Source organism: Pseudomonas sp. FW300-N2A2 (assembly GCF_017351735.1).
Classification (GTDB): Bacteria; Pseudomonadota; Gammaproteobacteria; order Pseudomonadales; family Pseudomonadaceae; genus Aquipseudomonas; species Aquipseudomonas migulae.
On sequence record NZ_JACNDU010000014.1, the window covers coordinates 55,399 to 140,932 of the forward strand.

Genomic DNA, 85,534 nt, shown 5'->3' on the forward strand with positions numbered 1-85,534 from the left:
CCACCAGGGCGAGCACGATGACCAGCCAGATCGGCATGTCCAGCAACGCTTGTTGCTCGTTTGTCATGTCACGCCTCCTTGTGAGTGAATATTGAGTGCTGTGTGTATTTCAAAGCTTCCCTGTTGAGTGCCTGACGTCAGGTCGGCATTCCAAAAAGCCCGGTCATGACAGGGCTTTTCAGTAATGCGGTCCCGTGTATCGAGGGACGGAACAAATGAACTGACACTCGCTTAGGCAATCTCGGGCCAAATGATGGTCAGCGGAAAACCCGGCTGTTTGTTGACTTGATGGAAGGCGACGCAAAACTGCTTGTAAGCGAGCAGATAGGCGGCCTCAGCGGCAGTGGCAAGGCCCAGGTCGACCTTGAATTGCAACGCAGTGGCTTCAACGCTGGCCTTGACCTTGTCGAGCCGTTGAGTCTTTTCATTGCGCAGCTGCTCACCCAATGGCGAACTTGGGTAAGGGAAACCCGAGTTGAAAGTCCACGCACCGTCGGTGTTGACTGCGTTGTAGGAGTAGTCGACCTGGTTGCTGGACAACCCGGTGACCTCCACCCAGAGTTGATCGGATGGAAATTCGTCGGTGATGGCGTTAACGGTTTCGAAGATGTTGTCGACTTTGCCATCAACAACACGTGCGTACTTTTTCATATTCATTTTCCTTAATGATCGCCGGCATACCGGCCTTTCGGCTTCTGCCTCAGGTAGGCATTCCAAAAAGCCCGGCGCTTGCCGGGCTTTTCAGTAATGCGGTCCTTCGCGTTGACCTTTCGGCGCTACTGGCGCGGTACGGGTCCATTCAGATTGTTTTTCCGACCGCGGTCCCTGCCCGCCGGATAACTGCTTTCGGTGCTTTACGCTGCACACCCGGGTCAGTTGCCAACCCTCTGAACCGTTGAGGCCGGTTCATCGCTGCCTTTGTCGTGGAACTAAAGAACTTCGTTTCGAGCTGCTTTGTTGAGCGGCTTGAGACAAAGAATATGCATGGATGCATATACAGTCAATGCATAAATGCATTTATTTATGCATTACAAATGCACTGACGCATGGAAGCCCCACAGACAAAGGCGTTGGCGGTTTTCAGCAGGCGAAAAAAAACCCGCACGATGGCGGGTTTTATCTGACAGCGATGAGGTTAGCGGGCGTACATGCCCCACCAGAAGACGTGGCCGAGGATGACAATCTGCTCTTCCTGGATCTCCTGGAAGGTGTAGTCCTCGTCCGGATGTTCATCGCGATTGAAGCTCCGCAGGCGAATCCCCGTCGGCAGGCGATAAAGCTGTTTAACCCGCAGCTGACCGTTGTGGTTGATCGCATAAAGGTCGCCATCGACGATATCGCCGATCCCGCACTTGCCGGCATTGACCCCCACGGTGGCGCCGTCACGCAGTACCGGCAGCATGCTGTTACCACGCACCGTCACGCATTTGGCCTGGTCGAACTGCACACCGTTATGGCGCAAGCTGCGCTTGCCGAAGCGCAAGCTAGAGCGCTCGCTTTCTTCGATGACGAATCTTCCTGATCCAGCAGCCAATTCAACCTCGCGAAGAAAGGGGACCGACACCTCGTCGTCATCGACAGGCGTATCGTCGTCCCACAGGCTTATGTCCTTGAGTTCGGAATGCAATTCATCGCGACCGGAATTGGCGGCAGGCGCGACATCCGCGCGGCCACGCAACTGATCGGTGCTCACGGCGAAGTACTCGGCGATCTTCGAAATGTGCTTATCCGAAGGATCGACAATCTTCCCGCCGAGGATCCGCGAGAGAGTGGATTGAGGCACGCCGGTGCGACGGTGAAGCTCCGTGGGGGAGATCCCGTGCTGATCGAGCAGCGCTCTTAAGACGGAAGAAACATTGCGTTTTTGCATAACGCGCATAGTGCTTGATCTTTTTTACCGAGGCAAATGCAGAATTGCATAATTCGTGCATAGACAGCAGAAATGTATCGCACAGCTTTAGTTGCCTGCGTCGGGCAGACCGCCCATGGTAACCTTGCGCCCATCGCGGAAAAGCCGGGCCGATGTCCCTCCTTTGCCCTACACCTTTCAACGAATTTGCCTGATTATCCGATGAATAAAGCACTCTCCGATCTGTCCTCTCACACGCCAATGATGCAGCAGTACTGGCGCCTGAAGAACCAGCACCCCGACCAGTTGATGTTCTATCGCATGGGTGACTTCTACGAGATCTTCTATGAAGACGCGAAGAAGGCCGCCAAGTTGCTGGACATCACCCTGACCGCCCGTGGGCAGTCGGCTGGCCAGGCGATTCCGATGTGTGGGATTCCTTACCACGCCGCGGAAGGTTACCTGGCGAAACTGGTGAAGCTCGGCGAATCGGTGGTGATCTGTGAACAGGTCGGCGACCCGGCGACCAGCAAAGGGCCGGTGGATCGGCAAGTAGTGCGGATCATCACGCCGGGCACGGTGAGTGATGAAGCGCTGCTGGATGAGCGTCGGGACAACCTGATCGCAGCGGTGCTGGGTGACGAGCGTCTGTTCGGTCTGGCGGTGCTGGATATCACCAGCGGCAATTTCTCCGTGCTGGAGATCAAGGGCTGGGAAAACCTGCTGGCGGAACTGGAGCGGGTCAATCCGGTGGAGCTGATGATCCCGGATGACTGGCCGAAGGATTTGCCGGCGGAGAAACGCCGTGGGGTTCGTCGTCGTGCACCGTGGGATTTCGAGCGCGACTCGGCGCTGAAAAGTCTGTGCCAGCAGTTTTCGACCCAGGACCTGAAGGGTTTTGGCTGCGAGAACCTGACCCTGGCCATCGGCGCTGCCGGCTGCCTGCTCAGCTATGCCAAGGAAACCCAGCGCACCGCCCTGCCCCATTTGCGCAGCCTGCGCCATGAGCGCCTGGACGACACCGTGGTGCTGGATGGCGCAAGCCGTCGCAACCTGGAACTGGACACCAACCTGGCCGGTGGCCGCGACAACACGCTGCAATCGGTGGTCGATCGCTGCCAGACCGCCATGGGCAGCCGCTTGCTGACCCGCTGGTTGAATCGTCCGCTGCGGGATCTGAACGTTTTGCTGGCGCGCCAGACCTCGATCACGTGCCTGCTCGACGCTTACCGTTTCGAAAAGCTGCAACCGCAGCTCAAGGAAATCGGTGACATCGAGCGGATTCTCGCGCGCATCGGTTTGCGTAATGCGCGCCCTCGCGACCTGGCGCGTCTGCGCGATGCCCTCGGCGCATTGCCCGAGCTGCAAGTGGCGATGGCCGAGCTGGAAGCGCCGCACATTATTCAACTGGCGAAAACCACCAGCACCTACCCTGAACTGGCGGCCCTGCTGGAAAAAGCCATCATCGACAACCCGCCTGCGGTGATCCGTGACGGCGGCGTGTTGAAAACCGGTTACGACAGCGAACTCGATGACCTGCAATCGCTCAGCGAAAACGCCGGGCAGTTCCTGATCGATCTGGAAGCACGCGAGAAGGCCCGTACCGGTCTGTCGCACCTGAAAGTCGGTTACAACCGCATTCACGGCTACTTTATCGAGCTGCCGAGCAAGCAGGCTGAATCGGCGCCGGCCGACTATATCCGTCGCCAGACGCTCAAAGGCGCCGAACGCTTTATCACGCCGGAACTGAAGGCGTTTGAGGACAAGGCGCTGTCGGCCAAGAGTCGCGCCCTCGCCCGCGAGAAGATGCTCTACGAAGCGCTGCTCGAAGACTTGATCAGCCAATTGCCGCCGCTGCAAGACACCGCTGCAGCCCTGGCCGAGCTGGACGTGCTGAGCAACCTCGCCGAACGCGCGCTGAATCTCGACCTGAACTGCCCGCGCTTCGTCGACGAGCCGTGCATGCGCATTAGCCAGGGTCGTCACCCGGTGGTCGAGCAAGTGCTGACCACGCCGTTCGTGGCCAACGACCTGAGCCTCGACGACAACACGCGCATGCTGGTGATCACCGGTCCGAACATGGGCGGTAAATCCACCTACATGCGCCAGACCGCGTTGATCGTACTGCTGGCGCACATCGGCAGCTTCGTGCCGGCGGCCAGTTGCGAATTGTCGCTGGTGGACCGGATCTTTACCCGGATCGGTTCCAGCGACGACCTGGCCGGTGGACGCTCGACCTTCATGGTCGAAATGAGCGAAACCGCCAACATTCTGCACAACGCCACCGAGCGCAGCCTGGTGCTGATGGACGAAGTCGGTCGCGGCACCAGCACCTTCGACGGCCTGTCCCTGGCATGGGCGGCGGCTGAACGCCTGGCGCAGCTGCGGGCTTACACGCTGTTCGCCACGCACTATTTTGAACTGACGGTGCTACCGGAAGCGCAACCGCTGGTGGCCAACGTGCACCTCAATGCCACTGAGCACAACGAGCGCATCGTGTTCCTGCACCACGTGCTGCCCGGGCCTGCCAGCCAGAGTTATGGCCTGGCCGTTGCACAACTGGCCGGCGTGCCGAGCGAAGTGATCGTGCGCGCTCGCGAGCACCTGGGTCGCCTGGAAGCCACCGCGCTGCCGCATGAAGTGCCCAAGGCTGCCAAAGGCAAATCGGCCGCGCCACAGCAAAGCGATATGTTCGCCAGCCTGCCGCATCCGGTACTCGAAGAACTGGCCAAACTGGATCTGGACGACCTGACACCGCGTCGTGCACTAGAAATGCTCTATACACTAAAGACACGGATCTAACGCACTTGCCTGCAAGCTGTTAGAATCTCGCGCGGTTTGGGATGCTGCAGGCTAATAGCCTGGCCTGCAGACTATCGCTCCCAAACCTGGCGACCCCAACGTGAAGGGGCTCCGCTGCCGCCGCCTGAGGAGAAAATTAGAAATGACCTTCGTCGTCACCGACAACTGCATCAAGTGCAAGTACACCGACTGCGTAGAAGTCTGTCCGGTGGACTGCTTTTACGAAGGCCCGAATTTCCTGGTGATTCACCCGGATGAGTGCATCGACTGCGCACTGTGCGAACCAGAATGCCCTGCCGTGGCCATCTTCTCCGAAGATGAAGTCCCGGAAGAGATGCAGGAATTCATTCAGCTGAACGTTGAGTTGGCCGAAATCTGGCCGAACATCACCGAGAAGAAAGAATCGTTGCCCGATGCCGAAGAGTGGGATGGCGTCAAAGGCAAGATCAAAGACCTCGAACGCTGATTGACCCTGCGTTCCCGAAAAGGCCCCTTGCGGGCCTTTTTGCTTTTTTGCAGGCAAAAAAGTTGATAACGCAAAAACCTGTAGGAGCCAGCTTGCTGGCGATGGATTCAAGTGCGCCGCGTCTATCCAGACAGCACGCGTTATCGTTGACCACCATCGCTGGCAAGCCAGCTCCTACAGATTCTGTGTCGTATGAGAGAACCGGGATCACGCCACTCCTGTAGGAGCCAGCTTGCTGGCGATGGATTCAAGTACGCCGCGTCAATCCAGACAGCACGCGTTATCGTTAACGACCATCGCTGGCAAGCCAGCTCCTACAAATTCTGTGTCGTGAGACAGAACCGGGATCACGCCACTCCTGTAGGAGCCAGCCTGCTGGCGATGGATTCAAGTACGCCGCGTCTATCCAGGCAGCACGCGTTATCGTTGACGACCATCGCTGGCAAGCCAGCTCCTACAGAGGGGCACGTACGCTTTTGATTTTCACCACTCATCAGGCCGAGCGTTAGCTCGCCTTCAGCTTTTGATCTGAGCGCCCCCTCGAGAGGCCGAGTGGAGGTTCTGCGCAGTGGGCAACCCGGCATGGATGCCGGGTTAGCCGCCCCCGGCCAGGGATGGCCGATGGCGGCGGGCCCACGGAGCAGGACCGGAGCGAGGCACCGAACGAAAGGGGCAAGAGCCCTTGGTTACTTGGGGCTTTTCCAAGTGACTCGCCGTAAGGGCGAAACCAATAGCCGCCGTTACCGCAGAAACGGATATGTACACCAGGAAGAAAACGGTCGGCTATCAAGCCGCCATCGCCAGCAAGCTGGCTCCTACAAAGAACAGTGCCCACGCGGAAAATAAAGTGACATCCAAACCAAAAAAAAGACAAAAAAAGGGGCGGTTTGACCCGCCCACATTTTTTCCCTATTCCCTGTGTTCCTTTTCATCGTCCTGATGAATCGCATCCTGCAATGTCCTTTCCCCTCATCCTTGAAGGGCGTGTCTGTCCGTCGACACAACCTGAATACTAGAGAATTCCCGAGCAAGAGCAATCACCCTCCGCGGCAAAAATCCGCTGTCACATGCTCCTGATTTTTATAAATACCTATAAAAATCAAAGCATTAAAAAAATCATCGGCGAACAGTAGTCGTCTTCCAGGGTGTAAAAATAGCGAACACTTACGCAAGAGTAAGCCAAGACTTACACCGCAAGACTACAAACATATCGTCATTGCAGGAGCATCAGCCAGACAACAAAAAGCCCCGAAACAGTCGGGGCTTTTTGCATGCCGCTCAAGCGATTTGCTTATTGGAACAGCGACTCACTCGACAGGCCATTTTTCTCCAGAATCTCCCGAAGACGCTTCAGGCCTTCAACCTGAATCTGTCTGACGCGTTCCCGGGTCAGGCCAATTTCCAGGCCTACATCTTCCAGTGTGCTGCTCTCATGACCGCGCAGACCGAAGCGGCGTATCACCACCTCGCGCTGCTTGTCGGTCAGTTCCGAGAGCCATTGATCGATGCTCTGGGACAGGTCGTCATCCTGCAGCAGTTCGCATGGATCGGTCGGACGGTCGTCGGTAAGGGTGTCCAGCAGGGTTTTATCCGAATCCGGACCCAGTGAGACATCGACCGAAGAAACCCGCTCGTTCAGGCCCAGCATGCGCTTGACCTCGCCCACCGGTTTTTCCAGCAGGTTGGCGATTTCTTCGGGTGAGGGTTCATGATCGAGTTTTTGCGTCAGCTCCCGTGCGGCCCTCAGGTACACGTTAAGCTCTTTGACCACATGGATCGGCAACCGGATGGTCCGGGTCTGATTCATGATCGCGCGCTCGATGGTCTGACGAATCCACCAGGTTGCGTAGGTCGAAAAGCGGAAGCCTCGTTCGGGGTCGAACTTTTCTACCGCCCGAATCAGTCCGAGGTTGCCCTCTTCGATCAGGTCCAGCAGCGACAAGCCACGATTGACATAGCGTCGGGCGATTTTCACCACCAGCCGCAGGTTGCTTTCAATCATGCGTTTGCGCCCGGCCGGATCGCCACTTTGCGACAAGCGTGCAAAGTGAACTTCTTCTTCGGGGGACAGCAGAGGGGAAAAGCCGATTTCATTGAGGTACAGCTGCGTGGCATCGAGCGCACGCGTGTAATCGATGTACTTGTGTTGCTTTAACGAGGCGGAGTGTCTGGATTTGGCACGAACGGAAGGTGGAGCAGCCCCTTCATCATTCGACATCGAATCCGTACCGATGCCGGTCTCCATCAGGAGAACCTCATCGTCGATGTCAAACTCCGGCACTTCTTTACTGAGAGCCATTGTTATAGTCCTTTGGTGAGTTCGACCTCAGGCTCAAGCGGCGCCTTTATCCTTGGCAACGCTGGAGCCTGTTCCCTCTACGTGACGGAACAGGCTGGTAACAAATCAACGACGTGGCAGGAACTGCAGCGGATCTACAGGTTTACCTTGTCGGCGAATCTCAAAATGCAGTTTCACCCGGTCTGTACCCGTTGACCCCATTTCGGCAATTGTCTGTCCGACCTTGACCTGCTGCCCCTCCCGAACCAACAGCCTGCGGTTGTGACCGTAGGCACTGACGTAGGTGTCGCTGTGTTTGATGATGACCAATTCGCCGTAGCCCCTTAAGCCACTCCCGGCGTATACCACCGTCCCATCAGACGCAGCTAAAACAGGCTGTCCCAAATCCCCGGCGATATCAATTCCTTTATTCAAACTACCGTTTGAAGAGAATTTTCCAATGAGAATGCCATTAGAAGGCCACCCCCAGCCGGTCGGGGCCGGGCCTGCGGGAGGCATCGGAGCGGGTGCGGGCTTGTTGGCGACGGACGGTGCAACCACCGTTGTCGTCGTAGTTGCGCCATTTGGCTGGCGCCGGATTACTGTGGTTTTACTCGACGATGAAGGCGCCGAATCGGCCGGGCTGGCCACCGCCGTCGGCGTTGAACCGGTGCGACCGTCAAAGCGAATCGTCTGACCCGGATGTATCGTGTAAGGCGTAGGAATGTTGTTGCGTGCCGCGAGGGCTTTGTAGTCCCAGCCGTAGCGAAAGGCGATGGAAAACAAGGTGTCTTTAGGTCGAACCACATACTGGCCCGTGGTCACTGCCGGACGCTGGGCCACGGCATTGTTGCGATCGACGACGCGTACGTCGCTCGACTTGTTGCTGGAACAACCGACCAGCAAGGTACTCAAGACTAGGCCAGTCACCAGGCGCTGAAAGCTCGTTATACCCATTCGCTGCGCAATGACTGTGAGACTCACCCGCCGCTCCCTTTGTGGTGGCTGAAATATTGAATTGCCGCGCTCCCGGCATGAAGTGTCACCAGTATAACGGGCTGTGCAGGCTTTACCTTTAATGAAGCGAAGCACACGTTTGCTACCTGACGATGAAACCCGTTTAACCGATCGACGCCGCTGTAAGACAGAGGCAATCGAAGAGAATTCACAGCGCCCGGACAAATGCTCAGGCCAGGGGGCCGTTGAGCAATGGAACGAAACGCACCGCCCCCAGAACACGCCTGGAAAACCCGTGTTCTTCGCGGATGATCAGCATCAACTGTTGCACTTCACCCGAACCGACCGGTATGACCAGTCGCCCTCCAGGTGCCAACTGATCGAGCAAGGCCTGAGGTACATCGGTCGCCACCGCCGTCACGATAATGCCGTTGTACGGCGCCAGCGCAGGCCAGCCTTCCCAACCATCGCCCCAGCGGAAAACCACATTGCGCAAGTTCAGATCAACCAGGCGTTCCTTGGCCCGGTCCTGCAGAACCTTGATGCGTTCGACGGAAAAAACCCGCTCGACTAATTGCGACAGGATTGCGGTCTGATAACCCGACCCTGTGCCGATTTCCATTACCTTGTCCAGAGGCCCCGCTTCCAGCAGCAGCTCGCTCATGCGGGCCACCATGTAAGGCTGGGAGATCGTCTGGTTGTTACCGATCGGCAACGCCGTATCTTCGTAGGCACGGTGCGCCAGCGCTTCGTCGACAAACAGGTGTCGTGGCGTAAGGCGGATCACTTCCAGCACCTTGGTGTTGGAAATACCTTCCTCGTACAACCGCTGAATCAGACGCTCGCGGGTACGTTGCGAGGTCATCCCGATACCGCGATGCATCGGGTCTTGTTCACGAGCCATCAGCGCAGTCCCTCCAGCCAGCCGTCGAGACTTGCGAAAGCATCATTGAAGGTGCGATCCAGTTGCAGCGGCGTGATGGATACATAGCCTTGCATCACCGCATGGAAGTCGGTGCCCGGGCCGCCGTCTTCGGCGTCCCCTGCGGCGGCGATCCAGTAGCCGGACTTGCCGCGCGGGTCGACCACTTTCATCGGTGCCGCGGCGCGGGCGCGATGGCCGAGGCGCGTCAGCTGGATTCCGCGGATGTGGTCCAGCGGCAAATTGGGAATGTTCACGTTCAGCACCGTGCGCGGTGGCAGGTCAAGGTCAGCGTGGGCTTCCACCAGTTTGCGCGCAAAGTAAGCGGCTGTGGGAAGGTTCTCGACCTGCCGTGAGACCAACGAAAAGGCAAACGATGGCCGCTTCAGGAAACGCCCCTCGAGGGCCGCTGCCACGGTACCGGAATACAACACATCGTCCCCCAGGTTGGCGCCCAGGTTAATGCCGGAAACCACCATGTCCGCTTCGCGCTCCAGCAAGCCGTTGAGGCCCAGGTGCACGCAATCGGTCGGTGTGCCATTAAGGCTGATAAAGCCGTTGGCCAGGGTTTGCGGGTGCAACGGACGGTCGAGCGTCAGCGAACTGCTGGCGCCGCTTTTGTCCTGGTCCGGGGCGATAACCACGCATTCGGTGTAATCCGCCAGCGCAGCATAAAGCGCGGCGAGACCGGGTGCGGTTACCCCATCGTCGTTAGAAATCAGAATACGCATGGGCTGTCCGTCTGCCCCACCGGCACCAGATCAACAAGCTCGCGCACCAATACAGTGGCAAAGCATCCGGCCGGCAGGACGAATTCCAGTTGCAGAATGTCAGGCTCGGGATAATGCCACGTCAACCCACCAATGGGCAGCCGCAGGATGCGACGTTCGTGGCTCATTCCGGCGTTAATCAACCAATCGCGAAGGTCTGCTTCGCGGGCGGCGATTGCCTGCTCCAGTTCATGGACAGCGCCCGTCGCCGGCGAGTCACCTTCACCCCACTGCGGGCCGGTCGGGTGCAGGTCTAGAATCGCCAGACGCGGGTCGCTGCACTCGGCCTCACCGGCCGGGAAAAAACTGCGGCTGTCGGTAAACGCCAACAGATCGCCAACCTGCGCTTGCTGCCAGGTGCCATCAGCGACGCGCGCCGCCAACACTTGGTTAAACAGAAAACTGCGGGCGGTGGAAAGCAGACGCGAACGCACGTTGCGCTGCTCCGGCAAGGCCTTGCGCGCGGCCCAGCTACGGGCATCGACCACGTTGCCACCGTCAAAGCCGAAACGCTGGGCGCCGAAATAATTCGGAATACCTTGTTTGGCGATCAGTTGCAGACGCGCTTCGATCGCCGCTTTGTCGCCAGCGAATTGCGTGAGGCGCAAGGTAAAACCGTTGGCCGAGTGGGCACCGCGTTGCAGCTTGCGTTTGTGCCGACCGGTCTTGAGGACTTTCAGCGTATCGTTTTCCGCCGCCGACAGATCGGGGTCGGCCTTGCCCGGCAGTTGCACGCTGAACCACTGACGCGTCAGCGCCTGACGATCCTTGAGACCGGCGTAACTGACGGTGCGCAATGGCACGCCCGCCGCCTTGGCGATTCGACGTGCTGCCTCTTCGGTATTCAGGCCGCGTTTTTCCACCCAGATCCACAGGTGCTCGCCGTCGCCGCTGAGCGGAATATTGAGTACTTCATCGACCTGGAAATCTTCCGCCGTAGCTTTCAGTACAGCGGTGCCGAGGGCTTCACCATAGGCACGCGGGCCAAGCAATTGCAGTTCGTTCATGCGCGCAGCAACAAGGCAACGGAGTGCACGGCAATACCTTCTTCGCGACCGACAAAGCCGAGCTTTTCGGTGGTGGTAGCTTTCACGTTCACTTGATCCAACTCAACTTGAAGATCCGCGGCAATCAGCGCACGCATCGATTCGATATGCGGGGCCATTTTCGGCGCCTGGGCGACGATGGTGTTATCGACGTTGCCGACCTTCCAGCCCTTGGCGTGGACCAGTGCGACGACATGACGCAACAGCACACGGCTGTCGGCACCCTTGAATGTCGGGTCGGTGTCCGGGAAATGCTTGCCGATATCACCCAGCGCAGCAGCGCCGAGCAAGGCATCGCTCAAGGCGTGCAGCAGGACGTCACCGTCGGAATGAGCGAGCAGCCCGAAGCCGTGTGCAATGCGCACGCCGCCCAGAGTAATGAAATCGCCTTCAGCGAAACGGTGCACATCATAGCCGTGGCCAATACGCATAAAAAAAACGCCCCGATTTTTGTCAGGGCGTGATTCTACCTGCTTTGTCAGTCATTAGGCGCTTAGAGCACGTCCATGATGCTGCAAGTGTTCATCGATAAAGCTGGCGATGAAGAAATAGCTGTGGTCGTAGCCCGGTTGCAAGCGCAACGTGAGCGGATGACCGGCCAGTTTGGCCGCCTGTTGCAGGGCTTCAGGCTTGAGCTGGGTGGCGAGAAAATCATCTCGATCACCTTGGTCGACCAACAGCGGCAGCTTCTCGTCAGCCTCGGCAATCAGCGCACAGGCATCCCACTCGCGCCACTTCGAACGGTCTTCGCCGAGGTAGCGGGAAAAGGCTTTCTGACCCCACGGGCAATCCATCGGATTGTTGATCGGCGAGAACGCCGACACCGACTGATAACGCCCCGGATTGCGCAACGCACAGACCAGCGCGCCGTGACCGCCCATGGAGTGGCCGCTGATACCGCGCTTGTCCGAAGCCGGGAAATGGGCTTCGACCAATGCCGGCAATTCCTGCACGACATAGTCATGCATCCGATAGTGCCGCGACCAGGGTTCCTGCGTGGCATTCAGATAAAACCCGGCGCCTAGGCCGAAGTCCCAGGCACCGTCCGGATCACCCGGCACATCGGGACCGCGCGGGCTGGTGTCCGGGGCAACGATGATCAACCCAAGCTCGGCGGCCATGCGCATGGCGCCGGCCTTTTGCATGAAGTTTTCGTCGGTGCAGGTCAGGCCGGACAACCAGTACAGCACCGGCAGTTTGCCGCCCTGCTCCGCTTGCGGCGGCAGATACACGGCAAACACCATGTCGCAACCGAGCACGTCGGAGCGATGCCGGTAGCGTTTGTGCCAGCCGCCGAAGCTTTTCTGGCAGGAGATATTTTCCAGGCTCATGACCGACCTCAGAAATGAATGACGGAACGGATGCTTTTTCCTTCATGCATCAGGTCGAAAGCCTTGTTGATATCTTCCAGGCCCATGGTGTGGGTGATGAACGTATCCAGCGGGATCTCGCCGGTCTCGGCCATTTCGACATAGCTCGGCAACTCGGTACGACCGCGCACACCGCCGAACGCCGAACCGCGCCAGACGCGACCGGTGACCAACTGGAATGGGCGGGTAGCGATTTCCTGACCGGCACCGGCGACGCCGATGATCACCGACTCGCCCCAGCCTTTGTGGCAGCACTCAAGTGCGGCGCGCATCAATTGGACATTGCCGATGCACTCGAAGGAAAAGTCGACGCCGCCATCGGTCATGTCGACGATGACTTCCTGGATCGGACGGTCGAAGTCTTTCGGGTTCACGCAGTCGGTTGCACCCAACTGTTTGGCGATCTCGAATTTGGCCGGGTTGATGTCGATGGCGATGATGCGCGCAGCCTTGGCTTTTACCGCGCCAATGACCGCCGACAGACCAATACCGCCAAGACCGAAAATCGCCACGGTATCACCCGGTTTTACCTTGGCTGTATTAAGTACCGCGCCAATGCCGGTGGTGACACCGCAGCCCAGCAGGCAGACTTTTTCCAGTGGCGCTTCTTTAGGAATCTTGGCGACGGAAATTTCCGGCAGCACGGTGTATTCGGAGAACGTCGAGGTGCCCATGTAGTGGAAAATCGGCTGGCCCTTGTAGGAAAAACGCGTGGTGCCATCTGGCATCAGGCCTTTGCCCTGGGTCGCACGAATCGCCTGGCACAGGTTGGTCTTGCCCGACAGGCAGAATTTGCACTGGCGGCATTCCGGGGTGTACAGCGGGATCACATGATCGCCGACAGCGACCGAGGTCACGCCCTCGCCGATCGCTTCAACCACCGCGCCACCTTCATGACCGAGGATCGACGGGAAGATACCTTCCGGGTCAGCGCCCGACAGGGTGTAGGCATCGGTATGACAGACACCGGAGGCAACCACACGCAACAGAACTTCACCGGCCTTGGGCAGGGCGACATCGACTTCAACGATCTCGAGGGGTTTCTTGGCCTCGAAGGCAACGGCGGCGCGCGACTTGATCATGTTGGTTCTCCAGTGAATAAAACGAGACAGTGAGTGTAATACAGCGCCTTACGGTGAATAATCCGGACAAAAGCAAAACATTATTGCCACACAGGGATAATCGTTAATGTCCGAGAACCGCTGGGAAGGTATCGACGAGTTCGTCGCCGTGGCCGAGTGCAGCCAGTTTACGGCGGCGGCGGAGCGTCTTGGGGTGTCTTCCTCCCACATCAGTCGCCAAATAGTACGCCTCGAAGAACGCCTTCAGACGCGCCTGCTTTATCGCAGCACCCGGCGAGTCACGCTGACCGAAGCCGGGCAAACGTTTTTGCAGCATTGCCAACGGTTGCAGGACGGTCGTGAAGAGGCACTCAGAGCTGTCGGCGACCTGACCAGCGAGCCCAAAGGCATGTTGCGCATGACCTGCGCGGTGGCCTACGGCGAGCGCTTTATCGTGCCGCTGGTGACGCGATTCATGGGGCTCTATCCGCAACTGCGGATTGATATCGAGCTGAGCAACCGTCAACTCGACCTGGTGCATGAAGGCCTGGACCTGGCGATCCGCCTCGGCCGCCTTCAGGACTCGCGACTGGTGGCGACGCGACTGGCACCGCGACGCATGTATTTGTGTGCGTCGCCGTCCTACCTGGAACGGTATGGTCGCCCACATAGCTTGTCGGAATTGAGCCGCCACAACTGCCTCATCGGTAGTTCGGACCTGTGGCAACTGGAACAGAACGGGCGGGAATTTTCCCAGCGGGTGCAGGGAAACTGGCGTTGCAACAGTGGGCAAGCAGTGCTGGATGCGGCGTTACAGGGCGTCGGGCTCTGTCAGTTGCCGGATTACTACGTGCTGGAGCATCTGAAAACCGGGGATTTGATTTCGCTGCTGGAGGCTCATCAGCCGCCGAACACTGCCGTTTGGGCGCTTTATCCACAGCAGCGGCATCTGTCGCCGAAGGTGCGCAAGTTGGTGGATTATTTGAAGGAAGGGTTGGCCGAAAGGCCGGAGTACCGGAGTTAGAAGAGGGTCGGTGTGTCAGTGGAATGCTGGTTGTCTGGACCGCCGCCATCGCGGGCAAGCCCGCTCCCACAAGGACTACAAAAAACTGTGGGAGCGGGCTTGCCCGCGATTGCAATCTATCAAGCGCTGAAGAATCAGCGGCGGTTAGCCCAGCGCTGTCTCAACCATTCCAGATCTTCGGGACGTGTGACCTTGAGATTGTCGGAACGCCCTTCGATAAGGCGTGGCGATGAACCAGCCCACTCCATCGCCGACGCTTCATCAGTGATAACAGCATCCGCCACCAGACTGTCCGCCAACGCCCGATGCAACGCGCCAAGTCGAAACATCTGCGGCGTATACGCCTGCCAGATCACGCTGCGGTCCACGGTTTCAACGACACGACCGTGCTTGTCGACCCGCTTCAGGGTATCGCGTGCCGGAACCGCCAGCAGCCCGCCGACCGGATCGTCAGCCAGTTCAACCAGCAACTTGTCCAGATCATCGCGGCTCAGATTCGGCCGCGCAGCATCGTGGACCAACACCCAATCCTCATCGTCCGCACCCAACGCATGCAAGTGCAGCAAGGCATTGAGCACCGACCCGGAACGCTCGGCACCGCCATCAACGCGTTGAATACGCGAATCGCCGGCGCATGCCAGATTGGGCCAATAAGGATCATCAACAGCCAGACTGACCACCAGTCCCTTCAGGGAAGGATGATCAAGGAAACAGCCAAGGCTGTGTTCAAGAATAGTGCGCCCGCCCAGGTGCAAGTATTGCTTGGGACGGTCTGCGGCCATACGGGCACCGATGCCCGCGGCAGGGATAACGGCCCAGAAGGCCGGTAACGAGGAATTCATTGAGCCAACTGGTAAAGGGTTTCACCGTCCTTGACCATGCCCAACTCATGGCGAGCCCGCTCTTCAACGGTCTCCATGCCTTTTTTCAATTCACTGACTTCGGCGTCCATGACCCGATTGCGTTCCAGCAGGCCTTCGTTCTCAGCATGTTGATCCGCGATCTGCTGAGTCAGCTCGGCCACTTGCGCCAGACTGCCATTACCCACCCACAGGCGGTATTGCAGGCCAGCCAGCAACAAGAGCAAGACGAGGAACAACCAATTGGGACTGCGCATCGAATATCAGGTATCCAGTGAAAAAAGACAGCCATGCCAAAACTTTGAAGCTTCTGATAGCACGAAGCCTGGAAAATCCAGGCTTGTGCTCTTAAGGCATCAGATTAGTGGCAAAAACGTCGCTGTCGCGATTTTTCCGACACAATCCGGTGTCTTTTTACCTTCTACAGCTTAACCGCGGAACTCGCTGCGGCCGTTGTACTTGGCTTTGCCGTTCAACTGCTCTTCGATACGCAGCAGTTGGTTGTACTTGGAAACGCGATCGGAACGGCACAGGGAGCCGGTCTTGATCTGGCCAGCCGAAGTGCCCACAGCCAGGTCGGCAATGGTCGAATCTTCGGTTTCGCCGGAGCGGTGCGAGATCACGGCGGTGTAACCAGCGGCCTTGGCCATCTGGATGGCTTCCAGGGTTTCGGTCAGGGTGCCGATCTGGTTGAACTTGATCAGGATCGAGTTGGCGATCTTTTTATCGATGCCTTCTTTCAGGATCTTGGTGTTGGTCACGAACAGGTCGTCGCCTACCAGCTGGGTTTTCTCGCCGATCTTGTCGGTGAGGATTTTCCAGCCAGCCCAGTCGGACTCGTCCAGGCCATCTTCGATGGAGATGATCGGGTAACGCTCGGTCAGGCCTTTCAGGTAATCGGCGAAACCTTCAGCGGTGAACACCTGGCCTTCGCCGGACAGGTTGTACTTGCCGTCTTCGTAGAACTCGCTGGCCGCGCAGTCCAGTGCCAGGGTCACGTCGGTGCCCAGCTTGTAACCGGCGTTGGCCACGGCTTCGGAGATCACTTTCAAAGCGTCTTCGTTGGAAGCCAGGTTCGGTGCGAAACCACCTTCGTCACCGACGGCAGTGCTCAGGCCACGAGCCTTCAACACAGCTTTGAGGTGATGGAAAATCTCGGTGCCCATGCGCAGACCTTCCGAGAAAGACTTGGCGCCAACCGGCTGAACCATGAATTCCTGGATGTCGACGTTGTTATCGGCGTGCTCGCCACCGTTGATGATGTTCATCATCGGAACCGGCATCGAGTAAACACCCGGGGTGCCGTTCAGGTTGGCGATGTGTGCGTACAGCGGCAGGTCCTGGTCCTGAGCTGCTGCCTTGGCCGCAGCCAGGGAAACGGCGAGGATCGCGTTGGCGCCCAGGGAGCCTTTGTTTTCAGTACCGTCCAGCTTGATCATCGCGTGATCCAGCGCTTTCTGGTCGCTTGGATCTGTACCTTTCAACAGGTCGCGGATCGGACCGTTGATGTTGGCGACGGCTTTCAGAACGCCTTTGCCCAGGTAACGGCTCTTGTCGCCATCACGCAGCTCGAGCGCTTCACGCGAGCCAGTGGAAGCACCGGACGGCGCGCAAGCACTGCCGATGATGCCGTTATCGAGAAGCACGTCCGCTTCCACGGTGGGGTTGCCACGGGAGTCGAGAACTTCACGACCTTTGATGTCGACGATTTTTGCCATTGTTGTAAACACTCCAAAGTTGACGAAAACGACGCAGCTGAAGGAAATCTTTTATCGCCGGCAAGTGATGTGCAACGGGCAGACTTGCGGACGATAAGGCTCAGGCCCGAGGGCCTGAGCAACAAATCGTGCGGTACTTTACCGGAGAAATGAGGATTACGCGGTTTCTACCGTCGGAAAACTCTTCACCAGTTCGTCCAAAGCTTTGAGCTGGGCCAGGAATGGCTCCAGTTTGTCCAGACGCAAGGCGCAAGGGCCGTCGCATTTGGCGTTGTCCGGGTCCGGGTGTGCTTCGAGGAACAGACCGGCCAGTGACTGGCTGATCCCGGCTTTCGCCAGATCGAGGACCTGGGCGCGACGACCGCCGGCGGAATCGGCACGACCGCCAGGCATTTGCAGCGCGTGGGTCACGTCGAAGAACACCGGGTACTCGAACTGCTTCATGATGCCGAAGCCGAGCATGTCGACCACCAGGTTGTTGTAGCCGAAGCTCGAACCACGCTCGCAGAGGATCAACTGATCGTTACCCGCTTCCACGCACTTGTTCAGGATGTGTTTCATTTCCTGAGGTGCGAGGAACTGGGCTTTCTTGATGTTGATCACTGCGCCGGTCTTGGCCATCGCGACCACGAGGTCGGTCTGGCGCGACAGGAAGGCCGGCAGCTGGATGATGTCGCAGACTTCAGCGACGACCGCAGCCTGTTCAGGCTCGTGGACGTCGGTGATGATCGGCACGCCGAAGGCTTGCTTGATGTCCTGGAAAATCCGCATGCCCTCTTCCAGGCCGGGGCCACGGTAAGAGGTCACGGAGGAACGGTTGGCCTTGTCGAAGCTGGCCTTGAACACGTAAGGGATACCGAGTTTCTCGGTAACCTTCACGTACTCTTCGCAGACCTGCATCGCCATGTCGCGGCTTTCCAGCACGTTCATGCCACCGAAAAGCACCATTGGCTTGTCGTTGGCAATCTCGATATCGCCTACGCGGATGATCTTCTGCGCCATAAGGTTCAAGCCTTCTTCTGGTGTTGAGCCAAAGCTGCTTTGACGAAGCCGCTGAACAACGGGTGACCGTCGCGTGGCGTCGAGGTGAACTCAGGGTGGAACTGGCAAGCGACGAACCATGGATGATCCGGGGCTTCGACCACTTCAACCAGCGCGCCATCACCGGAGCGACCGGAGATTTTCAGACCGGCTTCCATGATTTTCGGCAGCAGGTTGTTGTTCACTTCGTAGCGGTGACGGTGACGCTCGACGATCACGTCCTTGCCGTAGCAGCCGTGAACCAGGGAACCCGGCTCCAGCAGGCAATCCTGCGCGCCAAGACGCATGGTGCCGCCCAGATCGGAGGTTTCGGTACGGGTTTCGACGGCGCCGGTGGCGTCTTCCCACTCGGTGATCAGACCTACGACCGGGTGACCGCTTGCACGATCGAACTCGGTGGAGTTGGCGTCTTTCCAGCCCATGACGTTACGAGCGAACTCGATGACCGCCACTTGCATGCCCAGGCAGATGCCGAGGTACGGAACCTTGTTTTCGCGAGCGTACTGGACGGCGGTGATCTTGCCTTCCACGCCGCGCAGACCGAAGCCGCCTGGAACCAGAATCGCGTCGACGCCTTCCAGCAGCGCGGTGCCCTGGTTTTCGATGTCTTCGGAATCGATGTAGCGCAGGTTGACCTTGGTGCGGTTGCTGATGCCGGCGTGACTCATCGCTTCGATCAGCGACTTGTAGGCGTCCAGCAATTCCATGTACTTGCCGACCATGGCGATGGTGACTTCGTGCTCAGGATTGAGCTTGGCGTCAACCACGGCTTCCCACTCGGACAGATCGGCACCGCCGCATTGCAGGCCGAAACGCTCGACCACAAAATCATCCAGGCCTTGCGAATGCAGGATGCCCGGGATCTTGTAGATGGTGTCGGCGTCTTCCAGCGCGATCACCGCACGTTCTTCAACGTTGGTGAATTGCGCGATCTTGCGACGCGAGGAGATGTCGATCGGGTGATCGGAGCGGCACACCAGCACGTCAGGTTGCAGGCCGATGGAGCGCAGCTCCTTGACTGAGTGCTGGGTTGGCTTGGTTTTGGTTTCGCCGGCAGTGGCGATGTACGGCACCAGTGTCAGGTGCATCAGCATCGCGCGCTTGGCGCCGACTTCGAAACGCAGCTGGCGGATGGCTTCGAGGAACGGTTGGGATTCGATGTCACCCACGGTGCCACCGATCTCGACCATGGCCACGTCGGCATCGCCGGCGCCCTTGATGATCCGGCGCTTGATTTCGTCGGTGATGTGCGGGATCACCTGGATGGTCGCGCCCAGGTAATCACCACGGCGCTCTTTGCGCAGGACGTGTTCGTAGACACGGCCGGTGGTGAAGTTGTTGTTCTGGGTCATGGTCGTGCGGATGAACCGCTCGTAGTGACCCAGGTCCAGGTCGGTCTCGGCGCCGTCGTGGGTGACGAACACTTCACCGTGCTGGAACGGGCTCATGGTGCCCGGATCGACGTTGATGTACGGATCCAGCTTCAGCATGGTGACCTTAAGTCCCCGCGCCTCCAGGATGGCCGCCAATGAAGCCGATGCAATGCCTTTCCCCAATGAAGAAACAACACCGCCCGTGACGAATATGTAGCGCGTCATGAAAAACCCTAGAAGTCTGCGTTAAAGCGGTCCGAGCCGCCGGGGAAAGCGAAGGAAGGCCGAAGCCCCCGATCACCTGCATTAATCACAGTGCACCTTTCAAAAAAACCGCCGCGTTGGGACAGACCGGAAGATGAAACACCGGTACGTTGCTCGCTACACATTTTTTGGAATCGCCCAGCAAAGACTGCTTGGTAATCGGCAACTCCTGCAATTCAGGCGAATCCACAGAAGTTGTATCAAGAAGGGAGCGTAGTCTACCGGAAAGCCCCTTTCAGCTCAAACCTTGATCTTCGTTCGGTGGCTGCCAATGCAAATTCCAGCCGTCCTGCTCACTGCCATTCAAACCTTGCAGCCTCGCCACCGCCAACAATTGCTCGCCCTGATAGAGCAACGGCAATCTGCCACGGACGAAGCCCGGGACCCCACGTTCGTTGAGCAAACGCTTCAGATCACGATGGCCGCGCTCGGGCAGACTCATGACCTCACCCCCTTCACGATAGCGGATATGCAGCGGGCCATCGGGGGTTTGACCGGTGAGCGAGAGCACGCCGTTATCCGGCAACGCCAGCGATAGCGAGGGATCAGGCCAATCAGGCGCGGGCGGCGGCGTTCGCAGCCAGCAGCCCGACAGCCACCAGATCCGCCCGCCCGCCCGGTGCAATTCCCCATCGGCCAAGCGCCAGACCGGAGAGGCATCCGCGGCAGCATCACGAAAATCTTCCCAACCCGACCAATGGTCGCTATCCGGTAAACGGGTCAATGCCGAGAGCCAGTGACTCACTGCATTTCGCTGGCGAGCGGCGGACAGGCTGGCAAGCGTAGAAAGCTCAAGTGACGGCACACCCAGCCAATCGAATTCACTGATGGAGCTGGCCAGGGCCAGATCGATTTGCGCCAACTCATCGAGCAATTCCTGCGCTTCGCTCAGATGCGCGGCGCTGCGAGCCATAGTCGCCATCGCTTGAGGCCAGCGCTCGGTCAGCACCGGGAACACCTGATTGCGCAAGTAATTACGCGAGAAACGTCGATCCTGATTGGAAGGATCCTCGATCCAGCTCAATGAGTACTGGTTCGCGTAACCCTCCAACTCTGCTCGCGTGACATCGAGCAAGGGTCGCACCAGATGCCCTTTGCCCAACACACGTTGACGTGGCATCCCTGACAACCCTCTCACCCCTGCCCCACGCAGCAATCGGAACAACAGGGTTTCCGCCTGATCATCACGATGCTGGGCGGTCAACAGCACTTCATTGGCTTGAGTAGCCTCGATGAACGCGCCATAGCGCGCGTCACGGGCTGCACGCTCAAGGCTGGCGCCGGGCTGAACCTGGACGTGAACGACCTGCAGCGGTATCCCCAGCGCATCACAGACTGACTGGCAATGCTCCGGCCACGCATCGGCCGCAGACTGGAGGCCGTGATGAATGTGGATAGCTTTCAGCTCAGGGAGGTGTTCGGTTTTGGCGAGATGGGCGAGAATGTGCAAAAGGACCGTGGAATCGAGTCCACCGGAGAAGGCGATGTGCCATTTCGCAGCATTGCGCCACAGGTTCAGATTCATCAAAAGCCGGGAAGGCAAATCAATCGTGGGCCGATCCATATCTTTCCCTTTGCACAAATCAAATGTGGGAGCGAGCCTGCTCGCGATTGCGGTCAAACAGCCAACCGATTAGTTGAATGTTAAACCGCAATCGCGAGCAGGCTCGCTCCCACAGGGGTATTGCGCGCCCGGCTTAGAGACCGTAGCTCATCAGTCGCTCGTAACGGCGCTTGAGCAGCGCTTCGTTGTCGAACTTCTTCAGCATCGCCAGTTGCGAGGTCAGCTCGGCACGGATCGATGCGGCGGCCGCCACCGGGTCGCGATGAGCGCCGCCCAGAGGTTCGCCGATCACTTTGTCAACGATGCCCAGGCCTTTCAGGCGCTCGGCGGTGATGCCCATGGCTTCAGCGGCATCCGGCGCTTTTTCGGCGGTTTTCCACAGAATCGACGCACAACCTTCCGGCGAAATCACCGCGTAGGTCGAGTACTGCAGCATGTTCAACTGATCGCACACGCCGATTGCCAGTGCACCACCGGAACCACCTTCACCGATTACGGTGGCGATGATCGGGGTTTTCAGGCGAGCCATGACACGCAGGTTCCAGGCAATCGCTTCGCTCTGGTTGCGCTCTTCAGCGTCGATGCCCGGGTAAGCACCCGGCGTGTCGATGAAGGTCAGGATCGGCATTTTGAAGCGCTCGGCCATTTCCATCAGGCGGCACGCCTTGCGGTAGCCTTCCGGACGCGGCATACCGAAGTTGCGGCGAACCTTCTCGCGCACTTCGCGGCCTTTCTGGTGACCGATGATCATCACCGGCTGGTCGTCCAGACGGGCCACGCCGCCAACGATGGCAGCGTCGTCAGAGAAGTGACGGTCGCCGTGCAGCTCGTCGAACTCGGTGAAGATGTGTTCGATGTAGTCCAGGGTATATGGACGTTTCGGGTGACGCGCCAGACGCGCGATCTGCCAGCTGGTCAGCTTGCCGAAGATGTCTTCGGTCAGCGTGCTGCTTTTGTCCTGCAGGCGGGAGATCTCATCGCCGATATTCAGCGAATTGTCGTTACCGACCAAGCGCAACTCTTCGATCTTGGCTTGCAGGTCGGCGATCGGCTGTTCGAAATCTAGAAAATTCGGGTTCATAGGCGTCCGTCTTGGGTCGACGTCCAAGAGAGCTTGGGCCGGCCGGTTGTCTATTCGCGCCCTACCTTAAGGGAGAGGCGCGTTCAGGTCGAGATTAAAAATTCAGGTCGAGATCAGGGCGTTCAGTTGCTACCTGACCGTCAACGGTATTGGAGGAAGACGTTGTCTCGCCCGAACTGGTCACGCAAGGCTTGAATCAACGCATCCGCCGGGTCGATTCGCCAGGTCTCGCCGAACTGCAGCAAGGCCTTCGCATCGGGGCTCGTGTACTCCATGGTGATCGGGCACGCACCTCGGTGACGCTTGAACAGCTCACCCAGCCAGCGTAGCTGATCGCCTTTCAAATCCTTGGTCTGCAGCTTCAAGCGCAGACTTTCGGCCAGGTTGGTGCGCGCATCTTCCATGCTCATCACCCGCTTGACCCGCAGGCGCAAACCGCCGGAGAAATCGTCGTTGCTGACTTCGCCTTCGACAACAACCATCGCATCAGTCTGCAACAGCGACTGCGCCGAATGGAACGCGTCGGCGAACAACGAAGCTTCGATGCGCCCAGAGCGATCGTCAAGGGTGATGAACCCCATCTTGTCGCCCTTTTTGTTCTTCATCACACGCAGGGCGATGATCATGCCCGCGACGGTCTGTGTATCGCGAGCCGGCTTCAGGTCGATAATTCGCTGACGGGCAAAACGGCGGATTTCACCTTCGTATTCGTCGATCGGGTGACCGGTCAGGTACAGGCCCAGGGTATCTTTCTCCCCTTTCAGGCGCTCCTTCAGGGTCAGCTCTTTCGCCTTGCGGTGATTGGCGTAGACGTCGGCGTCTGCCTCGACGAACAGCCCGCCAAACAGATCGGCGTGACCACTGTCGTGGGTGCGAGCGGTTTGTTCGGCGGCCTTGATCGCCCCTTCCATCGCATTCAGCAGCACTGCGCGGTTCTGGTCGATGCTCGCTTGATAGGCTTTCGGTTCGTCATGGAAATACGGGCCCAGACGATCCAGCGCACCGCTGCGGATCAAACCGTCGAGGGTGCGCTTGTTGATGCGCTTGAGGTCGACACGGGCGCAGAAATCGAACAGATCCTTGAACGGACCGTCCTGACGCGCCTCGGTAATCGCCTCTACCGGGCCTTCGCCCACACCCTTGATCGCGCCAAGGCCGTAAATGATGCGGCCTTCGTCATTCACCGTGAACTTGAATTCAGAGGTATTCACATCCGGCGCGTCGAGACGCAGCTTCATGGTGCGAATTTCTTCGATCAAGGTCACGACCTTGTCGGTGTTGTGCATATCCGCCGACAGTACCGCAGCCATGAACGGCGCCGGGTAGTGCGTTTTCAGCCACGCGGTCTGGTACGACACCAGCCCGTAGGCGGCGGAGTGGGATTTGTTGAAGCCGTAACCGGCGAATTTCTCTACCAGGTCGAAAATGTTACCGGCCAGGTCGGCTTCGATATTGTTGGTCTTGCAACCTTCAATAAAACCGCCGCGCTGCTTGGCCATTTCTTCGGGCTTTTTCTTACCCATGGCCCGCCGCAGCATGTCCGCACCGCCGAGGGTGTAACCGGCCATGACCTGGGCGATCTGCATCACCTGTTCCTGATACAGGATGATGCCGTAAGTCGGTGCCAGTACCGGTTTCAGGCCTTCGTACTGGTAATCCGAGTGCGGGTACGCAAGTTCGGCGCGGCCGTGCTTACGGTTGATAAAGTCGTCAACCATGCCGGATTGCAAAGGGCCCGGACGGAACAGGGCCACCAGTGCGATCAAGTCTTCCAGGCAGTCGGGCTTGAGCTTTTTGATCAGCTCTTTCATGCCGCGCGACTCGAGCTGGAACACCGCGGTGGTTTCCGCTTTTTGCAGCAGCGTGTAGGTCGGCTTGTCGTCCAGCGGGATGAACGCGATGTCCAGCGGCGGTTCGTTGACCTTGGCGCGGTCGCGGTTGATGGTTTTCAGCGCCCAGTCGATAACTGTCAGGGTCCGCAGACCGAGGAAGTCGAACTTCACCAGACCGGCGGCTTCAACGTCGTCCTTGTCGAACTGGGTTACCAGGCCGTCACCGGCCTCGTCGCAATAGATCGGCGAGAAGTCGGTCAGCTTGGTCGGCGCGATTACCACGCCACCGGCGTGTTTACCGACGTTACGCACGACGCCTTCGAGCTTGCGCGCCATTTCCCAGATTTCCGCGGCTTCTTCATCGACCTTGATGAAGTCACGCAGGATTTCTTCCTGTTCGTAGGCTTTTTCCAGGGTCATGCCGACTTCGAACGGAATCATCTTCGACAGACGATCCGCCAAGCCGTAGGACTTGCCTTGGACCCGCGCCACGTCACGGACCACAGCCTTCGCCGCCATGGAACCGAAAGTGATGATCTGGCTTACCGCGTTGCGCCCGTATTTCTCGGCCACGTAGTCGATCACGCGGTCACGACCGTCCATGCAGAAGTCAACGTCGAAGTCGGGCATGGAGACCCGTTCCGGGTTGAGGAACCGCTCGAACAGCAGGTCATATTCCAGCGGGTCGAGGTCGGTGATTTTCTGCACATAGGCCACCAGCGATCCGGCACCCGATCCACGGCCAGGACCTACCGGTACGCCGTTGCTCTTGGCCCACTGGATAAAGTCCATAACGATCAGGAAGTAACCGGGGAAACCCATCTGGATGATGATATCCAGCTCGAAATTCAACCGGTCGACGTAGACCTGGCGCTTGGCTTCATAGTCTTCGGTGGTGTCCTTGGGCAGCAGAACGGTCAGCCGTTCTTCCAGGCCATCGAAGGACACCTTGCGGAAATACTCGTCGATGGTCATGCCATCGGGAATCGGAAAGTTGGGCAGGAAGTGCGTGCCCAGCTTCACTTCGATGTTGCAGCGCTTGGCGATCTCGACGGTGTTTTCCAGCGCCTCGGGAATGTCGCTGAACAGCTCGGCCATTTCCTCGGCGCTTTTGAGGTATTGCTGATCGCTGTAATTCTTCGAACGCCGCGGATCGTCGAGGGCACGGCCCTCACCGATGCAGACGCGGGTTTCGTGAGCGGCGAAGTCTTCCTGCTTGATGAAGCGCACGTCGTTGGTCGCTACCAGCGGCGCACCGATTTTCTCGGCCAGGGCCACGGCGCCGTGCAGTTGTTCTTCATCGTTAGGGCGGTTGGTGCGCTGGATTTCCAGGTAGAAACGATCCGGGAAGACCGCCATCCATTCGCGTGCCAGTTTTTCCGCTTCCGCCGGATTGCCGCTGAGCATGGCCAGGCCGATTTCGCCTTCCTTCGCCGCCGACAGCATGATCAAGCCTTCGCTGGCCTCGGCCACCCACTCACGCTCGATGATAATCGAGCCATTACGCTGGCCGTCGATGAAACCGCGGGAGATCAGCTCAGTCAGGTTGCGATAGCCGACAGCGTTCATCGCCAACAGGCTGATCCGGCTCAGGGCGTTGTCCGGGTCCTTGTTCGACAGCCACAAGTCGGCGCCGCAGATCGGCTTGATGCCTGCGCCCATCGAGGCTTTATAGAATTTGACCAGGGAACACATGTTGTTCTGGTCAGTGACCGCTACGGCAGGCATGTTCATGCCGACCAGGGTCTTGACCAGCGGTTTGATCCGCACCAGACCGTCGACCAGGGAGTATTCAGTGTGCAGGCGTAGGTGAACGAATGAAGCCGGCATAGTGATCCTGCGTTATGTCATGAAAACAACAAGGCCCGGATTGTACCGGGCCTTGGCGAAAACATCAGCCTCGCGACTAACTCTCGATGAGGCTTTCGCGCGCCTCATACGCCAACCGCACCGGTGCGAACGAGCGGCGGTGAATCGGCGTCGGCCCCAAGCGTGCCAGCGCTTCCAGATGAACGGGCGTCGGGTAGCCTTTGTGACCGCCGATGCCGTAACCCGGGTAAATCAGTTCGAATGCCGCCATTTCACGGTCGCGGCTGACCTTGGCCAGAATCGAGGCGGCAGCGATGGCCGGGACCTTGCTGTCACCCTTGACCACGGCTTCAGCGCGCATGGCCAGTTTCGGGCAGCGGTTACCGTCGATCATCGCCAGTTTTGGCTGAATGTGCAGACCTTCGATCGCACGCTGCATGGCCAGCATGGTGGCATGGAGGATGTTCAGCTCGTCGATTTCTTCGACTTCCGCGCGAGCGATGCACCAGCTCAGGGCTTTTTCGCAGATTTCGTCGAAGAGTTTTTCGCGGCGGGCTTCGGTGAGCTTTTTCGAATCGTTGAGACCAAGGATCGGACGATTCGGATCGAGGATCACCGCAGCCGTCACCACAGCGCCGCAGAGCGGGCCGCGACCGACTTCATCCACACCGGCAACCAGCTCTTCGACTTCGGCGACCAGGGTGAAATCGAGGCCCATCTGTTGTGATTTTGTCATTGTGTTTTGCCGATCAGATTCAGTACCGCGTCCGCCGCCTGATTGGAGGCATCCAGGCGCAAGGTCCGGTGGATTTCATCGAAGCCGCGGGTCTGTTCTTCACCACCTTCGATCAGGGGCGACAGCGTCTGGGCCAAGGCTTCAACCGTTGCATCGTCCTGTAACAATTCAGGCACCAGGAGGCGCTGGGCGAGCAGGTTCGGCAACGAGACGTAAGGGCTTTTCACCATGCGCTTGAGGATCCAGAACGTCAGCGGTGCCAGGCGATAAGCCACCACCATCGGGCGCTTGTACAGCAAGGCTTCGAGGGTCGCCGTTCCGGAGGCAATCAACACTGCGTCGCAGGCGGCCAGCGCCAGATGGGACTTGCCGTCGAGCAGGGTCAGCGGCAGATCGCGACCGGCCAGCAGTTCTTCAAGCTGCACGCGGCGCTGAGGGCTGGCGCAAGGAATAATGAACCGCACGCCAGGGCGCATGGCGCGCAAACGCTCGGCGGCATCGAGGAACAAAGCGCCCAGACGCCCGACTTCGCCACCGCGACTACCCGGCATCAGCGCGACCAATGGGCCATCAGGCAAACCGAGCTCGGCGCGTGCAGCGCGACGATCAGCCTCAAGGGGTATCGCATCGGCCAAGGTGTGACCGACAAACCGCACCGGCACGCCCTTCTCTTCATAGAATTTCGCTTCGAACGGGAACAGCGTCAGCATCAGGTCGCAACCTTCGCGAATCTTCAGCACTCGCTTCTGCCGCCACGCCCACACTGACGGGCTGACGTAATGCACGGTCTTGATCCCGGCCTGACGCAGCTTCAGTTCGATATTGAGGTTGAAATCCGGCGCATCGATACCGATGAACACGTCCGGTTTCTCGGCGATCAGGTCTGCGATCAGCTTCTTGCGGCGTTTCAACAACTCGCGCAGCCGACCGAGCACTTCCACCAGCCCCATGACCGAGAGACGTTCCATCGGAAAATACGAAGTCAGGCCTTCAGCCTGCATCAGCGGGCCACCGACACCGATGAACTCGACCGCCGGATGCTGTGCCTTGAGCGCACGCATGAGACCGGCGCCCAGAATGTCACCGGAAGCCTCACCCGCCACCAGCGCAATACGCAGATTAGCCATGATTAACGTGTGATGCCGCGGGTCGAAGACTGGATGGAGTCACGGAACACCGCAACTTCCGGAAACTGCTCCGAAGGTTCGGCCAGCTCCGCGAGTGCCTGCTCAACCGTGAGCCCCTGGCGATAAACCACCTTGTAGGCACGGCGCAGGGCGTGGATCGCGTCTTCGCTGAAACCACGACGGCGCATGCCTTCGAAGTTCATGCTGCGCGCTTCGGCCGGGTTGCCGAACACCGTGACGTACGCTGGAACGTCCTTGCCGATGGCGGTACCCATACCGGAAAAGCTGTGGGCGCCGATGTGGCAATACTGGTGAACCAGGGTAAAACCGGACAGGATCGCCCAGTCTTCAACATGCACATGGCCCGCCAACGCGGTGTTGTTGACCAGGATGCAATGGTTGCCGATGACGCTGTCGTGGCCGATGTGAGCGTAGGCCATGATCAGGTTGTGATCGCCCAGGGTCGTTTCGGAACGGTCCTGAATGGTCCCGCGGTGAATGGTCACGCCTTCACGGATGACGTTGTGGTCACCGATGACCAGACGGGTTTCTTCACCCTTGTATTTCAGATCGGGCGTGTCTTCGCCTACCGAAGAAAACTGGTAGATGCGGTTGTGCTTACCGATTCGGGTCGGGCCTTTGAGAATCACATGCGGCCCGATCACTGTCCCCTCGCCGATTTCCACACCAGCGCCGACGATCGACCAAGGGCCGACCTCGACGTCGTCGGCCAGGATGGCCGTCGGATCGATGATTGCGCGAGGGTCAATCAAACTCATACTTTTTGTTCCGCACAGATGATCTCGGCCGAGCAGACCGGCTTGCCATCTACCGATGCCTGGCATTCGAACTTCCAGATCTTGCGCTTGCAGCTGATGAACGTGGCTTCAAGGATCAACTGGTCGCCAGGCTTGACCGGCTGACGGAAACGCAGTTTGTCGGAGCCTACGAAGTAGTACAGGGTGCCATCAGCCGGCTTCACGTCCAGCATCTTGAAACCAAGGATCCCGGCAGCCTGAGCCATCGCTTCGATGATCAGTACGCCCGGCATGATTGGATGCGCAGGGAAGTGACCATTGAAGAACGGTTCGTTGATGCTGACATTCTTGTAGGCGCGAATGCGCTTGCCTTCCACATCCAGATCCACGACCCGGTCCACCAGCAGGAACGGGTAACGGTGAGGCAGGTATTCGCGAATCTCGTTGATGTCCATCATTTCGGGGGGAAGCCTATGTAAAGATTGGGAACGCGCGACTGACGCGCGCTCCTCTAGCAAATCAAGGAGGCAGTCTAGCGGCTGTGCACACTTGATATGGAAATGGTATCAGCCATCTGATGAAGCAATACCGTCAGGGGTCACTTCCCCTACTCGCTTTTCCAGCTGTCGCAGCCGCCGCGCGATGTCATCGAGCTGACGGATACGTGCCGCGCTTTTGCGCCATTCGGCAGCCGGTTGCATGGCCGTACCGGAAGAATAGGAACCCGGCTCGGTAATCGAGTGGGTCACCATGGTCATCCCGGTAATGAAAACCTTGTCACAAATTTCGATATGTCCCACCAGCCCTACGCCACCGGCGAGCATGCAATGCTTGCCGATTTTGGTGCTGCCGGAAATCCCCACGCACGCCGCCATGGCAGTGTGATCACCGACCTGAACGTTGTGGGCGATCTGAATCTGATTGTCGAGCTTGACGCCATTACCAAGAATGGTATCGGCCAGTGCACCGCGGTCGATGGCAGTATTCACGCCGATCTCCACATCGTCACCGACCAGAACGCCACCGATCTGGGCGATTTTCTGCCAGATGCCTTTCTCGTTGGCAAAGCCGAAGCCTTCGCCACCCAACACTGCACCGGACTGAATCACCACCCGCTTGCCGATACGCACGTCGTGATACAGCGTGACGCGCGGTGCGAGCCAGCCACCTTCGCCGATAACGCTACGAGCGCCGATGAAGCAATGCGCGCCGATGGTCGTACCTGCATCAATTCGCGCCCCGCTTTCGATGACCACAAAGGCACCGATGCTCGCCGCTGGATCAACCACCGCGTCCGCCGCAATCACTGCGGTCGGATGAATGCCGGCAGCCGCCTTGGGCTTGGGATCGAAGAGGTGGGAAACACGAGCGTAGGCGGCGTACGGATCAGGTACGACCAACGCATTCCCGGCAAAACCTTCAGCGTCAGCGGCTTTCAGCAACAGTGCTGCAGCCCGGCTGTCAGCCAGGTATTTGCGGTATTGAGGATTTGCCAGAAAGCTCAACTGAGCTGGGCCAGCCTCTTGCAAAGTGGCTAGCCCAGTAATTTCCTTCTCTGGGTCGCCACGTAGGGTGGCGCCGAGGAACTCGGCCAACTGGCCGAGTTTTATGGTCGCTGTCATGGATTACTTCAGCTGATTCATGCGCTCGATAACCTGGCGAGTGATGTCGTACTGAGGTTTGACATCAATCACTGCGCCACGCTCGAAGACCAGGTCAAAAGCACCTTTCTTGATGACTTCTTCCACAGCGCTGTCCAGTTTCGGCTTGAGCTGCTTCAGCATTTCACGGTCGGCAACGGCTTTGGCTTCGTTCAATTCCTTGGACTGGAACTGGAAGTCACGGGCCTTTTGCTTGAATTCAAGCTCCAGACGCTCACGCTCGCCTTGCTGCATCTTGTCGCCGCCAGCCATCAGACGGTCCTGAATACCCTTGGCACTGCTTTCCAGCGTCTTGAGCTTGGTCAGTTGCGGGCCGAACTTCTTCTCGGCATCCACGGCGTACTTCTTGGCCGCATCGGATTCCAGCAAAGCCATTTGATAGTTCAGAACGGCAATTTTCATGTCGGCAAAAGCCGGGCCTGCTACCAGTACGGTCGCCAGGAGAACCAATTGAGTCAACTTACGCACGATGCACTCCTACAAAATCCATTGTCGTTATCTTGGGTCAGACGCTTAGAACGTCTGGCCGAGGGAGAATTGGAACACTTGAGTTTCAGCCTCATCCGGTTTCTTGATCGGCATGGCCAACGCGAAACTCAGAGGACCCAGTGCGGTAACCCATGTCACGCCTACACCGACAGAGCTGGCCATGTTGCTCAGGCTGATGTCGTTGCACTGTGTATTGGACTTCGAACCATCGGCATTGGTGGTCGACTTGCACTGCGAGTCGAACACGTTACCCACGTCCCAGAATACCGAGGTGCGCAGGGAACGCTGATCCTTGACGAACGGCAGAGGGAAAAGAACCTCCACACCGCCCTGGATCAGGACGTTACCACCGAACGGCAGCGGATCCTGGTCCGGATCGAGCGCAGTGCCAGGGTTCTTGCCGGTACTTGGAGTACTGCGAGGACCCAGGGTGCTGTCCTTGAAGCCACGAACCGAGTTGAAACCACCAGCATAGTAGTTTTCATAGAACGGCAAGCCATCGGTCGAACCGTAGCCATCGCCATAACCCAGCTCGGTATGCAGGCGCATGGTGTAGTTTTCGGTCAACGGCTGGAACAACTGGCCACGGTAGTCGAGTTTGAAGAACGACAGGTCGCTGCCAGGGGTCGTGGTTTCCAGCACAAGGCTTTGCGAATGACCACGGGTCGCCAGCACGCCTTTGTTCAGGGTCGACTCGGACCAACCGGCCGAAGCCTTGAAGTTCAGGTAGCTGTCGCCTTCCTTGTTAACGAAGTCGAAGATTTCGTCAACGGTGTACAGGCCAGTCTTGATCTTGTCCTGTTGCGCAGTCAGGCCGAAGGTCAGACGCGAAGTCTCGCTGATCGGATAACCGACGCTCGCGCCGGCACCGTAGCTGTCTACCGCATAGCTGGCAACGTCGACGTCGAGGTCTTTGTAGTCAGTGGTGCGATAGAACGCGTTGTAACCCAGGCTCACACCGTCAGCAGTCCAGTACGGGTCGACATAACCGAAGTTATAGCGGCTCTGGTATTCACTGCGGGTCAAGCCAACGCTGACCTTGTTACCGGTACCGAGGAAGTTGTTCTGGGTGATCGAACCACCGAGGATCAGACCGGCACTCTGTGCAAAGCCGACGCTGGCGGTAATCGAACCGGACGCTTGCTCTTCAACGCTGTAGTTCACGTCAACCTGGTCATCGACACCCGGTACAGCCGGGGTTTCGACGTTGACTTCCTTGAAGAAGCCCAGACGCTCAAGACGGGTCTTGGATTGGTCGATCAGGTAAGTAGAAGCCCAGCCGCCTTCCATCTGACGCATTTCACGGCGCAGCACTTCGTCTTCGGACTTGGTGTTGCCACGGAAGTTGATGCGGTTAACGTAAGCACGCTTGCCCGGATCGACCGCGAAAGTGATATCGACGGTGTGGTCTTCATCATGCGGCTGAGGTACGCCGTTGACGTTGGCGAAGGTGTAACCCTCGTTACCCAGGCGACGGGTGATCAGTTCGGAGGTGGTGGTCATCAGCTTGCGCGAGAACACCTGGCCTTTCTGCACCAGCAGCAGGGACTTGACCTGGTCTTCAGGAACTTTCAGGTCACCGCTCAGCTTGACGTCACGAACGGTGTACTTCTCGCCTTCGTTGACGTTGACGGTGATGTAGACGTGCTTCTTGTCCGGGGTGATGGACACCTGGGTCGAAGCGATATCCATGTTGATATAGCCACGGTCCAGGTAGTAGGAACGCAGACGCTCCAGGTCACCGGACAGTTTTTCACGAGCGTACTTGTCGTCGTTCTTGAAGAACGACAACCAGTTGGTGGTCTTGAGTTCGAACAGGTCGATCAGGTCTTCATCAGGGAAGACCGTGTTACCCACCACGTTGATGTGCTGGATAGCTGCAACGGTGCCTTCGTTGATATTGACCTTGAGGCCGACGCGGTTACGCGGCTGCGGCACCACTTCGGTGTCAACGGTAGCCGAGTAGCGGCCCTGAGCGACGTACTGGCGCTGCAGCTCGTTACGAACACCTTCGAGGGTGGCGCGCTGGAAGATCTCGCCTTCGGCCAGACCGGACTGTTTGAGGCCCTTCATCAGGTCTTCAGTGGAGATCGCCTTGTTACCCTCGATCTCGATACTGGCGACGGACGGACGCTCGACTACAGTAATGACCAGGACGTTGCCATCACGGCCCAGCTGGATATCTTGAAAGAACCCGGTTTTGAACAGCGCACGAGTGGATTCCACCAGGCGACGATCATCCGCCTGTTCACCGACGTTCAACGGCAAGGCACCAAAGACGCTACCCGCGGAGACCCGCTGGAGGCCATTGACGCGAATATCAGAGATAGTGAAGGACTCGGCGTGAACTTCGGCGATCATCAATACGGTGAGAACCGCAGTTAGCAGCAGACGTTTCATGAAGTCCTTTCTTATTCCAACTGGCAATAAACAAACTGCCGCAAAATGCGGCAGATTCGCAATTCAGCGAAGTGTTACAGACGACCCAAATCATTGACCAGAGCGAGCAACATCACCCCGACCACCAAACTGATGCCGATCTGTATCCCCCAACCCTGCACCCGATCCGACAAGGGGCGACCACGCGCCCACTCAATCAGATAAAACAACAAATGCCCCCCATCCAGTACCGGAATGGGCAACAAATTCAGAACACCCAGGCTAATACTCAGATAAGCAAGGAAATTCAGGAAATCAGCGACGCCCGACTGGGCAGAAGCGCCCGCCACTTTAGCAATGGTTATCGGTCCACTCAAGTTTTTTACCGAGAGCTCACCGAACAACATTTTCTTGAGCGAATCGAGGGTCAGTATGCTCATGGTCCAGGTGCGTCGAGCCCCCTCGCCAATCGCTGCCAAAGGACCGTAACTGACCTCGCGAATCATCTCCGGCGGCCAATCGATCGCCTTCACCCCGGCACCGAGATAACCACTGGGCGACTTTTTCTCGCCGCGAGCAGCGAGCGTCACAGAGACGTCGATTTGAGCACCATCGCGCTCGACGCGCAGCATGATTTTGGTATCAGGATGAATACGGACGATATCGACCACTTGTTGCCAGTCATCGAGCGCCTTGCCATCCAGGGCCAACAATCGGTCGCCGGTTTTCAGGCCGGCAGCCTGCGCCGGGCCTTTCGGATCGAGTTCCGCCAGAACCGGCGGCAACGCCGGACGCCATGGGCGAATACCCAGCGAGCGAATCGGATCCGGCTCGTCAGCGCCCTTGAGCCATTTATCCAGCACCAGCTCACGCGGCGAATCCGCTGTGGAACCCTGCTCACGAACCAGCAACTGAAGGGAACCGCTTTCGCCAAGACGGCGAACCAGTTGCAGATTTACTGCGCCCCAGCCCGAAGTCAGCTCACCATCAATGGCAACAATTTCCTGACCTGCACTCAAACCCGCCCTGGCGGCGATGCTGCCGGACTCAACGGCACCGATGACTGGCCGCACCTGCTCGCTGCCAAGCATGGCGAGCACCCAGAAAAAAATCATCGCCAGCAAGAAGTTGGCAATCGGCCCCGCCGACACGATAGCAATGCGCTGACGGACGGATTTGCGATTGAAGGATTGATCGAGCTGATCGGCCGGAACTTCACCTTCACGCTCGTCGAGCATTTTCACGTAGCCACCCAGCGGGATGGCGGCAATCACGAATTCAGTGCCTTTCTTGTCGTGCCAGCGCAGCAACGGCATACCGAAGCCCACGGAGAAACGCAGCACTTTGACTCCACAGCGACGTGCGACCCAGAAATGGCCGAATTCGTGGAAAGTGACCAGCACGCCCAGGGCTACCAGGGTGCCGACAATCATATAGAGCGCGCTCATCTACTTTCTCCGCAACTTATCCGGTGCTGCATGGGCCAACGTATTGCAGCACTTACCGCCCGTGACGACTCAACCACTGCCCGGCCAGTACTCGCGCTTTCGCGTCAGCCGTGAACACCGCCTCGAGATCATCCACCGCAACCACGGGCTCGAGATTTAACACTTCTTCGATGATACTCGCGATTTCCAGATAGCGAACCCGCCCGTCGAGAAAGGCCGCGACAGCCACTTCATTCGCCGCATTGAGCATGGCTGGCGCGCTATTGCCAGCCTCTGCGGCCTGACGCGCCAGGCGCAGGCATGGGAAACGCTCTTCATCGGGAGCCTGGAAATCCAGGCGCGCAATGGCAAACAGATCCAGCGGTGCGACACCCGAATCGATACGCTCCGGCCAGGCCAGCGCATTGGCAATAGGCGTGCGCATGTCGGGATTACCCAACTGAGCCAGGACCGAGCCATCGATGTAATCGACAAGCGAATGAATCACGCTCTGCGGGTGAATCACCACTTCGACCTGGGACGGCTTGGCATCAAACAGCCAGCAGGCTTCGATCAGCTCGAGGCCTTTGTTCATCATGCTGGCCGAATCTACCGAAATCTTGCGCCCCATGGACCAGTTCGGATGGGCACACGCCTGATCAGGGGTTACATGCACCAGCTCAGCCATAGGCGTCTGACGGAAAGGACCGCCCGAAGCTGTCAGCAAGATCCGACGGACACCGACCGCACCCAGCCCACGAGCGAAATCCTGCGGCATGCACTGGAAAATCGCGTTGTGCTCGCTGTCGATCGGCAGCAGCACCGAACCGCTTTTACGTACGGCCTGCATGAATAACGCACCGGACATCACCAGTGCTTCTTTGTTGGCCAGGAGTATTTTCTTGCCAGCCTCGACCGCCGCCAGCGTCGGGCGCAAGCCCGCCGCGCCGACAATGGCGGCCATGACGGCATCGACTTCAGGATCGGCGGCGACCTGACACAGCCCCTCCTCCCCCACCAGAACGCGGGTCGACAACCCGGCCGCACGCAAGTCGTCCTGCAAGCCTCGGGCAGCGCCCTGCTCTGGCACAACGGCGAACCGTGGCGTATGACGGACGCACAACGCGAACAACTCACTCAGGCGAGTGAAACCGCTCAAGGCGAACACCTGATAACGCTCGGGATGACGGGCAATAACGTCGAGCGTGCTCAGGCCGATCGAGCCGGTAGCCCCCAGAACGGTAATCTGTTGAGGGCGGCTCACGGTGCCGCCATCCACAACAACACCGCGAACACCGGGATCGCTGCCGTCAGGCTGTCGATGCGATCGAGTACACCACCGTGGCCGGGCAGCAGATTGCTGCTGTCCTTGACCCCGGACTGGCGCTTGAACATGCTTTCGGTGAGGTCACCCACTACCGAGATGAACACGATAATTGCGGCACCGATCAACCCTTTGAAAAGCTCGGCAACCGTCCAGTCGCGAACCAGGCCGACAATAACGGTGATGACCAGGCTCAGCGCGAGGCCGCCATACACGCCTTCCCAGCTCTTGCCGGGACTGACCTGCGGTGCCAGCTTGCGCTTGCCGAAGGCCCGACCGGAAAAGTAAGCACCGATGTCGGCACCCCAGACCAGCACCATGACCGCCATGATCAACCAGTTGCCCAATGGGTATTGTTTGATCTGCACCAGACCTTGCCAGGCCGGCAGGAGAATCAACAGGCCGATCACCAGTTTGGTCGCCGCACTGGACCAACGCTCGCTCGAACGCGGATACGTCAACACCAGGTACGTCGCCACGCCCCACCACAGCACCGAAGCGCCCAACACCCAAGGTGCCAGGCCCGGCAGGATATGCATGACAAACAGCATCAACGCGACGACTGCAGCATAGGCAACGCGGATCGGCTGCTCAGTGAAGCCCGCCAGACGCGCCCATTCCCAGGCACCGAGGGTCACGACCAGCCCGATGAACAGCGCGAAACCGGAGCCTTCGAGCAGGAAAAACCCGCACAAGGCGATCGGCAGCAGGATCAGCGCGGTGATGATTCGTTGTTTGAGCATTAAACCCGGGCCCCAGCCTCGACCTGCTCGCTCGTTTTACCGAAGCGGCGCTGGCGAGAAGCGAAATCGGCCAGCGCGGTGCGCATGGCGTCGTGTTTGAAGTCCGGCCAGAACAGGTCGGAGAAGTACAACTCGGCGTAGGCCAGTTGCCACAGCAGGAAGTTGCTGATGCGGTGCTCGCCACCGGTACGGATGCACAAGTCCGGCAACGGCAGATCGCCAGTGGCCAGGCAGGTTTGCAACAGTTCCGGGGTGATGTCTTCCGGACGCAGATGCCCGGCCTGAACTTCCCGCGCCAGACGCTGTGCGGCTTGCGCGATGTCCCACTGACCGCCGTAGTTGGCGGCGATCTGCAGAACGAAGCGATTGGTGCCCGCGGTCATCGCTTCCGCTTCACGCATCGCAGCCTGAAGCTCTGGATGGAAACGCGAACGGTCACCAATGATGCGCAGACTGATGTTGTTGTCGTTGAGGCGCTTGGCCTCACGACGCAACGCCTTGAAGAACAGATCCATCAAGGCACTGACTTCATCGGCCGGACGCTGCCAGTTCTCGCTGGAGAAGGCGAACAGGGTCAATACCTCGACCTTGGCCTCGGCACACACCTCGATCACTGCACGAACTGCGTCCACACCCGCTTTATGCCCGGCGACACCTGGCATAAAGCGTTTTTTCGCCCAGCGATTATTGCCATCCATGATGATCGCGACATGACGCGGCACCGCGGACGGCACTGACTGCTTGGTCTTTTCCATGAAAACGCGACCCTTATACGGCCATCAGGTCTTTTTCTTTCTGCGCCAAATTCGCGTCGATTTCAGCCACGTACTTTTTGGTCAGATCATCAATTTCACCAGTGGCGCGACGTTCTTCGTCTTCACTGATTTCCTTTTCCTTGACCAGATCCTTGAGCTGGCTGTTCGCATCACGACGGATGTTGCGCACGGCAACACGGGCATCTTCAGCGACATCGCGAGCCTGCTTGGTGAAGCCCTTGCGGGTTTCTTCGGTCAGGGCCGGCATGGAGATCAGCAGCAACTCACCCAGGTTGGTCGGGTTGAGGTTCAGACCAGCACTGCCGATGGCCTTGTCGACGGCGCCCAGCATGTTGCGCTCGAAAGCGACCACTTGCAGGGTACGGGCGTCTTTGACGGTGATGTTGGCGACTTGCTTGATCGGGGTGTCGGAACCGTAGTACGGCACCATCACGCCTTCGAGAATGCTTGGGTGCGCCTGGCCAGTACGAATACGGCCGAAGTTGTGCATCAGCGACTCGACGGATTTCTGCATACGCTCTTTAGCGTCTTTCTTGATTTCGTTGATCATTGTTGGCCTTCCTCGATCAGGGTCCCTTCAGCGCCGCCATGCACGATGTTCAGCAGGGCGCCGGGTTTGTTCATGTTAAATACGCGCAACGGCATCTTGTGGTCGCGGCACAGGCAAATGGCGGTCAGATCCATAACACCCAGCTTGCGATCCAGCACTTCATCGTAGGTCAGATGATCGAACTTCTCGGCATGCGGGTCTTTGAATGGATCAGCGGTGTAGACGCCATCGACCTTGGTCGCTTTCAGCACGACATCGGCATCGATTTCGATTGCTCGCAGGCAGGCCGCCGAATCCGTGGTGAAGAACGGATTGCCGGTACCGGCCGCGAAGATCACGACTTCCTTGGCATTCAGGTGGCGCATGGCTTTGCGACGATCGTAGTGATCAGTCACGCCAACCATGGAAATCGCCGACATCACGATGGCCGAGATATTGGCACGTTCCAGCGCGTCGCGCATGGCCAAGGCATTCATCACGGTGGCCAGCATGCCCATGTGGTCGCCGGTGACCCGATCCATGCCGGCCGCGCTCAGCGCTGCACCGCGGAACAGGTTGCCGCCGCCGATCACCAGGCCGACCTGGACGCCGATGCCGACCAGTTGGCCGACTTCCAGCGCCATGCGGTCCAGAACTTTCGGATCGATCCCGAACTCTTCCGAGCCCATCAGGGCCTCGCCGCTAAGCTTGAGTAGAATGCGTTTATAGCGAGCCTGATAACCACTGCCCTGCTGAGCCATTGCGAATCTCTCCTGCGGCGTATTTTAAAAATTCTTTGCGAGCTGTTTACAGCTGGCGTTCACTCTAGCTTGGCGCTGCTTCAGCGCCATCGGAACATGGCTTTGTAAGCCAGTTCCAAAAGGAAACCAATTAAAAATTGGTGCCCCATCTGAAAAGAGGCTGCGCGCGTAAGCGGGCAGCCTCTTCAGGGCGACAGTTAAAAAACCGTCTTATTGCTTGGCGGCAGCCAGCTGGGCAGCAACTTCTTCAGCGAAGTTGTCGACCGGCTTCTCGATGCCTTCGCCTACTTTGAAGTAGGTGAAAGAAACGATTTCTGCACCGGCTTTCTTGGCCAGTTCGCCAACCTTGATTTCAGGGTTCTTGACGAACGCCTGCTCAACCAGGCTTGCTTCAGCCAGGAACTTGCTGATACGGCCTTTGACCATGTTCTCAACAATGTTTTCTGGCTTGCCTTTGATTTTTTCTTCGTTCAGCTGCAGGAACACGGCTTTTTCGCGCTCGATAGCTTCAGCAGAAACTTCCGATGGCAGCAGGAACTCAGGGTTGCTGGCCGCTACGTGCATAGCGATGTCTTTGGCCAGCTCAACGTCGCCGCCCTTCAGAACAACCGCAACACCGATTTTGTTGCCGTGCAGATAACCACCAACAACATCACCTTCAACGCGAACCAGGCGACGGATGTTGACGTTTTCGCCAACCTTGCCGACCAGTACCAGGCGAGCAGCTTCTTGAGCTTCGATCAGCGGAGCGACGTCAGTCAGCTTGTCGGCGAACGCTTTTTCAACGCTGGCAGCAACAAATGCCTTGAAGTCGTCCTGCAGAGCCAGGAAGTCGGTCTGCGAGTTCACTTCCAGCAGAACGGCGGATTTACCGTCTTCTTTCAGAGCGATAGCGCCTTCAGCAGCCACGTTGCCTGCTTTCTTGGCAGCCTTGATGGCGCCCGAAGCACGCATGTCATCAATGGCTTTTTCGATGTCGCCGCCAGCCTTGGTCAAGGCCTTTTTGCAGTCCATCATGCCTTCGCCAGTACGCTCGCGCAGTTCTTTGACCAACGCTGCAGTAATCTCTGCCATTTCAAAATTCCTCTTGGATAGGTTTTCAACCATTCCACCCGATCGAACGGGCGTTCAATTCTTCCCGAACCACCCTTGTTAGCAGCTGCAAGTTACAAATGATGTAAATGCGCCACCGGACAAATGGTTTTCGAGGTGGCAAAAAGGGGGCCAAGCCCCCTTTTTGCTTACTGAGTCAACGCCAAGGCGTCAGTTACTCAGCTGCAGCTGCCGGAGCTTCTTCAACGAACTGCTCGGTGCCGCCAGCAACGTGGTTGCGACCGCGGATTACTGCGTCAGCCATCGAACCCATGTACAGCTGGATAGCGCGGATTGCGTCATCGTTGCCTGGGATGATGTAGTCAACGCCTTCCGGGCTGCTGTTGGTATCGACTACGCCGATAACCGGGATGCCCAGCTTGTTGGCTTCGGTGATCGCGATGCGCTCGTGATCAACGTCGATAACGAACAGAGCGTCTGGCAGACCGCCCATGTCCTTGATACCACCCAGGGAACGATCCAGCTTTTCCAGGTCACGGGAGCGCATCAGCGCTTCTTTCTTGGTCAGCTTGGCGAAAGTACCGTCTTCGGCTTGTACTTCAAGGTCACGCAGACGCTTGATGGAAGCACGGATGGTTTTGAAGTTGGTCAGCATGCCGCCCAACCAGCGGTGATCGACGTACGGCGAACCGCAACGTGCAGCTTCTTCAGCAACGATCTTGCCAGCGGAACGCTTGGTGCCGACGAACAGAATCTTGTTTTTGCCCTGGGCCAGACGCTCTACGAAAGTCAGAGCTTCGTTGAACATTGGCAGGGTTTTTTCAAGGTTGATGATGTGGATCTTGTTACGCGCGCCGAAAATGTATTTACCCATTTTCGGGTTCCAGTAACGGGTCTGGTGACCGAAGTGCACACCGGCCTTCAGCATATCGCGCATGTTGACTTGGGACATGATAGTTCCTTAATAAGTCGGGTTTGGCCTCCACGTATCCCAATGACCAACCAGCAGCATCAGCTGAAGGCACCCAGGTCATCGTGTCGACACGTGTGTGGATTTAAGCCTTTCGGGGTATCCCCGGAAAGCGGCGCATTTTATATCACAAGGCTCGCAAAAACGGAACCCGGATTCTCAATTCCTGACGCGCGCCTTTATCCGCGCCCTTGGAATCGCTCAAGAATGCGCCTATCTATAGAGAGAAGCGATGTACAGAGGCTCAGATTTGCGCTGTTCGTCTGTTAGAATCGCGTTTTTCAGGGCGGTAAAGATTGATCGCACACTGCCCATTCCGTTTTGACAAGCGCCATCGAGCGTAGAGAGAGCCTGTATGACCGTCACCCTCAAAACCCCGGAGGACATCGCAAAAATGCGTGTCGCCGGCAAACTGGCCGCCGATGTGCTGGAAATGATTGCTGAACATGTCAAGCCGGGCGTCACCACTGAAGAGCTGGACCGCATCTGCCACGACTACATCGTCAACGTGCAGCAGGCCATCCCTGCCCCGCTCAACTACAAAGGCTATCCGAAGTCGATCTGCACCTCGATCAACCACGTGGTCTGCCACGGCATCCCGAACGAGAAGCCATTGAAAGACGGCGACACGCTGAACATCGACGTCACCGTGATCAAGGACGGCTACCACGGCGACACCAGCCGCATGTTCCACGTCGGCACCGTGCCGGTCTGGGCCGAGCGCCTGTCGCAAGTGACCCAGGAATGCATGTACAAGGCCATCGAAATCGTCAAACCCGGCTGCCGCCTGGGCGACATCGGTGAAGTGATCCAGAAGCACGCCGAAAAGAACGGCTTCTCGGTGGTTCGCGAGTTCTGCGGCCACGGCATTGGCAAGGTGTTCCACGAAGAGCCGCAGATCCTGCACTACGGCCGCGCCGGCACCGGCATGGAACTGAAAGCGGGCATGACCTTCACCATCGAGCCGATGATCAACCAGGGCAAGGCCGACACCAAGGTATTGGGTGATGGCTGGACCGCGATCACCAAGGACCGCAAGCTCTCGGCCCAGTGGGAACACACCCTGGCAGTGACCGAAACCGGTTACGAGATCTTCACCCTGCGCAGCGACGACACCATCCCGCGCGTTTCGGCCTGATCCGGTCCGCACAGCTCTCAGCCTTATAGATAGGAAAGCCAATCGATGCCGCAGGTGGATCCCGAACTCTTCGACCGTGGCCAGTTCCAGGCTGAACTGGCTCTGAAGGCCAGCCCGATCGCGGCCTTCAAGAAGGCGATCCGCCAGGCGCGCGAGGTGCTCGACGAGCGCTTTCGCAGCGGCCGGGAGATTCGCCGGCTGATCGAGGATCGTGCGTGGTTCGTCGACAACATCCTGCAAAAGGCCTGGGAGCAGTTCAACTGGAGTGAAGATGCCGACATCGCGCTGGTCGCGGTCGGCGGCTACGGTCGCGGGGAATTGCACCCTTATTCCGATATCGATTTGCTGATCCTGCTGGACAGCGCCGACCACGAAGTTTTCCGCGATTCCATCGAGCGTTTTCTGACGTTGTTGTGGGACATCGGCCTGGAAGTCGGTCAGAGCGTTCGCTCGGTTGAAGAATGCGCCGTTGAAGCCCGCGCCGACCTGACGGTTGTCACCAACCTGATGGAAAGCCGCACCATCTGCGGCCCCGAGCACTTGCGCCAGCGCATGCTCGACGTCACCAGCACTGCGCACATGTGGCCGAGCAAGGAGTTCTTCCTCGCCAAGCGCGCCGAGCAAAAGGCCCGTCATCACAAGTACAACGACACCGAATACAACCTGGAACCCAACGTCAAAGGCTCGCCCGGCGGACTACGGGATATTCAGACGATTCTGTGGGTTGCCCGTCGCGAATACGGCACCCTGAACCTGCGGGCATTGGCTGGCGAAGGGTTTCTGGTCGAGAGCGAAAACGCCCTGCTGGCTTCATCCCAGGAATTCCTGTGGAAAGTCCGCTACGCGCTGCACATGCTCGCTGGCCGTTCCGAAGACCGCTTGCTGTTCGACCACCAGCGTTCGATTGCCGGCCTGCTGGGGTTCAAGGGTGATGACGCCAAGCAAGCCATCGAAAACTTCATGCAGCAGTATTACCGGGTGGTCATGAGCATCGCCCAGCTCAGCGACCTGATCATCCAGCACTTCGAGGAAGTCATCCTCGCGCCCGAAGACGAAGCGCCGCCGCAGCCGATCAACTCGCGGTTCCAGTTACACGACGGCTACATCGAGGCGCGCAACGACAACGTGTTCCGCCGCACGCCGTTCGCCATGCTCGAAATCTTCGTGCTGATGGCCCAGCAGCCGGAAATCAAAGGCGTGCGCGCCGACACCATTCGTCTGCTGCGGGAAAACCGGCACCTGATCGACGACGATTTCCGCAACGACATTCGCAATACCAGCCTGTTCATCGAGCTGTTCAAGTGCAAGATCGGCATTCACCGCAACCTGCGGCGGATGAACCGTTACGGCATCCTCGGGCGCTATTTGCCGGAGTTCGGCTTCATTGTCGGGCAGATGCAGCACGACCTGTTTCACATCTATACGGTCGATGCGCACACCCTGAACCTGATCAAGCACCTGCGTAAGTTGCAGTACACGCAAGTGTCGGAAAAATTCCCGCTCGCCAGCAAGCTCATGGGCAAGCTGCCCAAGCCCGAGCTGATCTACCTGGCCGGCCTGTACCACGACATCGGCAAGGGCCGGCATGGCGATCACTCGGAAATCGGCGCAGTGGACGCCGAAGCCTTTTGCCAGCGCCATCAATTGCCGATCTGGGATAGCCGCCTGATCGTCTGGCTGGTGCAGAACCACCTGGTGATGTCGACCACCGCCCAGCGCAAGGACTTGTCCGACCCGCAGGTGATCCATGATTTCGCGCAGATCGTCGGTGACGAAACCCGCCTGGATTACCTGTACGTGCTGACCGTCGCCGACATCAACGCCACCAACCCGACGCTGTGGAATTCCTGGCGCGCCAGCCTGCTGCGCCAGCTCTACACCGAGACCAAGCGTGCGTTGCGTCGCGGCCTGGAAAACCCGGTGGATCGCGAAATGCAGATCCGCCAGACCCAGAGCGCCGCCCTGGACATTCTGGTACGCGGCGGCAACGACCCCGACGACGTCGAGCAGTTGTGGTCGCAACTGGGCGATGACTATTTCCTGCGTCACACCGCCGGCGATGTGGCCTGGCACACCGATGCGATCCTGCAGCAGCCGGCCGATGGCGGCCCGCTGGTGCTGATCAAGGAAACCACCCAGCGCGAGTTCGAGGGCGGTACGCAGATCTTCATCTACGCGCCGGACCAGCACGACTTCTTCGCCGTGACCGTGGCCGCGATGGACCAGCTCAACCTGAACATTCACGACGCCCGGGTCATCACCTCCAGCAGCCAGTTCACCCTCGACACCTACATCGTGCTCGACACTGACGGCGACTCGATTGGCGATAACCCGGCGCGGGTCAAACAGATTCGCGAAGGCCTGACCGAAGCCCTGCGCAACCCGGACGATTACCCGACGATTATCCAGCGTCGCGTACCGCGCCAGCTCAAACATTTCGCGTTTGCACCTCAGGTGACGATCCACAACGACGCCCAGCGCCCGGTGACAGTGCTGGAGCTCAGCGCACCGGATCGCCCAGGGTTGCTGGCGCGGATTGGCACGATTTTTCTGGAATTCGACCTGTCGCTGCAGAACGCCAAGATCGCCACGCTCGGCGAGCGCGTGGAAGACGTGTTCTTCATTACCGACGCCAACAACCAACCGTTGTCTGACCCACTGTTGTGCAGCCGTTTGCAGGATGCGATCGTCGAACAGCTCAGTGTCAGCCAGGAACCCGATATCAAACTGTCGCGAATCAGTATCTGAATTAACAAATTTCCCCCTGTGGAGACCTGTCCTTTGTAGGAGCCGGCTTGCTGGCGATAGCATCGCCTCGGTGTGTCAGTCGTACCGGAGTGATGCAATCGCCAGCAAGCCGGCTCCTACAGAGTGCAGGCCTCCACATTGAACGAGATCTACCGATGAACAACGCTCTGTCCCAGTTGCAGCCTTACCCGTTCGAGAAGCTCCGCGCCCTGCTCGGCAGCGTCACGCCAAACCCGGACAAGCGCCCTATCGCGCTGTCCATCGGCGAGCCGAAGCACCGTTCGCCAAGCTTTGTCGCCGAAGCCCTGGCAAGCAATCTGGACCAGATGGCCGTGTATCCGACCACCCTCGGCATTGCGGCCCTGCGTGAAGCCATCGCCGCGTGGTGCGAACGCCGCTTCAACGTGCCGAACGGCTGGCTCGACCCGGCACGCAACGTGCTGCCGGTCAACGGCACCCGCGAAGCGCTGTTCGCGTTCACCCAGACCGTGGTCAACCGTGGCGACGACGCCCTGGTGGTCAGCCCGAACCCGTTCTATCAGATCTATGAAGGTGCCGCGTTCCTCGCCGGCGCCAAGCCGCATTACCTGCCGTGCCTGGACGAGAATGGCTTCAACCCGGATTTCGATGCCGTTTCCCCGGACATCTGGAAGCGTTGCCAGATCCTGTTCCTGTGCTCGCCGGGCAACCCGACCGGCGCGCTGATCCCGGTCGAAACCCTGAAAAAACTGATCGCCCTGGCCGATGAGTACGACTTCGTGATCGCTGCGGACGAGTGCTACAGCGAACTGTATTTCAACGAACAAACCCCGCCCGCCGGCCTGCTCAGCGCCTGCGCGGAACTGGGCCGCAAGGACTTCAAACGCTGCGTGGTGTTCCACAGCCTGTCCAAGCGCTCCAACCTGCCGGGCCTGCGTTCGGGTTTCGTGGCCGGTGATGCCGACATTCTCAAAGGCTTCCTGCTGTACCGCACCTACCACGGCTGCGCGATGCCGGTTCAGACTCAACTGGCCAGCGTTGCTGCGTGGAATGACGAAGTGCATGTGCGCGCCAACCGTGCGTTGTATCGCGAGAAGTACGACGCGGTGCTGGAAATCCTCGGCCCGGTGATGGACGTGCAGCGCCCGGATGGCGGTTTTTACCTGTGGCCGAATGTTGAAGGTGATGACGAGGCGTTCTGCCGCGATCTGTTCGTCGAAGAACACGTGACCGTGGTGCCTGGCTCTTATCTGTCCCGTGACGTTGACGGCGCGAATCCGGGTGCCGGTCGGGTGCGCATGGCGCTGGTTGCGCCACTGGCCGAGTGTGTGGAAGCCGCTGAACGCATCCGCGCCTTCATCCAGCGCCGCAAATAAACACAAACCTGTAGGTGCGAGGCTTGCCCGCGGATGTGGTCTGTCAGTCGACTTAGATGTTGAATGATAAACCGCATTTGCGGGCAAGCCTTGCGCCTATAGGGAACGGTGTTACAGCTCCGCAAAAATGACCTGACGACGCGCAGTCGTTCCCTAGTCGGCAATTATCTGATTAAAAATGCTCAATCCAATTCGCTTGGGCAAGGCAGTCTGGGTTTCAAAAATGACAATGATCACAGGTTTTAGCTTGAAGCGAGCGGGCTTTTTACAAGCCGATATTTTATTGACCTGCAAGGGCACTTCTCTGCCAGCCTGGCAGACTCCGACGTACACAGGCAATGGTGGTTTCCCGCCAGGCGAGCATACCGTGGTCGGCCTCTGCCAAAAGATTCACGTGGCGAACCATAACTTCGCTGTAGCCTTTGCTGGAGACGTCGAAAGGATCAGAGATACGGTGCGATTGATCGATAGCCTGACTGCCAAATCCCCAACGCTGACTGGTGATCAGTTCTTGAAGGAGTTCACGAATAACAAGGTGCTAGCGACAGCAGGCCTGAACATCATTGTGCTTTCAGTTGCGAATGATGAGTGCTGGCTTGGGAGTTTTGACGCTGAGCCGGGGCCTTCAAACGAGCACCTGGAGGTGATCGTAGGTGGACAAACCGTGCAGCCCGCGATTGATTACTACGAAAGCTTTCATGCTGAGGGGCTCGATGTTCAAGAAGACGACATCGTCGTACACGGCGTCTGCATGGCCCTCAATCAATTTGCTGCTTACCTCGCCCACGAGTATGAAAGCCAAGCCAATGCGAAGACCATCGCCGGTTTGTTTGGAGGTGGGTATGAGGTAGCGGCCTATTACGACGGGAAAATCAAAAAAGTCTCGGATATCGTTTATGCCTTTGCAGAGGCGCACATTAGTGCCGAGTGCATTCTCAAAGTGGATTATCCAAGCTTTCTAATGAAGTCAGAATACGAGGGCGAGCTCCTCAAAATCCGAAGCTTTGAGATCTATTTTGACGAAGACGAAGATGAGGAAAAGAAAAGGCATGATCGGACATTCACGATCGCCCCAATTACACGCTGGAAAGAAAGCCGGGTTAAGGCTAATTGCGACGAAATGCGATTTTTTGGAAAGTTTCTCTGCTTCCTGATCAAGGTAAAACACGCGGATGGAAGTTTTACGATCCCTTATGTAAGGAAATATGACTCAAACTTTCACTTCCTTGCGAAAGCTTTTTCTTTGTCTACGTTTGAAGATCGATTCCAGCTTGTATATTCCTCGGTCTTCGAGGAAGAAATCGAGAAGTACGTCCTGGAATTCATGCGCCACAAGCGAGGCTGACGAAAACAAGTACATCTCCCAAATGATCGCCGCTTACTCGTGACACAAAGGGGCGTCAGCATTGTTGGCCACACCAATAAGGCTCACCATGCCAATTTGCACCAGCGGCAATGGCAACGGGATCACGCGTCCGACCAGGCGCGAAACACTGACCAGCATCAACAGGATCAGGACGGTGTAGGCGGTTTGCATAAAGCGCGGTTCCCGGACAATCGACAGCATTGAAGTGCCATATTAGCCGCTTAGACTGCGGGTTGACCGTTGTACCAATGTCGCAGGCTGTCGCCAGTCTCGAAAAAACCCCAAACCCTGTAGGAGCCGAGCTTGCTCGCGAAAGCGGCAGGTCAGCCACTATCAATGTTGAATGTTAAGCCGCTTTCGCGAGCAAGCTCGGCTCCTACAGGGTTTTGCGTTTTAAGCGGACGGTCATGGCATAATCCGTCACCTTTTTTTTCCAGCACCTGTAAAGGGGGCAATTCCTTGACCGATTCAAGCAAAACGTTGCACCTTTTCGGCATCAAAGCCTGCGACACCATGAAAAAGGCGCGCACCTGGCTCGATGAACACGCTGTCAGCTATGACTTTCATGATTACAAAGCGGTCGGAATCGACCGTGAACACCTGAGCCAATGGTGCGACGAGCACGGCTGGCAAATGGTGTTGAACCGTGCAGGCACGACCTTTCGCAAGCTCGACGACGAACGCAAAGCCGATCTCGACCAGCCGAAAGCCATCGAACTGATGCTCGCACAACCCTCGATGATCAAGCGCCCGGTGCTCGATCTCGGTGACCGAACCCTGATTGGCTTCAAGCCAGATATCTACGCGGCAGCGCTCAAGTAAGCCAGCCCGTTCAATTTTGTTAGAGGTATTTACATGTCCACTTCCGTATTCAGCCTGGCCTTTGGTGTCGGCACTCAAAATCGTCAGGGCGCATGGCTCGAAGTGTTTTACGCTCAGCCGCTGCTCAACCCGTCGGCCGATCTGGTCGCGGCCATCGCGCCGGTTCTGGGTTACACCGAAGGCAATCAGGCCATCGCGTTCAGCACCGCCCAGGCTTCGCAACTGGCTGAAGCACTGAAAGGTGTCGACGCAGCCCAGGCTGCCCTGCTGACCCGTCTGGCCGAAAGCCACAAGCCGCTGGTCGCCACCATTCTGGCCGAAGATGCGCCGCTGACTTCCACGCCTGAGGCTTACCTCAAGCTGCACCTGCTGTCCCATCGTCTGGTCAAGCCGCACGGCCTGAACCTGGCCGGCGTGTTCCCGCTGCTGCCGAACGTCGCATGGACCAGCCAGGGCGCGATCGACCTCGGCGAACTGGCCGAACATCAACTGGAAGCCCGTCTGCGCGGCGAGCTGCTGGAAGTGTTCTCGGTAGACAAATTCCCGAAAATGACCGACTACGTCGTGCCGGCCGGCGTGCGTATCGCTGACGCGGCCCGTATCCGTCTGGGCGCTTACGTCGGCGAAGGCACCACCGTGATGCACGAAGGTTTCGTCAACTTCAACGCTGGCACCGAAGGCCCGGGCATGATCGAAGGCCGCGTTTCCGCTGGCGTGTTCGTCGGCAAGGGTTCGGACCTGGGCGGCGGTTGCTCGACCATGGGCACCCTGTCGGGCGGTGGCAACATCGTGATCAAGGTTGGCGAAGGCTGCCTGATCGGCGCGAACGCCGGTATCGGTATCCCGTTGGGCGACCGCAACACCGTTGAATCGGGCCTGTACGTGACTGCCGGCACCAAAGTGGCACTGCTGGACGAAAACAACAAACTGGTCAAAGTCGTGAAGGCTCGTGAACTGGCCGGTCAGCCGGACCTGCTGTTCCGCCGCAATTCGGAAACCGGTGCCGTGGAATGCAAAACCCACAAATCGGCGATCGAACTGAACGAAGCGCTGCACGCTCACAACTAAGCAGAAAGTCACGACCACCTGTTCTTGTAGGAGCGAGGCTTGCCCGCGAAGCTTTTGGGGACCTCACCGGCCCCTTCGCGAGCAAGCTTCGCTCCTACAGGTCCGGCGTAGCCCAGACCATCAGGTCAGGCGTACGTCCGCCCATGTTTAGCAGGGCCCGATACCATGATGATTCTCTCCCCCTGGCGCGCCGATTTTCCGGCCATCGCCGCCCTGCAACGGCAAGACCAGACCTATCTGGACAACGCCGCCACCACGCAAAAACCTCAAGCCTTGCTGGATGCCCTGGCGCATTACTACGCCAATGGCGCAGCCAACGTGCATCGGGCGCAACACTTGCCCGGCGCGCATGCCACCCAGGCGTTCGAGGACAGCCGCAATAAAGTCGCGCAATGGCTGAATGCCGGTGATTGCGGACAGATCATCTTCACCCACGGCGCGACCTCTGCGCTGAACCTCCTGGCCTATGGCCTGGAACACTTGTTCAATCCAGGCGATGAAATTGTCATCAGCGCCCTGGAGCATCACGCCAACCTGCTGCCATGGCAGCAACTGGCCCACCGTCGCGATCTGAAACTGGTGATCCTGCCGCTGGACGCCGACGGCTTGATCGACCTGGATGCCGCCGCCGCGTTGATTGGCCCGCGAACCCGCTTGCTGGCGGTCAGTCAGCTGTCCAACGTGCTCGGCGCCTGGCAGCCATTGCCCGCACTGCTGGCGCTGGCCAAGGCACACAACGCGTTGACCGTGGTCGATGGCGCCCAAGGCGTGGTCCATGGCCGGCACGATGTGCAGGCGCTGGGTTGCGACTTTTATGTCTTTTCCAGCCATAAGCTCTATGGCCCGGATGGCCTGGGGGTGTTGTTCGGCCGCCATGAGGCGCTCAAGCAACTGCGCCATTGGCAGTTCGGCGGCGAAATGGTGCTGGATGCGGATTACCAGCACGCGCGCTTTCGTCCTGCTCCGCTAGGTTTCGAGGCAGGAACGCCGCCGATCTCCAGCGTGATTGGTCTCGGGGCGACGCTCGATTACCTCGCCGGCCTCGATCAGGACGCGGTTTCGGCCCATGAAGCCGCGCTGCATGACTATTTGTTGAAAGGTCTTGAGGCGCGCAACGGCATTCGCTTGCTGGGCAAACCGCAACTGGCCCTGGCGAGTTTTGTCGTCGAGGGTGTGCATAACTCTGATCTGGCGCACTTGCTGACAGAACAGGGGATCGCGGTGCGCGCCGGTCATCATTGCGCGATGCCGCTGCTGAAAAGCTTTGAACTGGCCGGGGCGATTCGGGTGTCGTTGGCGCTTTACAACGACTCCGAGGACCTGCAACGGTTCTTTGATGCGCTGGATCAAGCGCTGGAGTTGTTGCGATGAACCTCCCTGCCGATGCCGTCTCCGCGCTGGAAACGTTTCAGAACGCCGCCGGCTGGGAGCAACGGGCGCGACTGCTGATGCAATGGGGCGACCGGCTGCCGGCATTGAGCGATGTGGATAAGGTCGACGCCAACCGCGTGCATGGCTGTGAAAGTCAGGTGTGGTTGGTGGGATCGTTGCAGGACGGTCACTGGCAGTTTGCCGCGAGCAGCGATGCGCGGTTGATCCGCGGGTTGGTAGCGTTGTTGCTGGCGCGGGTTAACGGGTTGTCGGCGGTCGAATTGCAGCAGGTGGATTTGCCGGAATGGTTCAACCAGCTTGGACTCAGCCGGCAGTTGTCACCTTCGCGCAGCAATGGCCTCAATGCTGTGCTTCAGCGAATGAATGAGTTGGCCGCGCCCCTGTAGGAGCGAGGCTTGCCCGCGAAGGCGGTGTGTCAGATAAAACGCCTTCGCGGGCAAGCCTCGCTCCTACAGAGATGGTGTTTCAAACACCTGGTTTGATGCGATCCGCCGGGCGCCGCACACCCGCCACAATCTTATCCACAGCCTTGGTCGCCGCGACCATGCCAAACGTCGCCGTCACCATCATCACCGCACCAAACCCGCCCGCGCAGTCCAGCTTCACGCCATCCCCGACAAAACTCTTCTGCAGGCAAATGCTGCCATCGGGTTTCGGATAACGCAGCTGCTCGGTGGAAAACACGCACGGCACGCTGTAATGACGGGTCACGGTGCGGGAGAAGTTGTAATCGCGACGCAGGGTCGAGCGCACTTTCGAGGCCAACGGGTCGTTGAACGTACGGTTCAGGTCGCAGACCTGGATCAGCGTCGGGTCGATCTGCCCGCCCGCCCCGCCGGTGGTGATGATCTGGATCTTGCGGCGCTTGCACCAGGCGATCAGCGCAGCCTTGGCGTTGACGCTGTCGATGCAGTCGATCACACAGTCGATGTTCGGCGTGATGTATTCGGCCATGGTGTCGCGGGTGACGAAATCCGCCACCGCGTGCACCGTGCAATCCGGGTTGATCCCGCGCAGGCGCTCGGCCATCACCTCGACCTTGGGCTTGCCGACGGTGCTGTCCAGCGCATGCAACTGACGGTTGGCGTTGCTGACGCAGACGTCGTCGAGGTCGAACAGCGAAATCTCGCCCACGCCACACCGCGCCACCGCTTCCGCAGCCCAGGAACCGACGCCACCGACGCCAACAATCGCTACGTGCGCCGCGCGCAGGCGCTCTAGCCCTTCGATGCCATACAAACGGGCGATGCCTGCAAACCGCGGATCTTCTGTACTCATGACCATTACCCCAAAAACCGGCGCGCATTATAGGGCCACACGCCAAAAGATCTAAGCCACAAGCGACAAGTGTAAGAACTTATGTGAAAGCCGATTGCCCAATGTCGTGCAATTCCCTGTCCGATGTACGTTCAGTGAACTGCCGGTGTAGGATGCGCGCCCCTTGGCGATCGCCAACCGTTCCTTCGTTCCACAGCCTTTGGAACCCGAAATAGCTATGTCATCGCGTAAATTTGGACTCAACCTGGTCGTGGTGCTCGCCATCGCAGCCTTGTTTACCGGCTTCTGGGCGCTGATCAATCGCCCGGTCACCGCCCCCAACTGGCCTGAACAGATCTCCGGTTTCTCGTACTCGCCGTTCCAGCAAGGCCAGTATCCGCAGAAAGAGCAGTACCCGACCGACGATCAAATGCGTCGCGATCTGGAGATCATGAGCAAGCTGACGGACAACATCCGTACCTACTCGGTCGATGGCACCCTGGGAGACATTCCCAAACTGGCAGAGGAATTCGGCCTGCGGGTGACCCTGGGGATCTGGATCAGCCCGGACCTGGAACGCAACGAGCGGGAAATCACCCGGGCCATCGAAATCGCCAACTCCTCACGCAGCGTGGTTCGTGTGGTCGTAGGCAACGAGGCCATCTTCCGTAAGGAAATTACCGCTGCCGAACTGAGCGTGCTCCTTGATCGCGTTCGCGCAGCCGTGAAGGTGCCGGTCACCACGTCCGAGCAATGGCACGTCTGGGAAGAACACCCCGAACTGGCCAAGCACGTCGACCTGATTGCCGCGCACGTACTGCCTTACTGGGAATACATCCCGGTGGACAAGGCCGGCCAGTTCGTCCTCGACCGCGCTCGCGATCTGAAAAAGATGTTCCCGAAAAAACCGCTGCTGCTGTCCGAGGTTGGCTGGCCTAGCAACGGCCGCATGCGTGGCGGCACCGATGCGAGCCCGGCAGATCAGGCGATCTACCTGCGCACGCTGGTGAACAAGCTTAACCGCCAGGGTTTCAACTACTTCGTGATCGAAGCGTTCGACCAGCCGTGGAAGGCCAGTGACGAAGGTTCGGTGGGCGCGTATTGGGGCGTGTTCAACGCTGCGCGTCAGCAGAAATTCAACTTCGAAGGCCCGGTCGTCGCGATCCCGCAATGGCGCGTGCTGGCCATCGGCTCGGCGGTGTTGGCCCTGCTGTCCCTGACCTTGCTGATGATTGACGGCTCGGCCCTGCGTCAACGTGGCCGCACCTTCCTGACTTTTATCGCCTTCTTGTGCGGTTCGGTGCTGGTGTGGATCGGCTACGACTACAGCCAGCAATACAGCACCTGGTTCAGCCTGACCGTAGGATTTCTCCTCGCACTCGGCGCACTTGGGGTCTTTATCGTACTGCTGACCGAGGCGCATGAACTGGCCGAAGCGGTCTGGACCCACAAGCGTCGGCGTGAATTCCTGCCGGTGGTGGGCGATTCGGACTACAGGCCGAAAGTGTCGATTCACGTGCCTTGCTACAACGAGCCGCCGGAGATGGTCAAACAGACCCTCAACGCCCTGGCCAACCTCGACTATCCGGACTTCGAAGTCCTGATCATCGACAACAACACCAAGGACCCGGCCGTCTGGGAGCCGGTGCGCGATTACTGCGCAACCCTCGGTCCGCGCTTCAAGTTCTTCCACGTCGCACCGCTGGCCGGCTTCAAGGGCGGCGCGCTGAACTACCTGATTCCGCACACCGCCAAAGATGCCGAAGTGATTGCGGTGATCGACTCCGATTACTGCGTCGACCCGAACTGGCTCAAGCACATGGTGCCGCACTTCGCCGATCCGAAAATCGCTGTGGTGCAGTCGCCGCAGGATTATCGCGACCAGAACGAAAGCACCTTCAAGAAGCTCTGCTACGCGGAATACAAAGGCTTCTTCCACATCGGCATGGTCACCCGTAACGACCGCGACGCGATTATCCAGCACGGCACCATGACCATGACCCGGCGCTCGGTGCTCGAGGAACTCGGCTGGGCCGACTGGTGCATCTGCGAAGACGCCGAGTTGGGTCTGCGCGTGTTCGAGAAAGGCTTGTCGGCGGCGTACTACCACACCAGCTACGGCAAAGGCCTGATGCCCGATACCTTTATCGACTTCAAGAAACAGCGTTTCCGCTGGGCCTACGGTGCGATTCAGATCATCAAGCGTCACACCGCCAGCCTGCTGCGCGGCAAGGACACCGAGCTGACTCGTGGCCAGCGTTACCACTTCCTCGCGGGCTGGTTGCCGTGGGTGGCGGATGGCATGAACATCTTCTTCACCGTGGGCGCACTGTTGTGGTCGGCGGCGATGATCATCGTGCCGCAACGGGTCGATCCGCCGTTGCTGATTTTCGCGATCCCGCCATTGGCGCTGTTCGTGTTCAAGGTCGGCAAGATCATCTTCCTCTACCGTCGCGCCGTTGGCGTGAACCTCAAGGATGCGTTCTGTGCGGCGCTTGCCGGGCTGGCGTTGTCGCACACCATCGCCAAAGCGGTGCTGTACGGCTTCTTCACCAGCAGCATTCCGTTCTTCCGCACGCCGAAAAATGCCGACAACCACGGCTTCTGGGTGGCGATTTCGGAAGCGCGTGAAGAGATGTTCATCATGCTGCTGTTGTGGGGCGCGGCGCTGGGGATCTTCCTGGTGAACGGGCTGCCGAGCAACGACATGCGCTTCTGGGTGATCATGTTGCTGGTGCAGTCGCTGCCGTACCTGGCGGCGCTGATCATGGCGTTCCTGTCCTCGCTGCCGAAACCGGCCGTCGAGGCTGAAACGGCACCGGCAGTCTAAATCTTTGCAGATGCACTAAACGGCGGCCAATGGCCGCCGTTTTGCTTTAAGATAACCGCCATTTTGCGGGGCTTGGCGTGATATACGGTCTTACTGACCGTACTCAAAACCTGTGGGAACGGGCTTGCTCGCGAATGCGGTGTAACAATCAACATTTACATTGACTGGCACACCGCATTCGCGAGCAAGCCCGCTCCCACATTTAGACCGCGCCCATATTCAAGTTTTCCGGAGTTTTTTCCATGACGGCCCACGCCGACCTTTCGCCGACCCTCCAACTCGCCATCGACCTGATCCGCCGTCCGTCCGTGACGCCGGTCGACGCCGATTGCCAGAAGCAGATGATGCAGCGCCTGGGCGATGCCGGTTTTATGCTTGAGCCAATGCGCATCGAAGATGTGGATAACTTCTGGGCCACCCACGGCAAACACGACGGCCCGGTGCTGTGCTTCGCTGGCCACACCGACGTGGTCCCGACCGGCCCGGTGACCGCCTGGCAGATCGACCCGTTCAATGCGCTGATCGACGAACACGGCATGCTCTGCGGTCGTGGCGCAGCGGACATGAAAGGCAGCCTGGCGTCCATGACCGTGGCCGCCGAGCGCTTCGTCGCCGACTACCCGGATCACAAGGGCAAAGTCGCGTTCCTGATCACCAGCGATGAAGAAGGCCCGGCGCACCACGGCACCAAAGCGGTGGTTGAACGTCTGGCGGCGCGCAAGGAGCGTCTGGACTGGTGCATCGTCGGCGAACCGTCGAGCACTACGCTGGTCGGTGACGTGGTCAAGAATGGCCGTCGCGGTTCCCTCGGCGCCAAGCTGACCGTACGCGGTGTGCAAGGTCACGTCGCTTATCCGCACCTCGCCAAGAACCCGATCCACCTCGCCGCCCCGGCACTGGCCGAACTGGCCGCCGAGCATTGGGACCACGGCAACGATTTCTTCCCGCCGACCAGTTTCCAGATTTCCAATGTGAATTCCGGCACTGGCGCGACCAACGTGATCCCCGGTGATCTGGTGGCGGTGTTCAATTTCCGCTTCTCCACCGAGTCCACTGTTGAAGGCTTGCAGAAGCGCGTCGCCGATATCCTCGACAAGCATGGCCTGGACTGGCACATCGACTGGGCGCTGTCCGGTCTGCCGTTCCTCACCGAACCGGGCGCGTTGCTGGACGCCGTCGCGTCGAGCATCAAGGACATCACCGGTCGCGAAACCAAAGCCTCCACCAGCGGTGGCACCTCCGATGGCCGCTTCATCGCGACCATGGGTACACAGGTGGTTGAACTGGGCCCGGTCAACGCGACGATCCACCAGGTCAACGAGCGCGTGCTGGCCGCCGACCTCGACGTGCTGACCGAAATCTACTACCAGACCCTGATCAAGTTGCTCGCCTGATGCTTGCCTGCCCGATCTGCAGCGAACCGCTGAACGCGGTGGACAACGGCGTGGCCTGCCCCGCCGGGCATCGTTTCGACCGCGCGCGCCAGGGTTACCTGAACCTGTTGCCGGTGCAGCACAAGAACAGCCGCGACCCTGGGGATAACCTGGCGATGGTCGAAGCCCGGCGCGACTTCCTGAACGCCGGCCATTACGCGCCGGTGGCCAGGCGTCTCGCTGAGCTGGCGGCGCAATACGCGCCGCAGCGCTGGCTGGACATCGGTTGTGGCGAGGGTTACTACACCGCGCAAATTGCCGAGGCGTTGCCGAACGCAGACGGTTACGCACTGGACATCTCCCGGGAAGCGGTCAAACGCGCCTGCAAACGCAACCCGCAGCTGACCTGGTTGATCGCCAGCATGGCGCGGGTGCCGTTGGCGTCCGGCAGTTGTCAGTTTCTCGCCAGCGTCTTCAGCCCGCTGGACTGGGAAGAAGCCAAGCGCCTGCTCAGCCCCGGCGGCGGTTTGATGAAAGTCGGGCCGACCAGCGGCCACCTGATGGAATTGCGCGAGCGGCTGTACGACGAAGTGCGTGAGTACACCGACGACAAGCATCTGGCCCTGGTGCCGGACGGCATGGCGCTGCAACACAGTGAAACGCTGGAATTCAAGCTGACGCTTGCAAGTGGTCAGGATCGCGCCAACCTGTTGGCCATGACGCCTCACGGCTGGCGCGCCAGTGCCGAACGCCGGGCGGCGGTCATCGAACAAGTGGAACCGTTCGAGGTCACTGTTTCGATGCGCTACGATTATTTTGTTCTTCAATCTTAATTTTTGGTCTTGAGCAGCAGCTTGAGGCCGGCTAAATCCGCGAATGGATTTTTCAGACCCGCAGTGAGGACATCCATGCGCCAACCCGATATCGAGATTTACCTGAAAGACGCCGACGTCGACCACAAGGCCGTATCCGCCTGGCTCGGCGCGGCGCTGGGCCCGTGCACCGATTGGGTACAGAAAGGTCAGACCTACAAGTGCAAGGCCGGCAACGTGCCAGTGACCTGGCTGCCGAAAGCGGTAGGAAAATGGAACAGCCTGTACCTGGAAAGCGACCAGACCCCGTGGGAAGACGACATCGCCTGCGCCCGCGCCGCGTTTGCCGCGCTGAACGTAGAAGTACGTTGTGCACCGGGTAGTTGGGTCGAGGAAGAAGGTGAAGAGACAGCGGATCGCTGGATGCGCATCAGCGCCGATGGCGAAGAAGAGATCACCTGGAAAACTGCGTAACCCATCACACCACGAACCTGTAGGAGCGAGCGGGCGGCGATCCGACTTGCCCGCGAAGCTTTTGGCGTCAGTGATGACGCCTTCGCGGGCAAGCCTCGCTCCTACAGTGGGTTTTGGGTGATCTGGAGGGTGGGTTTACAACCCCACCACATCCTCAGCCTGCAAACCCTTCTCCCCCGTCACAACGCCGTACTCGACCTGCTGGCCTTCAGTCAGCGAACGATGCCCCTCACCGCGAATCGCGCGGTAGTGCACGAACACGTCCACCCCGTCCTCGCGCTGGATGAAACCATAGCCCTTGGCGTCGTTGAACCACTTCACGTTGCCGGTTTCGCGTGTTGCCATTTGTTCATACTCCCTTTTTATTATTGATCGGGCTTTTCGCAGGAAAGCCTCGGGAACGTCAGCCTGCGCATACCGGTCCCATGAGGGTGACGGCGACAGTGCGCCGAGTATATGTCAGACATTTAATCTCTCAATAGCACTTTGATTGCCGCTTTTTTGCCGATTTTCAGTGAATCCGGCACACTATCGACCGCCCGAGCAAACGCTCGGTTTATTCCACTCACGCAGAAGCCGTATGACCCGTTCCCCGTTCCGCCGTCTTGTGTTTGGCACCCTGCGCCGACTGCTCTATCTCTGGGTTCGCTCGGAGACGATCAATCAGTCGTCGTTCACCCTCAACCTCGACCGCAGCCGTCCGGTGTTCTACGTCCTGCAAAACCCTTCGCTGACCGACCTCGCCGTGGTCGACACCGAATGCAGCAAGGCCGGCCTGCCGCGCCCGGTGCTGCCGGTGTCTGTCGGCAATCTGCTGGAACCTGCCGCGTTCTTTTACCTGACACCGGAGCCCGACTGGCTCGGTCGCCAGGACAAACGCGGCGCGCCACCGACCCTGACCCGACTGGTCAGCGCCCTGAGCCAGAACGCTGCCGAAGACGCGCAGATCATTCCGGTCAGCGTGTTCTGGGGCCAGTCGCCGGACAGCGAATCGAGTCCATGGAAACTGCTGTTCGCCGATAGCTGGGCAGTTACCGGGCGCCTGCGCCGCTTGCTGAGCATCATCGTGCTGGGGCGCAAGACCCGCGTGCAATTCTCCGCGCCGATTCACCTGCGCGAACTGATCGAGCACAACAAGGGCCACGAGCGCACCGTGCGCATGGCCCAACGGATTCTGCGGGTGCACTTCCGCAACCTCAAAGCCGCGGTGATCGGCCCGGACATTTCCCACCGTCGCAACCTGGTCAAAGGCCTGCTCAACCAGCCGCTGGTCAAGCAAGCGATCCTCGACGAAGCCGAACGCGAGAATATCTCCCCGGAGAAAGCCAAGGCCCAGGCCCTGCGCTACGGCAACGAGATCGCCTCGGACTACACCTACACCGCGATACGCTTCATGGAAGTGGTGCTGAGCTGGTTCTGGAACAAGATCTACGACGGCATCAAGGTCAACAACATCGAAGGCGTGCAGAAGGTCGCCCCGGGTTACGAAGTGATCTATGTGCCGTGCCACCGTAGCCATATCGACTACCTGCTGCTGTCCTATCTGCTGTTTCGCAACGGCCTGACCCCGCCGCACATCGCCGCCGGGATCAACCTCAACATGCCGGGGATCGGCGGCCTGCTGCGTCGCGGCGGTGCGTTCTTCATGCGCCGTACCTTCAAGGGCAACCCGCTGTACACCTCGGTGTTCAACGAATACCTGCACACCCTGTTCACCAAAGGTTTTCCGGTCGAGTATTTCGTCGAGGGCGGCCGCTCGCGCACCGGGCGCATGTTGCAACCGAAAACCGGGATGCTGGCGATCACCTTGCGCAGCTTCCTGCGCTCCTCGCGCATGCCGATCGTGTTCGTGCCGGTGTACATCGGCTACGAGCGCGTACTGGAAGGCCGGACTTACCTCGGCGAACTGCGTGGTGCGAGCAAGAAAAAAGAATCGATCTTCGACATCTTCAAAGTCATCGGCGCCCTTAAGCAGCGTTTCGGCCAGGTGGCGGTGAACTTCGGCGAGCCGATCAAACTGGCGGAATTCCTCGACAGCGAACAGCCAGACTGGCGTCAACAGGAACTCGGCCCGCAGTTCAAACCGGCCTGGCTCAACGAAACCACCAACCGCCTCGGCGAGAAAGTCGCGCAGCACCTGAACGAAGCGGCTGCGATCAACCCGGTCAACCTCGTGGCGTTGGCATTGCTGTCCACCAGTCGTCTGGCGCTGGACGATCGCGCCATGGCGCGGGTGCTGGATCTGTATCTGGCGCTGCTGCGCAAGGTTCCGTACTCGCCGCACACCACGCTGCCGGAAGGTGACGGACGCGCGTTGATCGAGCATGTGAAGGACATGGACCTGCTGTCCGAGCAAAGCGATGCGCTGGGCAAAATCCTCTATCTGGACGAGCAAAACGCAGTCCTGATGACTTACTACCGCAACAACGTGCTGCACATTTTCGCGTTGCCGGCGTTGCTCGCGAGTTTCTTCCAGAGTGCGTCGCGCATGAGTCGCGAACAGATCCTGCGCTACACCCGCGCGCTGTATCCGTACCTGCAATCGGAGCTGTTCATTCGCTGGTCGCTGGACGAACTGGATGCCGTGATCGATCAATGGCTCGAAGCGTTCGTCGAGCAAGGCCTGCTGCGTTTCGAGAACGACGTTTACCTGCGCCCGGCACCAAGCTCGCGGCATTTCGTGTTGCTGACGCTGCTGTCGAAGAGCATCGCCCAGACCTTGCAGCGCTTCTACATGACGGTTTCCCTGCTGCTCAACAGCGGCCAAAACAGCATCAGCGCCGAAGAACTGGAAGACCTGTGCACGGTCATGGCCCAGCGCCTGTCGATCCTGCATGGCCTGAACGCGCCGGAATTTTTCGACAAGAGCCTGTTCCGCCACTTCATCCAGACGATGCTCGACCTCGACGTGCTCAAGCGTGACGAGGCCGGCAAGCTGAGCTATCACGAACTGCTCGGCGAACTGGCCGAAGGTGCGGCGAAACGGGTGTTGTCGGCGGAGATCCGCTTGTCGATCCGTCAGGTGGCGTTGCATCGCAGTGAAGATGCGGCGGAGTTGGTCACGCCTGTTTGATCGCACGGCCCCCAGGGGTTCAGAAGCAAGGAAGCTTCCGATCCACCCTGACATCAATTCACCCCCTAATCAGGGAATTCCCCTACATCTGGTTCCGGTGCCTTGGCGATAGGCTGACCCCTCGTCATTTCCGACGATTTATTTGATAAGGAAATCAAAATGAGCAGCGAACCTGTAATGAACATCAGCGGTACCGTGTACTACCTGCACAAGATTGCCCTTCCACTGAACTCGACACTTTACGTCGATCTGCTGGATGTCACTGCGACTGATGCCCCAGCCAAACTACTTGCCCGACAAGTTATCTCTGATGCGGAAAAGAAAGCGTTAACCTTTTCCCTGCTGTACCAGGTTGCGGATGTCCTGCCTGGCAATAGCTATGCAATCCGTGCACGCATCGAAACCCCCGAGCATATGATTTACAAGACCATCAAACTTCATCGAGTGGAGCTGGGTGTAAACCACCTGCGCCCGGAGGACGTTGTCGTTCGTAGCGTTCGTGAAACACCGGAAGGTAACTTCTAAGCCCTCGCCTGAAAAAAACGCTAAATTGTCGTTGGCGCCAGTCTTCTTCAGGTGCCAACGACAAGGATTGAATGCATGAAAAAACTTCCGCTTCTGGGACTGGCTGCTTTGCTCAGTGCCTGCCAAACCCCGCAACCCGCCGCCAAAACCAGCCTCGATGGCGAAGTCTTCTACCTGCAACGCATCGCCCTGCCGCCGACTGCCACCCTGAGCGTCAGCTTGCAGGACGTATCGCTGGCCGACGCTCCTGCCGTGGTGCTCGACGAGCAGAAAGGCCCGGTCAAAGGCCAGGTGCCACTGCCGTTCCATCTGAGTTACGATCCGGCCCAGGTCAAACCCGGCCATCGTTATTCCGTCAGCGCGCGAATCGAAGTGAATGGCCAGCTGATGTTCATCACCACCGAACATCACGCCGTGCAACTGAATGGCAGCGACCCGCAGCCACTGAAAATTCGCGTCGACGCCGTCCGATAATTCTTTTTTTGCTCATTTTTTTCCGAACAAGGAAGCCGCCATGTTCCGCCCTACCCTTCGCTTTGCCGGCCTGTGTGCAGGTTTGATGATTTCCGCCAGTGCCATGGCGCTGTCGCTCAGTGACTTGTCGCAAAAAGACGCTACGGGCGGCCTCAAGGATGCCCTGACCCAAGGCGCGCAACTGGCCGTGAAACAACTCGGCACGCCGGGCGGCTTCAGTAACAACCCGGACGTGAAGATCGAACTGCCGGGCAAACTGGGCAAGGTCGCCAGCAAAATGAAACAGTTCGGCATGGGCGATCAGGTCGATCAGCTGGAAACCAGCATGAACAAAGCGGCGGAAACGGCCGTGGTCCAGGCTCAGCCGATCCTCGTGGATGCCGTGAAGAAGATGACGGTCGACGATGCCAAGGGCATTCTCAGCGGCGGTAATGACTCCGCCACGCAATACCTGAACAAAACCAGCCGCGAACAGATCCGCGCCAAGTTCCTGCCGATCGTCAAACAAGCCACCGACCAGGTTGGCCTGGCCAAGCAGTACAACTCGTTCGCCGGACAAGCCGCGACCATGGGCGTGGTGGATGCGAAAAGTGCCAACATCGAAAGCTACGTAACCGAGCAGGCCCTGAACGGTTTGTTCGAGATGATCGGCAAACAGGAAGAAACCATTCGCCAGAACCCTGCGGCGGCGGCGACCAGTTTGGCGAAGAAGGTGTTTGGTTCGCTCTAAGCCTCAACACAACGCCATTGTGGGAGCGAGACCGGCTTGCCGGCGAATACAGAGTGTCAGTCGAATTTGATGTCGATTGACACACCGCGTTCGCCGGCAAGCCGGCTCCTACAAAGGCGTGGTACATCCGCGAAAACAGGTCGGCTGTCAGGCCGCCATCGTCGGAACGCCGCCCGCAGCGAGCCGGCTCCTACAGGGGATCGGCGTACACTCGCTTCTCACCACTCATCAGGCCGAGCGTTAGCTCGCCTGCAGCTCTTGATCTTGATCCACCCGCCCCTTCGGGAGGCCGAGTGGAGGTTCTGCGCAGTGGGCAACCCGGCATGGATGCCGGGTTAGCCGCCCCCGGCCATGGATGGCCGATGGCGGCGGGCCCACGGAGCAGGACCGGAGCGAGGGTACGCCGAGCCTTAGCGAGGAGCCGGACGCCGGGGCGAGCCTTTTTGGGTACTTTTTTGGCGTTTGAAAAAAGTGCCTCGCCGTAAGGGCGAAACCATAAGCGGCCGTAACCGCAGAAATGGATATGTACTTAATAACCAAGAACCTGGTCGGCCCGAAGGCCGCCAAGACCACACATCAAACCGTTTCTTTCTTGATGCGGAACCACGCCGCATACAGCGCCGGCAAAAACAGCAACGTCAACGCCGTCGCGACAATCAATCCACCCATGATCGCCACCGCCATCGGCCCGAAGAACACGCTTCGTGACAGCGGGATCATCGCCAATACGGCGGCGAGCGCGGTCAGCACGATCGGCCGGAAACGACGCACCGTGGCTTCGATAATCGCCTGCCACGGTTTGAGCCCGGCGGCGATGTCCTGCTCGATCTGGTCTACCAGAATCACCGAGTTACGCATGATCATCCCGGACAGCGCGATGGTCCCGAGCATGGCCACGAAACCGAACGGCTGGCGGAACACCATCAGGAACAGGGTCACCCCGATCAATCCCAATGGCGCTGTAAGAAACACCATCACCGTGCGTGAGAAGCTTCGCAGTTGCAGCATCAACAACGTCAGCACCACAACGATGAACAGCGGCACACCGGCCTTCACCGAATTCTGCCCACGGGCGGAATCTTCCACGGTGCCGCCGACTTCCAGCAAGTAGCCGTCAGGCAGTTCCGCGCGGATCGGATCGAGCGTCGGCATGATCTGCTGCACCAGCGTCGCCGGTTGTTCCTTGCCATAGATATCGGCGCGGACCGTCACGTTCGGCAAGCGGTTGCGGTGCCAGATGATGCCTTCTTCAAAGCCGTATTCCAGCGTCGCGATCTGCGACAACGCCACGCTGCGACCGTTGTCGGTCGGCACCGCCAGGCTCGGCAGCAACGACAGTTCAGTGCGCTCATGCAACGTGCCGCGCAGCAGGATTTCGATCAACTCGTTGTCTTCGCGGTACTGACTGACGCTGGAACCGGTCAGCGAGCTTTGCAGAAACTTCGACAGGTTCGCGGTGCTCACGCCGAGCGCGCGGGCGCGGTCCTGATCGACGTTCAGATAAACCACTTTGCTCGGCTCTTCCCAGTCCAGGTGGACGTTGGCCACATGGGGATTCTCGCGAACCTTGGCCGCCACTTTTCGAGCCAGGGCGCGGACGTCCTCGATGTGTTCGCCGGTGACCCGGAACTGCACCGGATAGCCGACTGGCGGGCCGTTTTCCAGACGCGTCACCCGCGAACGCAGGGCCGGGAATTGTTCGTTGAGGGTTTCGATCAGCCAGGTGCGCAGGGTTTCGCGGTCCTCGATAGTCTTGGCCAGGACGACAAACTGGGCGAAGCTCGCTGCAGGAAGTTGCTGATCCAGCGGCAGGTAAAAGCGCGGCGAACCGGTACCGACGTAGGCCACGTAATTATCGATGCCGGCGTGATCCTTCAGTAAACCTTCAAGGCGTTTAACCTCGTCGGCGGTGTTGCTCAGCGAAGCGCCTTCGGCCAGTTTCAGATCGACCATCAACTCCAGTCGTCCCGAGGCCGGGAAGAACTGCTGCGGTACAAAACGGAACAACACGATGGAGGCGATAAACAACACCACTGTCAGCGTGATCACCGTTTTGCGCCAGCGCACGCACCATTCCACCAGGCGTCGGACACGTTCATAAAAAGGCGTGGCGTACGGATCAGGCTGACCAATGCCGTGTTTCGCTGCGTGAATCTTCGCCAGGTCCGGCAGGAGTTTTTCCCCCAGGTACGGCACGAAAACCACGGCGGCAATCCACGACGCCAGCAGCGCGATGGTCACTACCTGGAAGATCGAACGCGTGTACTCGCCAGTGCCCGATTGCGCAGTGGCAATCGGCAGGAAACCGGCGGCCGTGATCAGCGTGCCGGTGAGCATCGGGAACGCGGTGCTGGTCCAGGCGTAACTCGCGGCTTTGATCCGGTCAAAGCCCTGCTCCATTTTGATCGCCATCATTTCCACGGCGATGATCGCGTCGTCCACCAGCAAGCCCAACGCCAGCACCAGCGCGCCAAGGGAAATCTTGTGCAGGCCGATGCCCAGGTAATACATGCAGGCGAAGGTCATCGCCAACACCAGCGGAATCGCCAGCGCCACCACCATGCCGGTGCGTACGCCGAGAGAGAAGAAGCTCACCAACAGGACGATGGCCAGTGCTTCCACCAGCACTTGGACAAACTCACCGACACCGGTTTTCACCGCAGCGGGTTGATCGGAAACCTTGCGCAACTGCATGCCGGCCGGAAGGTTTTTCTGGATCCTGGCGAACTCGATTTCCAGCGCCTTGCCCAGCACCAGAATGTCGCCGCCGTCCTTCATCGCCACGGCCAGACCGATGGCGTCTTCGGCCATGAAACGCATGCGCGGCGCCGGAGGATCGTTGAAACCACGATGCACGTCCGCGACATCGGAGATACGGAACGTGCGATCACCGACGCGAATCGGGAAGTTCCTGATCTCTTCGACCGTCTGAAAATTCCCCGAAACCCGTAGCTGCAATCGCTCACTGGTGGTTTCAAAGAAACCGGCCGTGGACATCGCGTTCTGCTCTTCAAGCGCCTGCTGCACCGCTGCCAACGGTAAACCGAGGGTGGCGAGCTTGACGTTGGAGAGTTCGATCCAGACCTTCTCGTCCTGCAACCCGAGCAGGTCGACCTTGCCCACATCCTTGACCCGTTGCAGCTGAATCTGGATTCGGTCGGCGTAGTCCTTGAGCACCGCGTAATCAAAACCGTCGCCGGTCAGCGCGTAGATGTTGCCGAAGGTGGTGCCGAATTCATCGTTGAAGAACGGGCCCTGAATGCCCGGTGGCAAGGTATGACGAATGTCGCCGATTTTCTTGCGGACCTGGTACCAGAGATCCGGAATCTCCACCGAGTGCATGGAGTCACGCGCAACGAACGTCACCTGGGATTCACCCGGTCGAGAGAACGACACAATGCGCTCGTACTCGCCGGTTTCCATCAACTTCTTTTCTATGCGTTCACTGACCTGGCGCGACACTTCCTCGGCGGTGGCCCCCGGCCAGTTGGTGCGGATCACCATGGCCTTGAAGGTGAACGGAGGGTCTTCGCTCTGGCCCAGTTTGGTGTAGGAAAGTGCGCCGACGATGGCCAGCAACAGCATCAGGAACAGTACGATCTGGCGGTTACGCAGCGCCCATTCGGAAAGATTGAAACCCATCAGGGATTACTCCTTGCCCGCTAGATTGACCACGCGGTTGGAGCGATCCACCGGGCGCACTTGCTGCCCGTCGTGAAGCACATGCACACCGGCCGCCACCACCCAGTCACTGGCGTTCAGGCCTTCGAGCACCGGCACGGTTTTCTCGCCGAACGGGCCGACCCGGACCGGCGCTTTCTTCAGGGTGTTGTTGACGCTGAGCACCCAAACGTAAGTGGCACCGTTTTCGGCGGTAACCGCCGAGAGCGGCACCGACAGCGCCACGACGTCGGCAGTCTGGATAAACACCCGGGCGCTCTGGCCGAGCTCGGCCGGAACCTTGCCGGCGTTGAAGGCAATGCGGGCGGCGAAGGTGCGGGATTTCGGGTCGGCGGCGGGCGACAACTCACGGATGCGCCCGGCAAAACGCTGGTCAGGTTGCGTCCAGAGTTCCACCGACACCGGCTGCCCGACCTTGAAACGACCGAAGCTCTGTTCCGGCAGGCTGATCAACACTTCGCGCTCGCCATCGGTGGCGAGAGTAAACACGGTTTGACCGGCGGCGACGACTTGCCCGACTTCCACCGCACGCTTGGCCACCACACCATCCTGAGGCGCACGCAGCACTGCGTAGCTGGCCTGGTTGGTCGAGACGTTGAATTCGGCCTTGATCTGCTTCAGGCGCGCTTCACCGGATCTGTATAGATTTTCGGAATTGTCGTACTGCGAGCGGCTGACCATCTGACGATCCATCAGGGTCTTGTAGCGATCGCGCTCGGCACGTACGAGATTGAGATTGGCTTCGGCCGCCGCGACTTGAGCGCGGGTGGCTTCCAGTTGCAGGCGGACGTCCTGGGGATCGAGTTCGGCCAGCGGTTGATCGGCCTTGACCCGCTGTCCTTCTTCGACCAGTCGTCGGCTGACTTTGCCGCCAATGCGAAACGCCAGATCCGGCTCGTAGCGAGCACGGACTTCACCGGGATAGCTTTCCATCGCCTGTGCCGAAGGCTCTGGCTGCACCACCATGGCCGGTCGGACGGTGACTTGCGGTGCCTCTTCGTGACCACACGCAGACAATAAAAGCGCCAGACTGACTGGCAATGCGAGGGGCAAGGCATAGCGGAACATGGTGAAGGACCTTTCGCTAATGGTGCTTGGAATAATTATACTGACCAGTATGTTATTAATAGCAAACTCACCAGTCCAGTATTAAAAGCGAATAATGCCGAACAACTTTTCAGCACCCAATGGTCCGGGCCGTCCCAAGGATCTGGCCAAGCGCCAGGCAATCCTCGATGCGGCGAAAATCCTGTTCCTGAGCAATGGCTATGCGAGCACCAGCATGGACGCCGTCGCGGCTGAAGCTGGCGTGTCGAAGCTGACTGTCTACAGTCATTTCAACGACAAGGAGACGCTGTTCTCCGCCGCCGTTGTCGCCAAATGCGAAGAGCAATTGCCTACGCTGTTTTTCGAATTGCCTGACGGCATTTCAGTGGAAACGGTGTTGTTGAATATCGCGCGCGGCTTTCATCACCTGATCAACAGCGATGAATCGGTGAACCTGCACCGGTTGATGATGACGCTGGGCAGCCAGGACCCGAAACTCTCGCAGATCTTCTTCGAGGCCGGGCCGGAGCGCATGCTGCATGGCATGGAGCGGCTGCTGACCAAGGTTGATCAGAGCGGTGTGTTGAGCATCGACAAGCCACGTAACGCGGCGGAGCATTTCTTTTGCCTGCTCAAGGGCGCGGGGAATTTTCGGTTGTTGTATGGCTGTGGCGAACCGTTGACCGGGGATGCGGCGGAGGAACATGTGCGGGAAGTGGTGGGTTTGTTTATGCGGGCTTATCGTCCCTAGTCAGCCTGATAGATTGATATCGTTCTAACGGACGCCTTCGCGGGCAAGCCTCGCTCCTACAGGGTAGTGTCGTTCGCAAAAAATGTGATCGACTCTAAATCTGTAGGAGCGAGGCTTGCCCGCGAAGGGCGCGACTCGGTCTTAAGGCTTGAGCGCCTTCTTCGGATAAATGTCATACCGACTGGATTTCCCGTCCAGCGCATGACTCGGCTTCGGCCCGGCAATGCACGGTGCCTTGCGCGGACGCTTCACCACCACCCGGTGGCTGGCCAATGCCAACGCCGCTTCGAGCAACGCCGGTGCATCCGGGTCATCCCCCACCAACGGCCGGAACAGGCGCATTTCCTTCTTCACCAGCGCAGTTTTCTCACGATGGGGAAACATCGGGTCGAGGTAGATGACCTGCGGCGGCTCGCCTTCCCAGTTGCGCATGACTTCGATCGAGTTGCCCTTGAGCAATCGCATGCGCGCCACAATCGACGCCACGTCGAAATCTTCCGCGCCGCGTGCCAGGCCATCTTCAAGCAAGGCACCAATCAGCGGCTGACGTTCGATCAGGCTCATCTCACAACCCAGGCTCGCCAGCACGAACGCGTCCTTGCCCAGCCCCGCCGTAGCGTCCAGCACCCGCGGACGCACGCCCTGGGCGATGCCGACCGCCTTGGCGATCATCTGACCGGTGCCACCGCCGAACAAGCGGCGATGGGCGGCTCCGCCCTCGACGAAGTCCACCCGCACCGGTCCCGGTGCGTCCGGGCCGAGCTGTTGCAGTTGCAAACCCTGTTCACCCACCTGCAAGGCAAATTCACCGTCATCGACCTGCAAAGGCAGGCCCAGGCGCTCGGCCCATTGCTCGGCCTGTGGCTGAAAAGCCGTGCCCAGGGCCTCGACATGGATGCGGCAAGCCGCCGGTTGCTCAATCATGGGAAAACACGCTCAAAAAAATTAATGATCGGCAGAAACGGCCGATAACAAAACTAACGAGCATTTTGCCAGAGCTGAGCGTCGACCGAGAGAAATGTCAGACATTCAACGCACATCGATAGGTTACATCTCGCCCCACGGCGATTTTGGCCTGCGAAACTCCCAAGCACTGAGCGGCGTCAGTCACCTGTGGCAGGATTTCTTTGCCCAGGCCCTGGCCGATCAGTCGGGCGATGTCGTGCCGGCGTCTCTCAACTTTCCACCGGTCGATCTCGAAAGTCCGGAAGAACCCACAGTTGGCAGCGAACTGCTGGCGCACATCGTTTCCCAGCGTGAATGCGATGTGAAGGAAACCCAGGTCAAGCCACCCGAGCCGCTGTTCCTGCCGATCGCCGAGTTCGAAATGGACCTGGCCGACAAACCATTCCCACCGTTCCCACCGGAAGAAATCGCTGCCCAGCAAAAGCAGCAGAACTTCGAAAGCGGCTGGGTTCGCCCGATCGTACTGACGGCCGGGCAACCCGTGCCAGAAGCCGGCCCGGCGCCGCAACCACGTCCACTGCACCTGCCGATCGCCGAATTCGAAATGGACCTGCTGGACAAGCCATTCCCGCCGTTCCCGCCGGAAGAGCTGGCGGAACAACAGAAAAACTTCGATTTCGATATCGGCTGGGCTCGCCCGATCGTGCTGCAGAACCTGCGCATCGCCGCCTGACCCTCAGCGACACCCTCTCCTCACGCAGCCGCATCAGTTTGTAGCGGGTGAGCGATCACCCGCAAAAACCGCGTTGTCAGCCTTTGAACAATTGATTGGCCTGTGCGTACGGCATCGACCGCGAGGTAAAGCCGAACGTGCCCGAGGTCTTGATCTCTTCGGCCGCGCGGTAGAATTCGCCAAGCGCTGCCAGCGCGAGCGCCGAACCGACGCTGATGCGCTTGACGCCCATTTCGCTCAACTGCTCGACCGTCAGTTTCAACCCGCCGGACATCAACACATTGACCGGTTTCGGCGCCACGGCGCGCACCACCGCCAACACGTCTTCAGCACTGCGCAAACCTGGCGCATAGAGCACGTCGGCGCCCGCTTCGGCAAAGGCCTGCAAGCGGCGAATGGTGTCGTCCAGATCGGGATTGCCATGCAGAAAATTCTCGGCCCGGGCCGTCAGCGTGAACGGGAACGGCAAACTGCGGGCGGCGGCGACGGCCGCTTCGATTCGCGCCACTGCATGCTCGAAGCAGTAAATCGGCGCGTCTGCACGTCCCGTGGCGTCTTCGATCGAACCACCGACAGCGCCTGCTGCAGCGGCTCGCAGAATGCTTTGGGCGCATTCGGCGGGATCGTCGGCAAAACCGTTTTCCAGATCGACCGCAACCGGCAGGTCCGTCGCCGCGACAATCGCCTGAACGTTCGCCAGGGTATCGTCCAGCGTCAGCCCGCCATCGGGTCGCCCCTGAGAAAAGGCAAAACCGGCACTGGTGGTCGCCAGCGCCTCGAAGCCCAGGTTGGCGAGCATTTTCGCCGAGCCGGCGTCCCACGGGTTGGGAATGACAAAAGCCCCGGCGCGTTCATGCAGTGCTTTGAAGGCTTGGGCTCGAAGGGTTTGCGCATCCATTGGCAGGCTCCTGAAAAAGGCAGGGAATCCGCCTCAGAGCAGGCCAAGTTGCTCGGCGGCGGGCTCTCTGTATAGCTCAGGCAGCGGCGGCAAGCCAGGCAAACGCAGCATCAGCTTTGCGTGAAAACGTTGCGCCAGTTTCGCCGCCAGCAGGTTGTCGGCGGTGTGCAGGAAGATATACGGCGTGCGCCCCTCTTCGATCCACAGGGCGATTTTCTCGACCCAGGGCACCAGGAACGGGTCGTTGGCTTCCAGTTGCGGATGGCCAATGAAGCGCACTTGCGGGAATTGCGTGAAGGCCGCCGGACGTGGCGGAACCCTGGGTTTCTTCGATTGGGCGTGGAGCACCGACGGATCGGTGGACGTGCAACTGAACAACGCCCGCGGATCGAGGCAGATACGTTCGACACCGCGATCCAGCAGCAGGCGATTGAGCGAGCGCTCGGCCTCACCCTTGGCGAAGAAATCGTCATGCCGCACTTCGATGGCCAGCGGCCGGTCCACCGCATCGATAAAACCCGCCAGCTCGTGCAATCGTTGCGGCGTGAAGCTTTTCGACAACTGCAACCACAGCGGCGACACCCGCTCGCCCAAAGGGCTGAGCAATTGCAGGAAGGTTTCAGTGGCGGTCAATTGTTCGCGCAGGTCACCGCCGTGGCTGATGTCGCCGGGGAATTTGGCGGTGAAGCGAAAGTGTTCGGGCATGGTCTCGGCCCAACGCTGCACGGTGCTGGCAGCCGGGCTCGCGTAGAAGGTCGTATTGCCTTCCACGGCGTTGAATACTTGAGAATACAGATTGAGAAATTCGGAGGTTTTCGCGTCTTGCGGATAAAGGTAATCGCGCCAGGCGTTTTCACTCCAGGACGGGCAGCCAAGGTAGTAAGGCAGCCGCATCAGATATACAGGTCGAGACCCATCACATCCGAATCCCAATCGACAAAATTGGCGGTGCTGAGGTAGCTGGCCAGGGCCATCGCGACGCTTTTGCTCATGGCGCGGTGGTAAATCATGTCTTGTTGGCGCGCCGGCAGATTGCTCAGGCGCTGCGCGGAGGCTTTGGCGGCGCGGGCGGCCATTTGCTCTTCCGAAGGGAATTCCAGCTCGCCCTCGATATCGACGGATTCGTCTTCAACCACATGCCCTTTGCGAGGCTTGCGCTTGATGGGGTAGGACTGAGAGGAAAGGCCGTCTATGCGCATAATGTCATGCTCGGTATCAGTGATGGCAGTTTAGTGGCGCATAGCCCACTTCGCAAACCGCTTGGTGATAACTAGAACACAGAATTGCGAAAAGGTTTAAAGGCGGGGGGATAAAACGACGATTGGTGTTGGTCGGGAGACCGCCATCGCTGGCAAGCCAGCTCCTACAAGGTTAGCGATAATCCTGTAGGAGCTGGCTTGCCAGCGATAGGGCCGACTCGGTGCCGGAAATCAACGCGCTTTGGGCGTCGCAACCTTGTCCCGCAGATAAACCGGCTGCGCCTCGTCCGCCACAATCGCTTCACCCCGTTCCCAGGCAAATCGCGCCAGGGTCAGCAGGTCTTCGGCGTGAGGCAGCATGCCCGCGTCCTGACCGCTCAGGCTGACGGCGATGCGTTCGGCATAACCCCAACCGGTGCCGGCGCCAAACCAGTCACCGCTGGCATCCGCCGGCAACGCCGCCACTTCCGGCGGCAATACAGCTTCGTTGCCGACCAGGCGCATCTCACCCGCCGTTTCGCGGTAGCAGCCCCAGTACACTTCATCCATGCGCGCATCGATGGCGGCCGCGACCTGGCTCACACCGTGTTCGCGATACGCCCGCTGCGCCAGCACCGCCAGGTTCGACACCGGCAGGACCGGACGATCCAGGGCAAACGCCAGGCCCTGTACCACGCCGATGGCGATACGCACGCCAGTGAATGCGCCCGGCCCACGGCCAAAAGCGATGGCATCGACCGCTTGCAAGGTGGTCCCGGCATCGGCGAGCAATTGCTGGATCATCGGCAACAGCTTCTGCGCATGCAGGCGCGGGATCACCTCGTAATGGCTCGTCACTTTGCCGTCATGCAGCAAGGCAACGGAGCAAGCTTCAGTCGCGGTGTCCAGGGCCAGCAAGGTGCTCATCGATGTTTCCGTAAGAGAGGTCAGAAAAAGTTCGCCAGTATAAACAACTACGGCCCGCAAGCGGGCCGTAGAAGATGACGCGGTTCAGACTTTTCAGCTCAGCGCTTCAAGCACCTTGCCAGTGATCGCTTCAACCGAACCGACGCCAGCAATGTGGCTGTACTTCGGTTTGCCTTGAGCCGCCGACAGCTTCTGGTAGAAATCCACCAGTGGCTTGGTCTGCGAGTGGTAGACCGACAGGCGATGACGCACGGTTTCTTCAGTGTCGTCCTTGCGCTGCACCAGATCTTCACCGGTGATGTCGTCTTTACCAGCAATTTTTGGCGGGTTGTAGACGGTGTGGTACACGCGGCCGCTGGCCTCGTGAACGCGACGACCAGCGATACGCTGAACGATTTCTTCGTCATCGACCGCGATTTCGACCACGTGGTCCAGCTCGACGCCGGCCTTCACCAGGGCTTCAGCCTGAGGAATGGTGCGCGGGAAACCGTCGAACAGGAAACCGTTGGCGCAATCCGCCTGGCTGATGCGTTCCTTGACCAGATTGATGATCAGGTCATCGGAAACCAGGCCACCGCTGTCCATGACGCTCTTGGCGATCAGGCCCAGCTCGGTGCCGGCCTTGACCGCAGCACGCAGCATGTCGCCGGTGGAGATTTGCGGGATGCCGAACTTTTCGGTGATGAACTTAGCCTGAGTACCTTTACCGGCCCCGGGAGCTCCCAGCAGAATGACGCGCATCGATGTGCTCCTCAATTTTTATATAGATAACAAAGGATTCGCCTCGTGGGGCCAATCTCAAAACAGGGTCGTGACCGCCCAAACGGCCAAAGGCTGATCAAGATACACAGCAGATCCTACGCACACAAGCCGTCGAAAGTCGGAGAAACCCGCGCCTTGCGTGACCTTGCGACGGGGTACCCCAAGTCGCAACCCCATCATTAAGTGTCGCCTTGCAGCACTTTCCAACCCCGCGCAAACCGGCACTCGACGCCCGCGTCGAGTGCCCGAACCCACGACGAAAACCTTAGCCGGTATTTCGCAAACCGGCGGCAATCCCCGCCACAGACACCAGCAACGCCTGTTCTACCGGGCTGCCCTGCGCCACTTCCTGCAGGCGCGAACGTGCCAGCAACTCGGCCTGCAATAGATGAAGCGGGTCGAGGTAGGTGTTGCGCAAGCGGATGAATTCGAGGGTAGCTGGGCTATGTGCCAGTAGCTGCGACTGACCGGTCAACCCCAGAACAATCGAACACGCCTGCGACAATAGGTCGCGTAAGTGCGCACCCAAAGGCAGCAGATCCGGCTCAACCAGCCGCTCATCGTAGGAGCGGGCGATATCCGCGTCGGCCTTGGCCAGGACCATCTCCAGCATGTCGATGCGCGTGCGGAAGAACGGCCACTGCTCGCGCATTTGCCCCAGCAGCTCGCCTTCGCCGCGCGCCAGCGCCTTGCTTAACGCGGCTTCCCAGCCGAGCCAGGCCGGCAACATCAAGCGGGTCTGGGTCCAACCGAAGATCCACGGGATCGCCCGCAGGCTTTCGATCCCGCCGGCGCGGCGCTTGGCCGGGCGACTGCCCAGTGGCAGGCGCCCCAACTCCTGCTCCGGGGTGGACTGGCGGAAATACTCGACGAATTGCGGATTTTCCCGCACCACGGCGCGGTAAGCACTGACACCGTCTGCCGCCAATTCGTCCATCAAATGGCGCCAGGCGGGTTGCGGTGGTGGCGGTGGCAACAACGTCGCCTCCAGCACCGCCGCCAGGTACAGGTTGAGATTTTGCTCGGCGATGTCCGGCAGGCCGAATTTGAAACGAATCATTTCCCCCTGCTCGGTGGTGCGGAAACGCCCCGCCACCGACCCCGGCGGCTGCGACAGAATCGCCGCGTGCGCCGGACCGCCACCACGCCCCACGGTGCCACCGCGACCGTGGAACAACAGCAGTTCCACTTGCTGCTCGCGGCAGATGTCGACCAGACGCTCCTGCGCCCGATATTGCGCCCAGGCTGCCGCCGTGGTGCCGGCGTCCTTGGCTGAGTCGGAATAGCCGATCATCACTTCCTGCGGGCCTTGCAGGCGCGCACGATAACCCGGCAGCAGCAACAGTTTTTCAATCACCGGGCCGGCGTTATCAAGGTCGGCAAGGGTTTCGAACAGCGGCACCACACGCATCGGCCGCAATACACCAGATTCTTTGAGCAACAGTTGCACAGCCAGCACGTCGGAAGCGGCGCCGGCCATGGAGATCACATACGAACCAAGCGAAGCGCCCGGTGCGGCGGCGATTTCCCGGCACGTGGCGAGCACTTCAGCGGTGTCGGCGGAGGGTTTGAAGTAAGTCGGCAACAACGGCCGACGGTTGTTCAACTCGCGCATCAGGAAGGCGATGCGCTCCTCTTCGCTCCAGTCTTCGTAGCGACCGAGGCCAAGGTAATCGGTGATTTCCGTCATCGCCGCCGTGTGACGGGACGAGTCCTGGCGCACATCGAGGCGCACCAGGAACAAGCCGAAGGTCACCGCACGACGCAGGCAATCGAGCAGCGGCCCATCAGCGATCACGCCCATGCCGCACTCATGCAGCGACTGGTAGCAGAGCTCCAGCGGGTCGAGCAAATCGCGGTTGTTTTGCAGCACATCGGCGGGGGCCGGCGTGGCTGTCGTCAAGGAAGTGTGGGCCCAGCTTCGAGTGGCGCGCAGGCGTTCACGCAGTTGTTTAAGGACGGCACGATAGGGTTCGGCGCTGTCGCCGGCCTTGGCTTTCAGCGCGTCGCTGGCCTGTTGCATCGACAGCTCGGCGGCGAGGTGATCGACATCGCGCACGTACAGATCGGCGGCCATCCAGCGTGCCAGCAGCAACACCTCACGGGTCACGGCAGCCGTGACGTTGGGGTTGCCATCGCGGTCGCCGCCCATCCACGAAGCAAAGCGAATCGGCGCGGCTTCCAGCGGCAAATGCAGGCCGGTGGCGTCATGCAGAGCTTTATCGGCCTTGCGCAAATAGTTCGGGATCGCTTGCCACAGCGAATGTTCGATCACCGCGAAGCCCCATTTGGCTTCGTCCACCGGGGTCGGGCGGGTGCGACGGATTTCTTCGGTGTGCCAGGCTTCGGCGATCAGGCGCTGCAATTTCGATTGAATCTGCTCGCGCTCGGCGCTGGTCAGGTCGCGGTGATCCTGAGCGGCAAGTTGCGCGGCGATGGCGTCGTATTTCTGGATCAGCGTGCGGCGCGCGACTTCGGTCGGGTGCGCAGTCAACACCAGTTCGATATCCAGGCGCCCCAACTGTCGTGCCAGGGATTCGGCCGCATGACCTTCGGCCAGCAGGCGCGCTAGCAACTCCGGCAACACGCGCGCCTCGAACGGCGCGGGTTGGGATTCTTCGCGGCGATGGATCAGTTGATATTGCTCGGCGATGTTGGCCAGGTTGAGAAACTGGTTGAACGCCCGCGCCACCGGCAGCAATTCGTCTTCGCTCAGTTGATTGAGGCTGGCGCTCAGTTCGGCGTCCATCGAACCGCGACGGTCGGCCTTGGCGCCTTTGCGGATCTGCTCGATCTTGTCGAGAAAATCGTCCCCGTACTGTTCACGAATGGTGTTGCCCAACAGCTCACCCAACAGGTGAACATCCTCGCGCAAGCGTGCATCAATATCGGTCATCAGCCGTTCTCCAGCGAAAAATCCGGGGTGCCTTGTGGTTCAAGAGTGCCGCCGTAAAGCGCTTCTTACAAGCACACGACGAAGGGACTTTAAACCCCGGGCACGCAAGCTAGTCTGAAGAGTAAGCCGCACAACGGCTTTCGCCGGCCATGGCCGGACACTTACCCGCCCTGCCATGAGCAGGCGTGCCATGAGGTTTTTATGAAAATCCGCGAGCTTGCCCATCATTGGGAAGAAAACGCCAAGGGTCGCCTGACCGACACCGGCTACTCGATTCATCTGGATGTGGAGGCCGCCGCGCGCTTGGCGGCGATCATCGAGATGTACCCCAAGCGGCACCCTGAAGAACTGCTCGGCGAGTTGATCGGCGCGGCGCTCGAAGAGCTGGAAAAGAGCTTCCCGTACGTGAAAGGCTCGACCATCGTGGCCACCGATGAAGAAGGCGATCCGCTGTACGAAGACATCGGCCCGACCCCGCGTTTTCTCGCGTTGTCCCGGCGGCATTTGCATGATTTGTCGTCTGGTGAGGACAAGCAGAAACACTGAATTTGCAGCAGAACCTGTGGGAGCGAGCTTGCTCGCGATAGCGGTGTGTCAGGCGACATCAATGTTGAATGTTAAGCCGCCATCGCGAGCAGGCTCGCTCCCACATTTGACCTGCGTGACTTTCAACAATTGCGTGTTTCCGCCCTTGGAATACCCCCTCCTATCGCCAAAGTTCCCGATTTAGAGCCTTGTCCGTTCGGTCAAAGTTTTTTCGGGCGACAGGCCATATTCTCTGAACTTTTAAAAAATGCCTCGGGTCGTAACCAGTAACCACGCCTGGGACGGCCGTTTCAAAACGCTTCGGAAATTGATGGTTGCGGCTCCTTGCCCAGGATGGATGTTCAGTTTTTCAGGAGTTATTCCAATGGAGTTGAAGACCATGAAGATCAACACTGCCAAGCCCGCTTCCACCCCCCTGCGCAGCCTGAAACTGGCCGCCCTGGCCATCGGCAGCAGCCTGGTTCTGGCCGGTTGCGCCGGTAACCCGCCGACCGAGCAATACGCCGTGACCCAATCGGCCGTGAACAGCGCCGTCAGCGCGGGCGGCACCGAATTCTCGGCGGTTGAGATGAAGTCCGCCCAGGACAAACTCAAACAAGCCGAAATCGCGATGCACGACCAAAAGTACGACGAAGCCCGAGTGCTCGCCGAACAGGCCGAGTGGGACGCGCGCGTCGCCGAACGCAAAGCCCAGGCGATCAAAGCCGAACAGGCGGTTAAGGACTCTCGGATAGGGGTTCAGGAACTGCGTCAGGAAAGCCGGCGCACCGTGCAATAAGCGCCGCCACGACGTACTTCTTACTCGACTTAAAAGGACGATACCCACATGCGCAATCAATTGATGATCCCTGCCCTGCTGGCCGCAAGCGTAGCTCTGGCTGCCTGCTCGACGCCGCCTAATGCGAACCTTGAACAGGCCCGCACCAACTACAGCGGCCTGCAAGCCAACCCGCAGGCGAGCAAAGTCGCGGCACTGGAAACCAAGGACGCCAGCGATTATCTGGACAAGGCCGACAAGGCTTATCTGGACAAGCGAGACGCGAACGAGGTCGATCAACTGGCCTATCTGACCAATCAGCGTGTTGAAGTGGCGAAGCAAACCATCGCCCTGCGCACCGCTGAAGCCAATCTGAAGAATGCTGCCGCACAGCGCGCCCAGGCGCGTCTGGATGCTCGCGACGCGCAGATCAAACAGTTGCAGGACAGCCTGAACGCCAAGCAGACCGATCGCGGTACGCTGGTAACCTTTGGTGATGTGTTGTTCGCGACCGACCGTGCCGACCTGAAGTCCAGCGGCTTGGCGAACATCAACAAACTGGCGCAGTTCCTTCAGGAAAACCCGGACCGCAAGGTGATCGTCGAAGGCTACACCGACAGCACCGGCACGGCGTCGCACAACCAGTCGCTGTCCGAGCGTCGCGCCGGTTCCGTGCGCATGGCACTGGTGAAAATGGGCGTTGATCCTGCGCGCATCGTTGCCCAGGGTTATGGCAAGGAATACCCGGTTGCTGAAAACGGCGACGCTTCGGGTCGTGCCATGAACCGCCGTGTAGAAGTGACCATTTCCAACGACAACCAGCCGGTGATCCCACGTTCGGCGGTGAGCGCCAACTAAGCTTCATGCCGTAACGCAAAAGCCCCGCCTGATCGGATCAGGCGGGGCTTTTTGTTTTCGCGGTTTGGCAGAACACCGTGTCGCGCCCATCGCCAGCAAGCCGGCCCCTACAGGATCAACGCAAACCTGTAGGAGCCGGCTTGCTGGCGATGAAGGCAACGCGGTCTGTGTGATTTAACCGCGTTACAGTTACTGCTCCAGCTTCTGCGGGGTTTCCTGGCCCATGCAGCGCACGGCTTTTTTCTTGTTGTTGACCAATACGCCGGTCAGGCCTTTCTGTTCAGTGTCGAACATCACCAGCACGCCATCGATGCACTGGGCGACTTGTGGAGCCGGTTCCAGGGAGACTTTGTAATCTTCGCCCGGCACGGTCTTGAGCATGGTGAAGTCGCTGAGCAGCAGCGCATCTTCGGGTTTGGCGAAGTGCAGGTAACCGTAGTACCACAAGGCCCCGACGGTGCCGAGGATGCTGCAGATACCGGTGATGATCAGCGGGATGGCGTTACGTTCTTCACTCATTGCGGACTCTCTGGTGGTTCATCTTCTGAATTCGGGGGTGCCGGGTAGTTGGGAATTTCACCCAAGCGGCGCAGGCCATTGAAATGCTGCGGGTCATCAAGGTATCGCAGCATGACCTTGCGCCAGACCGGGTCGGCGAACGTCTGCACATGACCGCCACGGGTCAGTTGCAGCACTCGCGGCGGCGGCGCAGCTTGATACAGACGGATGCCGTTGGAAAGGGGCACGATCGGATCGTCGATGCTGTGATAGATCAGTTTCGGTACGCCGTTGAGCTGCGTCATCGAGTGGATCGCGCTGTCACCGTCCGGCACCAGCCACGACAACGGCACCTGGAACGCCCACGTCAGCCAGGAATTGCTCAGGGCAAATTGGCCGATGCTGCGATAACTGGCGGGCACGCCATCGAGGACGAAGGCCTTGAGTTGTTTCTGGCGTTCGGGATGCTGAACCAGGTAATGCACGGCCATTGAGCCGCCCAGACTTTGCCCGAGCAGGATCAACGGTTTGCCTTTGACCTCCGGCGCCTGGTCGAGCCATTTGAACGCGGCGTCGATGTCCTGATAGATCGCCGGCAAACTCGGTTCGCCTTCGGACAAACCGTAACCGCGATAATCGATCAGCAGCACTTGATAGCCTTCCTCCGGCAACCACCAGCTGCCGCCCAGATGCATCGGCAGATTGCCGCCGTTGCCGTGCAGGTGCAGCACCGTGCCTTTGACTTCGACGCCTTTTTTCGCCGGCAGCCACCAGCCATGCAGCTTGAGGCCATCGGCCGTGGTGAGGGTGACGTCGCGGTATTCGAGTTTGGCTTTTTCCGGGGTGAACAACTGTCCGGGCTCGGGGTAGAACAGCAAAGAGCTGCAACCGCCGAGGGTTAGAAGCAGGAAGAGGATGCCGAGGATTCTCATCCGTTGAAACCTCGCGAAAATGGAGTTGGAACACACCTTTCCCCTGTGGGAGCGAGCCTGCTCGCGATAGCGGTGTGTCAGGCAACATCAATGTTGAATGTCAGGCCGCTATCGCGAGCAGGCTCGCTCCCACAGGGGGGGATTCATTGCTCACAGGATGTTGGAGTAATCCGCTTCGATCCGGTCCAGGCTCAGGTGGTTCAGGAAGTTGGAGAAGCACATCCACGCCGACAGCGCGTTCATGTCGCGGAACTGTTCCGGCAGGTATTTCGGCGGTACCACCAGGCCTTCGTCCACCAACTGGCGCAAGGTGCGCATGTCTTCCAGCGTGGTCTTGCCGCAAAACAGCAGCGGCACTTGCTCAAGCTTGCCTTTACGCACGGCCAACTGAATGTAGTTGTAAACCATGATAAAGCCCTTGAGGTAGGACAAGTCTTTGGTAAATGGCAGACCATTCGGCACCGAACCACGGAAAACCCGACTGGCGTTGCCGTAGCTTTCCGCCATTTCAAAGCCCTGCTCGCGGAAGAACTCGAAGATCTGCAGGAAGTCCGCGCCCTCCTCCACCATGTGAATGGCGCGGGTACGGTTGGTCAGTTTGCGCAGGCGGCTCGGGTAAGAGGCGAAGGTGATGATTTCCATCAGGATCGCCAGGCCTTCCTGGGTCACCGTCGACGAGGGCGGCCCCTTGGACAGGAAGGTGCAGATCGGCTGGTTCAGACCGTTGAGCGTAGTGCCGACATGCACCAGCCCTTCGTGGACTTCCAGCGCCCGCACGTCGCGCTCGTTGAACATCGCGTCGGTGCGGATCTTGATGTAGTCGGCGCCGGCCGCCGCATCGGCGACGATGCCGTCGGACTCGAACACCCGAATGGTTTCCTCGGCCTCGCCAAACACTTTGCTCAGCCGGGTCTGCAACAGATGCACGGCGTCCTTGGCGGTGAGGATTTTCGGCTCATCCTTCAGGTCACCACGACCATCGATGTTATTCAGATAATCGGAGAGCATCAGGCCGAGGTCGGACAGGGTCGGGTCACCGGCGTGAAACGCGTCGGATGCGGCGCCATACAACTCTTGGGAAATCAGGCCGAAATCCTCGGTGCCGCGCGCTTCAAGCATGCGCACCACCATCCGGTATTCCTTGCACATGCGCCGCATGATCTGGCCGACCGGGTTGAACTGGCCAAGCTGACGGGTGATGTCACGCTCGATGTTCTGGAATTCCAGTTTCACTTTGCTGGAGTCGAAGGACAGCGGCCGGTTCAGGTAGTAATCACGGTCCACCGCCGGCATTTCCTTGCCCTTGGCCTTGAGGAAACCCTTGCGGATGCTGTCGTCCCACTTCACTGCATCCAGGACGCGAATCGGCGTCTGCGCCAGCACAATGCGATCGGACAACATGCGTATCGTCTGCTGGTAATCGTCCACCCGAAACTCCTGTAGAAAAACCGTTATGTGCTGGGTTTATTTGGCTTTGGCCAGGCGCTGATAGCGCACGGCTTCGACGAAGACATCGGAATTGGCCGGATCGTCGAGGTAAGCGAAGACCTGGTCCATGCGTGTGTTGATCAACACGCCGTCGCCGTCGTCGGTCTGGAAACCTTCGCCGCTGAGGACTTTTTGCCCCAGGGCCTGGTTGATCTGCTCGAGGTCGAGGTTGTAGACCACCAGTTCATGCTTGTCGGTGAGTTCGAAACCGGCAATGGTGAAATGCCCGCCAAACTGCGCTGGGACTTTCGCCGACAGGTACCAGCGGTTGCCATGGCGCGAGACGGTGAAGGGATAGGCTTCGCGTTCCTTGGGTTTGGCCTTGAAGTAGCTGACCGCCTGATAGCGATTGTCGCCGATGCGCGTCAGCTCCAGGTTCAGCGGCTCGCCCCAGGCGTTGGTGCTGGTCCATTTGCCGAGTAATCCTTTGGGCGCGGGGTCGCTCGTGGGCAATGGCTCCCTGAAGGTCACCAGACAGCCACTGAGCAGCAGGATCGACAAGGCGATCACAACGACGCGCCAGGCTTTCATTCAATACTCCCTATGAACACAGTCCCCGAATGCTCACTGTCCCTGTAGGAGCGAGGCTTGCCCGCGAAGGCGATGCGTCAGTCAACACATCATCTGTTGAATGTTAAATCGCCTTCGCGGGCAAGCCTCGCTCCTACAGGTCGCGGTTCATCGCAGGATCACACCGACGCCAATACCAAGTGCATGTAGCGGGTCAGGATACCGAGCATTTCAGCTTCGGCGTCAGGCTCGGCGTCGTTGAGCAGCCCCTGATATTCCATCCGTCCGATAATCGCCGTCAACACTTTGGCATCCTGGTGTGGCTCACGGGAACCCAAAACCTGGAAAAGCTGACACGTACCCTGCAGGAGAATCTGCTGATGCGAGCGCACCAGCTCCGCCAGGCGCGGGTTCAGCAGCGCTTCCTGACGGAACGCCTGTTCGGCCATCAGGTGTTCGCGACGGTTGATCAGTTGCCGGTGAACATAGTCCGCCATCAACCGTGCAATGTCGTCCGCCAGTTGCGAGCGCGACTCCGGGCTGCCGTCGCCGCTGACGACCATCTCGCGCAGCAACCCTTCATTGTTCACCCACAACTTGGCCATGAACGCCGCGCTGCGTTCCACATATTGGGCAAAGGTATCGGTGAGCAAGTCATCGATGTCCTTGAAATAGTAAGTGGTGGCCGACAATGGCACACCCGCTTCTGCAGCAACCGCACGGTGACGCACGGCCCGCACGCCATCGCGCACGACAATGCGCATGGCCGCATCGAGAATGTCCTGTCGACGCTGCTCGCTGCCCTGACGGCTGGCCTTGCGGCCCTGGTACTGAACACTTTCAGCGACCGCAGTGGCGATACCCGCTGCACCTTCTTGAGCCATTGCACGGTTCACGACAGGAATTCCTCTCTCATTTCAAAAGTAACCAATTGATACGTTTGTACCAGACAGGCAATAAAAAGCCGCCTGTTATAGGCGGCTTTTTAATTGAAACATTTACGCTTGCGGCCGCATGTGCGGGAACAGGATCACGTCGCGGATCGACGGGGAGTTGGTCAGCAGCATCACCAGACGGTCGATGCCGATGCCTTCACCGGCCGTTGGCGGCATGCCGTACTCCAGCGCGCGAACGAAGTCGGCGTCGTAGTGCATGGCTTCGTCGTCGCCGGCGTCCTTGTCGGCCACCTGCGCCATGAAGCGCTCGGCCTGGTCTTCCGCGTCGTTCAACTCGGAGTAGGCGTTGGCGATTTCACGGCCACCGATGAACAGCTCGAAACGGTCGGTGACGTTCGGGTTGTCGTCGTTGCGACGGGCCAGCGGCGACACTTCGAACGGGTACTGGGTAATGAAGTGCGGCTGCTCCAGCTTGTGCTCGACCAGCTCTTCGAAAATCATCACCTGCAATTTGCCCAGGCCTTCGAAGCCCAGCACCTTGGCGCCGGCTTTCTTGGCGATGGCGCGGGCCTTGTCGATGTCATTCAGATCATCGGCAGTCAGCTCAGGGTTGTACTTGAGGATCGAATCGAACACCGACAGACGCACGAACGGTTCGCCGAAGTGGAACACCTTGTCGCCGTAAGGCACGTCGGTGCTGCCCAGAACCAGCTGCGCCAGCTCGCGGAACAGTTCTTCGGTCAGGTCCATGTTGTCTTCGTAGTCGGCGTAAGCCTGGTAGAACTCCAACATGGTGAATTCAGGGTTGTGACGAGTCGAAACGCCTTCGTTACGGAAGTTGCGGTTGATCTCGAACACTTTCTCGAAGCCGCCAACCACCAGACGCTTGAGGTACAGCTCAGGCGCGATACGCAGGAACATTTCCATGTCCAGCGCGTTGTGGTGCGTTTCGAACGGCTTGGCCGCCGCACCGCCCGGAATGGTTTGCAGCATCGGCGTTTCCACTTCCAGGAAGTCACGCTGCATCAGGAAGCTGCGGATGTGGGCGATGACTTGCGAACGCACGCGGAAGGTCTGGCGCACGTCTTCGTTGACGATCAGGTCAACGTAACGCTGACGATAGCGCTGTTCGGTGTCGGTCAGGCCGTGGTGCTTGTCCGGCAGCGGGCGCAGGGATTTGGTCAGCAGGCGCACGCTGGTCATTTCAACGTACAGGTCGCCCTTGCCGGAACGGGCCAGGGTGCCTTCGGCGGCAATGATGTCGCCCATGTCCCAGGTTTTCACCGCGGCCAGGGTTTCTTCGGACAGGGTCTTGCGGTTGACGTAGACCTGGATGCGACCGGTCATGTCCTGGATCACCATGAACGAGCCACGGTTGAGCATGATGCGACCGGCAACCTTGACCGGGATTGCAGCCTCTGCGAGCTCTTCCTTGGTCTTGTCCACGTACTGTTTCTGCAAGTCTTCGCAGTAGTTTTCGCGGCGGAAGTCGTTCGGGAAGGCATTGCCCTTGGCGCGCTCGGCAGCAAGCTTTTCCTTGCGCAGGGCGATCAGGGAGTTTTCTTCCTGTTGCAGGGCTTGCGGGTCGAGTTCTAGGTCGCTCATGTCTTTAGATATTCCATCTGGTTCGTTGCCCCCGGCCTGCGGCCGGGGATCGCCAGCGAGCTGGCTCCTACAGGGGATCGGGGGGTGTCAGCCGATCCCGTATTGCATTGCTTACAAGCCCGACTTCAGGCTCGCTTCGAGGTATTCATCGATATCACCGTCGAGTACCTTGTCGCAGTCACTGCGCTCGATGTTAGTGCGCAGATCCTTGATGCGCGAGGCATCGAGTACATAAGAACGGATCTGATGACCCCAGCCGATATCGGACTTGGTGTCTTCCAGCGCCTGGGACGCCGCGTTGCGCTTCTGCATTTCCTGCTCGTACAACTTGGCCCGCAGCATTTTCATGGCGGTGTCCTTGTTGGCGTGCTGGGAACGTTCGTTCTGGCAGCTGACCACGGTGTTGGTCGGTACGTGGGTGATACGTACGGCCGAGTCGGTGGTGTTTACGTGCTGACCACCGGCACCGGAGGAGCGATAGGTGTCGATCCGCAAGTCTGCCGGGTTGATTTCGATTTCCACCTTGTCGTCGATCTCTGGCGAGACGAAAACCGCCGAGAACGAAGTGTGACGACGGTTGCCGGAGTCGAACGGGCTCTTGCGCACCAGGCGGTGTACGCCGATCTCGGTACGCAGCCAGCCAAAGGCGTATTCGCCCTTGATGTGCACGGTCGCGCCCTTGATGCCGGCGACTTCACCGGCCGACAGTTCCATGATGGTGGCGTCGAAGCCGCGTTTGTCAGCCCAGCGCAGGTACATGCGCAGCAGGATGTTGGCCCAGTCCTGGGCCTCGGTGCCACCGGAGCCGGCCTGGATGTCCAGGTAGGCGTTGTTCGGGTCCATTTCATGGCTGAACATGCGGCGGAATTCAAGCTTGGCGAGGTTTTCCTCGAGACGGGCCAGCTCGGCGACGACATCGCCCACTGCGCCTTCGTCGTTTTCTTCGACGGCCATGTCCAGCAGGTCGCGGCAATCGGCCAGACCGGTGTTCAGCTCGTCCAGGGTATCGACGATCTGTGCCAGCGCAGAGCGCTCGCGGCCCAACTCCTGGGCATATTCAGGTTTGTTCCAGACGCTCGGATCTTCAAGCTCGCGATTGACTTCGGTCAGACGCTCGTGCTTTTGATCGTAGTCAAAGATACCCCCGAATAGTTTCGGAGCGCTCGGACAGGTCCTTGATGGTGTTAAGGATCGGGTTGATTTCCATGGCGGGCAGCACTCGTTGGCGAACTTTTGAAAGCCGGCGAGTATAACGGCAAACGGCCGGAAACGGCAGCCCGCTTGGCCGAAAAGGCCCGGTGTGTTTTCGGAGCGGCCGTACACCGATCAACTGTAGGAGCCGGCTTGCTGGCGATGGCTTACTAAGATCCAGACTCTGTTTTCGGTCGGAGTACATATCCGTTCTTTT

At 59.1% G+C, this 85,534-nt stretch carries 77 protein-coding genes (1 of these 77 cut by a window edge); 24 read left to right on the top strand and 53 right to left on the bottom strand.

Annotated features, from left to right (window positions below; translation table 11 throughout):
* From J4E42_RS18095 to J4E42_RS18105, 3 genes are all read right to left on the bottom strand, one after another.
* Positions 1-67: the beginning of a phage holin family protein gene (locus tag J4E42_RS18095; protein WP_008039324.1), read on the bottom strand. Its footprint begins 281 nt before the window's first position; 67 of the gene's 348 nt are visible here — the first part of the coding sequence; it begins with the start codon at positions 65-67; the stop codon falls past the left edge of the window.
* Positions 68-231: 164 nt separating this feature from the next.
* Positions 232-651 carry a tail fiber assembly protein gene (locus tag J4E42_RS18100; RefSeq protein ID WP_207285803.1) on the bottom strand — a complete coding sequence of 140 codons (420 nt, stop codon included), beginning with the start codon at positions 649-651 and terminating at the stop codon, positions 232-234.
* 484 nt (positions 652-1,135) lie between these two features.
* Positions 1,136-1,870 carry an XRE family transcriptional regulator gene (locus J4E42_RS18105; RefSeq protein ID WP_008039327.1) on the bottom strand — a complete coding sequence of 245 codons (735 nt, stop codon included), beginning with the start codon at positions 1,868-1,870 and terminating at the stop codon, positions 1,136-1,138.
* Between the two features lie 201 nt (positions 1,871-2,071).
* Here J4E42_RS18105 and mutS point away from each other — a divergent pair, with 201 nt between their 5' ends.
* Together mutS and fdxA are read left to right on the top strand one after the other, a co-directional pair.
* Positions 2,072-4,651, top strand: coding sequence for a DNA mismatch repair protein MutS (gene mutS / locus J4E42_RS18110; protein WP_008039328.1), 2,580 nt, complete (start codon positions 2,072-2,074; stop codon positions 4,649-4,651).
* A gap of 142 nt (positions 4,652-4,793) precedes the next feature.
* The gene (fdxA, locus tag J4E42_RS18115; protein ID WP_007908827.1) at positions 4,794-5,117 is read left to right on the top strand and encodes a ferredoxin FdxA; all 324 of its coding nucleotides are present in this window, start codon (positions 4,794-4,796) and stop codon (positions 5,115-5,117) included.
* A gap of 1,291 nt (positions 5,118-6,408) precedes the next feature.
* On the opposite strand, the gene rpoS is transcribed toward fdxA, so the two are convergent.
* From rpoS to J4E42_RS18155, 8 genes are all read right to left on the bottom strand, one after another.
* Positions 6,409-7,416 carry an RNA polymerase sigma factor RpoS gene (gene rpoS, locus J4E42_RS18120; protein WP_008029016.1) on the bottom strand — a complete coding sequence of 336 codons (1,008 nt, stop codon included), beginning with the start codon at positions 7,414-7,416 and terminating at the stop codon, positions 6,409-6,411.
* Positions 7,417-7,521: 105 nt separating this feature from the next.
* Positions 7,522-8,379 carry a peptidoglycan DD-metalloendopeptidase family protein gene (locus J4E42_RS18125; RefSeq protein WP_008029014.1) on the bottom strand — a complete coding sequence of 286 codons (858 nt, stop codon included), beginning with the start codon at positions 8,377-8,379 and terminating at the stop codon, positions 7,522-7,524.
* A 202-nt stretch (positions 8,380-8,581) separates the two neighbouring features.
* Entirely contained in the window at positions 8,582-9,217 is a 636-nt protein-coding gene (locus J4E42_RS18130) for a protein-L-isoaspartate(D-aspartate) O-methyltransferase (protein ID WP_177318174.1), read from the bottom strand.
* Positions 9,218-9,255: 38 nt separating this feature from the next.
* A complete protein-coding gene (surE, locus tag J4E42_RS18135) occupies positions 9,256-10,005 on the bottom strand; it encodes a 5'/3'-nucleotidase SurE (protein ID WP_008029009.1) in 750 nt (249 codons plus the stop codon).
* Entirely contained in the window at positions 9,993-11,051 is a 1,059-nt protein-coding gene (gene truD / locus J4E42_RS18140; protein WP_207285804.1) for a tRNA pseudouridine(13) synthase TruD, read from the bottom strand. Before truD ends, surE begins: the two co-directional genes overlap by 13 nt.
* On the bottom strand, positions 11,048-11,521 hold the full coding sequence (ispF, locus tag J4E42_RS18145) for a 2-C-methyl-D-erythritol 2,4-cyclodiphosphate synthase (RefSeq protein WP_008029005.1): 474 nt from the start codon (positions 11,519-11,521) through the stop codon (positions 11,048-11,050). The genes truD and ispF overlap by 4 nt, the downstream gene beginning before the upstream one ends.
* A gap of 54 nt (positions 11,522-11,575) precedes the next feature.
* On the bottom strand, positions 11,576-12,421 hold the full coding sequence (gene fghA, locus J4E42_RS18150; protein ID WP_008029003.1) for an S-formylglutathione hydrolase: 846 nt from the start codon (positions 12,419-12,421) through the stop codon (positions 11,576-11,578).
* 8 nt (positions 12,422-12,429) lie between these two features.
* On the bottom strand, positions 12,430-13,542 hold the full coding sequence (locus tag J4E42_RS18155) for an S-(hydroxymethyl)glutathione dehydrogenase/class III alcohol dehydrogenase (protein WP_008029001.1): 1,113 nt from the start codon (positions 13,540-13,542) through the stop codon (positions 12,430-12,432).
* A 106-nt stretch (positions 13,543-13,648) separates the two neighbouring features.
* Here J4E42_RS18155 and J4E42_RS18160 point away from each other — a divergent pair, with 106 nt between their 5' ends.
* Entirely contained in the window at positions 13,649-14,545 is an 897-nt protein-coding gene (locus J4E42_RS18160; protein ID WP_008028998.1) for a LysR substrate-binding domain-containing protein, read from the top strand.
* A 134-nt stretch (positions 14,546-14,679) separates the two neighbouring features.
* Here the strand turns inward: J4E42_RS18160 and ispD are convergent, their stop codons facing one another.
* The 23 genes from ispD to rpsB form a co-directional block, all read right to left on the bottom strand.
* Entirely contained in the window at positions 14,680-15,387 is a 708-nt protein-coding gene (gene ispD, locus J4E42_RS18165) for a 2-C-methyl-D-erythritol 4-phosphate cytidylyltransferase (protein ID WP_207285805.1), read from the bottom strand.
* Positions 15,384-15,662: a cell division protein FtsB gene (gene ftsB, locus J4E42_RS18170; protein ID WP_008028992.1), complete on the bottom strand. Its 279-nt coding sequence runs from the start codon at positions 15,660-15,662 to the stop codon at positions 15,384-15,386. Before ftsB ends, ispD begins: the two co-directional genes overlap by 4 nt.
* A 171-nt stretch (positions 15,663-15,833) precedes the next feature.
* Positions 15,834-17,123, bottom strand: a complete 1,290-nt coding sequence (gene eno, locus J4E42_RS18175; protein WP_008039408.1) for a phosphopyruvate hydratase — start codon at positions 17,121-17,123, stop codon at positions 15,834-15,836.
* 156 nt (positions 17,124-17,279) lie between these two features.
* Positions 17,280-18,125: a 3-deoxy-8-phosphooctulonate synthase gene (gene kdsA / locus J4E42_RS18180; protein WP_008028990.1), complete on the bottom strand. Its 846-nt coding sequence runs from the start codon at positions 18,123-18,125 to the stop codon at positions 17,280-17,282.
* 5 nt (positions 18,126-18,130) lie between these two features.
* Positions 18,131-19,762: a CTP synthase gene (locus J4E42_RS18185; protein ID WP_008028989.1), complete on the bottom strand. Its 1,632-nt coding sequence runs from the start codon at positions 19,760-19,762 to the stop codon at positions 18,131-18,133.
* Between the two features lie 274 nt (positions 19,763-20,036).
* Positions 20,037-21,365: a tRNA lysidine(34) synthetase TilS gene (gene tilS / locus J4E42_RS18190; RefSeq protein ID WP_207285806.1), complete on the bottom strand. Its 1,329-nt coding sequence runs from the start codon at positions 21,363-21,365 to the stop codon at positions 20,037-20,039.
* A 133-nt stretch (positions 21,366-21,498) separates the two neighbouring features.
* The gene (locus J4E42_RS18195; RefSeq protein ID WP_008028987.1) at positions 21,499-22,446 is read right to left on the bottom strand and encodes an acetyl-CoA carboxylase carboxyltransferase subunit alpha; all 948 of its coding nucleotides are present in this window, start codon (positions 22,444-22,446) and stop codon (positions 21,499-21,501) included.
* A 140-nt stretch (positions 22,447-22,586) separates the two neighbouring features.
* Complete coding sequence (gene dnaE / locus J4E42_RS18200; RefSeq protein ID WP_008028986.1) at positions 22,587-26,108, bottom strand: DNA polymerase III subunit alpha; 3,522 nt, start codon at positions 26,106-26,108, stop codon at positions 22,587-22,589.
* 76 nt (positions 26,109-26,184) lie between these two features.
* The gene (gene rnhB / locus J4E42_RS18205; RefSeq protein ID WP_207285807.1) at positions 26,185-26,823 is read right to left on the bottom strand and encodes a ribonuclease HII; all 639 of its coding nucleotides are present in this window, start codon (positions 26,821-26,823) and stop codon (positions 26,185-26,187) included.
* Positions 26,820-27,950, bottom strand: coding sequence for a lipid-A-disaccharide synthase (gene lpxB / locus J4E42_RS18210; protein WP_192228497.1), 1,131 nt, complete (start codon positions 27,948-27,950; stop codon positions 26,820-26,822). The genes rnhB and lpxB overlap by 4 nt, the downstream gene beginning before the upstream one ends.
* 2 nt (positions 27,951-27,952) lie before the next feature.
* Positions 27,953-28,729: an acyl-ACP--UDP-N-acetylglucosamine O-acyltransferase gene (lpxA, locus tag J4E42_RS18215; RefSeq protein ID WP_008039405.1), complete on the bottom strand. Its 777-nt coding sequence runs from the start codon at positions 28,727-28,729 to the stop codon at positions 27,953-27,955.
* Positions 28,726-29,166: a 3-hydroxyacyl-ACP dehydratase FabZ gene (gene fabZ / locus J4E42_RS18220; RefSeq protein ID WP_008028982.1), complete on the bottom strand. Its 441-nt coding sequence runs from the start codon at positions 29,164-29,166 to the stop codon at positions 28,726-28,728. Before fabZ ends, lpxA begins: the two co-directional genes overlap by 4 nt.
* A 108-nt stretch (positions 29,167-29,274) precedes the next feature.
* Positions 29,275-30,330, bottom strand: a complete 1,056-nt coding sequence (gene lpxD, locus J4E42_RS18225) for a UDP-3-O-(3-hydroxymyristoyl)glucosamine N-acyltransferase (protein WP_192417911.1) — start codon at positions 30,328-30,330, stop codon at positions 29,275-29,277.
* A 3-nt stretch (positions 30,331-30,333) separates the two neighbouring features.
* A complete protein-coding gene (locus tag J4E42_RS18230) occupies positions 30,334-30,837 on the bottom strand; it encodes an OmpH family outer membrane protein (RefSeq protein ID WP_008028980.1) in 504 nt (167 codons plus the stop codon).
* Positions 30,838-30,882: 45 nt separating this feature from the next.
* Positions 30,883-33,258, bottom strand: coding sequence for an outer membrane protein assembly factor BamA (bamA, locus tag J4E42_RS18235; RefSeq protein WP_008039402.1), 2,376 nt, complete (start codon positions 33,256-33,258; stop codon positions 30,883-30,885).
* A 74-nt stretch (positions 33,259-33,332) separates the two neighbouring features.
* Entirely contained in the window at positions 33,333-34,685 is a 1,353-nt protein-coding gene (gene rseP / locus J4E42_RS18240; protein WP_207285808.1) for a sigma E protease regulator RseP, read from the bottom strand.
* A 52-nt stretch (positions 34,686-34,737) separates the two neighbouring features.
* Complete coding sequence (gene ispC, locus J4E42_RS18245; protein ID WP_008028975.1) at positions 34,738-35,928, bottom strand: 1-deoxy-D-xylulose-5-phosphate reductoisomerase; 1,191 nt, start codon at positions 35,926-35,928, stop codon at positions 34,738-34,740.
* A complete protein-coding gene (locus J4E42_RS18250; protein WP_008039396.1) occupies positions 35,925-36,731 on the bottom strand; it encodes a phosphatidate cytidylyltransferase in 807 nt (268 codons plus the stop codon). The genes ispC and J4E42_RS18250 overlap by 4 nt, the downstream gene beginning before the upstream one ends.
* Positions 36,731-37,486 carry a polyprenyl diphosphate synthase gene (gene uppS / locus J4E42_RS18255; protein WP_008039394.1) on the bottom strand — a complete coding sequence of 252 codons (756 nt, stop codon included), beginning with the start codon at positions 37,484-37,486 and terminating at the stop codon, positions 36,731-36,733. Before uppS ends, J4E42_RS18250 begins: the two co-directional genes overlap by 1 nt.
* 13 nt (positions 37,487-37,499) lie before the next feature.
* Complete coding sequence (frr, locus tag J4E42_RS18260) at positions 37,500-38,057, bottom strand: ribosome recycling factor (RefSeq protein ID WP_008028968.1); 558 nt, start codon at positions 38,055-38,057, stop codon at positions 37,500-37,502.
* The gene (gene pyrH / locus J4E42_RS18265; RefSeq protein ID WP_003172271.1) at positions 38,054-38,797 is read right to left on the bottom strand and encodes a UMP kinase; all 744 of its coding nucleotides are present in this window, start codon (positions 38,795-38,797) and stop codon (positions 38,054-38,056) included. The genes frr and pyrH overlap by 4 nt, the downstream gene beginning before the upstream one ends.
* Before the next feature lie 210 nt (positions 38,798-39,007).
* Positions 39,008-39,871, bottom strand: coding sequence for a translation elongation factor Ts (tsf, locus tag J4E42_RS18270; RefSeq protein WP_008028965.1), 864 nt, complete (start codon positions 39,869-39,871; stop codon positions 39,008-39,010).
* Positions 39,872-40,064: 193 nt separating this feature from the next.
* Positions 40,065-40,802 carry a 30S ribosomal protein S2 gene (gene rpsB / locus J4E42_RS18275; protein WP_008028964.1) on the bottom strand — a complete coding sequence of 246 codons (738 nt, stop codon included), beginning with the start codon at positions 40,800-40,802 and terminating at the stop codon, positions 40,065-40,067.
* Between the two features lie 373 nt (positions 40,803-41,175).
* On the opposite strand from rpsB, the gene map reads away from it, so the two are divergent.
* The 4 genes from map to J4E42_RS18295 all read left to right on the top strand — a co-directional run bounded on the left by map (position 41,176) and on the right by J4E42_RS18295 (position 47,406).
* Positions 41,176-41,958: a type I methionyl aminopeptidase gene (gene map, locus J4E42_RS18280; RefSeq protein ID WP_008028962.1), complete on the top strand. Its 783-nt coding sequence runs from the start codon at positions 41,176-41,178 to the stop codon at positions 41,956-41,958.
* A 45-nt stretch (positions 41,959-42,003) separates the two neighbouring features.
* Positions 42,004-44,706 carry a [protein-PII] uridylyltransferase gene (locus J4E42_RS18285; protein ID WP_008039391.1) on the top strand — a complete coding sequence of 901 codons (2,703 nt, stop codon included), beginning with the start codon at positions 42,004-42,006 and terminating at the stop codon, positions 44,704-44,706.
* A gap of 155 nt (positions 44,707-44,861) precedes the next feature.
* Complete coding sequence (gene dapC, locus J4E42_RS18290) at positions 44,862-46,061, top strand: succinyldiaminopimelate transaminase (protein WP_008039390.1); 1,200 nt, start codon at positions 44,862-44,864, stop codon at positions 46,059-46,061.
* A 178-nt stretch (positions 46,062-46,239) separates the two neighbouring features.
* Positions 46,240-47,406 (top strand): hypothetical protein, encoded by a 1,167-nt coding sequence (locus tag J4E42_RS18295; protein ID WP_207285809.1) that lies wholly within the window; start codon positions 46,240-46,242, stop codon positions 47,404-47,406.
* A gap of 33 nt (positions 47,407-47,439) precedes the next feature.
* On the opposite strand, the gene J4E42_RS18300 is transcribed toward J4E42_RS18295, so the two are convergent.
* Positions 47,440-47,598: a hypothetical protein gene (locus tag J4E42_RS18300; protein ID WP_207285821.1), complete on the bottom strand. Its 159-nt coding sequence runs from the start codon at positions 47,596-47,598 to the stop codon at positions 47,440-47,442.
* 288 nt (positions 47,599-47,886) lie between these two features.
* Between J4E42_RS18300 and J4E42_RS18305 the strand changes: the two genes are divergently transcribed.
* The 4 genes from J4E42_RS18305 to J4E42_RS18320 all read left to right on the top strand — a co-directional run bounded on the left by J4E42_RS18305 (position 47,887) and on the right by J4E42_RS18320 (position 51,095).
* Positions 47,887-48,249 carry an ArsC family reductase gene (locus tag J4E42_RS18305; RefSeq protein WP_207285810.1) on the top strand — a complete coding sequence of 121 codons (363 nt, stop codon included), beginning with the start codon at positions 47,887-47,889 and terminating at the stop codon, positions 48,247-48,249.
* A 33-nt stretch (positions 48,250-48,282) separates the two neighbouring features.
* A complete protein-coding gene (gene dapD / locus J4E42_RS18310) occupies positions 48,283-49,317 on the top strand; it encodes a 2,3,4,5-tetrahydropyridine-2,6-dicarboxylate N-succinyltransferase (RefSeq protein WP_207285811.1) in 1,035 nt (344 codons plus the stop codon).
* Positions 49,318-49,482: 165 nt separating this feature from the next.
* Positions 49,483-50,688 (top strand): aminotransferase class V-fold PLP-dependent enzyme, encoded by a 1,206-nt coding sequence (locus J4E42_RS18315; protein ID WP_207285812.1) that lies wholly within the window; start codon positions 49,483-49,485, stop codon positions 50,686-50,688.
* On the top strand, positions 50,685-51,095 hold the full coding sequence (locus tag J4E42_RS18320; RefSeq protein ID WP_207285813.1) for a SufE family protein: 411 nt from the start codon (positions 50,685-50,687) through the stop codon (positions 51,093-51,095). The genes J4E42_RS18315 and J4E42_RS18320 overlap by 4 nt, the downstream gene beginning before the upstream one ends.
* A 79-nt stretch (positions 51,096-51,174) precedes the next feature.
* Here the strand turns inward: J4E42_RS18320 and tcdA are convergent, their stop codons facing one another.
* Positions 51,175-51,993, bottom strand: coding sequence for a tRNA cyclic N6-threonylcarbamoyladenosine(37) synthase TcdA (gene tcdA / locus J4E42_RS18325; RefSeq protein ID WP_008039374.1), 819 nt, complete (start codon positions 51,991-51,993; stop codon positions 51,175-51,177).
* A gap of 211 nt (positions 51,994-52,204) precedes the next feature.
* On the opposite strand from tcdA, the gene J4E42_RS18330 reads away from it, so the two are divergent.
* The 4 genes from J4E42_RS18330 to J4E42_RS18345 all read left to right on the top strand — a co-directional run bounded on the left by J4E42_RS18330 (position 52,205) and on the right by J4E42_RS18345 (position 57,455).
* Complete coding sequence (locus J4E42_RS18330; protein ID WP_032829235.1) at positions 52,205-54,796, top strand: glycosyltransferase; 2,592 nt, start codon at positions 52,205-52,207, stop codon at positions 54,794-54,796.
* 242 nt (positions 54,797-55,038) lie between these two features.
* Complete coding sequence (dapE, locus tag J4E42_RS18335) at positions 55,039-56,190, top strand: succinyl-diaminopimelate desuccinylase (protein ID WP_008035465.1); 1,152 nt, start codon at positions 55,039-55,041, stop codon at positions 56,188-56,190.
* The gene (locus tag J4E42_RS18340) at positions 56,190-57,002 is read left to right on the top strand and encodes a putative RNA methyltransferase (protein ID WP_008039372.1); all 813 of its coding nucleotides are present in this window, start codon (positions 56,190-56,192) and stop codon (positions 57,000-57,002) included. The genes dapE and J4E42_RS18340 overlap by 1 nt, the downstream gene beginning before the upstream one ends.
* 75 nt (positions 57,003-57,077) lie before the next feature.
* Positions 57,078-57,455, top strand: coding sequence for a hypothetical protein (locus tag J4E42_RS18345; RefSeq protein WP_008035469.1), 378 nt, complete (start codon positions 57,078-57,080; stop codon positions 57,453-57,455).
* A 135-nt stretch (positions 57,456-57,590) separates the two neighbouring features.
* Here the strand turns inward: J4E42_RS18345 and J4E42_RS18350 are convergent, their stop codons facing one another.
* A complete protein-coding gene (locus tag J4E42_RS18350) occupies positions 57,591-57,800 on the bottom strand; it encodes a cold-shock protein (RefSeq protein ID WP_008035470.1) in 210 nt (69 codons plus the stop codon).
* Positions 57,801-58,035: 235 nt separating this feature from the next.
* Between J4E42_RS18350 and plsB the strand changes: the two genes are divergently transcribed.
* The 4 genes from plsB to J4E42_RS18370 all read left to right on the top strand — a co-directional run bounded on the left by plsB (position 58,036) and on the right by J4E42_RS18370 (position 62,257).
* A complete protein-coding gene (gene plsB / locus J4E42_RS18355) occupies positions 58,036-60,528 on the top strand; it encodes a glycerol-3-phosphate 1-O-acyltransferase PlsB (RefSeq protein WP_207285814.1) in 2,493 nt (830 codons plus the stop codon).
* Between the two features lie 159 nt (positions 60,529-60,687).
* Positions 60,688-61,053, top strand: coding sequence for a YbaY family lipoprotein (locus J4E42_RS18360; protein WP_207285815.1), 366 nt, complete (start codon positions 60,688-60,690; stop codon positions 61,051-61,053).
* A gap of 75 nt (positions 61,054-61,128) precedes the next feature.
* On the top strand, positions 61,129-61,527 hold the full coding sequence (locus tag J4E42_RS18365) for a YbaY family lipoprotein (protein ID WP_207285816.1): 399 nt from the start codon (positions 61,129-61,131) through the stop codon (positions 61,525-61,527).
* A 40-nt stretch (positions 61,528-61,567) separates the two neighbouring features.
* Positions 61,568-62,257, top strand: a complete 690-nt coding sequence (locus J4E42_RS18370; protein WP_008039365.1) for a DUF4197 domain-containing protein — start codon at positions 61,568-61,570, stop codon at positions 62,255-62,257.
* 576 nt (positions 62,258-62,833) lie between these two features.
* On the opposite strand, the gene J4E42_RS18375 is transcribed toward J4E42_RS18370, so the two are convergent.
* Both J4E42_RS18375 and J4E42_RS18380 read right to left on the bottom strand, forming a co-directional pair.
* Positions 62,834-65,899 carry an efflux RND transporter permease subunit gene (locus J4E42_RS18375; RefSeq protein WP_207285817.1) on the bottom strand — a complete coding sequence of 1,022 codons (3,066 nt, stop codon included), beginning with the start codon at positions 65,897-65,899 and terminating at the stop codon, positions 62,834-62,836.
* 6 nt (positions 65,900-65,905) lie between these two features.
* Positions 65,906-67,006, bottom strand: a complete 1,101-nt coding sequence (locus J4E42_RS18380; protein WP_207285818.1) for an efflux RND transporter periplasmic adaptor subunit — start codon at positions 67,004-67,006, stop codon at positions 65,906-65,908.
* Positions 67,007-67,100: 94 nt separating this feature from the next.
* On the opposite strand from J4E42_RS18380, the gene J4E42_RS18385 reads away from it, so the two are divergent.
* The gene (locus J4E42_RS18385; RefSeq protein WP_207285819.1) at positions 67,101-67,736 is read left to right on the top strand and encodes a TetR/AcrR family transcriptional regulator; all 636 of its coding nucleotides are present in this window, start codon (positions 67,101-67,103) and stop codon (positions 67,734-67,736) included.
* Positions 67,737-67,877: 141 nt separating this feature from the next.
* Here J4E42_RS18385 and J4E42_RS18390 read toward each other — a convergent pair whose 3' ends face one another.
* Positions 67,878-68,660 (bottom strand): class I SAM-dependent methyltransferase, encoded by a 783-nt coding sequence (locus J4E42_RS18390; RefSeq protein ID WP_008035485.1) that lies wholly within the window; start codon positions 68,658-68,660, stop codon positions 67,878-67,880.
* Between the two features lie 94 nt (positions 68,661-68,754).
* Between J4E42_RS18390 and J4E42_RS18395 the strand changes: the two genes are divergently transcribed.
* On the top strand, positions 68,755-69,375 hold the full coding sequence (locus J4E42_RS18395) for a hypothetical protein (protein WP_008035487.1): 621 nt from the start codon (positions 68,755-68,757) through the stop codon (positions 69,373-69,375).
* Between the two features lie 76 nt (positions 69,376-69,451).
* Here J4E42_RS18395 and J4E42_RS18400 read toward each other — a convergent pair whose 3' ends face one another.
* The 6 genes from J4E42_RS18400 to ppc all read right to left on the bottom strand — a co-directional run bounded on the left by J4E42_RS18400 (position 69,452) and on the right by ppc (position 76,036).
* Positions 69,452-70,273, bottom strand: a complete 822-nt coding sequence (locus J4E42_RS18400; RefSeq protein ID WP_008039353.1) for an oxaloacetate decarboxylase — start codon at positions 70,271-70,273, stop codon at positions 69,452-69,454.
* A 33-nt stretch (positions 70,274-70,306) separates the two neighbouring features.
* Complete coding sequence (locus J4E42_RS18405; protein WP_008039350.1) at positions 70,307-71,167, bottom strand: DUF72 domain-containing protein; 861 nt, start codon at positions 71,165-71,167, stop codon at positions 70,307-70,309.
* A complete protein-coding gene (locus J4E42_RS18410) occupies positions 71,167-71,472 on the bottom strand; it encodes a hypothetical protein (protein ID WP_008039348.1) in 306 nt (101 codons plus the stop codon). Before J4E42_RS18410 ends, J4E42_RS18405 begins: the two co-directional genes overlap by 1 nt.
* A gap of 231 nt (positions 71,473-71,703) precedes the next feature.
* On the bottom strand, positions 71,704-72,378 hold the full coding sequence (tsaB, locus tag J4E42_RS18415; protein ID WP_192228483.1) for a tRNA (adenosine(37)-N6)-threonylcarbamoyltransferase complex dimerization subunit type 1 TsaB: 675 nt from the start codon (positions 72,376-72,378) through the stop codon (positions 71,704-71,706).
* 93 nt (positions 72,379-72,471) lie between these two features.
* Positions 72,472-73,119: an adenylate kinase gene (adk, locus tag J4E42_RS18420; RefSeq protein ID WP_084321936.1), complete on the bottom strand. Its 648-nt coding sequence runs from the start codon at positions 73,117-73,119 to the stop codon at positions 72,472-72,474.
* Positions 73,120-73,405: 286 nt separating this feature from the next.
* Entirely contained in the window at positions 73,406-76,036 is a 2,631-nt protein-coding gene (gene ppc, locus J4E42_RS18425; RefSeq protein WP_207285820.1) for a phosphoenolpyruvate carboxylase, read from the bottom strand.
* Between the two features lie 201 nt (positions 76,037-76,237).
* Here ppc and J4E42_RS18430 point away from each other — a divergent pair, with 201 nt between their 5' ends.
* From J4E42_RS18430 to J4E42_RS18440, 3 genes are all read left to right on the top strand, one after another.
* Positions 76,238-76,582 carry a hypothetical protein gene (locus J4E42_RS18430; protein WP_008024664.1) on the top strand — a complete coding sequence of 115 codons (345 nt, stop codon included), beginning with the start codon at positions 76,238-76,240 and terminating at the stop codon, positions 76,580-76,582.
* Between the two features lie 364 nt (positions 76,583-76,946).
* Positions 76,947-77,360, top strand: coding sequence for a DUF4398 domain-containing protein (locus J4E42_RS18435; RefSeq protein WP_008039339.1), 414 nt, complete (start codon positions 76,947-76,949; stop codon positions 77,358-77,360).
* A 48-nt stretch (positions 77,361-77,408) separates the two neighbouring features.
* The gene (locus tag J4E42_RS18440) at positions 77,409-78,197 is read left to right on the top strand and encodes an OmpA family protein (RefSeq protein ID WP_008024662.1); all 789 of its coding nucleotides are present in this window, start codon (positions 77,409-77,411) and stop codon (positions 78,195-78,197) included.
* A gap of 189 nt (positions 78,198-78,386) precedes the next feature.
* Here J4E42_RS18440 and J4E42_RS18445 read toward each other — a convergent pair whose 3' ends face one another.
* The 7 genes from J4E42_RS18445 to prfB all read right to left on the bottom strand — a co-directional run bounded on the left by J4E42_RS18445 (position 78,387) and on the right by prfB (position 85,333).
* Positions 78,387-78,716, bottom strand: a complete 330-nt coding sequence (locus J4E42_RS18445) for a hypothetical protein (RefSeq protein ID WP_008039335.1) — start codon at positions 78,714-78,716, stop codon at positions 78,387-78,389.
* The gene (locus tag J4E42_RS18450) at positions 78,713-79,627 is read right to left on the bottom strand and encodes an alpha/beta hydrolase (protein ID WP_008034180.1); all 915 of its coding nucleotides are present in this window, start codon (positions 79,625-79,627) and stop codon (positions 78,713-78,715) included. The genes J4E42_RS18445 and J4E42_RS18450 overlap by 4 nt, the downstream gene beginning before the upstream one ends.
* Positions 79,628-79,777: 150 nt before the next feature.
* Entirely contained in the window at positions 79,778-81,028 is a 1,251-nt protein-coding gene (locus tag J4E42_RS18455) for a flavohemoglobin expression-modulating QEGLA motif protein (RefSeq protein WP_177318173.1), read from the bottom strand.
* 63 nt (positions 81,029-81,091) lie between these two features.
* Positions 81,092-81,646, bottom strand: a complete 555-nt coding sequence (locus tag J4E42_RS18460; RefSeq protein ID WP_008034193.1) for a hypothetical protein — start codon at positions 81,644-81,646, stop codon at positions 81,092-81,094.
* 158 nt (positions 81,647-81,804) lie between these two features.
* Positions 81,805-82,521: a TetR/AcrR family transcriptional regulator gene (locus J4E42_RS18465; RefSeq protein WP_008034197.1), complete on the bottom strand. Its 717-nt coding sequence runs from the start codon at positions 82,519-82,521 to the stop codon at positions 81,805-81,807.
* A 102-nt stretch (positions 82,522-82,623) separates the two neighbouring features.
* Entirely contained in the window at positions 82,624-84,126 is a 1,503-nt protein-coding gene (gene lysS / locus J4E42_RS18470) for a lysine--tRNA ligase (protein ID WP_008034198.1), read from the bottom strand.
* A 111-nt stretch (positions 84,127-84,237) separates the two neighbouring features.
* A protein-coding gene (prfB, locus tag J4E42_RS18475; protein ID WP_157214382.1) for a peptide chain release factor 2 occupies positions 84,238-85,333 on the bottom strand; the annotation gives its coding sequence in 2 pieces (ribosomal slippage) (positions 84,238-85,260 and positions 85,262-85,333; 1,095 coding nt in all).
* Positions 85,334-85,534 lie beyond the last annotated feature (201 nt).

Coding starts and splice junctions, on each gene's coding strand:
- J4E42_RS18100 (WP_207285803.1), bottom strand. CDS start 651: ATGAAAAAGTACGCACGTGTTGTTGATGGCAAAGTCGACAACATCTTC.
- J4E42_RS18105 (WP_008039327.1), bottom strand. CDS start 1,870: ATGCAAAAACGCAATGTTTCTTCCGTCTTAAGAGCGCTGCTCGATCAG.
- mutS (WP_008039328.1), top strand. CDS start 2,072: ATGAATAAAGCACTCTCCGATCTGTCCTCTCACACGCCAATGATGCAG.
- fdxA (WP_007908827.1), top strand. CDS start 4,794: ATGACCTTCGTCGTCACCGACAACTGCATCAAGTGCAAGTACACCGAC.
- rpoS (WP_008029016.1), bottom strand. CDS start 7,416: ATGGCTCTCAGTAAAGAAGTGCCGGAGTTTGACATCGACGATGAGGTT.
- J4E42_RS18130 (WP_177318174.1), bottom strand. CDS start 9,217: ATGACCTCGCAACGTACCCGCGAGCGTCTGATTCAGCGGTTGTACGAG.
- surE (WP_008029009.1), bottom strand. CDS start 10,005: ATGCGTATTCTGATTTCTAACGACGATGGGGTAACCGCACCCGGTCTC.
- truD (WP_207285804.1), bottom strand. CDS start 11,051: ATGAACGAACTGCAATTGCTTGGCCCGCGTGCCTATGGTGAAGCCCTC.
- ispF (WP_008029005.1), bottom strand. CDS start 11,521: ATGCGTATTGGCCACGGCTATGATGTGCACCGTTTCGCTGAAGGCGAT.
- fghA (WP_008029003.1), bottom strand. CDS start 12,421: ATGAGCCTGGAAAATATCTCCTGCCAGAAAAGCTTCGGCGGCTGGCAC.
- J4E42_RS18155 (WP_008029001.1), bottom strand. CDS start 13,542: ATGATCAAGTCGCGCGCCGCCGTTGCCTTCGAGGCCAAGAAACCCCTC.
- J4E42_RS18160 (WP_008028998.1), top strand. CDS start 13,649: ATGTCCGAGAACCGCTGGGAAGGTATCGACGAGTTCGTCGCCGTGGCC.
- ispD (WP_207285805.1), bottom strand. CDS start 15,387: ATGAATTCCTCGTTACCGGCCTTCTGGGCCGTTATCCCTGCCGCGGGC.
- ftsB (WP_008028992.1), bottom strand. CDS start 15,662: ATGCGCAGTCCCAATTGGTTGTTCCTCGTCTTGCTCTTGTTGCTGGCT.
- eno (WP_008039408.1), bottom strand. CDS start 17,123: ATGGCAAAAATCGTCGACATCAAAGGTCGTGAAGTTCTCGACTCCCGT.
- kdsA (WP_008028990.1), bottom strand. CDS start 18,125: ATGGCGCAGAAGATCATCCGCGTAGGCGATATCGAGATTGCCAACGAC.
- J4E42_RS18185 (WP_008028989.1), bottom strand. CDS start 19,762: ATGACGCGCTACATATTCGTCACGGGCGGTGTTGTTTCTTCATTGGGG.
- tilS (WP_207285806.1), bottom strand. CDS start 21,365: ATGGATCGGCCCACGATTGATTTGCCTTCCCGGCTTTTGATGAATCTG.
- J4E42_RS18195 (WP_008028987.1), bottom strand. CDS start 22,446: ATGAACCCGAATTTTCTAGATTTCGAACAGCCGATCGCCGACCTGCAA.
- dnaE (WP_008028986.1), bottom strand. CDS start 26,108: ATGCCGGCTTCATTCGTTCACCTACGCCTGCACACTGAATACTCCCTG.
- rnhB (WP_207285807.1), bottom strand. CDS start 26,823: ATGACAAAATCACAACAGATGGGCCTCGATTTCACCCTGGTCGCCGAA.
- lpxB (WP_192228497.1), bottom strand. CDS start 27,950: ATGGCTAATCTGCGTATTGCGCTGGTGGCGGGTGAGGCTTCCGGTGAC.
- lpxA (WP_008039405.1), bottom strand. CDS start 28,729: ATGAGTTTGATTGACCCTCGCGCAATCATCGATCCGACGGCCATCCTG.
- fabZ (WP_008028982.1), bottom strand. CDS start 29,166: ATGATGGACATCAACGAGATTCGCGAATACCTGCCTCACCGTTACCCG.
- lpxD (WP_192417911.1), bottom strand. CDS start 30,330: ATGACAGCGACCATAAAACTCGGCCAGTTGGCCGAGTTCCTCGGCGCC.
- bamA (WP_008039402.1), bottom strand. CDS start 33,258: ATGAAACGTCTGCTGCTAACTGCGGTTCTCACCGTATTGATGATCGCC.
- rseP (WP_207285808.1), bottom strand. CDS start 34,685: ATGAGCGCGCTCTATATGATTGTCGGCACCCTGGTAGCCCTGGGCGTG.
- J4E42_RS18250 (WP_008039396.1), bottom strand. CDS start 36,731: ATGCTCAAACAACGAATCATCACCGCGCTGATCCTGCTGCCGATCGCC.
- uppS (WP_008039394.1), bottom strand. CDS start 37,486: ATGGAAAAGACCAAGCAGTCAGTGCCGTCCGCGGTGCCGCGTCATGTC.
- frr (WP_008028968.1), bottom strand. CDS start 38,057: ATGATCAACGAAATCAAGAAAGACGCTAAAGAGCGTATGCAGAAATCC.
- pyrH (WP_003172271.1), bottom strand. CDS start 38,797: ATGGCTCAGCAGGGCAGTGGTTATCAGGCTCGCTATAAACGCATTCTA.
- tsf (WP_008028965.1), bottom strand. CDS start 39,871: ATGGCAGAGATTACTGCAGCGTTGGTCAAAGAACTGCGCGAGCGTACT.
- rpsB (WP_008028964.1), bottom strand. CDS start 40,802: ATGTCCCAAGTCAACATGCGCGATATGCTGAAGGCCGGTGTGCACTTC.
- map (WP_008028962.1), top strand. CDS start 41,176: ATGACCGTCACCCTCAAAACCCCGGAGGACATCGCAAAAATGCGTGTC.
- J4E42_RS18285 (WP_008039391.1), top strand. CDS start 42,004: ATGCCGCAGGTGGATCCCGAACTCTTCGACCGTGGCCAGTTCCAGGCT.
- dapC (WP_008039390.1), top strand. CDS start 44,862: ATGAACAACGCTCTGTCCCAGTTGCAGCCTTACCCGTTCGAGAAGCTC.
- J4E42_RS18295 (WP_207285809.1), top strand. CDS start 46,240: ATGCTCAATCCAATTCGCTTGGGCAAGGCAGTCTGGGTTTCAAAAATG.
- J4E42_RS18300 (WP_207285821.1), bottom strand. CDS start 47,598: ATGCAAACCGCCTACACCGTCCTGATCCTGTTGATGCTGGTCAGTGTT.
- dapD (WP_207285811.1), top strand. CDS start 48,283: ATGTCCACTTCCGTATTCAGCCTGGCCTTTGGTGTCGGCACTCAAAAT.
- J4E42_RS18315 (WP_207285812.1), top strand. CDS start 49,483: ATGATGATTCTCTCCCCCTGGCGCGCCGATTTTCCGGCCATCGCCGCC.
- J4E42_RS18320 (WP_207285813.1), top strand. CDS start 50,685: ATGAACCTCCCTGCCGATGCCGTCTCCGCGCTGGAAACGTTTCAGAAC.
- tcdA (WP_008039374.1), bottom strand. CDS start 51,993: ATGGTCATGAGTACAGAAGATCCGCGGTTTGCAGGCATCGCCCGTTTG.
- J4E42_RS18330 (WP_032829235.1), top strand. CDS start 52,205: ATGTCATCGCGTAAATTTGGACTCAACCTGGTCGTGGTGCTCGCCATC.
- dapE (WP_008035465.1), top strand. CDS start 55,039: ATGACGGCCCACGCCGACCTTTCGCCGACCCTCCAACTCGCCATCGAC.
- J4E42_RS18340 (WP_008039372.1), top strand. CDS start 56,190: ATGCTTGCCTGCCCGATCTGCAGCGAACCGCTGAACGCGGTGGACAAC.
- J4E42_RS18345 (WP_008035469.1), top strand. CDS start 57,078: ATGCGCCAACCCGATATCGAGATTTACCTGAAAGACGCCGACGTCGAC.
- J4E42_RS18350 (WP_008035470.1), bottom strand. CDS start 57,800: ATGGCAACACGCGAAACCGGCAACGTGAAGTGGTTCAACGACGCCAAG.
- plsB (WP_207285814.1), top strand. CDS start 58,036: ATGACCCGTTCCCCGTTCCGCCGTCTTGTGTTTGGCACCCTGCGCCGA.
- J4E42_RS18360 (WP_207285815.1), top strand. CDS start 60,688: ATGAGCAGCGAACCTGTAATGAACATCAGCGGTACCGTGTACTACCTG.
- J4E42_RS18365 (WP_207285816.1), top strand. CDS start 61,129: ATGAAAAAACTTCCGCTTCTGGGACTGGCTGCTTTGCTCAGTGCCTGC.
- J4E42_RS18370 (WP_008039365.1), top strand. CDS start 61,568: ATGTTCCGCCCTACCCTTCGCTTTGCCGGCCTGTGTGCAGGTTTGATG.
- J4E42_RS18375 (WP_207285817.1), bottom strand. CDS start 65,899: ATGGGTTTCAATCTTTCCGAATGGGCGCTGCGTAACCGCCAGATCGTA.
- J4E42_RS18380 (WP_207285818.1), bottom strand. CDS start 67,006: ATGTTCCGCTATGCCTTGCCCCTCGCATTGCCAGTCAGTCTGGCGCTT.
- J4E42_RS18385 (WP_207285819.1), top strand. CDS start 67,101: ATGCCGAACAACTTTTCAGCACCCAATGGTCCGGGCCGTCCCAAGGAT.
- J4E42_RS18390 (WP_008035485.1), bottom strand. CDS start 68,660: ATGATTGAGCAACCGGCGGCTTGCCGCATCCATGTCGAGGCCCTGGGC.
- J4E42_RS18395 (WP_008035487.1), top strand. CDS start 68,755: ATGTCAGACATTCAACGCACATCGATAGGTTACATCTCGCCCCACGGC.
- J4E42_RS18400 (WP_008039353.1), bottom strand. CDS start 70,273: ATGGATGCGCAAACCCTTCGAGCCCAAGCCTTCAAAGCACTGCATGAA.
- J4E42_RS18405 (WP_008039350.1), bottom strand. CDS start 71,167: ATGCGGCTGCCTTACTACCTTGGCTGCCCGTCCTGGAGTGAAAACGCC.
- J4E42_RS18410 (WP_008039348.1), bottom strand. CDS start 71,472: ATGCGCATAGACGGCCTTTCCTCTCAGTCCTACCCCATCAAGCGCAAG.
- tsaB (WP_192228483.1), bottom strand. CDS start 72,378: ATGAGCACCTTGCTGGCCCTGGACACCGCGACTGAAGCTTGCTCCGTT.
- adk (WP_084321936.1), bottom strand. CDS start 73,119: ATGCGCGTCATTCTGCTGGGAGCTCCCGGGGCCGGTAAAGGTACTCAG.
- ppc (WP_207285820.1), bottom strand. CDS start 76,036: ATGACCGATATTGATGCACGCTTGCGCGAGGATGTTCACCTGTTGGGT.
- J4E42_RS18430 (WP_008024664.1), top strand. CDS start 76,238: ATGAAAATCCGCGAGCTTGCCCATCATTGGGAAGAAAACGCCAAGGGT.
- J4E42_RS18435 (WP_008039339.1), top strand. CDS start 76,947: ATGGAGTTGAAGACCATGAAGATCAACACTGCCAAGCCCGCTTCCACC.
- J4E42_RS18440 (WP_008024662.1), top strand. CDS start 77,409: ATGCGCAATCAATTGATGATCCCTGCCCTGCTGGCCGCAAGCGTAGCT.
- J4E42_RS18445 (WP_008039335.1), bottom strand. CDS start 78,716: ATGAGTGAAGAACGTAACGCCATCCCGCTGATCATCACCGGTATCTGC.
- J4E42_RS18450 (WP_008034180.1), bottom strand. CDS start 79,627: ATGAGAATCCTCGGCATCCTCTTCCTGCTTCTAACCCTCGGCGGTTGC.
- J4E42_RS18455 (WP_177318173.1), bottom strand. CDS start 81,028: ATGTTGTCCGATCGCATTGTGCTGGCGCAGACGCCGATTCGCGTCCTG.
- J4E42_RS18460 (WP_008034193.1), bottom strand. CDS start 81,646: ATGAAAGCCTGGCGCGTCGTTGTGATCGCCTTGTCGATCCTGCTGCTC.
- lysS (WP_008034198.1), bottom strand. CDS start 84,126: ATGAGCGACCTAGAACTCGACCCGCAAGCCCTGCAACAGGAAGAAAAC.